The organism is Halohasta litchfieldiae (assembly GCF_002788215.1).
GTDB classification, from domain to species: domain Archaea; phylum Halobacteriota; class Halobacteria; order Halobacteriales; family Haloferacaceae; genus Halohasta; species Halohasta litchfieldiae.
In genome coordinates this window covers 562891-674724 of sequence record NZ_CP024845.1, presented here as the reverse complement: position 1 = coordinate 674724, position 111834 = coordinate 562891, and the positions used below count along the sequence as shown (strand labels likewise).

The 111834-nt window shown below is 59.2% G+C and carries 112 protein-coding genes, 5 tRNA genes and 2 pseudogenes (2 of these 119 cut by a window edge); 52 read left to right on the top strand and 67 right to left on the bottom strand.

The features are described from left to right. The 8 genes from HALTADL_RS03375 to HALTADL_RS03340 all read left to right on the top strand — a co-directional run. Positions 1 to 116 carry the end of a tripartite tricarboxylate transporter substrate-binding protein gene (locus tag HALTADL_RS03375; protein ID WP_162551662.1) on the top strand. Its footprint begins 934 nt before the window's first position, so 116 of the gene's 1050 nt are visible here — the last part of the coding sequence; its start codon lies beyond the left edge, outside the window; its stop codon occupies positions 114 to 116. A gap of 63 nt (positions 117 to 179) precedes the next feature. Further along, on the top strand, positions 180 to 698 hold the full coding sequence (locus HALTADL_RS03370) for a tripartite tricarboxylate transporter TctB family protein (RefSeq protein WP_089672875.1): 519 nt from the start codon (positions 180 to 182) through the stop codon (positions 696 to 698). An 88-nt stretch (positions 699 to 786) separates the two neighbouring features. Then, positions 787 to 2307: a tripartite tricarboxylate transporter permease gene (locus tag HALTADL_RS03365; RefSeq protein ID WP_089672876.1), complete on the top strand. Its 1521-nt coding sequence runs from the start codon at positions 787 to 789 to the stop codon at positions 2305 to 2307. A gap of 96 nt (positions 2308 to 2403) precedes the next feature. After that, positions 2404 to 2610 carry a hypothetical protein gene (locus HALTADL_RS03360; RefSeq protein ID WP_089672877.1) on the top strand — a complete coding sequence of 69 codons (207 nt, stop codon included), beginning with the start codon at positions 2404 to 2406 and terminating at the stop codon, positions 2608 to 2610. Positions 2611 to 2780: 170 nt separating this feature from the next. After that, positions 2781 to 3917: a citrate synthase gene (gene citZ, locus HALTADL_RS03355; RefSeq protein WP_089672878.1), complete on the top strand. Its 1137-nt coding sequence runs from the start codon at positions 2781 to 2783 to the stop codon at positions 3915 to 3917. Between the two features lie 176 nt (positions 3918 to 4093). Further along, positions 4094 to 5059, top strand: a complete 966-nt coding sequence (locus HALTADL_RS03350; protein WP_089672879.1) for an NAD(P)-dependent oxidoreductase — start codon at positions 4094 to 4096, stop codon at positions 5057 to 5059. A gap of 143 nt (positions 5060 to 5202) precedes the next feature. Further along, positions 5203 to 6270 (top strand): type II glyceraldehyde-3-phosphate dehydrogenase, encoded by a 1068-nt coding sequence (locus HALTADL_RS03345; protein WP_089672880.1) that lies wholly within the window; start codon positions 5203 to 5205, stop codon positions 6268 to 6270. 161 nt (positions 6271 to 6431) lie between these two features. Continuing rightward, complete coding sequence (locus HALTADL_RS03340; RefSeq protein ID WP_089672881.1) at positions 6432 to 8681, top strand: NADP-dependent malic enzyme; 2250 nt, start codon at positions 6432 to 6434, stop codon at positions 8679 to 8681. A gap of 39 nt (positions 8682 to 8720) precedes the next feature. Here the strand turns inward: HALTADL_RS03340 and HALTADL_RS03335 are convergent, their stop codons facing one another. Next, entirely contained in the window at positions 8721 to 9548 is an 828-nt protein-coding gene (locus HALTADL_RS03335) for a DinB family protein (RefSeq protein WP_089672882.1), read from the bottom strand. A gap of 691 nt (positions 9549 to 10239) precedes the next feature. Here HALTADL_RS03335 and glpK point away from each other — a divergent pair. Both glpK and HALTADL_RS03325 read left to right on the top strand, forming a co-directional pair. Further along, positions 10240 to 11772: a glycerol kinase GlpK gene (glpK, locus tag HALTADL_RS03330; protein ID WP_089672883.1), complete on the top strand. Its 1533-nt coding sequence runs from the start codon at positions 10240 to 10242 to the stop codon at positions 11770 to 11772. 95 nt (positions 11773 to 11867) lie between these two features. Then, complete coding sequence (locus HALTADL_RS03325; RefSeq protein ID WP_089672884.1) at positions 11868 to 12191, top strand: hypothetical protein; 324 nt, start codon at positions 11868 to 11870, stop codon at positions 12189 to 12191. 9 nt (positions 12192 to 12200) lie between these two features. Here the strand turns inward: HALTADL_RS03325 and HALTADL_RS03320 are convergent, their stop codons facing one another. Together HALTADL_RS03320 and cca are read right to left on the bottom strand one after the other, a co-directional pair. Further along, positions 12201 to 13550, bottom strand: coding sequence for an aminotransferase class III-fold pyridoxal phosphate-dependent enzyme (locus HALTADL_RS03320; protein WP_089672885.1), 1350 nt, complete (start codon positions 13548 to 13550; stop codon positions 12201 to 12203). 90 nt (positions 13551 to 13640) lie between these two features. Beyond that, positions 13641 to 15002: a CCA tRNA nucleotidyltransferase gene (gene cca, locus HALTADL_RS03315; RefSeq protein WP_089672889.1), complete on the bottom strand. Its 1362-nt coding sequence runs from the start codon at positions 15000 to 15002 to the stop codon at positions 13641 to 13643. A gap of 99 nt (positions 15003 to 15101) precedes the next feature. Here cca and HALTADL_RS03310 point away from each other — a divergent pair. The 3 genes from HALTADL_RS03310 to HALTADL_RS17175 all read left to right on the top strand — a co-directional run bounded on the left by HALTADL_RS03310 (position 15102) and on the right by HALTADL_RS17175 (position 15887). Beyond that, a tRNA-Asn gene (locus HALTADL_RS03310) sits at positions 15102 to 15174 on the top strand. A gap of 386 nt (positions 15175 to 15560) precedes the next feature. Beyond that, positions 15561 to 15635: transfer RNA gene (locus tag HALTADL_RS03305), tRNA-Ile, on the top strand. Positions 15636 to 15737: 102 nt separating this feature from the next. Continuing rightward, positions 15738 to 15887 (top strand): hypothetical protein, encoded by a 150-nt coding sequence (locus HALTADL_RS17175; RefSeq protein ID WP_162551661.1) that lies wholly within the window; start codon positions 15738 to 15740, stop codon positions 15885 to 15887. Between the two features lie 274 nt (positions 15888 to 16161). On the opposite strand, the gene HALTADL_RS17170 is transcribed toward HALTADL_RS17175, so the two are convergent. After that, on the bottom strand, positions 16162 to 16335 hold the full coding sequence (locus HALTADL_RS17170; RefSeq protein WP_162551660.1) for a hypothetical protein: 174 nt from the start codon (positions 16333 to 16335) through the stop codon (positions 16162 to 16164). 152 nt (positions 16336 to 16487) lie between these two features. Here HALTADL_RS17170 and HALTADL_RS17165 point away from each other — a divergent pair, with 152 nt between their 5' ends. Continuing rightward, complete coding sequence (locus HALTADL_RS17165) at positions 16488 to 17348, top strand: hypothetical protein (protein ID WP_143054150.1); 861 nt, start codon at positions 16488 to 16490, stop codon at positions 17346 to 17348. Positions 17349 to 17351: 3 nt separating this feature from the next. Here HALTADL_RS17165 and HALTADL_RS03300 read toward each other — a convergent pair whose 3' ends face one another. The 4 genes and pseudogenes from HALTADL_RS03300 to HALTADL_RS03285 form a co-directional block, all read right to left on the bottom strand. Continuing rightward, positions 17352 to 18290, bottom strand: coding sequence for a transposase (locus HALTADL_RS03300; RefSeq protein ID WP_015911568.1), 939 nt, complete (start codon positions 18288 to 18290; stop codon positions 17352 to 17354). A gap of 452 nt (positions 18291 to 18742) precedes the next feature. Then, positions 18743 to 19300, bottom strand: a pseudogene (locus tag HALTADL_RS03295) (hypothetical protein); the annotation flags it as partial. 102 nt (positions 19301 to 19402) lie between these two features. Beyond that, positions 19403 to 20881: a DUF402 domain-containing protein gene (locus tag HALTADL_RS03290; protein WP_089673639.1), complete on the bottom strand. Its 1479-nt coding sequence runs from the start codon at positions 20879 to 20881 to the stop codon at positions 19403 to 19405. Positions 20882 to 20891: 10 nt separating this feature from the next. Continuing rightward, complete coding sequence (locus HALTADL_RS03285) at positions 20892 to 21269, bottom strand: DUF7532 family protein (protein WP_089673640.1); 378 nt, start codon at positions 21267 to 21269, stop codon at positions 20892 to 20894. Positions 21270 to 21364: 95 nt separating this feature from the next. Here HALTADL_RS03285 and HALTADL_RS03280 point away from each other — a divergent pair, with 95 nt between their 5' ends. Next, on the top strand, positions 21365 to 22381 hold the full coding sequence (locus tag HALTADL_RS03280; protein ID WP_089673641.1) for a PrsW family intramembrane metalloprotease: 1017 nt from the start codon (positions 21365 to 21367) through the stop codon (positions 22379 to 22381). Here HALTADL_RS03280 and HALTADL_RS03275 read toward each other — a convergent pair. Further along, positions 22378 to 22731, bottom strand: a complete 354-nt coding sequence (locus tag HALTADL_RS03275; RefSeq protein ID WP_089673642.1) for a cell division protein SepF — start codon at positions 22729 to 22731, stop codon at positions 22378 to 22380. The two genes, HALTADL_RS03280 and HALTADL_RS03275, sit on opposite strands and share 4 nt — an antisense overlap. Before the next feature lie 97 nt (positions 22732 to 22828). Between HALTADL_RS03275 and HALTADL_RS03270 the strand changes: the two genes are divergently transcribed. Continuing rightward, positions 22829 to 23536 carry a DUF1028 domain-containing protein gene (locus tag HALTADL_RS03270; protein WP_089673643.1) on the top strand — a complete coding sequence of 236 codons (708 nt, stop codon included), beginning with the start codon at positions 22829 to 22831 and terminating at the stop codon, positions 23534 to 23536. A gap of 22 nt (positions 23537 to 23558) precedes the next feature. Here HALTADL_RS03270 and HALTADL_RS03265 read toward each other — a convergent pair whose 3' ends face one another. After that, positions 23559 to 24038 carry an RNA-binding protein gene (locus tag HALTADL_RS03265; protein WP_089673644.1) on the bottom strand — a complete coding sequence of 160 codons (480 nt, stop codon included), beginning with the start codon at positions 24036 to 24038 and terminating at the stop codon, positions 23559 to 23561. A 182-nt stretch (positions 24039 to 24220) separates the two neighbouring features. On the opposite strand from HALTADL_RS03265, the gene HALTADL_RS03260 reads away from it, so the two are divergent. The 3 genes from HALTADL_RS03260 (at position 24221) to HALTADL_RS03250 (ending at position 26136) form a co-directional block, all read left to right on the top strand. Then, the gene (locus HALTADL_RS03260; protein WP_089673645.1) at positions 24221 to 24538 is read left to right on the top strand and encodes a DUF7562 family protein; all 318 of its coding nucleotides are present in this window, start codon (positions 24221 to 24223) and stop codon (positions 24536 to 24538) included. Between the two features lie 72 nt (positions 24539 to 24610). After that, positions 24611 to 25942, top strand: coding sequence for a ribonuclease catalytic domain-containing protein (locus tag HALTADL_RS03255; protein ID WP_089673646.1), 1332 nt, complete (start codon positions 24611 to 24613; stop codon positions 25940 to 25942). 62 nt (positions 25943 to 26004) lie between these two features. Continuing rightward, the gene (locus tag HALTADL_RS03250; RefSeq protein WP_089673647.1) at positions 26005 to 26136 is read left to right on the top strand and encodes a transporter; all 132 of its coding nucleotides are present in this window, start codon (positions 26005 to 26007) and stop codon (positions 26134 to 26136) included. Positions 26137 to 26139: 3 nt separating this feature from the next. On the opposite strand, the gene HALTADL_RS03245 is transcribed toward HALTADL_RS03250, so the two are convergent. Next, a complete protein-coding gene (locus HALTADL_RS03245) occupies positions 26140 to 27474 on the bottom strand; it encodes a TIGR00341 family protein (protein WP_089673648.1) in 1335 nt (444 codons plus the stop codon). A gap of 149 nt (positions 27475 to 27623) precedes the next feature. Between HALTADL_RS03245 and HALTADL_RS03240 the strand changes: the two genes are divergently transcribed. Both HALTADL_RS03240 and HALTADL_RS03235 read left to right on the top strand, forming a co-directional pair. Further along, on the top strand, positions 27624 to 27842 hold the full coding sequence (locus HALTADL_RS03240; protein WP_089673649.1) for a hypothetical protein: 219 nt from the start codon (positions 27624 to 27626) through the stop codon (positions 27840 to 27842). 351 nt (positions 27843 to 28193) lie between these two features. After that, positions 28194 to 28967: a hypothetical protein gene (locus tag HALTADL_RS03235; protein ID WP_089673650.1), complete on the top strand. Its 774-nt coding sequence runs from the start codon at positions 28194 to 28196 to the stop codon at positions 28965 to 28967. Here the strand turns inward: HALTADL_RS03235 and HALTADL_RS17585 are convergent. Next, positions 28947 to 29081 (bottom strand): hypothetical protein, encoded by a 135-nt coding sequence (locus HALTADL_RS17585; protein WP_265472940.1) that lies wholly within the window; start codon positions 29079 to 29081, stop codon positions 28947 to 28949. The genes HALTADL_RS03235 and HALTADL_RS17585 overlap by 21 nt on opposite strands. A gap of 338 nt (positions 29082 to 29419) precedes the next feature. On the opposite strand from HALTADL_RS17585, the gene HALTADL_RS17580 reads away from it, so the two are divergent. From HALTADL_RS17580 to HALTADL_RS03220, 3 genes are all read left to right on the top strand, one after another. Then, positions 29420 to 29863, top strand: coding sequence for a class I SAM-dependent methyltransferase (locus tag HALTADL_RS17580; protein WP_245708512.1), 444 nt, complete (start codon positions 29420 to 29422; stop codon positions 29861 to 29863). 131 nt (positions 29864 to 29994) lie between these two features. Beyond that, complete coding sequence (locus HALTADL_RS03225) at positions 29995 to 30384, top strand: hypothetical protein (RefSeq protein WP_089673651.1); 390 nt, start codon at positions 29995 to 29997, stop codon at positions 30382 to 30384. After that, on the top strand, positions 30377 to 30937 hold the full coding sequence (locus HALTADL_RS03220; RefSeq protein WP_089673652.1) for a hypothetical protein: 561 nt from the start codon (positions 30377 to 30379) through the stop codon (positions 30935 to 30937). Before HALTADL_RS03225 ends, HALTADL_RS03220 begins: the two co-directional genes overlap by 8 nt. A 2-nt stretch (positions 30938 to 30939) precedes the next feature. On the opposite strand, the gene HALTADL_RS03215 is transcribed toward HALTADL_RS03220, so the two are convergent. Then, positions 30940 to 31128 carry a hypothetical protein gene (locus HALTADL_RS03215; protein WP_218143710.1) on the bottom strand — a complete coding sequence of 63 codons (189 nt, stop codon included), beginning with the start codon at positions 31126 to 31128 and terminating at the stop codon, positions 30940 to 30942. A 157-nt stretch (positions 31129 to 31285) separates the two neighbouring features. On the opposite strand from HALTADL_RS03215, the gene HALTADL_RS17160 reads away from it, so the two are divergent. Next, on the top strand, positions 31286 to 32005 hold the full coding sequence (locus tag HALTADL_RS17160; protein ID WP_143054187.1) for a hypothetical protein: 720 nt from the start codon (positions 31286 to 31288) through the stop codon (positions 32003 to 32005). A 236-nt stretch (positions 32006 to 32241) separates the two neighbouring features. Here HALTADL_RS17160 and HALTADL_RS03210 read toward each other — a convergent pair. The 4 genes from HALTADL_RS03210 to tuf all read right to left on the bottom strand — a co-directional run bounded on the left by HALTADL_RS03210 (position 32242) and on the right by tuf (position 34879). Beyond that, positions 32242 to 32313 (bottom strand) — tRNA-Ala (locus HALTADL_RS03210). 46 nt (positions 32314 to 32359) lie between these two features. Beyond that, entirely contained in the window at positions 32360 to 32923 is a 564-nt protein-coding gene (locus tag HALTADL_RS03205) for a rhomboid family intramembrane serine protease (protein WP_089673653.1), read from the bottom strand. A 382-nt stretch (positions 32924 to 33305) separates the two neighbouring features. Further along, positions 33306 to 33617, bottom strand: coding sequence for a 30S ribosomal protein S10 (rpsJ, locus tag HALTADL_RS03200; protein WP_379826938.1), 312 nt, complete (start codon positions 33615 to 33617; stop codon positions 33306 to 33308). After that, positions 33614 to 34879, bottom strand: coding sequence for a translation elongation factor EF-1 subunit alpha (gene tuf, locus HALTADL_RS03195; protein ID WP_089673655.1), 1266 nt, complete (start codon positions 34877 to 34879; stop codon positions 33614 to 33616). Before tuf ends, rpsJ begins: the two co-directional genes overlap by 4 nt. A 224-nt stretch (positions 34880 to 35103) precedes the next feature. Here tuf and HALTADL_RS03190 point away from each other — a divergent pair, with 224 nt between their 5' ends. Both HALTADL_RS03190 and HALTADL_RS03185 read left to right on the top strand, forming a co-directional pair. Further along, positions 35104 to 36264 (top strand): DUF7345 domain-containing protein, encoded by a 1161-nt coding sequence (locus tag HALTADL_RS03190; RefSeq protein ID WP_089673656.1) that lies wholly within the window; start codon positions 35104 to 35106, stop codon positions 36262 to 36264. Between the two features lie 119 nt (positions 36265 to 36383). Next, entirely contained in the window at positions 36384 to 37403 is a 1020-nt protein-coding gene (locus HALTADL_RS03185; RefSeq protein ID WP_089673657.1) for a hypothetical protein, read from the top strand. A gap of 120 nt (positions 37404 to 37523) precedes the next feature. Here the strand turns inward: HALTADL_RS03185 and HALTADL_RS03180 are convergent, their stop codons facing one another. From HALTADL_RS03180 to HALTADL_RS03150, 7 genes and pseudogenes are all read right to left on the bottom strand, one after another. After that, entirely contained in the window at positions 37524 to 38483 is a 960-nt protein-coding gene (locus HALTADL_RS03180) for a homoserine dehydrogenase (protein WP_089673658.1), read from the bottom strand. Further along, positions 38480 to 39010, bottom strand: a complete 531-nt coding sequence (locus HALTADL_RS03175; RefSeq protein ID WP_089673659.1) for an amino acid-binding protein — start codon at positions 39008 to 39010, stop codon at positions 38480 to 38482. Before HALTADL_RS03175 ends, HALTADL_RS03180 begins: the two co-directional genes overlap by 4 nt. A gap of 293 nt (positions 39011 to 39303) precedes the next feature. Then, positions 39304 to 41490, bottom strand: a complete 2187-nt coding sequence (locus tag HALTADL_RS03170; RefSeq protein WP_089673660.1) for an elongation factor EF-2 — start codon at positions 41488 to 41490, stop codon at positions 39304 to 39306. Between the two features lie 175 nt (positions 41491 to 41665). Next, complete coding sequence (locus HALTADL_RS03165; RefSeq protein ID WP_089673661.1) at positions 41666 to 42154, bottom strand: universal stress protein; 489 nt, start codon at positions 42152 to 42154, stop codon at positions 41666 to 41668. 44 nt (positions 42155 to 42198) lie between these two features. Continuing rightward, positions 42199 to 42324: pseudogene (locus tag HALTADL_RS17990) on the bottom strand (ArsR family transcriptional regulator); the annotation flags it as partial. A 186-nt stretch (positions 42325 to 42510) separates the two neighbouring features. Continuing rightward, the gene (locus HALTADL_RS03155; protein ID WP_009486633.1) at positions 42511 to 43677 is read right to left on the bottom strand and encodes an ISH3-like element ISHla1 family transposase; all 1167 of its coding nucleotides are present in this window, start codon (positions 43675 to 43677) and stop codon (positions 42511 to 42513) included. Between the two features lie 24 nt (positions 43678 to 43701). Then, the gene (locus HALTADL_RS03150) at positions 43702 to 44109 is read right to left on the bottom strand and encodes an Lrp/AsnC family transcriptional regulator (protein ID WP_089672497.1); all 408 of its coding nucleotides are present in this window, start codon (positions 44107 to 44109) and stop codon (positions 43702 to 43704) included. Between the two features lie 267 nt (positions 44110 to 44376). On the opposite strand from HALTADL_RS03150, the gene HALTADL_RS03145 reads away from it, so the two are divergent. Together HALTADL_RS03145 and HALTADL_RS03140 are read left to right on the top strand one after the other, a co-directional pair. Beyond that, positions 44377 to 46554 carry a universal stress protein gene (locus tag HALTADL_RS03145; RefSeq protein ID WP_089672499.1) on the top strand — a complete coding sequence of 726 codons (2178 nt, stop codon included), beginning with the start codon at positions 44377 to 44379 and terminating at the stop codon, positions 46552 to 46554. A gap of 78 nt (positions 46555 to 46632) precedes the next feature. Beyond that, positions 46633 to 47373, top strand: a complete 741-nt coding sequence (locus HALTADL_RS03140) for a DUF5781 family protein (protein ID WP_089672502.1) — start codon at positions 46633 to 46635, stop codon at positions 47371 to 47373. Between the two features lie 50 nt (positions 47374 to 47423). Here HALTADL_RS03140 and HALTADL_RS03135 read toward each other — a convergent pair whose 3' ends face one another. The 11 genes from HALTADL_RS03135 to HALTADL_RS03085 form a co-directional block, all read right to left on the bottom strand. Further along, the gene (locus HALTADL_RS03135; RefSeq protein WP_089672504.1) at positions 47424 to 48140 is read right to left on the bottom strand and encodes an urease accessory protein UreF; all 717 of its coding nucleotides are present in this window, start codon (positions 48138 to 48140) and stop codon (positions 47424 to 47426) included. Beyond that, a complete protein-coding gene (gene ureE, locus HALTADL_RS03130) occupies positions 48133 to 48792 on the bottom strand; it encodes an urease accessory protein UreE (RefSeq protein WP_089672505.1) in 660 nt (219 codons plus the stop codon). The genes HALTADL_RS03135 and ureE overlap by 8 nt, the downstream gene beginning before the upstream one ends. Then, complete coding sequence (locus HALTADL_RS03125) at positions 48789 to 49712, bottom strand: urease accessory protein UreD (protein WP_089672508.1); 924 nt, start codon at positions 49710 to 49712, stop codon at positions 48789 to 48791. The genes ureE and HALTADL_RS03125 overlap by 4 nt, the downstream gene beginning before the upstream one ends. Further along, positions 49709 to 50329 (bottom strand): urease accessory protein UreG, encoded by a 621-nt coding sequence (gene ureG / locus HALTADL_RS03120; RefSeq protein ID WP_089672510.1) that lies wholly within the window; start codon positions 50327 to 50329, stop codon positions 49709 to 49711. The genes HALTADL_RS03125 and ureG overlap by 4 nt, the downstream gene beginning before the upstream one ends. Then, positions 50329 to 50655, bottom strand: a complete 327-nt coding sequence (locus tag HALTADL_RS03115) for an urease subunit gamma (protein WP_089672513.1) — start codon at positions 50653 to 50655, stop codon at positions 50329 to 50331. Before HALTADL_RS03115 ends, ureG begins: the two co-directional genes overlap by 1 nt. Continuing rightward, the gene (gene ureC / locus HALTADL_RS03110; RefSeq protein WP_089672515.1) at positions 50652 to 52364 is read right to left on the bottom strand and encodes an urease subunit alpha; all 1713 of its coding nucleotides are present in this window, start codon (positions 52362 to 52364) and stop codon (positions 50652 to 50654) included. Before ureC ends, HALTADL_RS03115 begins: the two co-directional genes overlap by 4 nt. Then, positions 52361 to 52744 (bottom strand): urease subunit beta, encoded by a 384-nt coding sequence (locus HALTADL_RS03105; RefSeq protein ID WP_089672517.1) that lies wholly within the window; start codon positions 52742 to 52744, stop codon positions 52361 to 52363. The genes ureC and HALTADL_RS03105 overlap by 4 nt, the downstream gene beginning before the upstream one ends. A gap of 283 nt (positions 52745 to 53027) precedes the next feature. Continuing rightward, on the bottom strand, positions 53028 to 53822 hold the full coding sequence (locus HALTADL_RS03100; protein ID WP_089672519.1) for an energy-coupling factor ABC transporter ATP-binding protein: 795 nt from the start codon (positions 53820 to 53822) through the stop codon (positions 53028 to 53030). Beyond that, positions 53810 to 54622, bottom strand: a complete 813-nt coding sequence (gene cbiQ, locus HALTADL_RS03095) for a cobalt ECF transporter T component CbiQ (RefSeq protein ID WP_089672520.1) — start codon at positions 54620 to 54622, stop codon at positions 53810 to 53812. Before cbiQ ends, HALTADL_RS03100 begins: the two co-directional genes overlap by 13 nt. Further along, on the bottom strand, positions 54619 to 54918 hold the full coding sequence (locus tag HALTADL_RS03090; protein WP_089672521.1) for a PDGLE domain-containing protein: 300 nt from the start codon (positions 54916 to 54918) through the stop codon (positions 54619 to 54621). The genes cbiQ and HALTADL_RS03090 overlap by 4 nt, the downstream gene beginning before the upstream one ends. Continuing rightward, the gene (locus tag HALTADL_RS03085; RefSeq protein WP_089672522.1) at positions 54915 to 55571 is read right to left on the bottom strand and encodes an energy-coupling factor ABC transporter permease; all 657 of its coding nucleotides are present in this window, start codon (positions 55569 to 55571) and stop codon (positions 54915 to 54917) included. The genes HALTADL_RS03090 and HALTADL_RS03085 overlap by 4 nt, the downstream gene beginning before the upstream one ends. A gap of 126 nt (positions 55572 to 55697) precedes the next feature. Here HALTADL_RS03085 and HALTADL_RS03080 point away from each other — a divergent pair, with 126 nt between their 5' ends. The 6 genes from HALTADL_RS03080 to HALTADL_RS03055 all read left to right on the top strand — a co-directional run bounded on the left by HALTADL_RS03080 (position 55698) and on the right by HALTADL_RS03055 (position 61261). Continuing rightward, positions 55698 to 56114 (top strand): CopG family ribbon-helix-helix protein, encoded by a 417-nt coding sequence (locus HALTADL_RS03080; protein ID WP_089672523.1) that lies wholly within the window; start codon positions 55698 to 55700, stop codon positions 56112 to 56114. Between the two features lie 334 nt (positions 56115 to 56448). Beyond that, positions 56449 to 57711, top strand: coding sequence for an urea ABC transporter substrate-binding protein (locus HALTADL_RS03075; RefSeq protein ID WP_089672524.1), 1263 nt, complete (start codon positions 56449 to 56451; stop codon positions 57709 to 57711). A gap of 55 nt (positions 57712 to 57766) precedes the next feature. After that, positions 57767 to 58690, top strand: coding sequence for an urea ABC transporter, permease protein UrtB (gene urtB, locus HALTADL_RS03070; protein ID WP_245708411.1), 924 nt, complete (start codon positions 57767 to 57769; stop codon positions 58688 to 58690). Then, entirely contained in the window at positions 58687 to 59796 is a 1110-nt protein-coding gene (locus HALTADL_RS03065; RefSeq protein ID WP_089672525.1) for an ABC transporter permease subunit, read from the top strand. Before urtB ends, HALTADL_RS03065 begins: the two co-directional genes overlap by 4 nt. After that, a complete protein-coding gene (locus tag HALTADL_RS03060) occupies positions 59793 to 60566 on the top strand; it encodes an ABC transporter ATP-binding protein (protein WP_089672526.1) in 774 nt (257 codons plus the stop codon). The genes HALTADL_RS03065 and HALTADL_RS03060 overlap by 4 nt, the downstream gene beginning before the upstream one ends. Next, a complete protein-coding gene (locus HALTADL_RS03055) occupies positions 60563 to 61261 on the top strand; it encodes an ABC transporter ATP-binding protein (protein WP_089672527.1) in 699 nt (232 codons plus the stop codon). Before HALTADL_RS03060 ends, HALTADL_RS03055 begins: the two co-directional genes overlap by 4 nt. A 215-nt stretch (positions 61262 to 61476) precedes the next feature. On the opposite strand, the gene HALTADL_RS03050 is transcribed toward HALTADL_RS03055, so the two are convergent. The 8 genes from HALTADL_RS03050 to HALTADL_RS03015 form a co-directional block, all read right to left on the bottom strand. Further along, positions 61477 to 62190: a 30S ribosomal protein S7 gene (locus HALTADL_RS03050; RefSeq protein WP_089672528.1), complete on the bottom strand. Its 714-nt coding sequence runs from the start codon at positions 62188 to 62190 to the stop codon at positions 61477 to 61479. Next, complete coding sequence (locus tag HALTADL_RS03045; protein WP_089672529.1) at positions 62190 to 62618, bottom strand: 30S ribosomal protein S12; 429 nt, start codon at positions 62616 to 62618, stop codon at positions 62190 to 62192. Before HALTADL_RS03045 ends, HALTADL_RS03050 begins: the two co-directional genes overlap by 1 nt. Positions 62619 to 62853: 235 nt before the next feature. Then, positions 62854 to 63273, bottom strand: coding sequence for a NusA-like transcription termination signal-binding factor (locus HALTADL_RS03040; protein ID WP_089672530.1), 420 nt, complete (start codon positions 63271 to 63273; stop codon positions 62854 to 62856). Between the two features lie 2 nt (positions 63274 to 63275). Continuing rightward, a complete protein-coding gene (gene rpoA2, locus HALTADL_RS03035) occupies positions 63276 to 64484 on the bottom strand; it encodes a DNA-directed RNA polymerase subunit A'' (RefSeq protein WP_089672587.1) in 1209 nt (402 codons plus the stop codon). Positions 64485 to 64500: 16 nt separating this feature from the next. Further along, positions 64501 to 67413, bottom strand: coding sequence for a DNA-directed RNA polymerase subunit A' (locus HALTADL_RS03030; protein WP_089672531.1), 2913 nt, complete (start codon positions 67411 to 67413; stop codon positions 64501 to 64503). Positions 67414 to 67432: 19 nt separating this feature from the next. Then, entirely contained in the window at positions 67433 to 69259 is a 1827-nt protein-coding gene (gene rpoB / locus HALTADL_RS03025; RefSeq protein ID WP_089672532.1) for a DNA-directed RNA polymerase subunit B, read from the bottom strand. A gap of 2 nt (positions 69260 to 69261) precedes the next feature. After that, the gene (locus HALTADL_RS03020; protein WP_089672533.1) at positions 69262 to 70830 is read right to left on the bottom strand and encodes a DNA-directed RNA polymerase subunit B''; all 1569 of its coding nucleotides are present in this window, start codon (positions 70828 to 70830) and stop codon (positions 69262 to 69264) included. Further along, positions 70827 to 71054 carry a DNA-directed RNA polymerase subunit H gene (locus HALTADL_RS03015; RefSeq protein WP_089672534.1) on the bottom strand — a complete coding sequence of 76 codons (228 nt, stop codon included), beginning with the start codon at positions 71052 to 71054 and terminating at the stop codon, positions 70827 to 70829. Before HALTADL_RS03015 ends, HALTADL_RS03020 begins: the two co-directional genes overlap by 4 nt. 246 nt (positions 71055 to 71300) lie before the next feature. On the opposite strand from HALTADL_RS03015, the gene HALTADL_RS03010 reads away from it, so the two are divergent. Both HALTADL_RS03010 and HALTADL_RS03005 read left to right on the top strand, forming a co-directional pair. Continuing rightward, positions 71301 to 71373: transfer RNA gene (locus HALTADL_RS03010), tRNA-Asp, on the top strand. 321 nt (positions 71374 to 71694) lie between these two features. Beyond that, positions 71695 to 71767, top strand: a tRNA-Asp gene (locus HALTADL_RS03005). 190 nt (positions 71768 to 71957) lie between these two features. Here HALTADL_RS03005 and HALTADL_RS03000 read toward each other — a convergent pair. The 4 genes from HALTADL_RS03000 to HALTADL_RS02985 form a co-directional block, all read right to left on the bottom strand. Then, positions 71958 to 72254, bottom strand: a complete 297-nt coding sequence (locus tag HALTADL_RS03000) for a hypothetical protein (RefSeq protein ID WP_089672535.1) — start codon at positions 72252 to 72254, stop codon at positions 71958 to 71960. A 38-nt stretch (positions 72255 to 72292) separates the two neighbouring features. After that, positions 72293 to 73036: a protein-L-isoaspartate O-methyltransferase family protein gene (locus HALTADL_RS02995; RefSeq protein WP_089672536.1), complete on the bottom strand. Its 744-nt coding sequence runs from the start codon at positions 73034 to 73036 to the stop codon at positions 72293 to 72295. An 81-nt stretch (positions 73037 to 73117) separates the two neighbouring features. Then, complete coding sequence (locus HALTADL_RS02990) at positions 73118 to 73777, bottom strand: HVO_0476 family zinc finger protein (RefSeq protein ID WP_089672537.1); 660 nt, start codon at positions 73775 to 73777, stop codon at positions 73118 to 73120. Between the two features lie 120 nt (positions 73778 to 73897). Continuing rightward, positions 73898 to 74848 carry an aminopeptidase gene (locus HALTADL_RS02985; protein WP_394327358.1) on the bottom strand — a complete coding sequence of 317 codons (951 nt, stop codon included), beginning with the start codon at positions 74846 to 74848 and terminating at the stop codon, positions 73898 to 73900. Between the two features lie 104 nt (positions 74849 to 74952). Here HALTADL_RS02985 and HALTADL_RS02980 point away from each other — a divergent pair, with 104 nt between their 5' ends. Further along, positions 74953 to 75687 carry a CPBP family intramembrane glutamic endopeptidase gene (locus tag HALTADL_RS02980; protein ID WP_089672539.1) on the top strand — a complete coding sequence of 245 codons (735 nt, stop codon included), beginning with the start codon at positions 74953 to 74955 and terminating at the stop codon, positions 75685 to 75687. A gap of 10 nt (positions 75688 to 75697) precedes the next feature. On the opposite strand, the gene HALTADL_RS02975 is transcribed toward HALTADL_RS02980, so the two are convergent. Next, positions 75698 to 76156 (bottom strand): NOB1 family endonuclease, encoded by a 459-nt coding sequence (locus tag HALTADL_RS02975; RefSeq protein WP_089672540.1) that lies wholly within the window; start codon positions 76154 to 76156, stop codon positions 75698 to 75700. Positions 76157 to 76159: 3 nt separating this feature from the next. Further along, a complete protein-coding gene (locus HALTADL_RS02970) occupies positions 76160 to 76405 on the bottom strand; it encodes a PRC-barrel domain-containing protein (RefSeq protein ID WP_089672541.1) in 246 nt (81 codons plus the stop codon). Positions 76406 to 76515: 110 nt separating this feature from the next. Here HALTADL_RS02970 and HALTADL_RS02965 point away from each other — a divergent pair, with 110 nt between their 5' ends. From HALTADL_RS02965 to HALTADL_RS02955, 3 genes are all read left to right on the top strand, one after another. Next, complete coding sequence (locus tag HALTADL_RS02965; RefSeq protein ID WP_089672542.1) at positions 76516 to 78375, top strand: cation:proton antiporter domain-containing protein; 1860 nt, start codon at positions 76516 to 76518, stop codon at positions 78373 to 78375. A gap of 102 nt (positions 78376 to 78477) precedes the next feature. Further along, complete coding sequence (infB, locus tag HALTADL_RS02960; RefSeq protein WP_089672543.1) at positions 78478 to 80265, top strand: translation initiation factor IF-2; 1788 nt, start codon at positions 78478 to 78480, stop codon at positions 80263 to 80265. A gap of 237 nt (positions 80266 to 80502) precedes the next feature. After that, on the top strand, positions 80503 to 80772 hold the full coding sequence (locus tag HALTADL_RS02955; protein WP_089672544.1) for a hypothetical protein: 270 nt from the start codon (positions 80503 to 80505) through the stop codon (positions 80770 to 80772). A 31-nt stretch (positions 80773 to 80803) separates the two neighbouring features. Here the strand turns inward: HALTADL_RS02955 and HALTADL_RS02950 are convergent, their stop codons facing one another. The 5 genes from HALTADL_RS02950 to truA all read right to left on the bottom strand — a co-directional run bounded on the left by HALTADL_RS02950 (position 80804) and on the right by truA (position 85801). Beyond that, positions 80804 to 81181: a DUF5811 family protein gene (locus tag HALTADL_RS02950; RefSeq protein WP_089672545.1), complete on the bottom strand. Its 378-nt coding sequence runs from the start codon at positions 81179 to 81181 to the stop codon at positions 80804 to 80806. Between the two features lie 82 nt (positions 81182 to 81263). Then, complete coding sequence (locus HALTADL_RS02945; RefSeq protein ID WP_089672546.1) at positions 81264 to 81743, bottom strand: pyruvoyl-dependent arginine decarboxylase; 480 nt, start codon at positions 81741 to 81743, stop codon at positions 81264 to 81266. A gap of 57 nt (positions 81744 to 81800) precedes the next feature. Then, entirely contained in the window at positions 81801 to 83024 is a 1224-nt protein-coding gene (pan2, locus tag HALTADL_RS02940) for a proteasome-activating nucleotidase Pan2 (RefSeq protein WP_089672547.1), read from the bottom strand. Between the two features lie 99 nt (positions 83025 to 83123). After that, entirely contained in the window at positions 83124 to 84923 is a 1800-nt protein-coding gene (gene pepF, locus HALTADL_RS02935; protein ID WP_089672548.1) for an oligoendopeptidase F, read from the bottom strand. A 35-nt stretch (positions 84924 to 84958) separates the two neighbouring features. Next, entirely contained in the window at positions 84959 to 85801 is an 843-nt protein-coding gene (truA, locus tag HALTADL_RS02930) for a tRNA pseudouridine(38-40) synthase TruA (protein ID WP_089672549.1), read from the bottom strand. Positions 85802 to 85938: 137 nt separating this feature from the next. On the opposite strand from truA, the gene HALTADL_RS02925 reads away from it, so the two are divergent. Both HALTADL_RS02925 and HALTADL_RS02920 read left to right on the top strand, forming a co-directional pair. Beyond that, the gene (locus tag HALTADL_RS02925; RefSeq protein ID WP_089672550.1) at positions 85939 to 87450 is read left to right on the top strand and encodes a sulfatase; all 1512 of its coding nucleotides are present in this window, start codon (positions 85939 to 85941) and stop codon (positions 87448 to 87450) included. Between the two features lie 255 nt (positions 87451 to 87705). Continuing rightward, positions 87706 to 88632: a PGF-CTERM sorting domain-containing protein gene (locus tag HALTADL_RS02920; RefSeq protein WP_089672551.1), complete on the top strand. Its 927-nt coding sequence runs from the start codon at positions 87706 to 87708 to the stop codon at positions 88630 to 88632. Between the two features lie 742 nt (positions 88633 to 89374). Here the strand turns inward: HALTADL_RS02920 and HALTADL_RS02915 are convergent. The 5 genes from HALTADL_RS02915 to HALTADL_RS02895 all read right to left on the bottom strand — a co-directional run bounded on the left by HALTADL_RS02915 (position 89375) and on the right by HALTADL_RS02895 (position 96902). After that, positions 89375 to 91516, bottom strand: a complete 2142-nt coding sequence (locus tag HALTADL_RS02915; protein WP_089672552.1) for a right-handed parallel beta-helix repeat-containing protein — start codon at positions 91514 to 91516, stop codon at positions 89375 to 89377. A 351-nt stretch (positions 91517 to 91867) separates the two neighbouring features. Beyond that, the gene (locus HALTADL_RS02910; protein WP_089672553.1) at positions 91868 to 93304 is read right to left on the bottom strand and encodes a sulfatase-like hydrolase/transferase; all 1437 of its coding nucleotides are present in this window, start codon (positions 93302 to 93304) and stop codon (positions 91868 to 91870) included. Positions 93305 to 93420: 116 nt separating this feature from the next. Then, positions 93421 to 95322 carry a molecular chaperone DnaK gene (dnaK, locus tag HALTADL_RS02905; protein WP_089672554.1) on the bottom strand — a complete coding sequence of 634 codons (1902 nt, stop codon included), beginning with the start codon at positions 95320 to 95322 and terminating at the stop codon, positions 93421 to 93423. Positions 95323 to 95488: 166 nt separating this feature from the next. After that, the gene (locus tag HALTADL_RS02900) at positions 95489 to 96088 is read right to left on the bottom strand and encodes a nucleotide exchange factor GrpE (protein ID WP_089672555.1); all 600 of its coding nucleotides are present in this window, start codon (positions 96086 to 96088) and stop codon (positions 95489 to 95491) included. A 73-nt stretch (positions 96089 to 96161) separates the two neighbouring features. Further along, positions 96162 to 96902 carry a proteasome assembly chaperone family protein gene (locus HALTADL_RS02895; protein WP_089672556.1) on the bottom strand — a complete coding sequence of 247 codons (741 nt, stop codon included), beginning with the start codon at positions 96900 to 96902 and terminating at the stop codon, positions 96162 to 96164. A 121-nt stretch (positions 96903 to 97023) separates the two neighbouring features. Here HALTADL_RS02895 and HALTADL_RS02890 point away from each other — a divergent pair, with 121 nt between their 5' ends. Beyond that, entirely contained in the window at positions 97024 to 97932 is a 909-nt protein-coding gene (locus HALTADL_RS02890) for an RsmB/NOP family class I SAM-dependent RNA methyltransferase (RefSeq protein ID WP_089672557.1), read from the top strand. Next, complete coding sequence (locus HALTADL_RS02885) at positions 97929 to 98480, top strand: DUF7122 family protein (RefSeq protein ID WP_089672558.1); 552 nt, start codon at positions 97929 to 97931, stop codon at positions 98478 to 98480. Before HALTADL_RS02890 ends, HALTADL_RS02885 begins: the two co-directional genes overlap by 4 nt. Before the next feature lies 1 nt (position 98481). Here HALTADL_RS02885 and HALTADL_RS02880 read toward each other — a convergent pair whose 3' ends face one another. From HALTADL_RS02880 to HALTADL_RS02870, 3 genes are all read right to left on the bottom strand, one after another. Next, positions 98482 to 98721: a hypothetical protein gene (locus HALTADL_RS02880; RefSeq protein WP_089672559.1), complete on the bottom strand. Its 240-nt coding sequence runs from the start codon at positions 98719 to 98721 to the stop codon at positions 98482 to 98484. A 62-nt stretch (positions 98722 to 98783) separates the two neighbouring features. After that, entirely contained in the window at positions 98784 to 100295 is a 1512-nt protein-coding gene (locus HALTADL_RS02875) for a DUF790 family protein (protein ID WP_089672560.1), read from the bottom strand. A gap of 103 nt (positions 100296 to 100398) precedes the next feature. After that, positions 100399 to 101751 (bottom strand): DEAD/DEAH box helicase family protein, encoded by a 1353-nt coding sequence (locus HALTADL_RS02870; protein ID WP_089672561.1) that lies wholly within the window; start codon positions 101749 to 101751, stop codon positions 100399 to 100401. 93 nt (positions 101752 to 101844) lie between these two features. On the opposite strand from HALTADL_RS02870, the gene HALTADL_RS02865 reads away from it, so the two are divergent. Next, positions 101845 to 102222: a cupin domain-containing protein gene (locus tag HALTADL_RS02865; RefSeq protein ID WP_089672562.1), complete on the top strand. Its 378-nt coding sequence runs from the start codon at positions 101845 to 101847 to the stop codon at positions 102220 to 102222. Positions 102223 to 102317: 95 nt separating this feature from the next. On the opposite strand, the gene HALTADL_RS02860 is transcribed toward HALTADL_RS02865, so the two are convergent. The 4 genes from HALTADL_RS02860 to HALTADL_RS02845 form a co-directional block, all read right to left on the bottom strand. Beyond that, positions 102318 to 102872, bottom strand: a complete 555-nt coding sequence (locus tag HALTADL_RS02860) for a DoxX family protein (RefSeq protein WP_089672563.1) — start codon at positions 102870 to 102872, stop codon at positions 102318 to 102320. A 145-nt stretch (positions 102873 to 103017) separates the two neighbouring features. Then, entirely contained in the window at positions 103018 to 104178 is a 1161-nt protein-coding gene (locus HALTADL_RS02855; RefSeq protein ID WP_089672564.1) for an NAD(P)/FAD-dependent oxidoreductase, read from the bottom strand. A gap of 52 nt (positions 104179 to 104230) precedes the next feature. Then, positions 104231 to 105022 (bottom strand): SAM hydrolase/SAM-dependent halogenase family protein, encoded by a 792-nt coding sequence (locus tag HALTADL_RS02850; protein WP_089672565.1) that lies wholly within the window; start codon positions 105020 to 105022, stop codon positions 104231 to 104233. Further along, complete coding sequence (locus HALTADL_RS02845; RefSeq protein ID WP_089672566.1) at positions 105019 to 105543, bottom strand: nicotinamide-nucleotide adenylyltransferase; 525 nt, start codon at positions 105541 to 105543, stop codon at positions 105019 to 105021. The genes HALTADL_RS02850 and HALTADL_RS02845 overlap by 4 nt, the downstream gene beginning before the upstream one ends. A gap of 169 nt (positions 105544 to 105712) precedes the next feature. On the opposite strand from HALTADL_RS02845, the gene lonB reads away from it, so the two are divergent. The 3 genes from lonB to HALTADL_RS02830 all read left to right on the top strand — a co-directional run bounded on the left by lonB (position 105713) and on the right by HALTADL_RS02830 (position 109273). Beyond that, on the top strand, positions 105713 to 107953 hold the full coding sequence (lonB, locus tag HALTADL_RS02840; protein ID WP_089672567.1) for an ATP-dependent protease LonB: 2241 nt from the start codon (positions 105713 to 105715) through the stop codon (positions 107951 to 107953). A gap of 12 nt (positions 107954 to 107965) precedes the next feature. After that, positions 107966 to 108868 carry a CPBP family intramembrane glutamic endopeptidase gene (locus HALTADL_RS02835; protein WP_089672568.1) on the top strand — a complete coding sequence of 301 codons (903 nt, stop codon included), beginning with the start codon at positions 107966 to 107968 and terminating at the stop codon, positions 108866 to 108868. Positions 108869 to 108931: 63 nt separating this feature from the next. Further along, complete coding sequence (locus tag HALTADL_RS02830; protein WP_089672569.1) at positions 108932 to 109273, top strand: hypothetical protein; 342 nt, start codon at positions 108932 to 108934, stop codon at positions 109271 to 109273. Here the strand turns inward: HALTADL_RS02830 and HALTADL_RS02825 are convergent. After that, positions 109270 to 109728, bottom strand: a complete 459-nt coding sequence (locus HALTADL_RS02825) for an MGMT family protein (protein WP_089672570.1) — start codon at positions 109726 to 109728, stop codon at positions 109270 to 109272. The two genes, HALTADL_RS02830 and HALTADL_RS02825, sit on opposite strands and share 4 nt — an antisense overlap. Positions 109729 to 109813: 85 nt before the next feature. Between HALTADL_RS02825 and trpC the strand changes: the two genes are divergently transcribed. The 3 genes in view from trpC to trpA are tightly spaced (each overlapping or abutting the next) and all read left to right on the top strand, a layout consistent with a single transcriptional unit that may run on beyond the window. Further along, a complete protein-coding gene (gene trpC / locus HALTADL_RS02820; RefSeq protein WP_089672571.1) occupies positions 109814 to 110581 on the top strand; it encodes an indole-3-glycerol phosphate synthase in 768 nt (255 codons plus the stop codon). Continuing rightward, positions 110578 to 111816: a tryptophan synthase subunit beta gene (gene trpB, locus HALTADL_RS02815; protein WP_089672572.1), complete on the top strand. Its 1239-nt coding sequence runs from the start codon at positions 110578 to 110580 to the stop codon at positions 111814 to 111816. Before trpC ends, trpB begins: the two co-directional genes overlap by 4 nt. Next, positions 111817 to 111834, top strand: the 5' portion of a protein-coding gene (gene trpA, locus HALTADL_RS02810) for a tryptophan synthase subunit alpha (protein ID WP_089672573.1). 840 nt of this gene lie beyond the right edge of the window; 18 of the gene's 858 nt are visible here — the first part of the coding sequence; it begins with the start codon at positions 111817 to 111819; its stop codon lies off the right edge, out of view.

Sequence of the window (111834 nt, the reverse complement as noted above, 5' to 3'; positions counted from 1 at the left end):
ACGAGGAAGGGAAACTCGTCTGGAACACACCTGAGGAGACCGACGCCATCCTCCAGAGTGCGTACGAAACCTACCGGGATTTCGCACCACTGTTCGACGAGTACGTGCAGTCCTAAACGGTACGGTTTCGGTAGTCTGCACTTCTATTTGAATACTGACCACAAGATACACACCCCACAATGACATCAACAGAGGCCGAAGAAGAGGCCACGAATCGTCCAGCTCGGTCGACGAGTGCGATTGCCCTGTTCAGGCTGGCATTTCCGATTGCCGGCGTGATCTTAGCGATACTGTACATCCAAAACACCTACGGGCGAATCCGATTAGATAACCTGTACTACCCGTACTTCGTGATCGGCATCCTCGGAGTCCTGACGGTTACCGTGTTCGCGACCGAGATTCGGGAACTGCTCGGCCATCAGAGCGATCTCGGATTCAAAGAATCCGTCCGTGAGGCAGTCATCGAGTGGAAGCGCTCGATTGGGTTTACGGTCGTCGCAATCATCTACATTTGGCTGATCGAACCTGTTGGCTTCTTCATCGCGACAGCCATCGGGCTGGTCAGTGTGATGGTTGTTGGCGGACGCCGAGACCCGATCTGGATCTCCATCTCGACGGCACTGATCCTCGTGTTCGTCTACCTGATGTTCGTTCAGCTAATGGGGTTGCGGCCACCACAGGGACCACTCGGACTATGACGACCTACTCACTACGTCGACAATCGACACGACAGCACTGTAACCCCGCTGGCGGGAGCTCAACAACGACCCAGAGAGGGGTGACACAATGATACCGCTTCAGGTCGAGCTTATCGGCGAGGCGCTGGGGGTGCTGTTGACGCTCGAAAACCTCGTGTTCATTGCGGTCGGTGTGACCTTCGGTATGCTGGCTGGCTCGATCCCCGGCTTTACGGGGACGAACACGGTCGCAATCGCGCTGCCGTTTACGCTGCCGATGACCCCGGAGATCGCGCTTGTCACGCTGTCGGCGATCTACGTCGGGGCAAACTACGGTGGGGCGATCCCCGCGGTGCTGATCAACACGCCCGGGACAGCCGGCGCGACAGCGACCGTGCTGGATGCCTACCCGATGTCCCAGCAGGGAGATGCCTCGAAAGCACTCGGGATCTCGATCTTCGCGAGCGTGGTTGGCGGGTTCGTGTCGGCGATTATTATCCTCTTCATGCTCCAGCCGATTGGCGAAATCGCGTTCCTCTTCACGAACCGGGAGATCTTCGTCCTCGGGATATTCGGGCTGGCAGCCGTCGCGGTTGCCATCGGTGACAACATCCGCAAGGGCCTGATCGGCGGCTTCATCGGACTGTTGATCGCCGCGATGCCCGTCGACCCGACGACCGGCCAGCGTCGACTCGACTTCGGCTACTTCGGCCTCTACGACGAGGTGCCGTTCGTCCCCGTCGTCGTCGGCCTGTTCGCCATCTCGGAGCTGTTTTACCTGATCAACAAATCCGCTATCAGTGAGGACAACTCGATAGAGACCTCCTACGCCGACATCTTCAGCGGCGTCAAATATGTCATCAGTCGACCGGTGGCGCTGTTCCGGGCGATGGGGATCGGCCTCATCATCGGTTCGATGCCCGGCGCAGGGACGTCCGTGGCCAACTTCGTGAGCTGGGCCGCGGCGAAATCGCTCTCCAACAAGCCCGAATCGTTCGGTGAAGGGAATCCCAACGGTGTGATCGCGTCCGAGGCCTCGAACAGTGCGGTGACGGCTGGTTCGCTGGTGCCCACACTTGCACTCGGGATTCCGGGCAGCGGGACGACTGCCGTGATGCTTGCGGCACTGCTGCTCCACGGGCTTCGGCCGGGCCCACAGCTGATGCAGAACTTCGCGCTTGAAGCGAACGTGATCATCCTCTCGCTGCTTGTCGCCAACGTGTTCCTGTTGATCTCCGCGCTGGCGGTCTCGAAGTATCTCGTTCGGGTGGTGACGATGCCGGCGAACCTGATCGTCCCGGCCATCTTAGCGTTGACAGTGATCGGTGCGTTTGCGATGCGGAGCAGTATGTTCGACGTCTGGCTGATGTTCATCTTCGGGATCATCGGCTTCGTCATGCGGGAAAACGACTACTCGTTGATCCCGCTGATCTTGGGTGTCATCCTTGGCCCCATCATCGAGGGCTCGTTCCTCCGGAGCATGCTGATCAGCAGCAATGATTTCGGCTACTTCTTCGGAAGTACGATTGCGATCATCCTCTGGGTCCTGATCGTGTTGGTGCTGTTCATCCAGCCGATCTCGAACGTCGTCCGCGGGGTGATCGAAAGCAGAACGGACCTCCTGAACTGAACGAGGGAGTCGACTCACCCGGGCAGGTGGGTCGACCGCTCGCCTCACAGCAAACGGAACGACATATCAACACGCAGGCCGAACCACGAGACACACATGGGAGATATCACCGCCGAACAACTGCCGATCAACGCCTTTGCAGGCATCTTTCTGGCCGCGACCGGGATCGGCGTGGTGCTCATCAGTGGGGATCTCGTTCGGTCCGGGCTGTTCTTTGCAGTCGGGCTGTTCTTTCTGATGCGGGCACTCGCGCAGTACAACGCGGACAACGCGGACAACACCACCAGTGACGGAACTGACTGAGAGTCCACTCATGGGGCACCCCACAACGGACGCTCGCAGCCACCGTCGACACTGACCCGGTTGCTGTCACCCTATTTATCATGCCGAACGACTGAACCGTGAGGACAGTCGACCCGGCTGACTGGCTGACCGAACGCTATGTTTTTCACGATTGACTGGTATCAATACGTATGACTGCGGACTACAATCCAGGACTGGATGGGATCGTTCTTGGCCCGACTGAGCTGAGCGGTGTCGACGGCGAGGCCGGGGTGCTCACCTACCGTGGCTACCCAATCGAGGAGCTCGCCGGAACGGTGAGCTATGAGGAGACCGTCTATCTGCTCTGGTACGGCGAACTGCCGACAACCGCGGAACTCGATGCCTTCTCGGAGAAACTGACTGCCAACCGAGCGCTGCCCGAGCCCCTCCCGACACTGCTAGCGGAGTTGGTCAAATCGAACGACGACCCGATGGATGCGGTTCGCACCGCCGTCTCGGCACTCACCGCAAGCGATCCGGACGCAGGCGAGGCCGCCGGAAGCAGAGACGATACCGAGGGCGCAGCGATCCGGTTAACGGCTGTGCTGCCGACGATCATCGCAACCTACGTTCGACTCCGTGACGGCGACGAGCCGGTCGACCCACGTGATGATCTGGGCCACGCCGCGAACTTCCTCTACATGCTCACCGGTGAGGAGCCGGAGCCTGTCGTTGCCGACACGCTGGATATGGCGCTCGTCCTCCATCTCGACCACGGGATCAACGCCTCGACGTTCTCCGGCAAGGTCAACGCGAGCACGCTTGCGACGGTCTATAGCTCCGTGACTGGCTCGCTGGCCGCGCTCTCCGGACCGCTTCACGGTGGCGCAAACGCCGACGTGATGCGAATGCTTCAGGCGGTCGACGCGAGCGATAAAAGCCCGACCGAGTGGGTCGACGATGCAATCGCCCGCGGCGACCGGATTCCCGGCTTCGGCCACCGCGTCTACCAAGTCAAAGATCCCCGCGCGATTGTGCTTCAGGAGCGATCCAAGGCACTCGCCGAGGCCGCCGGCGAGACCAAATGGTACGAGTACAGCACCGAGATCGAGGGTTATCTCGCCGAGGAGAAAGGCATCAAACCGAACGTCGACTTCTACTCGTCAAGCATGTACTACGTGATGGACATCCCAATCGATATTTATACACCAATCTTCGCCATCTCGCGGATGGCCGGCTGGCTGGCCCACCTGTTCGAACAGTACGAGGACAACCGACTGATCCGCCCGCTGGGCGACTACGTCGGCGAGCACGGCAAGACAGTCACGCCGCTCGACGAGCGATAACGTACGCGATCTGCCTTTGTGACCGAGAGCCCCAACTGCCCAACACGCCAGTTCAGTCATACATTAGTCAGAGTGACGACAGGTATACTGGAGAGATTCATAACTGAAAGATATAGTCGACAATCGTATATCAGGAGGCGAATAAGTCACATACCGTCGTTGCGAACAATCAGTCGATGACTGAGAAAATCGTGAGTTTTCGATCAGTTGATCGTATCGAATCCGCATTTGACGATGTCGATCTCGATGTGGTCCCGAAAACCAAGTACACCGATGCCGAGCTGATCGAGTACGCCGAGGGTGCCAGCGGGCTGTTCGTCCACTCGGAAAACCAGTATACGTCGACGCTGTTCGAGGCCTCCCCGGAGTTGCGTGTGATCGGTCGACCCGGCTCCGGACTCGACAACATCGATCTCGATGCTGCAACCGAAAACGACGTTGTCATCGCTTTCACGCCCGGAATGAACGCGGTTGCAGTCTCGGAGTTCGTCGTCGGCTCGGTGATCTCGCATATTCGTGATCTTCAGGACGCCAGCGATCACGTCCGGTCGGGTGGCTGGCGGTCGCCCGACTGGTGGGGAACCGAACTCCGAAACAAGACGGTGGGTATCGTCGGCCTTGGGGCCGCAGGCTACGAAACCGCAAAACGGCTCAAACCGTTCGATGTCGACTTCCTCGTCGCCGATCCCTACGTCGACCAAGAGCGAATCGACGAAATCGGCGGGCAAAGAGTTGAACTGGATGACTTGTTGTCGGAGTCGGATTTCGTGAGCCTCCACGTCCGACTGACTGAGGAGACGACCCACATGATTGACGCGGCGGCCTTCGACCGGATGAAAGAGACGGCCGTGCTGATCAACACTGCCCGTGGTCGGGTTGTCGACCACGACGCACTGGTCGAGGCACTCACAACAGGGACCATCGGCGGTGCAGTGATCGATGTCTATCCCAGCGAACCCCCGGAGTCGACCGATCCGATCTTCGACTGTGAGACGGCCTCGGTAACACCGCACTTGGCGGGCGCAACAGTCGAAACGCGAACCGAGATGCTCGAAACCACCGCGAAAAATATGCTCCGAATTCTGAATGGAGAAGCCGTCGACCGGCAGTATATCGCGAATCCGGAGGTTCTGGATTCCTAGCAACGTGTGATTGTTCGGGCGACCAATCTTATTCGATAGCTAGTACTCTCATAATCGATACGCAACGAGTTACTCGGCGCAGAGTTAATTTCTCATTGAAACTTACCGGAAATATTATGTGTGCGGCCACTGCAGATAGGAGTATGATACGTGTGGGGGTGAATGGATACGGAACCATCGGTAAACGTGTTGCCGACGGAATCCGTCTCCAGCCCGACATGCAACTCATCGGCGTGGCGAAAACCCGTCCAAACTTCGAAGCCGAGACGGCGGCTCAAAAGGGATACCCGCTGTACAGTGCGATCCCGGAGCGGTCCCACCAGTTCACTGAGGCCGGACTTGATCTCCACGGAGAGGTTACAGATCTCGTCGACGAAAGCGACGTAATCGTCGACGCCACCCCGTCGGGCGTCGGTGCGGAGAACTGCTCGCTCTACGAGGCACACGACACGCCAGCGATCCTTCAGGGCGGTGAATCCCCGGACACTGTCGACGAAAGTTTCGTCGCTCAGGCAAACTACGACGACGCTGTGGGCGCGGACCTGCTTCGTGTCGTCTCCTGCAACACGACCGGACTCTCGCGGCTCCTAGAGCCGATTGACCGGGAGTATGGCGTCGACAAAGCGCGGGCGACACTCATTCGGCGTGGTGGCGACCCCGGCGAAACTGACCGCGGGCCGATCAACGACATTCTCCCGGACCCGGTGACCCTTCCCTCACACCACGGGCCTGACGTCCAGACGATCTTCCCCGATGTGGATATCGACACCCTCGGAGTGACCGTTCCAGCAACGCTCATGCACTTGCACAGTGTGAACCTCACACTTGAGTCCGCGCCGTCGGTTGCGGCAATTGCTGATCTGCTGTCGAGACAGTCGCGGCTCTTTGTCGTGCCACCGGAGCTGAGCATCGACGGCACTGCCAAACTCAAAGAGTTCGCCAAAGACGCCGGTCGACCGAGGGGGGATCTGTGGGAGAACTGTCTCTGGGAGGAGTCGATTGCGATGGAGGGCAACGACCTGTACCTGTTCCAATCGATCCACCAAGAGGCGAACGTTGTGCCCGAAAACATCGATGCGATCCGCGCGCTCGTCGGCCACAAAACCGCCGCCGAAAGTATCGCACTCACCAACGACCGACTCGGACTGAACACGACCCAACAATACACGAGATCACACCAGCACGGCAGTCCACAGCCTGCAGATGACTAACCACAGAGCGATCTAATCAGCCAGCAGAGAGGTGTATCTCGTGGCTGTGAAACCTAACTGTGGCCAGTTAGTCGACCGACAGCGACGTGCTTCGATCTATGTCAATTTTAGCATGATACCTTCATACATACCTTTTTGACTCGTGAACCGAACGGAGTAGTATGGGAATGGATGACGATGCAAGGGAGTACCACCGCCAAGATCCGCCGGGCAAGATAGAGATCGCGACAACCAAACCGACCAACACACAGCGGGACCTCAGTTTGGCCTACTCGCCGGGCGTTGCCGCGCCGTGTCTGGATATTGCCGACGAGCCGGGAGATGCCTTTCAGTACACGGCGAAAGGCAATCTCGTCGGCGTCGTCTCCAACGGGTCGGCGGTTCTCGGCCTCGGCGATATCGGAGCACAGGCCTCCAAACCGGTGATGGAGGGGAAAGGCGTCCTGTTCAAACGGTTCGCTGATATCGACGTCTTCGACATCGAACTCGATCTCGACACCGCCGACGAGATCGTCGACGCAGTCGCACCGATGGAGCCAACCTTTGGGGGAATCAATCTCGAAGACATCAAATCACCCGAATGCTTCGAGATCGAGCGTCGACTCGGCGAGCAGATGGATATCCCCGTCTTCCACGATGACCAACACGGGACAGCCATCATTTCGGGCGCAGCACTGCTCAACGCCTGCGAGATCGCGGACAAAGAACTCGAAGATCTCAACATCGTCTTTTCGGGGGCCGGCGCGTCGGCCATCGCCACCGCGAGGTTCTACCTCTCGCTTGGGGCCACCAAGTCGAACATTACGATGTGCGACTCCTCGGGGATCATCACGACCTCTCGGAGCGACGAAATCAACGAGTTCAAACAGGAATTCGCTCGTGATGTGCCCGAGGGCTCGCTTGCCGACGCAGTAGCGGGCGCTGACGTGTTCGTCGGCCTCTCTGTCGGCGGCATCGTTTCTCAGGAGATGGTCCAATCGATGAACGACAACCCGATCATCTTCGCCATGGCGAACCCCGACCCCGAGATCACCTACGATGACGCCAAATCCGCCCGTGATGACGACGTGATCATGGCGACCGGTCGCTCCGACTACCCGAACATGGTCAACAACGTGCTGGGCTTTCCCTTTATTTTCCGCGGCGCACTCGACGTGCGGGCGACCGATATCAACGAGGAGATGAAGCGCGCAGCGGCGATGGCACTGGCCGAGTTGGCCCGTCAGGATGTCCCTGACGCAGTCGTCAAAGCCTACGGCGACCAGCCGCTCCAGTTTGGTCCCGACTACGTAATTCCGAAACCGCTCGATCCCCGCGTGCTGTTCGAGGTGGCCCCGGCCGTTGCTCAAGCCGCCGTCGACAGCGGCGTCGCGCGCACGGAGATTGACATCGAGAGCTACACCGAAACGCTCGAAGCCCGACTCGGCAAATCCCGCGAGATGATGCGGATCGTGCTCAACAAGGCCAAAAGCGATCCCAAACGGGTGGCTCTCGCCGAGGGGACGGATGAAAAGATGATTCGGGCGGCCTACCAGCTTGAGGAAGAAGGAATCGCCGAACCCGTGCTGTTGGGCGACGAAGGCGAAATTACGCGGATCGCGGATCAACTCGGCCTCTCTTTCGAGCCCGAAGTCGTCGACCCCCAAGCCCAGTCACTCGACGAGTATGCCGACCGCCTCCACGAATTGCGTCGACGCAAAGGGATCACGCGCGGTGAGGCGGCCGATCTCGTCGAACGGGATACCAACTACCTCGGCAGCGTGATGGTCGAAATGGGCGATGCCGACGCCATGCTGACCGGACTCACACATCACTACCCCTCGGCACTGCGACCGCCGCTCCAAGTGATCGGCACCGCCGAGGATGCTAACTACGCGGCGGGCGTCTACCTGCTAACGTTCAAAAACCGGGTCGTCTTCTGTGCGGATACGACGGTCAACCAGAATCCGGATGCGGATGTGTTGGCCGAAGTCACGAAACACACCGCCGAACTCGCCCGGAGCTTCAACGTCGAGCCACGGGCCGCAATGCTGTCGTACTCGAACTTCGGCAGCGTTCGCAACGAGGGGACAGCCAAGATTCGAGACGCCGTCGACCAGCTCCATTCCGATTCGACCGTTGATTTCCCCGTCGACGGAGAGATGCAAGCAGATACGGCGGTTGTCGAGGACATCGTCGACAGCACCTACGACTTTTCGGACCTCAACGGTCCGGCGAACGTACTGATCTTCCCGAACCTCGAAGCCGGCAACATCGTCTACAAACTGCTCCAGCGACTCGGTGGCGCGGAGGCCATCGGCCCAATGCTCGTTGGCATGGATAAGCCGATTCACGTCCTCCAGCGCGGCGACGAAGTCAAAGACATCGTCAACCTCGCCGGTGTGGCCGTTGTCGACGCACAAAATCAGTAGACAGTAGCTGCAGCCGGTTGCCGTCCAAAGTTCGATGGTCTAGTTGTCGTTCCAGACCTTTTCGGGCATCGGTAGATCCTCCCACAACGCCGAGTCTAGTGGCTCTTCAAGCTCGATGTTGAGGACCTCTTCGAGCACCCACTCCAGTTGCCGGACGTGTTGGCCGGTGTGCCACGTCGTCCGCTCGAAAAAGGCGTGTTTTGTCGGCTGGCCCCAGAACACATCTGCTGTTTCGGACCAATCACAGGTTTGTCCCGCACTCTCAAACCAGTCATCTAACCGTCCCTGGACCGATGAGCCGTAGGTCCGAAGGGCGATCTTCGAGTTGTGGTCCCAGTGATGTTCCATTCGGGGGACACCTGTCATCGGGACGCCCGCCTCATGCATCATGAACACATCGGGAAGGCTGTAGATGTGCTGGACGAGATCGGCGTAACTCCGGGGGCGGTTTGGGATATGGGTCTCCAGTTCGTCGTCCGGCAGGAGTTCGAGATACTCCTGTGTGGTCTCCAAGAGGACAGTGAGTCGACGGTACAGCTCCTCGACCGGCAGCGGCTCGGCGTCGTAGTCGATGCCGACCAGCTCGGCGACGTTCTCCAAATCCTTGCCATCGGCCCACTCCTCACCGCGTCGCACGATTGGGACGTGTTGTGGGAGTCCGAGCTCGGCCATCTCGTCCATGATCTCCGGGTCGACACCCTGAATACCAACGGTTGATTCGGCGTCCGCGTCCGTCGATCCGTCCTTTTGAATGACGTTGTGCGAGACAAACGACGTGTTATTGCGCTCTAAGAACTCCTTAATTCGAAGACAGCTCGTACAGCCGGTTGCCCAGTAGAGATGGATTGATGTATCTGTTGCACTCATCAGTAGTATCAAACGTAGTAACTTGCTTAAATATATTGTGTGGGATTGGGAGTGTAATCAATAACGACATAATTAGTTATGTTCCAAGCAACCAATGAGTATTTTTGATATGCTAAATGCGGATACGCAGGCCCACAACCGTATCGAAACAGTCGTTCAATCGCCGGGGGGTTATGATATAAATTGTATGCTGCTATATCAAATTTCAGTATAGCCCCGGCACCGGAACTGATCGACTCATCTGCTCCAGACTACAACTAGTAGCGGTGAACCAACCGGCTTGTTTGCTTCAGCCACAGTCGCTCCAGCTCAGTATAGATCTCAATGGAAAGCGACACTTTTCGGAGTGAAAGCGGTCGCAGTCCTGCTCCAAGGAGTGGAGGCGAGTTGAAAGGTCGACCCGGAGGGCTGGGAACTGCCCCGATGCTGGTGAAATACATAATCAGGCATGAAGCCCCGTCCATGAGGACGCTTGTAGTTTTCAATGTCATTTCACACGTTGACTAATAAGCGAGATATATCACGAGCCAAGATCCATTTTTGAATCTTTGTGTATATTCAGGCATTTCACCGGTTCCAAATGGTTTATCATTCTGTTTGTCCATTTCATATACAGCTTGGGCGCTCGTCATATCGACTAGGGCCTAGCTGACGGAGAACGGCTCCCCCCAATGCAGTTCGGTATATCAAAATGTCACAGGATACATACGTTGGTTCCGTCGACCAAGGAACCACAGGAACGCGGTTCATGGTCTTTGACCATGGTGGTAACGTCGTTGCAAACGCCTACGAGAAACACGAGCAGATCTATCCGGAGCCCGGCTGGGTCGAACACGACCCGATGGAGATCTGGGAGAACACGAAGTCCGTAATCAACACGGCGCTTGATGATGCTGGTCTCGACGCAGAACAGCTTGAGGCGATTGGCATCACCAACCAGCGTGAAACTACGATTGTGTGGGATGCCGAAACTGGCAAACCAGTCCACAACGCGCTGGTCTGGCAGGATCGCCGAACCACCGACCGCGTCGAAGAGATTCAGGAGATGGGCAAAGTCGAGGACATCCGTGAGAAAACGGGTCTCGAATGTGACGCCTACTTCTCGGCGACCAAAACCGAGTGGATCCTCGACAACGCCGACCCGATCAAACTGCAGCGATCCCGACCGCAGGACGTCCGCGAGCGCGCCGAGGAAGGCGAACTCCTGATGGGGACCATCGACACGTGGGTCATTTACAACCTCACCGGGAACCACATCACCGACGTTTCGAACGCCTCGCGGACGATGCTGTACAACATCCGCGAGCTCGAATGGGACGACGAACTGCTCGACCTGTTCAACGTGCCCAAGGCGATGGTCCCGGAAGTCCGACCCTCGTCGGACGACGAGACCTACGGTTCGACCGACGCAGACGGCTTCCTCGGTGCCGAAGTGCCTGTCGCAGGCGCGCTCGGTGACCAGCAGGCCGCGCTGTTCGGTCAGACCTGTTTCGACGCAGGCGACGCCAAGAACACCTACGGTACCGGTTCGTTCATGCTGATGAACACCGGCAACGAGGCCGTTCCATCCGAACACGGCCTCCTCACCACGATTGGCTTCCAGCGCTCGGGTGAGCCAGTTCAGTACGCCCTCGAAGGCTCGATCTTCATCACTGGTGCCGCCATCGAGTGGCTCGAAGACATGACCCTTATCGAGGATGCCGCCGAATCCGAGTCCCTCGCACGCAGCGTGGACTCGACGGACGGTGTCTACGTCGTACCCGCCTTCGCCGGTCTCGGTGCACCCCACTGGGATCAGCGCGCACGCGGTACCATCGTTGGTATGACACGTGGTACCCGACGCGAGCACGTCGTTCGTGCAACCCTTGAATCCATCGCCTACCAGACCAAAGACGTCGCCGAGGCAATGGTCGAGGACGCAGACATCGACCTGGCCAGCCTCCGTGTCGACGGTGGAGCCGTCAAGAACAACTTCCTCTGTCAGCTGCAGTCCAACATCATCGGGACCGAAATCGTCCGACCAGTCGTCGACGAGACCACCGCGCTCGGTTCGGCCTACGCCGCTGGCCTCGCGGTCGGCTACTGGGACACAGTTGACGAACTCCGTAACAACTGGCAGATCGACCGCTCGTTCGAAGTCGACGAAGACGCTAACATCGAAGTCAACTACGACCGATGGAAGGACGCCGTCGAGCGCTCGACCGACTGGGCCCGCGACGAGTAATCCGTCTCACAGCCACCGCGTTCATTTTATTTACATATAGGTGAGAGGTGTATCTGAACAGCAACGCGTTTCCGTCTGCTGTGCGAGGCTTCCGTATGAGTCTGGATGAGCTGACCGAGGATATTACCGACGAGTACAGCGACCTCGACGACGAGTTTACCGTCTCACTAGATCGTGAAACCAAAAACGAGCTTGCGATGCTGGCTGCGGCCTTCGACACTGATGACCCCGAGGAACTCCTTCGCCGCGGCGTGCATGTGCTCTACCGCCAGACCGTCGACTCCGGCGATCTGGATTTCCATCTCCGCTCGGGGTACGACGTAACCTACGACGAGTATCTCTCGGGGATGACCTTCGAGGAGATGACCGGTGGCGACAGCCTCCCGTCGCTCGACGACTCGAACCGCTACCGAATGTAGCGAACGGAGTCAGACCACGTCGTCGACGGATTTTATAAGTAGATCCGCGCCGAGTTCGATCTCCCGTTCGGAGACATCGAGGGGTGGGAGGAGTCGGAGGACGCTGTGGCCACAGCCGAGCGTGAGGAGGCCGCGCTGGAGGGCTGCCTTTTGAATCGCGTTTCGGTGGGCCTTGGTGTCGAACTCGACGGCGAGCATCAGTCCCAATCCACGGATGTCGACAACACAGTCCTCGTCGCCAAGTCCATCAGCCAGCAGTTCGAGACACTGCTGGCCACGCTGGGTTGCGTTCGACAGCAGATCGTACTCCTCGATTGCATCAATCGTGAGTGCGCCCTGTAGGGAGGCGAGGATGTCGCCCGCGCCCCACGTCGAGGAGAGTCGACTCGTTTCGTCCGGGAACATCTCCTCGCGGGCGACCGTTGCCCCGACCCGGAGCGCCTTGGCAGCGCTGATCACATCCGGTTCGAAACTGTAGTGGTCCGATCCCCATATTTTGCCGGTGCGGCCCAGCCCGCTTTGGATCTCGTCGGCAATCAGTGTGATATCGTGTTCCTCGGAGACTGCCGCGAGTTCGTCGCCAAAGGCTTGGCTCGGAATTCGATAGCCGCCCTCGCCCTGCACCGGTTCGAGAATAATAAAGGCGACTTCGTCGGGATTGAGGTAGCCACGGTCGGGGTCGACCATCCGGCGGAGCTGAGAGCCATCCTCATTTAAAAACCCACAATCACAACCGGCTGGGCTACAGCTCCGATCCGTACAGAACGGGACGTCGTGAATCGAGGGGAGTTCGGGGTAGTGTCGACGATGCACTGCCTTCGAGCGATTCAGCGAGAGTGTGCCCAACGTCCGTCCGTGAAACGCGCCGTCGAAGGTAATCCCGTACTGGCTGCCCTCGCTGTGGTCGTAGGCGATTTTGATCGCGTTTTCGACCGCTTCAGCGCCCGAATTGGAGAGAAACACCGTCGACATCCCGTATTCGTCGGTGATGTCGACGAGTCGATCCATCAACCCGGTGGGTCCGGGCAGTGAGTCGTCTGTCGGATCTTGACCGCTGGAAACGTAGAAATCCTGCCCGGCGATTTTTAAGGGGTCGACCAGATCGAACTCGGCGAGCGGCTCCATGATCTTCGGGTTGTTGTAGCCCAGCGGTGCGGCGGCGACGTGGCTCGTGAAATCCATGAGCACGTTGCCGTCGACGTCGGTACAAAAGGGTCCCTCGGCTGGCCCCGAGAGATCCCAGACGAACTCGTAGACGTAGGTACTCGGGGCCGCGGTTCCGTGGTGGTGGTCGACCCACTGCTGTGCCCGCTCGCCCGGAATCCCGTCGACCGTTGGCGTGGCCGTCTCGCGGTCCATAGCTACTACTCGGGTAACTGGCGGCTAAAACGTATCGCCGACACAGAGTGTTAGTGAGATGCGAGACTGTGGATCGTCGGGAGTCCGTAGTCAGGGCTGCGGGGTCAGGTATTCGGTGAGACCCATTCCGATGGTTTCGACCAGTTCGACGATCTCCTCGTCGACCAGTAGCTCGTAGTCATCCCCGAGTGCCTCCTCGATCCGGACGCCGAGACCGACCTCTAGGAGGGCGTCGCTTTCGAGATAGTCGGTGGCGTCGGTCCACTCTCGGGGACGTTCGACCACGTAGCGGTCGCCATCGAGGAACGGCCCGAAACAGGAGTCGTCATCGGCATACGCCTCGAAGAATCCGGTCGCGTGGTCACGGACTGCCACGGGCGGTCCCTCGTGGCGTTCGACCGCCGGGAGCTGGGCAGTCGACAGTTCAAACAGGAGGACTGTGGTGTCGCTGTCTTCGTCGACAAATAGGTCTGATCGAAAGACATCAAAGTCGTGACCTTCCAGCCCGGACTCGATGCCAGCAAGCGATTTTTGGAGTTGTGGGTACAGTTGATCGTCGACGATATCCGGCGTTTCGAAGGCCAGTGCGAGGGGGGCCGTCTCTCGGCGCGCCAGTCGCTCGCGGATCTCATCGGCACTCAGTGGCTCCGGCTCGGCTGGGAAAAATAGCCCAAGCTGCGGGTTGGCCAGTAGTTCGCGGGCGTAATGCTGGAGACGCGCGACGTTTTCGGCCGAACAGACCGCCGCCACGTTACGGTCGGGATCGGTGGGGTCGATCACGACCAGTGGATCATCGAACGTCGTCGTCCCGTGGCCCTCGGGATCGAACTCGACCGGCGGGTGCCAGTCGACTGCGGCCTTCAGCAGTGGAATCACGCCGCCGTGTTCGACCACGAGCAGTTCCGATAGATAGCCCGAAAAGCCGCGGGTCTTGAGATCGCTCCCGTAGGCACCGATTCCTTTTAAGAATCGCTTGAAGACGCGGACGTCGCCCGCGAGGTCCTCGTCGATTCGGGCTTCGAGATACTGGGTGTGAAACGGCGTGCGGTCGACCGCCGAGCGAATGTCTGTGGCCGATTCGACGCGGTAACAGGGAACGCAGTCGACGTCGAAGCCGTCGACGTCGCCTTTGACGTAGGGGTGTTCGGCGTACTCTTGGTGGCCATCCGGGAGCACTTCGTGGCCGATGTCGAGACCGTAGGTTTCGAGGTCTTCGCGGGGGAGGTCTGGGGGAAATCGGATGAACAGGTCGATATCGCGGTCGCCAGCGAGCCAGGTGCCGCGGGCGGTGCTGCCGACTTGGATCACGTCGGCATCGAGTCCGCGGTCATCGATGGCCGCCCGAGCGCGGTCGGTGAGGGTTGCCGCGGCCGTCGAGAGCCGCTGGCGTTCCTCGGCGGTCGGCGTGACGCGCTCGGAGACCGTCGTGAGCACGTCATCGAGTGTAGTCATACAGCGGAATTGGAAGACGCCGTGTGAAAGCATGTCGCTTCCGTTGGGCGAAAAGCGAAAGCCCTATTAAATCCATTCCACTACACGTAATTGCGCAAAGCCGTCGTAGCTCAGTTGGTAGAGCACCTCGCTGTTAACGAGGTGGTCCCAGGTTCGAGCCCTGGCGATGGCGTCATTCTATTGCGATAGCTTTTGAAGAGCGTCTGCTCCGAGTAGCCTTTCAGAACACTACACGAAGCATATCCGTACCAGATAGTCGACTGTGTTTAGCTGAGAGATTGTGGCTGTGAACAACCAGAAAGCCCCGACTCGCTCCTGTCGAGGACCTCGCTGCGCTCCTCACTTCGTTGTCGTTCGAAAGAGCCCCGGTCTTTCGTGATCACGAGAGAGCAAAGCTCTCTCCAACGACAGCGAGCCGCGAGAGTCGATAGCTCGGGGGCTTTCTGGTTCTTAAAATAATTCTAGCCACCTAAACACCACCAACGAACCACAATTACGAGCGTCGACACCACAAGAACTCGACACTCTCATATGGGACCGGCCGGTATCAACGCCAGAGGGCCCTTAGCTTAGTCTGGTTAGAGCGCCGAGCTCATAACTCGGTGGTCACTGGTTCAAATCCGGTAGGGCCCATTTCTCCGACGCTCGGTCTTCAACTGCTTACAAACGGAAGTCGACTTTTTCGAGAACTGGCCTGCTGACAGTGACGTCACGACTGATCGGCTGTTCGGCGGGATGGTCGACGAACTCGAACCTGCCCTCGAAGAGCCTGATCCCGACGACGCTGCACCGTGGGCGTGGAATCTGGAGGTCGGTCTCTTCGCTTGGGATGTCGACTGGGAGGAGTTAGGTCAACTGCTCCGTAATCGAGGGCCAGCAAACTAAGAATTCCCTACTTCACTACATTATTGATGTATGTGTTTGACCGAATGTGTATATCCATAGATCACTAGAAATTACATTTAAGTTTGTCTGGTCTGTTGCCATCCTTTGGGTAAGCTCACATCTGGTTCATTGGCCCCTATGAACTCGGTGCCCGCTTGCCCCCGGCCCTCCACAAGAAGTCAATTCCCCCGTTGACTCATTTTTTAGATTGATGTATCATCGTCGACGGCTCACGAATTTTATAAAATATAACGAATCGACTGCCGGTATGCACTCAGACTGGCATCCACAGGATTGGATACTGATCGTCGAGGCGATCTCCCAGTGAGACGTGCTGCGAGATACCGACGACGCTCGCGCATACCGAGCCCGCGAGCTGCAAGCCGAGATCGCGGCGATGCACGGCTTCGATGATCCCGTCGACTTCGTAGAACAGTCGGAAGAACACTTACCCGCAGCACTGGATGACGAAACCAGACCAGATTAGTCAGTTGTACTAAGTTCATTCTTCATTTTGAAGAACATATGCCAATCTGAAAATGTGGGCCACTCTAAAAATTATAGTGGGGAATTAAGTTCGGTTAATAAAAACAATCGTATATGAATTATGATTTTACGGAAGTCTATGATGACGTAGTAGCTGATGTACACGAATTTGGAGAACACGACGAACATATATCAGCAAAAGAAATGATAGAAATTGATACTACTAAATATTCAAATAATGAACAATGGCCCTTATCATTCGCTACTGCTTATAGTGTTGGAAGAAAGTTAGAAAATATCAGGGTATCTTGTAGTCATCGTAAACATCTGCTTGAATCAGATGGAGAAATAGACGATGATTATAATTATGATACACACTTCTTGATAGCAGACTTATTCATTGTCGAAGTCACGCTAGCTGCTCATAATCTCGCACCAAATGTTCATACTCAAATAAAACAACAACGACAGAGGTTCGCAGAGAAATATATAAAGGAAGATGAAATAGGTTCTGACGAAAGAACACCATTTCATCACGAATCATTTGATAATTTTTCACTTTTAGATACAGAAAAGATAATAGATAAATCAGTGGATTGGTTATACATCTTATCAAAAGAATTTAAAAATAAATTTACATATCATGAAAATGGAACATCTCGGATTAATCTTGAGAAGGTTATTCAAAATCCTAGCTCGTTCTTTCGAGATGATGTCTGGTCATGGTTAGATGATCGGCCTAAAAATGACTTTAAACAATCGTGTGTTTGTCTATCTGTTAATTCAACAACCGCCTCAGTAATGCTTTCGCTGCGAGCCGTAGAATACTGTCTCCGCGACTGGTACGAATATGATACAGACAGACAAATAAAAGATAGAACATGGGGGCAAGTAATTAGCGAACTTGAGGATCATTATCAAGATTCCTCAGATAGGCCAGTGTTATTGTCTAATTTAGAGGGTGTCATAGAATAGTTCTCATAGCGTGATGACGGTGCTTCCTGGATTGTCTCCGCGTTCGTCGTTGGTGATCGCAATAACGAGACGAAGGCACAGCGCGAGGAACACTTGTGCTCGTGCGTGGACGCGGCCTCGGGCGCGAACGTGCCCGAGGCCGCAGTCCTTGACGGCGTCGTTGGTTCGTTCGACTCCACTCCGGCGGTTGTACGTCTCGTCTAGCGTCGATTGCTTCAGCTGAACGTCCTCGCTGTGTTCGTCGATGCGGGCTTCGACCCTGTACTCGATGTCTTTCGGATCGTCGGTGTTTCGTGCGTTGTACGGAGCGACTGGCACGACCCCTGCGGCCAGCAGGTGGTCGTGCCAGCCGAGCGTGTCGTAGGCGCTGTCTCCAAGCATCCAGATCGGTTTCTCGACGGCGAGCGCGTCACACGTGACGCGCATCGCCGTCTCCTCTGGCGCTTGCTTGCTCTCGGTGAACTCCGCGGCAATCGGGATCTTTTGCCCGGTCGAGACGATCGTACAGCCGTAGCCGTGGTAGTACTCTTCGGCGGTTGGATCGTAGCCTTTCGACGCGTCTTGGTCGGCGGGCATCGTCCTCACGTCGGTGGAATCGATGGAGTAGGTCAAGTCGAGCAGGCCGCGGCAGGCGGCCTGCTCGACGAGGCGGTCGAAGACCTCGTCGACGACGTGTTCGAGGTCGGTGAGGAAGCGATCGACCGCGTCTCTCGACGGCGGTCGATCGAAGCCACAGCTGAGCCAGACGACCGTGTTCTGGAGTTCTCGCGTGACTGGACGGATGCCGTAGACGTTCTTGTAGTAGCAGTGCAGGAACGCTCGGAAGAGTGCTGGTGGGTGATGATCTCGTGTTCGCCCCCGGCGAGCGGGGGCGAACACATCGAATTCTTCGAGAAAGTCGAACTCAAGATGCTCGAACAACGCGAGCGTCTCGGTCGCCATTACATTGAAGAACTCGTCGATAGAAGTCTCCTCTTGCAGGATGCTGGCGCTCGTAGACACAGTTCCAACATCCTGCGTCTTCGTGTGTGACGCTTTCTATGACACCCTCTAATTTAGACTATCTAAAAGCTAAAAGAAATTCAGTCAGTCACCCAGAAGATGATCCTAACAAGAGAGAAGCTGAGAGGATGTTATATAGAATCGAAGGGACCATATCTGAGATATATCAACATATGCATGAGAATTGAATTTAATCAACTTTGGTACCGTTGCAGATAGACTGCATCGAGATCTCCACCCGATGTACGTCAGCACCCACTCATAATCACGTACATATCTCTGCCCTCGACGACCGGCTCAATTAATTCCCGCTCGACTAGCTGCTCGCAGCGCTGTTCGATGTACCCGGCGTCGACGTCCAACTGCTGGAATTGGTAGTGCGATGCCATCGTCTACTCTGCAAATTCTAAATTCGAGTGTTTGTACGTGTACTGTTTGATGTCCTGATCGTCGCAGTACGAGGCCAATTTAGCGACATGAATTGACTCCCAATCGCCCGGCCCCTCATCTAAATGCGAGGGGAATGCAACATTCACTCCCTCATCTTCCATTGCATTCCCGTAGATGTTCGCTTCTGCCTCCGGGGGAAGCACCTCGATCACGACCGCGGGATCTCCACTGTGACCCTCCTTCTTCACTACTCGATCACCCGGCGTGAACGGATTTTCCGGCATCTGATTCAGGTGGGCCGTGTTCGGTCCAATGTCGATCAGTTCGTTCATCGGATTCACCGAGATTGGTTCCAACTTCGCAGGCGTTTCACCGGAATACTTCTCCTCCATCTCGACTTTCGTCGATAGACTCCGAACCCACTCCCAGCCTAACAGAATCAGTGCATCCTCGTTATCTCGGTGCCACACCATCACGATAATATCGTCTTCTGAATCGTTCTCAATTAGCTTTTCAGGTGCAAACGCCGAAATGTCTCTCGACGTTTTCACGTCGACATCTCGCTCTCACCGGCCCCGGTGAAGCGGTAACACTCAATCGATGAAGATCAGATGTCGCTGGCTCGAACTCCCAGTGCTCCTAGAGTTGGACGGCCAACTCACTCAGAACGCGTTTTCCAGCGCCGAAGCCACCGACCGCGCTTTCTCGGCGAGTGGCTCGCTCAGATTGCCCTCGTCGACCGCCGCATCCAGTTCGTCGTCATCAACTCGTTCGACCGTCCCATCGGCGTGTTTGAGCACGTCGACGTGGAGGTCGACGTACCGAACCGAGCGGGGGAAACATTCGACCGGCGTACAGATGTTGACGTAGGTCCCCTTCACCGACCCCTCACTGTCGCGGTACACCGTCGGATACCACCAGCGACCCTCGCGGAACGTCGTGGTGGCCGTATCACCTCGCTCTCGGGGGACTCCCAGTCCGTCATACTGGCCACCACCCGATAGCTCCCGGCGGAGCGTGATGCTGTCGGCGTCGCGGTCGGTGACAGTCCCCTTGCCGAGACTGATACAGTGGCCAGCCGGTTTGCCATGGGCGATTTCGACCGCGTCGCCAACTGCTGGCCCAAAGATGTCGACGACAGTTTCGAACGGGAACGCCGCTTCATCCAGCGCACAGAGGGCTTCGACGAAGTCGACGCCCGAACTCGCAGTCGACGATCCGGCCTTGATCCGGTGGTGGCCCGGCATCGTCGTCGTGACTTCACTCCTGATCTCGTCGAGGGCAAACCGGGACTCGCGGCCGAACCAGAGCCACGCGCCGCCAGCAGGGGCGGCAAGCTGTCCGGAGGTCTCGCCCGCGGCGTCGACACCGCCCTCGATCTCCGCGCTGTCGAGTGCAGTCGTGATCTCGGCCGCGCGGCTGGCGGTGCGATCCAAGGCGGGTTCGAGCGCCTCCATCGCGGCTTCGGTGGCGGCGTGATCCCAGCGGATTCGCCAGCCATCCGGGGCCTCGACGCCCAGCAGGTCGGTCATCCCGATGAGTTCGCGGGCGGCGGATTCGTCGCGTGTGTCGACGGTCGGATCGCCGGATTCGGGAATCAGTGTCACGAGGCTTCCCGAGATCTCGATAGTCGTCGACAGCAGGGGTCGATCATCATCCCACGGCGGGGCAGTGTCTGTGACGCGAACGCGGACCATGTCGCCGGTATCGACGCGGGCGTCGACCCCTCGAAACGGGAGAAATCCCTCGCAATTGCCGAGGTCGACGACCGCCCCACGGCCGCGAGTTTCGGTGACTCGGCCATCGAAGATCGCTCCCTCCGGAGCCGGATCGGACCACGAGAGGGTGTCGATACCGACTGAGTCGATCAGGTCGGTAGCGGCCGCAACTACGTCGGGTCGACCGTGGATACCGACCCCTTGGCGGTCGTCGGTCGTGGCGATCTCTACGTCGTGGGCATCCGTCTCGAAGGATGCCTCGAAGCGGCGTTTGATCGGATCTGAGGCCTGAACGACCGTCCAGCCAGCCGAGAGACAGCGCTGGGTGAGTGCAGTCGTGTAGATCCCGCGGAGTCGAACACGGTGGTCCTCGCTGTCGCTGGCATCGGTGCTGTCGGCGGTAGTGGGAGCGTCGTCGCTCATCGTCGACCCCTCACTGAAGCTCCGACTCGTCGTGGGCGAACCGAACCCGACTGTTGACCGTGTCGCCGAGACTGAGTTCCACGACCGCGTCGTTCAGCACGCGACCGCCCTCGATTGGGACGCCCCACGAGTCAAATCGAAGGTAGCCCCGGAGATCAGCCGCGTGAGTGTAAAGGTCGATGAAGTCGACGGTGTGTGTTTGGATTTCGCTGGCGCTGTGGGCGGTATCCATATCCGAGTAGATGGTATCGGTCCCTTCGAAGAACGCTTCGAGTCGGTCGGCATCGGCTGCGACCGCTTCGACGACGCGCTCGGAGGCGTCTCGGATCTCGTCGGTGTCGAGCCCGACCGCCCGGAGTGCCTGCTGTGTTCGTGGATCGAAATGCATGGCTGTGGGTTCGGGCCCGGTGCTTTTGAAAGCTCACTGTTCGAGCCGGATCTCGCATCGAGAAAAGCTTAGTTACCGGCCGTTGAATCGCCTCCATGAGCGACCAACGGGATCCGGTCGAGTCCGCGGCCGACGAGAGCCGCGATCTCTACGACGTGGCGACCTGGGAGGAGCGAACCTCAGTCGACGGCGTGGCGGTCGCGCTCTACTGGCTGTTGACACGGACGGCCAAATGGTTCGTTATCCTGCTCGCGCTGGGGATTCTCGTGGCGATTGGTGGACTGGCGGCCTTCACCGATCCCGCAATCGGCCTCCTGACACTGCTGTCGGTTATTCCGGCCCTCGGACTGACGATCTATGTCTATCGCTCCGACGTGACGACACGGGAGCCGCTATCGCTTTTGGTGACGACATTCATCCTCTCGATCCTGTTTGCGACGTTCGCTGCCGTCATCAACACCTACGCCCGGGACCTGTTCGCCCCGCTGGGGTTCGTCGGACTCATCCTGTTTTATTTCCTCATCGTCGGTCCCGGCGAGGAGACGGTGAAACTGCTGGCCGTCCGGCTATATGCCTACAATGACGACCGATTCGACTCGGTCGTCGACGGTGCTGTGTACGGCGCGATCTCCGGGCTCGGATTCGCCACCATCGAAAACGCGCTGTATATCGTCACTCAACTCGAAGAAGCCGGTGAGCTGGCCGAGCTCTCGATTGGGTTTGGCGCGATCCTCGCCGGGGGCGATATCACGGCCGTGCGGGCACTCGCAGGCCCCGGCCACGTCATCTACTCGGCTATCGCCGGCTACTATCTCGGCTTGGCCAAGTTCAACCCCGAAAATCGTGGGCCAATTATTGTCAAGGGACTCCTCCTTGCAGCACTCATCCACGCGACCTACAACTCGACGGTCGGAATCGGCTCGTATATTATCTCGCTGAGTGGTCTCCCACAGCTCGCCTCGTTTTTCGTCTTCGTTATCATCTTCGACGGGATCTTCGGCCTCTTTTTGCTCCGGAAAATCTGGACCTACCGCTCGGAGTACCGCGCCGTCGACGCCGGAAAGCAGGCCCAGTCAGCGGAACTCGCTGACGGCGGCCCTAACGAGCCTTAGAGTTTTTCGCGGGAGATCTTGATCCCGGTCGGCGTGATAATAAGCTGGTCGTCGCCTTTCTGGACGATGTCCCCGTTGACCTCTTCGGCGACCTGTCGGAGTTCGTCGATGATCTGCTCGACAGTGCGGTCTTTGGTGCTGTGTCGCGTGATGTCCGCGATGACGAGATCACCGTCATAGACGGCGTCTTTGATCGGAATCACGTCCTGTCGACCCGCGACTTCGGCGATGCGGAGGGCGGGGCCTGCGCTGTCTGCGGCCGCGGTTTCGAAACTATCGAGATCCAGTTCGACGTAATCCTCGGCGTTTCGCTGGTCGGTGCCGCCGAGAATCTTACTCATGATACCCATACACTGTGTGCAGAGGGGTCGAACATTAGTTCTTACGTCAGACGTTTGCTGTTCGGGCTACCAAAGGGGTTTCACCACGTAACCGAATGGTCTCAGTATGACGTTCAGTCTCTGCGTGCGCGAGCCCTACCAAGACGCCGACGACAGTCGACAGTATCGGTTCGGCGTTGCCGTCACGACTCGCCTGCCGGGGGTCGGCGCGCTCTGTCCGTTCGTCTCCGAAGCCGGTGCGGTCGCGGTCCAGAGCCACGTCAGCGAGACCCTCGGCGAGCGCACGCTGTCGTATCTCGATGACGGCCTCGCCATTGATGACGCAGTTGAGGCCCTGCTCAACGCCGATGACAACCGCCGAAACCGGCAGGTCCACGGCGTCGACACCGAGGGAAGCGTCGTCTTCACCGGCAGCCAGTGCAACGACCACGCGGGCCACCGCGACACGGGCCAGTGTACTGTCGCTGGCAACCTGCTGACTGACGAAGCGGTGCTCGATGCAACGGCCTCAACCTACGAGTCGGATGCCTTCGGCGAGGCCCCACTTGCCGAGCGACTGGTCGACGCGCTCGCGGCTGGTATTGAGGCGGGCGGCGACAAACGCGAATCGCTGTCGGTCGGTAGTGCCGCACTGAAGGTCGTGACGACCGAGGAGCAGGGTTACCGGCGGTTTTACAACGATCTGCGCGTCGACGCCAGCGAAACTCCCGTCGCGGATCTTCGGACGACCTACGAGGCCGCACTGCTGGGCTATGAACAGAGTTTAGACGAGTATGCGACAGCCGACGAAATCGAATCGCTGGGGCCCGAATAGACGAAACCGAGTCGCTAGAAAACTAGACTGAAAAGGTATAGAGATCGTCGCCGACGTGGTGGATCGAGTCGACGACTTTCCCCGAGTCGCCGACCATTGCGTCGCTGTCTTCGAGCGCGCGACCGATACCGAGGATTTTGCCGTGGGTTTCTTCAGCGATTGCGACCAGATCGCCGGCTTCGATCTCGTCGTCGGCTTCGACGATGCCGGGCCGCATCACGTCCGCGCCGTTAGAGACAAACGAAACGGCACCGGCGTCGACGGTGACGACCGATTTCGTGGGCGGGTACTCGTTTGCGCCCTGTACGGTGAGGAACGGTTCGTCGTCGAGATAGGCGACGAGTTGCTCGCCGTCGACGAGGACGACATCGAATTTCGTCTCGCTTAATTCGACCAGTTCGTAGCTGTCGCCTGCGAGTTCGGAGCCGAACGAGTCGGCCAGCGACTCCTGCAACGCGGAGATGGCGTCGCTGCGGAGGTGGTGTCTCGATTTGACCTGCATACGCAACTCGAAGCCCGCCCACTGAATAAAGTGACCGTTCTCGCTGTGGGTCGTGGGGTTCAATTAGTATTAATCGTTTAGAAATGGTCAGTCGACGAGACGAATCGCCGAAAGCGCCGTCGTACACCCGTCAGACGCGGGGAACAAACGCTAAGTGGGTCGGTGCCATTAGGCTAACTATTATGTGGAGTACCCGGAGTAACCGGGGTGGTAACACGGTCACCTGTCCGGCCTGTGGAGACGCTGTGCCACGCTCGGAGGCGCGTGAGTACGACAAAGAGGGCAACCGCTGGGAGCGCCACGACAAGGAGTTCGAGCATTTCTGCAAAGACTGTTTTCGGGAGCTCTGTCACCAACCCCGCGGCGATCTCGAATCGACGCTTGCGAACATCGAGGCCGACGGACTCTCACGAACGGAGTTCCTCACACGCTATCTCCAGGCCGTCGACGATCCCGGCTCCGCCGACGACCCCAGTTCGACCGACGAATCTGAGACCTGAGGTCGACAGCCGAACCGCGGCCACCGACACCGGCCCGACACGTCTTTCTATCCAACCCTCATTAGCCAACACATGTCAGATGACACCGTCCAAACCGGGACTGCCGAGGATCAAGGCCCGGTCCGGGTGACCGAGGATATTGCCGATCAGTTAGCCGCCAAACGCGAGGACCTCTTCGAAGAGTTCGAACTCCGCGACGAGTTCCCCAGCGACGTGTTGGTCGAGGCCCGCAAGCGAACCGAGGACGTCTACGATGAGATCGAATCCGAACTCGACGAGCGGCGAGACCTACGCGAGCTGACGACATGGACGACCGATCCCGCCGACGCCCAGGACTTCGACGATGCGATCAGCATCGACGAAGACGAGGAACACTACACGCTGTGGGTTCACATTGCCGACGTGAGTCACTACGTCCATCCCGGCTCGGAGATGTGGGCCGAGGCACTCAAACGCTGTAATACCATCTATCTCCCAGCCTATACGGTTCATATGCTGCCTCCCATTTTGGCCGAGACAGTCTGTTCACTGGTTCCCAACGAAGACCGACTGGCCCACACCGTCGAGATGACAATCGACCGCGAGACGCTCTCGTTCGAGGAGGTCGACATCTACAAATCGGTGATCCACAGCGACGAACGAATGACCTACACGCAGGCCGAGAACCGTCTTGAGGAGGAAGGCACGCCGCTCCACGAGGAGTGTTCGCTGGTCTTCGAGTTGGCCGAACAGCTCCACCAACAGCGGAAGGAAGACGGTTCGCTCGTGCTCAATCCGGCACGGGATCGGGCCCACACCATCGTCGAGGAGTGTATGCTGAAGGCCAACAAGGCCGTCACCCACGAACTGATGTGGGGCCGTGGTGTCGAAGCGATGTACCGTGTCCACCCACAGCCGACGCCCGAACAGTGGAACAAGGCCCTTCGGGAGATTCAAGAACTCGACAGCGTCTCCATCCCCGGTGGCTCGTGGGACGACCCACGGAAGGCGGTCAACGCCGCCCTCGAAGAGTCACCCGGGCGGATGCTCAACAAGATCCAGCGCGCCGTTCTCAAGGTAATGCCACGGGCCCGCTACATGAACGACCCATTCGGTGGCCATCACGCGCTGAACTTCGATATTTATGGGCATTTCACCAGTCCGATCCGTCGACTCTCGGACCTGATCAACCACTGGATCGTCGCCGAAAACGAGGTGCCCGAAACCCTGCTGGAACTCTGTGATCGAGCCTCGGACAAACAGAAAGACGGCGAGACTGTCGAACGGCTTTACAAGCAGTTCATGCAGGAGACCCATCTCGATCCCCACGCGATCAACAACCGCGGCCTGGAGGTGCTCTCGGAGGCCGAAATCGCGGAACTTGACGACGACGACCGCGAGCGAGTTCACGGCGTCGACGCCTAAGAAATCGAGACTGTCGACCTGTGGGCCACAGTCGTTAGGGGGCTGCTCGCGGTCGACTCTCCATGGTCAGACCCAGCACGATTGGCTTTCTGCTCGGCATCGTCCTGTTTTTTATTCCCATACCGCCGTTTGCGATGATCGCCTCAATCGTCGTCCTGCTCGCATCGGTCGTGCTTCGACTGTTGGGGAAGTAACGATTAGCCGGTCGGCGGCTCCGGAATGACCTCCTCAGTCGAACGCTGGCCGCGTTCCTCAGCGACGATGTACTGGACTTCGACCAGTACCGGTTCGTCGAGTTCGGCGGCCATCGACTCGTAGATCCGATCTGTGAGTTCCGCGTCCGGTCCGGGATCGAGCCCGCGGATCGTGACGACCACCCGGTCGACCGACCGGATCGGGTAACCGTCCTCACGGATGATCTCCACTTCGTATTCGATCACCGCGTCGTAGGCTGGCCCCGAAATCACGCCAGCGACCGCCCCCTCCGCGGAGGCTTCCAACTGGGTCGTCTCGAACTCGTTGAGCGTGATCCCGACCAGCGGCACCGAAAGCAAGAGGAGGCCAACACCGAAGATCGTCGCATAGGTGTAGGTCGACCGGCGCGTGGGTGAGACGTCAAACAGTCCCTGCGGTCGGTAGCCCGCGATCCAGAGGGTGACGAGCGCGGCGGCGTTGATCGATAGCAGGTTGATGATCACGAGCATGAACGCGCCGAGTGCCGCGCCGTACTCCCCCCATGCCGCCGTGATGCCGACGGCTGCGGAGGGTGGGATGAGCGCCGCCGCGATCATGACACCAACAATCGCCTCCGAGAAGCCACGGGTCAGACTCAGGATGCCCGCGACGCCAGCGCCGAGGGCGACGAGAACCGAGAACAGCGTCGGCGAGACGCGTTCTTCGAGTTCCGCGACCAGCACGATGTCGACGCCACCCGGTTCGAGGCCGGCGAGTCGGGCCAGCAGGCCGAGACCGATGGAGGCACCGATGACGACCGCGACGCCGAGGATCTGGTACTGGAACCCCTCCCGCCGGAGCTCGTCGTCGCCGGTGACAATGCCGATGCTGGCTGCCAGCGCGGGGCCGAGCAGGGGTGCGATCACCATCGAGCCGACGACGACTGCCGGGGAGTCTCCCAAGAGCCCTGCGGTGGCGACCGCGGCGCTGATGAGGAGCATGATGACGTAGATCGACAGCGATGGGGTGAACTCGTCGGCCTTCGCTCGGAGGACCTGCCGCGAGGTGCGTTCGCCCTTGGCTCCGCCTTGGCTGTACTGCTCGCGGACCGCGCCGAACTCCTCGGAAATGACGGTTTCGGCGTTGATGATGATCACGCGCGACTCGGGGATGTCGGCGGCTGCCAGTTTGTCCAAGATCGGCTCGACCGCACGGTTCGGCAGTGGGAACCGGACCACGTCGCTGTAGTTCTCATTGCTAGTCTCGTCGCTCATCACGTAGTTGATTCCCGCGTCGTCGAGAACGCCGAGGACCGCGTCCCGTCGACCCTCCGGGATCGTGATTTCGAGATAGCGCATTACGTGGGCTGTCGGCGAGGAGCGGGGTAATGCTAATTCGGATTCGATGAGTGGTCGACTGACCCAGAGTATCGGTGAGTCGTTGGTGGTGGGAGTGTCGACGGTCAGTATACCGTGGTTATTTGTTAGGCTACGAATGTCTTCGGGCAATGGTCTCTGAACGATTTCGGGAGGACGTGTCGACGGTCCCCGGTATGGTGGCGGTGGGGTTGCTGTGCATTGCCACGGGGCTAGTGGTGATCAGCCGATCGGTGGCGCTGATAATCGGCTTCTGGAAGTTCGTGATTGGCATGTGGGTGGTGTATCTACTGTATCGGCTGGTCGTGGCTGTCGAGGCGCTTGTGGACCAGCAGACTCCCTCGGAGTGAGAGGTGCTGGGGTTCCGGTATGGCTCTCGGTAGACGGTCTCCGAGGAGTCGACGCCCGAACCAGTGTTCCGAGTGCGCGTTGAGGGTGGAGTCTCTCCGTGAGAGCCAGTCGACTGTGAGCTGCCGTCGGTACTCAATACGGGACCACTATTGCTGTACGAATCGCCACTGGTCGACAAAGACACCGTTCGCCGGGGATACGGCGATATGGCCGAGGCATATGCCGCCGCACGGTCGACCAAGTGTCTGGGACGGACTACCTGCGCCCATGGGTCTCGCTTCGCGTGAGGGTGGGTCCTAGATGTGGTGGACGAAAGAACCATTTTCTCGCCGAGTTTGGTTGACTACAGTATGAGCTCACACGAACAGACAATTCTTCTCTGGTTATTTCGCCACGGTGCCTCCTCTCCGAAAGACATCAGTCAAAACCAATACCGTGAAAATGTGATCCGTACCAACTGCTGGGAGTTGGAACGCAACGATCTGTTATTCAGCTGTACTGAAGATATCTTTGCCCTCTCTGAGACGGGCGTCAGCTATACTGAGTCGAAATACGGTGTTTCTGGATTCGTTGGACACTTACCTGCAACCCAGAAGCACCTCTCTAATTTTCAAGAAATCGATCCAGAGGATATCAAATGGAGAAATCGTCGCTATTTGACGAATCGTGATCATCGATATGATCTCAACAACGGATCTCGACAGGCGGTGAACAACTCGATTAGTAGTGTTCGAAACGGTGATCTGAACCGCGTTATGACCGAATTTCCGGATGCAGAACCGTTAGTCGACCAATGTGCACATTGGGTCCGAGCGATTGCTGGCCTTCATTTCTTTCCTGATGCAAATCATCGTACAGCGATGTCGACGCTCAATACAGCACTCGTTCTAAATGGAATTAATCGAATTGAATGGTCCGGAGATCGGTATCAGATCGCTATTTTTCGCTCGAAGCTACTCCGGCGGTTTATTGTCGACGTTCGGTTTGATACGCTGTGGAGACGCGACGAGCTGTTTCAGAACTGGCAGCGCTATTTTGTGGAGGTGTTCTACGGCGTCTCTAACTACGAGTACAAACAGCCGAGCCACAAACGGTTCGAAGAATTATTGGGAAAGCTGGATTGAGTCAGCCGAGCCGTCGAGTTCGTCCTCGATGAGCTGGACTTCGCCCATTGCGACGTATGCGTCGTAATTCTCACGCTCGTCTTCAAGCATTATTTCGCGGGCTTTCTGGCTCATGGTATACTAGAGTGATGTTCTACGAGGCTTAATAAGTTATTGAATAATTACCTTCCCGGATCACGGTGTACTTTGGGCTGGTTCCCGAGATGATCTCGGACACGATTCTTGTCGTCGAATTTTGGAAGGGATATATTCTACCGATACAATTGTCTCTCAGAATAGTCAATTCGTGCCCGTCGTTTCTATCGGACGCTGTTCGTCGGGGGTACGACGAGGTCGCGGCGGCGTATACCGCCGCACGGTCGACGGAGGGTCCGAGACTCGACATCTGCGCCCAGTGTCTCGATTCGGTCGGGGAATCAGCGCAGGTTCTGGATGCCGGGTAGGGCCTGCCAGTGGGCCGCGAGGTGCGCACCGTTGGGGTTGATTTCTCGCGGGGACAGCTCCGCGGGGCAGTCGACATCGCCCCGCCTGCGGCAGTCGTGCAGGGTGATATGGCGGCGCTCCCGTTCAGTGCTGGTGGGTTCGATGCGGTGACGGCGTACCATTCGCTGATTCATATTCTAGCCGCGGAGCAGCAGGCGGTCATTGATGAGTTCGCGCGTGTGTTGCGTCCCGGCGGGCGGGTGCTCGTCACAGCGGGGACTGTCGACTGGCGTGGGACGAATCCGGACTGGCTCGATACCGGTGTCGAAATGCAGTGGCAGATCGCTGGTGCGGGCGCGACGCGAGGGCAGTTGGCGGCTGCTGGGTTCACGATCACCGACAACTGGACCGGTACTGTGAATTTGGATGGCAATGAGGAGTGGGTCTTCTTGGCTGGTCGACTGGATGGGTAGCTACGTCTTTTTAAGCAGTTTTCGTCTGCAATCAGCAGGTAATCGTGTCGGTGAGATGGGGTGTATCGGCCCAATGCTTCCGACCGATTCTCACCACCAGAGCTATTTGTGTGTAAGATCTACACATGACTATGGTTGCAGAGGACAAAACCCGCGTCGACTTCAATGCGCCATCGTCGCTGGTTGAGCAGGCCGACACCATCGCCGACCTTCGTGGCGTTTCTAGGACGCAACTCCTCACCGAGGCGTTGCAAAGCGAGATCGAGGAGGTGGCGAGTGATCGGACATTCCGCGGTCGACTGGCTGACGCCTACTACGCCGAGGAGGTCGCGTTCGATGTCGTCGAATCGGTGCTCGGCACCGAGGCAGCAATGCGGATGAAGCTCCTTCGAGAGTCGCTGGACCGGGAGCCGCCAGAGCCGCAGTTGGCGGGCTCGCTGCCGACCGACAAGGAGTTCTACGAGGGTGACGTTCCGGAGTGGACACCCGAGGAGTCGACGGACGCAGAGACGCATGGATAAGCAGGCCACCATCGTCGTCGACACGAACGTCCTGCTGAACCTTGCGACGCCAGTCGTCGACAGCCGCCCGATGGCCCCAACTGGCGCAGATCCGTTGAAGACAGTGCTGTCCGTATACGATGTCCACGTTCCGGACAGCGTACTCGGCGAGGTGACCGACGCGACTGGTGGTGATGATCTCCTCGCGGCGGCCGCGGAGCTGGTGTTGCAGGCCGCTAACTATCTGACGACCCACGATGTCGACGGAGCCATCGCAGAGCCCCTCAACTACGGGTTGGATCAGGGCGAATCACATGGCATCTGGCTTGCGAACGAACTGGAGGCGGCGATGTTCGTGACCGACGAGTTCAACACGACCAACTACCTGTTCGTCTCGCTGGCACTTGCAGACCGGAACCGGCTGTTTACGACGCCGCATCTACTGTGTGTGCTGGCCGACTACGAGGTTGTGAGTCGTGAGTATGTCGACGCTGTGTTGACGTACTACTGTGAGACGAAGGGGTGGGAACCGGGGTACATCGATCAGTTGCGGCGGGCATTTCTTTCTGAGTAGAATCAGGTCAGCGCTGTTTCGGGTCGTCGACCGCCGTCACTGCACGGACTCCATCTCGTCGGGCTGAGGGTTTCGAGGGCTTCCGCACCGTACTGCTCGTCTGCAGTTTCGTGGTATCGATGGCGTTCGTACGCGCTCCGGATCCGGTCGTCGACGTCGGTGATTACCCAGAATGGCTGTTTGTGTCGCATGAGCCCGCGGGCTTTCAATCGTGAGAGGATAGCACTCCCAAACAGGTTACTAACTATAGACTGAAATAGAAACGAGTTGCTATATTTTGTAACGACCATATAATCTAATCCCAAAAGCCCCAAACCCTCTTAATGAAGAACTACATTATTCCAAGTTGTGACAACTCCAAGACTGTGGGGTGAATTGGATATATCTGACTTCTTAGCGGTGCGTACCGCTATTTTAGAAGTATCAAAGAAATCATTTAATATGGCCACTTTAGATCGCTTAAGTTCCAAAGAGTCTATTGAACAAGAACGAAAAAATGCTAAAGAAGCCGGTCGAAGAGCCGAAAGATTTGATCCTCACAGTTTGATTTTCAATCTGATAGACTGGATTTCGGTTAGAAAAAGGGCTGTTATGTTGATTGTTGCAACAGCAGGACTTATTGCACATTTTGGTCTAGGAGTATCTGAAGAAAACATAGTAACTACCATTTCTACAATATCCTCTCCAATTTTTATTCTGGGGATCTCGGGAGTCATATTGTATGTAATTTGGAATTTTTATATTCTCTTACTGCGTTACAATAGGAAAGCTATTCAGAATATTAATAAGCGCATACGATATTCTGACCAGAGAATAGAGGATGAGACGTCTGTAGAAAATATCAGAGCATATCGTCGATGGAACAGTATCTTGACTAACAATAGTTCGTTATTATGCATAATTATTTTAACATTTACTAGATCGTTTGCTCCATCAATATTTTCTATTGGTACAGAGGCGTCAAACGATTGGGTTCCAGAGTATGTAAATGTGAGAATATCAAACATTATTGAAGAGAATGGAAAAGAAAACAACGATAATTCAAATAATCATGATAAAAACAATTAATTAAAGATAATACCATCAGACCACCTATTAGAAATTTGGTTAGTAATCCTGCATAAGAGTGTAGTATCTTAGAATCTATGTCCTCAGCCACAGCCGTAGTGTGCGACCGACTTCTGGGGCGATTCCGACAAAAAGTCACTAATAGACGGCCAAAATTACGATACTAACTATCAGAAACGTAGATAGCAATGTCAAGCCGTCGTCCTCTGATTCTATGGAGTCGGATAGAATTTAGATGGACTCGCTGGGATTTGAACCCAGGGCCTCTTCCTTGCGAAGGAAGCGATCTACCGCTGATCTACGAGCCCGCACCCGAAAGAAGTCGACTCCCGCACTTGTAGTTTCTGTTTCGCCCTACCGGTCCAACACGCCAGCCGCGCCAGCCAGCAACCCGAGCAGGAGTCCGGTAAAGTGGGCCACCAGCGCGACGCCCGGTCGACCAGTCGCCACTGTCACCACAAGCGCCGCCAGCGCGAACAACCCGAACTGCGCCCGCGGCGAGAGTCGCACACGATCCAACAGCGACGCCGTCACGACGTTCCCGGCCAGCAGGTAGCCGAACAGCCCGAACACCGCCCCGCTCGCGCCCAGCACCGCCGTGGCCGGACCGATCACGCCACTCAGCACGACCTGTGTGATCCCCGCCAGCGCACCAACCGTGAGGAAAAACAGGTGGAACTGCCAGCGAGTGGTCCGGCGCTCGACCAGCAGCCCGCCGAGCAGCAGCGCGAGGCTGTTCGAAAGCAGATGGCCAATTGAGGCGTGGGCGTACACACTCGTCACGATGGTCCACGGGCTGGTGGTCAGCGGCGGCGCGAGCACGAACAGCCCGACAAGGCCGACGAGCGCAGCGACACCTTGGAGGGCAAAGACGATCAGGAAGAGACCAAGCGTCTCCAGCGTAGGACTCCGCGTCATACACTGGGTTGGTCGACCAGCCTCAAAAACAACCCTGTGGCTCAGGAGAAAGTACCTACTCTAGGCATGTGAACGTAAACGCCCAGAAAGCCCGGACCCAGTCGACCCTTTCAATCCCGCCCGATGGCGGCTGATAAACTGCATTCCTGGCGGATGAAACGGCGAGAGCATCGAGGGCTTTCTGGTCGTTTACAGTCGACACTCCAAATCAAGAATCACCAATCGACACACCGACCTCGTATACACCAGCAGCTCACGAGTATCAAAACAAAACGGAATAGTGAGGCGCGGGACGCCTTAGCGCCGCGGAGTTCGGTCGCAGATCGACGAACGAGCCGCGACCGCTCGGTACGGGAGATCAGTCCCGAATAGACGATCCGTCTTAGTCTTCGAGGACGATCTCGATGCTCACGTCGTTCGGAACCTGCACACGCATGAGCTGACGGAGCGCACGTTCGTCGGCATCCAGATCGATGAGCCGTTTGTGAACGCGCATCTCCCAGTGCTCCCACGTGGCGGTCCCTTCGCCGTCTGGCGACTTCCGCGATGGGATGTTGAGCTTCTTGGTCGGCAGAGGGATCGGGCCACTCAGCGTGACACCGGTCTTGTCTGCGATCTCTCGGACATCGTCACAGATGTTGTCGAGATCCTCGGGGTGCGTGCCAGCGAGGCGGACGCGTGCTTGCTGCATTATCGCTCGTTGACTTCGAGCACTTTGCCTGCTGCGATGGTCTGACCCATGTCACGGACAGCGAAGCTGCCGAGTTCAGGGATCTCGCCGGATGGCTCGATGCTGAGCGGTTTCTGTGGCCGAACGGTCACGATTGCGGCGTCGCCGGACTTGATGAAGTCAGGCTCTTCTTCTGCGACCTCACCCGTGGCGGGGTCGAGCTTCTGATCGATGGACTCGATCGTACAGGCGACCTGTGCGGTGTGGGCGTGGAAGACAGGCGTGTAGCCAGCCGTAATCACCGATGGGTGCTGCATCACGACGAGCTGAGCCTGGAACGTCTCGGCAACGCTTGGTGGGTCGTCGGCCGGCCCACAGACGTCACCGCGGCGGATGTCGTCCTTGCCGATGCCACGGACGTTGAATCCGACGTTGTCACCGGGACCGGCGCTTGGCACCTCTTCGTGGTGCATCTCGACGGTCTTGACTTCGCCACCGACGTCCGATGGCTGGAAGGAGACGTTGTTACCTGCTTCGAGCGTTCCGGTCTCGATACGTCCCACTGGGACCGTACCGATGCCGGAGATCGTGTAAACGTCCTGAATTGGGAGTCGGAGCGGCGCGTCTGTCGGCGGCTCGACTTCCGGCAGGTCGTTCAGTGCTTCGAGGAGGGTGTGACCGTCGTACCAGTCAGTTTCCTCGGAGCGCTCCGAGATGTTGTCACCCTCGAACGCCGAGATCGGGATGAACTCTGCGTTGTCGGTCTGGAAACGGACCTGTTTGAGGAGCTGCGTGACCTCCTCTTTGACATCGTTGTAGCTGTCTTCTTTGTAATCAACAAGGTCCATCTTGTTGACACCGATGATGAGCTCGTTGATACCGAGCGTTCGGGCGAGGAACACGTGCTCGCGGGTCTGCGGGGCGACACCGTCGTCGGCTGCGACGACGAGCACCGCGTTGTCAGCCTGCGAGGCACCGGTGATCATGTTCTTGACGAAGTCCCGGTGGCCTGGACAGTCTACAATCGTGAAGTAGTATTTGTCCGTGTCGAATTCCTGATGGGCGATGTCGATGGTGACACCACGCTCTCGCTCCTCTGCGAGGTTGTCCATCACGTAGGCGAACTCGAATCCACCCTTGCCTTTCTCTTCGGCTTCTTCTTTGTGCTGTTCAATCACGTGCTCGGGGACGGATCCTGTCTCGTACAGGAGGCGTCCGACGAGCGTGCTTTTGCCGTGGTCGACGTGGCCAATGATGGCCAAGTTCTGGTGCGGTTTCTCACTCATGGTAAGTAACGCGCTAAGGCGCTCTGTGGGGATTCTTTTGACTGATTGCCGTAAAACCATTTCGATACGTCTGCCCAACAAGCCCCGCGCCCTCTTGCGGTTTGTGCGAGCAAGTGACACACACAGCACGAGTATCCTGCTGGTCGACACCAACTGAATCGCCGGTAGCTCCCCGCCACCCTACCACGGACTACTTTTAACCCTCCGTGAATGTAGCCTGTGTAATGAACGCTGGCCGTCGCGGACTGCTGGTCATCTGTCTCGTGGTTGCAGTCACGGCTCTCGGCGGGATGACACTCCTCGCCGACCCCGTCGACGCCCAATCGGAGTCGCCGCTCCTCCAACAGATAGATCTCGAAACCGATACCGTGCGGATCGGGATCGATCTCTACGAAGACGGTTCGGCGACGTGGACCATCGAGTTCTGGAGTGCGCTCGAAACCGACGACCGAACGGCGGCCTTCGAGTCGTTACAGGACGATATTCAAGCAAATCCGGCCAACTTCACGGGATCGTTCGCCGACAGTATCAACGGCACAGTCGACGCCGCCCGCGCGTCGACCGGCAGAGAAATGACGGCCTCGAATTTCACCGTCGCCACCGAGCGACAGACCCTCGGCCGCGAGTACGGGGTCGTCAGCTACTCCTTCGAGTGGACCGGCTTCGCCCGCGTCGAGGGCGAGAAACTCCACGCCGGCGATGCCATCGAGGGGCTGTATCTCGATGACGGAACCCGGCTCCTCGTCAGTTGGCCCGCGGAGTACGAGCCGCAGTCAGTAACCCCGGAGCCTGACGACCGACGCGATACCGCAGTCATCTGGCAGGGTGCCAACACCGAGTTCGTCGACGGCGAACCACGCGTCGTCGTCGCCCCAGCCGGAATCGGTCTCGGACCGATTGCCGGTGTGTTAGGCATCCTTGTCGTCCTCGCGGGCCTCGGTGGCTGGCTCTACCGTCGACGGTCGACTGCGACCACGACCGATTCGGCGGACGGCACACCGACCCCCAACGCCGACGCGACGGCGACCAAGTCGGCGGCCGCATCGACGACTGACGCGGCCGATGCCCCCGAGGAGACGGACGATACAGCCGAGCTGGAGTCGACTGAGTCAGCAGAGACCGACCAGTCATCGGAGACTGAGTCGGCAGATTCCGAACCGGACACGTCGCTGTTGAGCAACGAGGAGCAGGTCATGCAGCTGCTCGAAGCCAACGGCGGCCGGATGAAACAGCAAACGGCTGTCGAGGAACTCGACTGGACAGACGCCAAGACCAGCAAGGTGGTAAGCGGGATGCGCGAAGCGGGAACCATCGAGTCGTTCCGGATCGGCCGCGAAAACGTTCTCACAACGCCCGAAGACGATTTGGGCGAGATCAACGAGTGAGCGACAGGTAACAGGCGGCTAATCGGCAGACTGCGGCGGGATAAAAAGTGATCGAAAAACGGGGAAAATGGACGATAACACTGCCAGTATATATCATGATACAGGACAAACGTGGAGCTATGATGAAACGGATCGGGGCGATACTCATGACGGTTGCAGTTGCCGGCGCGCTACTGGCAGTGCCGCTTGGAGTCTCGGCAGCCACCGCCGCACAGACCGAGACGACCACCGGGGCGAACAGTTCAATCGCCCCCGGTGAACGGCTGGCGGGGACAGTCGGCGTCCAACAGGCGGCCGTCGACGGCAATCTCTCGGAGCGGACCTACGAGGTGCGACTCCGAAACGCCGACAGTGACGAACAGCGGGCCGATATCGTCGCCGATCGACGCGACGAGATCGAACGCCGGCTCTCGGAACACAGAGCCGAGCTCGATGAGCTCCGAGCGGCCCGAGATGCCGGAAACATCAGCGAGGGAACCTACCGTGCGAGGGTGGCAACGGTCGCGGCCGAAAAATCAGGTACTGAACGGTCGGCAGCACAAGCCGGAGCGACCGCCCGCCAGCTTCCCGATGCCGTCCTCAACGAACGCGACATCAGCGTGACGGCCCTCGATGAGCTCCGCACCGATGCCAGCGAACTCGGTGGCCCGGAGACCGCCGAAATCGCACGAGAGATCGGCGGTCGAAACGGGAACGGTGCGGCCGCCGGTGGGGGTACAGTCGCCAATGGCGGTGCAGCTGCCGGTGACCGTCCCGGAGGCGTGCCTGACGAACGCCCCGCTGGAGACGAACCTGACAGTGAGGACCGTCCCGGGGCAAGCACAGTCGACGACACGGGAGAGACGATATCGGAGGGAAACGCGAACGGTGACCGAGCGGCAAGCGACACCGGGGCTCCAAGCGATGATGGGTCACCTAGCGATGAGAGAACATCCAGCAATAATGGAGCATCCACCGGTGATCGCTCTCCCAGCGATTCCCAAACGAACAACCCCGAGCGTGGTACCGACCGCGACAGCCAGCAGAACGGTGGGAACCGAGACGGCCCCAACAGTGACAGCCCAAGCAGTGATAGCCCAAACAGTGACAACCCAAATAGTGACAGCCCAAACAGTGACAGCCAGTCCGCCGGGAACTGATTTCTCCACCTCATCAGAGCGAAAGTACGTCCAATACAAGTCAACACGATAGCGACAGAGCCAGTCATCTACAGTAGCGTCCGAACGGAAAACAGTCGACGCCACGCTTCGAACCGCAGCTTACTCGACCAGTCGACTCACATCCGACAGTACCGCGGTCGCCGTCTCGGGACCGCCCGCACCTCGACCACTGATGTTCAGTCGGCCGGCGTGGGTGGTCTCCAGTTGGACGATGTTGAGCGTTCCCGTCACTGACAGTGGCCCGTCGGCGGGAACGAGCCGTGGAGCGACGCTGACGCCCTCAGGCGTCGACTCACCGATGAGGCGGATCGTCCGGCCGTCCTCGGCGGCGAGATCGAGTGCGGTTCCCGGAATCTCCGTGATTCCGTCGACGGCTGCATCTTCGAGGGTGAACTCCTGATCGCCGTCGGCTAGAACGTTCGAGAGAATGACGAACTTGAGCGCGGCGTCGATCCCCTCGACGTCGAACGTCGGATCGGCCTCGGCGACGCCGAGATCCTGGGCTTCGGCCAGCACGTGTTCGTAGTCGAGTCCCTCGGCGGCCATCCGCGAGAGGATGAAGTTGGCCGTCCCGTTGAGGACGCCACGTGCGGCGGTAATATGGGTCGGTCCGAAATCCTCGATAGTAGAGAGGATCGGAATCGCACCGCCGACGGTCGCCTCGAATCGAATCTTCCCTTCGCTGTCGGCCTCAAGCTCCCGCAGCTCGCCGTACCGCTCGGCAACCGGTCCCTTGTTGGCCAGCACGACGTGTTTGTCGCGTTCGAGCCCATGCTTGACGTGCGAGAAGCCGGGTTCGGCGTCACCGAGTGTCGTCGGTGTGACCTCGACTAACACGTCGTAGGCAGCGCCTAACGCCTCGGATGGGTCGTTGTCACCAACGACGCCCTCGTCGGATTTGCGCTGGAGGACGGCCTCGGCGTCGACACCTTCTGGGTCGACGATGGCCGACGAGGAGTCCGCAACCGCGGTAACGGTGTGGCCGTACTCCTCGGCGAGTTCGACCACCGAGCGGCCGACCGCACCAGCACCCAACACGGCGAGTCGAGCGCCGCTCATTGGCTTGCCTCCGTGAGTGGTTCGATGACCTGCAGCTCCTTGTCCTCAGCAATCTCCCGGAGTTTTGCCAGCGCGTCGCCGTTGGTCCCCGACCGCGTCTTGAGTCGGATTCGAGCACTGGATGTCTCGTCGCGACCCCGCGGAGCCGACAATGAGAGATCGGTCAGCGAGGCGTTGGCGCAGGATTCGATCTGTCTGAGCGTGTCCGAGAGATCAGTGTCGACGAGATGGCCGACCAGAACCACGACCAGTTCCTCGTCGTACCGCTCGGTACCGGCTTGAATGACGTTGACACCGGCATCCCGTAGCGAGTCGACGATATTGTCGAACCGATTGGGGGCACACGAGATGTCGACCTCGACCGGGATATGACCCCGCGGCGTGAGGTTCCCGCGTTCGTGGTAGATCGACAGCAGATTGCCACCCGCCTCGGAGATCGGTTGGAGCGCGCGGAGCAGCTCGCCCGGCTCGTCGACGAGTTCGAGCCGAACCGTGTGGGTCTGGACCTCGCCGCCGGTGTCGCTCATAGAGCCACCTCCGAGCGGGACGAGCGTCGTGTTGTGTCCGACCGACAGCAGGTGCTCTGTCGTGCGATGCTGTCCCGTCGGACTTCGGCTATCGTTCCCGTCCGCATATATATTGACCCTGTTTCAGCAGGTATAAGAGTTCATCGAAGGCCCGACTCGGGCTGTCGACGGCATCCAGAGCGACTGCTGATGTGAATCAACTTATAAAACCAGAAAATACCGCCTACCGACAGGTAGGCACTGACTACTGCCAGTCAGTGCTGGACTGCAGACCGTGAACCGCGAGCGTCGAGTTAGATGTAGTCGATGCTCGGCGGCAGTTCCTGCTTCATCCCTTTGCGCTCGCGGATCTCGCCGATCTTCTCGGTCTGGAGGTTGTCCACCAGCACACGGAAGCCAGCGTTCTCGGTGTTCCACGACGCACGGCCCTCGGTCGCGGATCGAACGTCCGAGGAGAAACCGATCATCTCTTCGACAGGCGCGATGCCTTCGATCACCATGAGGTCGCCCTCCTGGAACATGTCGTCGACAGTGCCACGGCGGCCCTGAATCTCGCCGGAAGCCGAGCCCATGTACTCGGATGGAACGTCGATACGGACGTTCTGGATCGGTTCGAGCAGCCTAATCTCGGCGTCGATCAGCGAGCGGTGGACTGCATCCCGCGTTGCCGGAATGACCTGTGCGGGACCACGGTGGATCGTATCCTCGTGGAGTTTGGCGTCGTGGAGTCGGAACAGGGCACCCTGAACGGGTTCGGCCGCGAGTGGACCGTCTTCGAGGGCATCTTCGAGCCCCTCGATGACCAGTTCCATCGTCTCGTTGAGGTGCTGGATACCCTTTGTCTCGTCGAGCAGGATGTTCGTTTTGAACATGTGTTCGACAAGCTGGGAGTCGTCTTTGTCCATCCCTGCCTCCTGAAGTGCCTCACGGCGTTCCAGTTCGGGCATATCCATCGAGGCCTCGCCGAGCTTGATCGAGTCGACGATGTCTTGGTCAAGGGGTTCGGCGGTGATGTAGAACTTGTTGTGGTTGTTCGGCGAGACACCCTCGACTTCGCGGGATTTCTCCTGAGGCTGCTCGCGGAACACGACAATCGGCTCACCGGTGTGGACCTGAATACCCTGGTTGTCGCGGATACGGTGGGTGATGACTTCGAGGTGGAGTTCACCCTGTCCGCTGATCAGGTGCTCGCCAGTGTCCTCGTTGATCTCGATGCGAATGGTTGGGTCCTCTTTGGCGACCTGCTGGAGCGTCTTGATGAGCTTCGGCAGGTCGTCCATGCTCTTTGCCTCGACGGATTTCGTAATGACCGGCTCGGAGATGTGTTCGATGGACTCGAACGGTGTCATCTCGACGGAGGAGACAGTAGAGCCAGCGATGGCGTCCTTGAGGCCGGTGACCGCGGCGATGTTGCCTGCGGGTACCTTTTCGACTTCCTCGCGTTCGCCACCCATGAAGATCCCGACCGACTGGACACGGTTGGTGCCCGCCGTCCCGGAGACATAGAGATTCTGACCTTTTTCAATCGTTCCGGAGAACAGTCGACCCGTAGCGATTTCGCCAGCGTGTGGGTCCATCGAGATATCGGTCGACATGAAGACGACTTCGCCGTCTTCGTCGACAAATCGCATTGTTTTGGCAATCTCCGAGTCGGCGTCGCCACGCCATACCGTCGGGATACGACGGGGCTGGGCGTCCACAGGGTTCGGGAAGTGCTCGGCGACCATGTCGAGGACGACGTTCGACAATGGAGTTCGTTCCTGCAGCTCATCGCGGCCTTCCTCGCCACTGCGTTCGAGCTCCATGATGTCGCCGAAGTCGATGCCGGTGCGCTGCATCGACGGCATCGAGACACCCCATTTGTAGAGCGCCGAACCGAAGCCGACGGTGCCGCCTTCGACCGAGACGGTCCAGTCGTAATCCTTCTCTTCGGTCATCCCACGGATGAGTTCGTTCACGTCGTGGATAACCGACATCAGTCGTTCCTGCATCTCTTCAGGTCCTTCCTGAAGCTCGTTGATGAGGCGGTCGACCTTGTTGATGAACAGTGCTGGTTTGACACCCTCTCGGAGTGCCTGTCGAAGGACAGTTTCTGTCTGTGGCATTGCGCCTTCGACTGCGTCGACAACCACGAGCGCGCCGTCAACTGCGCGCATGGCTCGGGTTACGTCGCCGCCGAAGTCGACGTGGCCCGGGGTATCGATCAGGTTGATGAGGTGGTTGGTGTCCTCGTACTCGTGGGTCATCGAAACGTTTGCTGCATCGATGGTGATCCCACGTTCCTGTTCGTCCTCTTTGGTATCCATCGCGAGCTGCTGGCCGGCTGTCTCGTTGGAGATCATGCCTGCGCCTGCGAGGAGATTGTCAGAAAGCGTTGTCTTGCCGTGGTCGACGTGAGCGGCAATGGCGATGTTCCGGATGTGCTCCGGGTTGTCCATCAGCCGTTCACATTCTTGAACGATCTTTTTTCGTCGGCCCATTATACAGGGTGCTACCGGTAGGAGGGTGAAAAGCATAGTGTTTCGGCCTGCAGTGATTCGGCCGAGTATGACCGCACAACGGCTGAATACCGACAACTCACTGTGAAACAGTATGACACACTACAGAGTCGTATCGAAAGGGTGTACTGAGCGTCAATATAACGACAGTCGACACCTACTGGATTTCGGGTGGCGTCGGCAGTGCAGTTTCGAGCTCTTTGATTTTGACTGGTTTGGCATGTGGAATGATCATCGTTTCGTAGGATCGGTCGGTGGTTACCGAAGAACCGACAGTGAGTGTGCCGACAATTCGCCCTGCGTTTTCACTACCAACAAATACGATACTTGCATCGTTCTGGCGTGCAAAGCGGCGGATTTTGTTCGCAATCGTCCCAGAGGGAGCATCTCGACCAACAGAGATGTGATCGAATGTTGCCTCAGGAGCGATCTTTGCAACGGACTCTCGAAGCGTTGTGACGACCGCCTCGGTATCGAAACGCTCGTTCGAACCGATCCAGTCACGCTCCCTGGCATATGTTGTATTGTTTCTCGGAACGACACTCACCGCAACAACACGTTGATCGAACACCGTACTGAACTGTGCTGCACGAATAAGTGCTGTCTTGGATAGCTCACTGTTATCGTATGGAACAACTAATGTCATATTTTAATGTCACCATCGAGTAATGTATGTATTTCTATATACTATCAGTCAGTATGACTCTTGTCGGTCTCTGGCTCAGGTTCTTTTCCTTCGTCAAGAAAGCCATGATACGGACAGACATACTCGTCTCGAATGAGCTTTTCGTCGACAATATCCAATCCAAGCGAATCTCAGTACCTCACAAAGCATCCTCGGCTAGCTGTTTCTGCGGCCTGAGTTCTGTGTCGAAGCGGTTGTACTGACGGTCTCGACGAGAGAATTACGGACGGATCGACGGAGAGCTGTCGCTGTCGGCGGCGGTCAGCCGCCGACGCGACAGCGTCGCCACTCACTCCGCTGGCTTGCTCGGTCGGTGGTTAGCGGTGGAATCGGTCGTCAGGTGGCCGATTCGCGGGGACGGCCCGACGCACCGCGAGGGCCGTCCACGCAGCTCGTCGAATCATATTGACGAACTCCTTGTACGGCCACCACCAGAGGCGACGCCCGCCTCGGCGGGGCGTCGCCACATACTCGTAGTGAAGGTACCGCCAGACGTTCTGTAAGAGGAGACTCACCACCACGTACAGCAGCCGTACCGTTGGATCTCGTGTTGTCGTTGTCGCTATCGCTTGCTCAAACAAGCGATAGCTTGACTCGATACCGAAGCGTTTCGAGTAGTGGTATCGAGCGTCCCGTGGTGAGTCGATGAACGGCGCGTCAGCGGCGTAGCCGTGACGCGCCACACCGTTCTCGTCATACTTCCCATTTAGGTACGTACAGTCGATGTAGACGGGAAAATCGACGGTCCAGCTGTGACCGTCGAGTTTCCCCGTCAGATCATGCTGAATGACGCGACTCCATCCTTCCGAGAGCTCTTGCTGAATCGCCTCACCCCACCGGATGATCGGGATCACGTACGCGTAATTGTGCGCCTGAAGCAGCGTGAGACACTTACTGTCGTAGAATCCGCGATCAAGGTAGACGGCCTTGACCCCGGCGTCAAGGCCGTCGAGGACACCGAAGAACTCAGCGAGGACACTACTTGCGGTATCGCCGTCTTTGAGACGGCGTACCGCCAGCGTGTAGCGTTTGTTCTTCACACGCGCGTAGAGTGTGGCATAGGCGTGGAACGCAGTGGTTCCACGCTTCGCTACCGAGTGATAGAGGCCGTCTGTGTCGTCTTCGTCACCGTAGTAGGGCCGCAGGTGGAGGTCTGCGCAGACCTCCACCTGTTCGGGGAGCAATTCATCGAGATCCTTTCGCAGGAGCGTGTTAGCGACTCGTTCGAGCCGTTCCGGCTCGAACTTCGTCCGAAGATGGTAGAGGACCGTGTTCCCAGCGGGTGAGTTCTGGCTCGACGCACAGAGCGTAGAGACAGAGGTCCCGTCGGCGCAAGCGCCGACGAGGACCTCATAGATGTCTTCAGCAGTGATTTCAGCGTTATTGGCTAACGAGAGCGAAACTTCCTCGTCAAGGCGGTTGACGAGAAAGTTAAGAAGCTGGTCCTCGTGGATCTCACCGTCTGCTTGTTTGGTTTTAGACACACCTTCAGCAAGCAGACGTTCTAACTAAGCGGCTTTGTGAAGTACTGAATCTAGATCTTCGGTGATTCGGTTGAGGTCATCGTGATTTTTGCCGATCGCGTTCACATAGACGTTATTCTCGCCGGTCATGATCTCGCGGACAGCAGTGACCCCATGGATCTTTCGAGCCCGATTCGCGAGGCTATCCCGATCTGGGATGGGTGCCGTACAGATAATCTTTGTATAGAGGGGATAGCCCGCTAGATCATAGTCGATATCGAGATGGTATCCGCGAATGATGCCGCTGGACTCCAGTTTGTTGAGCCGTGTCCGAACGGTACTTGCTGAGAGATCGAGTTTCTCTGCAATATCGCTCGAAGAGGTTCCTCTGGCGTCCTGCTGGAGATAGTACAGAATATGCTTATCGATCGCATCCAAAGTGCCGTTTTTCATATTGTATATCTATAGCATCTGGCGGAACTATCAGTCTTCTTCTGTCTGGATTGAGCCAACACCTTGTCGACACCAACCGTCGACAGCGTCATTTCCGTGTTGACTGGATTTGGACACAGAGTTACCGAGAGCTACCGACCACTATTGATGACACTAGGCGATATATATGCGTTATATTTTGACGGATCGTCAATTGAATCAGCTACTTTATATTGTTCCGTCATACAACTTGCTCACGAACGCAGTCTCTGCCAGACCACTCATACAATGAAAGAACTCGAACGAGACCTCGGTCTCCCCTCGGTCCTCGCGATCAGTATCGGTGCAATGATCGGTAGTGGTATTTTCATCCTGCCGGCATTGGCGCTCGAAATCGCCGGGCCAGCTGTCATCGTCGCCTATCTCCTCGCGGGACTCCTCGTGGTTCCAGCAGCGCTCTCGAAATCAGAGATGGCGACCGCGATGCCGGAGGCCGGAGGTACCTACATTTACATCGAACGTGGCATGGGTCCCCTGCTTGGAACTATTGCTGGCGTTGGGACGTGGTTTTCGCTCTCGTTCAAAGGGGCACTCGCACTCGTTGGCGGTGTTCCCTATCTGCTTTTGATTTTTGATCTCCCACTGAAGCCAGTCGCACTGGGCCTTGCAACGGTCCTCATTTTAGTGAACATCTTCGGAGCCAAACAGACCGGTCGACTCCAACTTGTCATCGTCGTCGTCATGCTGGCAGCACTCGGCTGGTTTGCCGCCGGGAGCGCACCCAGTGTCCAGTCGACCAACTACGCGAACTTCTTCGCTGACGGTCTCGGTGGCCTACTGGCTGCAACCGGGCTCGTATTCGTCTCCTATGCTGGCGTGACGAAGGTCGCAAGCGTCGCCGAGGAGATCGAAGATCCGGGCCGAAACATCCCCCTTGGGATCCTGGGCTCGCTGGCATTTACCACTGTCCTGTATGTCGCAATCGTTGCCGTCCTGGTTGGTGTCACGGACCCCGGAAGCGTCGCCGGTTCGCTGACACCGGTTGCAGTCGCTGCCGAAGCAACACTCGGACAGGTTGGTGTTGCTGCGGTTATTATAGCGGCCATTCTCGCACTTATCTCGACGGCGAATGCTGGAATCCTCTCGTCGTCGCGGTATCCGTTTGCGATGAGTCGGGATCAGCTGGCACCGCCATCGTTGTCGACGGTCAGCGAGCGGTTCGGAACCCCTGTCACCTCGATTACGCTCACGGGTGCGGTACTGCTGGTCCTCATCGCGTTCGTCCCGATCTTAGAAATCGCAAAACTGGCGAGTGCGTTCCAGATTATGGTGTTCGGCCTAATCAATATCGCACTCATCGCCTTCCGCGAGGGGAGCATGGAGTACGAACCGGAGTTCACCTCGCCGTTGTATCCCTGGATGCAGATTTTCGGTGCAATCACGGGGGCGCTCCTCCTGACACAGATGGGGGCGGTCGCACTCGTTGGCGCGCTTGTTATCATTCTTGGGAGTATTCTTTGGTACTTCGTCTACGTTCGTGCCCGAGTTAATCGGGACGGTGCCGCAAGCGATGCAATCCGTCGACAGGTCGGTCGAAACGCACTGACGGACGTTGCCGCGGTCACCGAAGACGACACCCAAGAGGTCCTCGTTGCGCTCACGAAGGACGTCGACGAGACACGCGAGCGATCACTGGTCGCGCTGGCCGCAGACATCGTTCGTCCGAACGACGGTCGTGTCGTCGTCGTTCGGTTCGAGGAGATTCCTGACCAGGCACCACTCACGGAAAATGCAACTATTCAGTCGTCATCTGATCGCTCCTTCGAAACACGGATCACCGAGCTCGAAGCCGAGTACGGTGTCGACATCGAGGCCGACGAGATCGTCAGCCACGACACGAAACACGCGATTGTTAACTTCGCCGACCATCGTGGGGTAGACACAATACTAGCCGAACACGAGCCACTTCGGCTTCGGTCGCGGCTGGTCGGCGACCCGATCGATTGGGTTGTTCGGCACGCCCCGTGTGATGTCCTGCTCATAGATAACCTCGGCTACGGCCGTCCAAAGCGCGTTATTCTTTCGGGCGATGGTGGCCCATACGCTCCACTCGCAGTGACAGTTGGTGAGGCTGTCGCGGCTGCAAACGACGGCGCGATTTCGCTGTGGTATCCGGCTGGCAACGCAAATACTGACCAGTACACACAAACCATCGATGACTACCAGTCGGAGCTCTCGGAGCTACTGTCGGTCCCAGTCACCGCAGAGCCGATCCGAACCGATGGTGGACAGACACAGCGTCCCGATCTCCTTGTTCGTCGCGGCAGCGACCACAGACTTCGAGACGCCCTGTTCGATGACCGACCGACGGTCCCGAGTCCAGGCTGTACGGCTGTTACTGTCTATCCTCATGAGTCTCAGCGTCCACCACTCGTGCGCCGACTCCTCGAACGAGTGCTGTTCTGAGCGACTCGTCGACAGTTCGAGACGAAGACCCCTTTGCGCGAAAAAGCCATATGCCTCGCTCCCGTGGTAGTAATACACATGGATGTTCGCGTGCAGGGTGCTGTCGCCCCCGATCCGTTTTTGAGTGCGGCCGAACTCCTCGAAACCGAATACGATCTCTCTCGGCCGGTCGACGTCGATATCCGCGAGGACCCCGACCAGCGTACCTGGGCGGCCCACTATCCCGACCGACACGTCCTCAACATTTCTCGGCAGGCCGCAACCAGCGTGATGGCCCGAGAACTGGCCTTACACGAGTACGCCCATATGGCCCGGTACGAACAGCAGCATGCCTCGCATATGCAGTCGACCGAGGAGGCGCTGTTTCTCGCATTGGCTGGCAAGTCGGTCGAACGCCGCAAACTCAGCCACTGCTATCAGATCGCCAACCACATGAAAGACATCTACGCCGACGATATCACGTTGGATATCGCTCCGGCAACGAAACTCATCGATTTCTTTGCGGCCCAACTCGCCTCGGCACTCGCCGACCGACCAATCGAAGATAGTCGCCCCGGATCCCAGCTTGAAACGGCGGGTTCAGATCCCGAGATCACCGCGGTCAACGCAGCCTTTGCGCTGGCACTCGTCGAACGCCACAGTCTCATCGACAAGAGCCACCGGCTCTACGATTTGGCCCACGCTGCAGGCGACGACGCCCCGGCAGTCGACCTGGCGGCGTTCAAAACCCGATTCAAATCGCTCGGCGAAGATCCCTCCGAAAGCGAGTACCGGAAAACATTGGTCGACGTCACGCGGGCGTATGCGACCGCGGAGTAGTATCTGTATGTCGAAAATCTGTATGTCGAAAAGCAGCCGAAACAGACTGCTTAACTCATAAAGAGTCGACGGTCTGCCCGCTCGTGGGTCATTCCCATCACGTCAGCCAGTGGAGCGAACGAATACATCGCCCCAAGGTCGGCATTGTGATACTGCTCGCAGATCTCCTCGATTACCGGAAACAGCGATGCGAGTTCCGACTGGATGTCTGTATGGCCAAACCGACCGAGTCGCTGGGCGGCCCCAAGCAGCCCAGTCACCGTCGAGTAGGCGCTGACCAACGCCGCCTCCGTACAGCTGATTCCGGCACGCTGACAAACCATCCCGAGGATGACCGGGTAGTGGCCAGCCGTTCGATTGTTGTCGAGTGCCGTGTTGTACTCTTCGACGATGCCATCTAGACTAGCCTCGGAAAACGGCCCATCGTCGGTGTGGGCCAACAGATCGAGTAGTTTCGCCCCAGCCTTCTCCGAGCTCTCTCGAAACTCGGCAGGGAGAGTCGCGGCCCCGAGTCGTTCGTCAGCCGCGAGAATCCCATCGAGATCTCCGGCTGCCGCAGAACGGTGGGCGTGGCCAAGTGCAACGATCTCAGCTGGGCCGATGACGCCTCGAAGATAGCCTTCGATAAGCTCGCCGAGCTCGTCGGCCGTGTCGACATACCCCTCGTTGATGTACTGCTCGACACCGTAGGAGGCGGTATAGGTTCCGACAGGAAGCATCGAATCTGAGAGCCGCAGGGCAGTGAGAAAGGCCCCAGGCTCAGTCATGCTGGTGGCCTCCCTCGTGAGAGTGGTTGTGCTCGTGACTATGCCCAGACTCCGATTCGTGGTCACGGCTGTGGTCCGAGTCATGATCGTGCTCGTGGCCGTGATCTGAATCGTGGCTGTGGTTGTGATCGTGGTCTGCCCCATGGCCGTGGTCGACCGTCTGGTCGCCGTCGACAAACCGGTCGGCATCGACAATTTCGTAGCGCGTCTCGGCGTCTGCTGGGAGATATGGTCCGAGAACGTCCTCGATGATCGCCTTGTCGGCTTCGACTGGAATATAAATCGTCCTGCCGTCGACCGCAATATCCCAGTGTTGGTTGCCAACTCTATGGCCGAGTTCGACCGTCGTCATCAGTGTCGCGGCCGTCGGCTCCGGGAGTTCGATTACGAACGCTTCGCGGGCTTCGAACTCGACGATTACTGCGAAGTCGTCCTCAACGAGAAGCACGTCACCAGCCGACAGTTCCGGCTGGTCGACGAGGATTCCGAGATCCGTCCCGACGTCGGTCTCGACGCGAAGCCGCGATTTCCGGCGTTCGGTGTTATCGAGGATGACCCGTTCGAGGGTGCCTTTGGCCTCGTGGGCGTCGACTGTCTCGGCGAGTTCTGGATCCTCGTTTTGGTTGCCAATGATTCCGTCGACACGTTTCATCGCTTGTCGCCTCCAATCGGTGCGCCGACACCGAGCAGGCTCCGTCGACTCTCGTCCCACGCCGACTCGACTGCTGTCGTCACGTCGGCGCTCCGGTCGCCGAGCACGCGAACCGTCAGGCCGGCGCCGTCTTTTAAAAGCGATGTTCCGCCGTGAACGTCCGGAATCTCGGCAAGCCGGTCGTGAATCGCGTCTGCAAGGTCGTCGATCTCCTCGCAGCTGGGTGCGAAAACGTAGAGCGTCCCAATGACACCAAAGTCGCCGACAGTTGCCGGATCGCGTGGGTCACGCTTGCCGGGCCGGAGGTCGACCGCGTCTGCACAGACTAACGAATCATCGACCGAGGCCTCCAGTCGACTGTGATGGTGATCGAAACTAAACGGCTCGTGGTCAGTGAGGCCGTTCGGCACGAACACGTCGCCGACGATGACGGTCGCGTCGTCGGCCATCTCGACCGACGTGGTCTGGAGACACCGGGCGTTCTCGTTGAGGATCGTCGGTCCCGGCAGATATTCGAGATACGCCCCCGAGTTGGCGACGAGTGTGACATCCAGATGCGCGTAGCTGGCCTTCATACTTTGGACCTTTGTCGCGCTTTGATTCGTTACGTGTGCGCGTGCATCGGATCTCGCCTCGACCGAGAGCGTGTGACGATCGCCTTGGGTAACCGCCCCGGTCGGGTCCTGCAAGCAGATCGTCGTCAGTCCCGGTGCCGGATCGCTATCTAAGGTTCCGGTCAGATGGTACGGAACCTTCACGTAATCCGACAGCAACCGGGTCGGGTTGTCGCCCTCACGGGCAACCACTAGTTCAGCGATCCCGTTTTTGCCGTGACCGAACGCCGGAGATTGGGGGAGATGTTGCTCGCCGTACTCCCGGAAGGCTGGCGGAACCGCGACGGAATCGGTGTTCGTGCTCACGCGAACAGAACGCTCCGTTCGATCAGGTCGACCACCTCGTCGATTCCCTCTTCGGTCTTGCAGTTCGTGAAGATGGTCGGCTCCTCGCCGCGGACCCTGTCGGAATCGCGTTCCATCAGATCGAGATCGGCGTCGACGTAGGGTGCGAGATCCTTTTTGTTGATCACGAGCAGATCCGCCTGGGTGACGCCTGGCCCGCGCTTGGCTGGGATGTCATCACCCTCGGCCACCGAGATGACGAACACGAAGTAGTCGGCGAGTTCGGGATTGAACGTCGCCGCGAGGTTGTCACCGCCGGATTCGATGAGGACAACATCCAACTCGGGATGGGCCTCGGTGAACTCGTCAATTTTCGCGAGGTTCATCGAGGGGTCCTCACGGATGCCCGTGTGTGGACAGGCTCCTGTTTCGACACCTGCGATGAGGTCTTCGTCGAGTCGACCCGCGAACGATGCTTGGAGCTGCTCGGCGTCGGCCTGGGTCATGATATCGTTGGCTATCACGCCGACGTTGTAGCCGGCGTCGTCGAGCCGTGGCACTAGCTGTTTGACCATTGCCGTTTTGCCCGAGCCGACCGGCCCACCGAGGCCGACTTTGGCGACGTCTCTGTATCCCATCAGTTGAGTTGCTCCTCACTGTCGGCCCGAATCGGATCGTGAACAGTCACGAGTTTGGTGCCATCAGGGAACGTCGGTTCAACCTGAATCATCCCAACCATCTCGGGGACGCCCTCCATGACGTCCTCTCGGCTCAGTAGGCCCGTCGCCTCCTTGCGGATCTCGGCGACACTCATCCCTTCGCGGGCGCGTTCGCAGACCCAATCGGAGATGTAGGCGACCGTCTCGGGGTGGTTGAGTTCGATGCCGCGGTCTTTCCGTCGTCTGGCCAGCTCTGCGGCCATAAAGATGGTGAGTCGTTCGTTGTCCTTGGGTGAAAGTTTCATAGTGTATACCTCTGTGCGAGTGGGAGTTCCTCGGCCGGTTCACAGGTGACGTGTTCGCCGTCGACCTCGACCTCGAACGTCTGGGCGTCGATCTCGATATCGTCGGGACAGTAGTCGTTGTGGAGCATATCTGATTTGCCCACGTCGCGGGTCCCCTCGACGGGTCGGACGGTTGAATCGAGATCCAGCTCCTCGCCGATACCATTCTCGTAGGCGGCCTGGCTGACGAACGTCGTGCTCAGGGCGTTTTTCGCCTTGCCGACCGCGCCTTCGCGCGAGCGCTGCATCACGGGCTCGCAGGTCATCAGCGAGCCGTTGGCCTCGCCCATCTCGGAGTGAACCGGGAACCCGTTTTTGATGACGTACTTGGGTTTGATGCCGAAGAACGCCGGCTCCCAGAGTGCGATGTCCGCCATCTTGCCCGTTTCGAGCGAGCCGATATACTGGTCGATTCCGGCGACCTTCGCGGGGTTGAGCGTGTATTTTGCGATGTATCGCTGGATCCGGCTGTTGTCCGCACCCATCCCTTCGTCGCCCGGCAGCGGGCCGCGCTGGGCTTTCATTTTGTGGGCGGTCTGCCACGTCCGACAGATGACTTCCGCCATCCGTCCCATTGCCTGCGAATCGGAGGTCATCATACTGATTGCGCCCATGTCGTGGAGCACGTCTTCGGCGGCGATTGTTTCCGAGCGGATCCGTGACTCGGCGAACGCAACGTCCTCCGGCACGTCGGGGTTCAGGTGGTGACACACCATCACCATATCGAGGTGTTCGTCGAACGTGTTCGTGGTGTACGGCATCGAGGGATTCGTAGACGACGGCAGCATATGCTCGTGGCCGATCAGTTCGAGCACGTCGGGCGCGTGGCCCCCGCCAGCTCCCTCAATGTGGAAAGTGTGGATCGTTCGGCCGTCAATAGCGTCGAAGGTGTCCTCGACGAAGCCCGACTCGTTGAGCGTGTCGGTGTGGATACAGACCTGCACGTCTTCCTCATCGGCAACAGTGAGTGCGGTGTCGATCACTGCAGGCGTCGACCCCCAGTCCTCGTGGAGTTTGAGCCCGCAGGCTCCGGCCTCGATCTGTTCGATGATCGGCTCGGGCTGGCTGCTGTTGCCCTTGGCGTAGAAGCCGACGTTCATCGGGTACTCCTCTGCGGCCTGGAGGAACCGTTTGATGTTCTCGGGGCCGGGTGTACAGGTGGTTGCTCCGCCACCGAAGCCGCCGCCCATCATTGTCGTGACACCGCTTGCCAGCGCGTGTTCGAACAGTTCCTTGCTGTTGAAGTGAACGTGAATGTCGAGCGCACCGGGCGTCGCAATGAGGCCATCAGCCGGGACGGTGTCGGTGCTCACACCGATGACGAGATTCTCGTCGACGCCGTCCATCGTATCGGGATTCCCAGCCTTGCCGAAGCCAGCGACTTCACCGTTCCGAACACCGAGGTCGCCCTTCTGAACGCCGAGGACCGGATCAATGAGGACGACGTTCGTGTAGACGTAGTCGAGAGCACCTTCTGCCTGGGTGGTTCCCGGCTGCATCCCCATCCCATCGCGCATCGTCTTGCCACCACCGAAGACCGCCTCGTCGCCGTAGGTGGTATGATCGTGTTCTATCTCGGCCAACAGGTTCGTATCACCGAGTCGAACCCGGTCGCCCTTGGTCGCCCCAAAGAGGCTCGTGTAGGCCTCTCGGGAGAGTTCGCGGCTCATTCGTCGACCTCCATATAGCCCGCCTCGCGGGCCCGTTCGAAGGCCGCCTCTCGAACCTTCTCGTCGTCGAGGTCGCCTTCGACCAAGCCACCCATCCCCTTCATGATTCGGTTCCCGCCATAAGCGACGAGGTCGACGTCCTCCTCACAGCCCGGTTCGAACCGGATCGCGGTCCCTGCGGGGATATCGAGCCGCATCCCGAAAGCCGTCTCGCGGTCGAAATCGAGCGCTGGATTGCACTCGAAAAAGTGGAAATGTGACCCAACCTGCGAAGGTCGGTCGCCCGTGTTCTCGACGGTGACGCTTGCGGTCTCCCGGTCAGCGTTGATTTCGACCGGCTCGTCTGCAGTTAGAAGTTCACCTGGAACGAGCCCACTCATTGGCTCAACACCTCAAAAAAGGTATCGTGTATTCGTTTGGAATAAACAACCATAACAGTACGTTGTTGAACCAAACATGATAAAAACCTTTCTTCTACTGCAATAGTACTCCAAAAAGAGATAAACAATGCAAAAAATCCAGGTAATAAAATAAAAAATAGGATTCCATGGATATCCTGTTGTTATTTTTGACAATCATAACTTCCGACCCAACAAATAATGAAAACAGGTTCGTTATAATGACTACTGCCAGCAGAGAAAATAGCTGTTTGAGCAGAGAGTTCTATTTTTCAGTTAGATACTGGCGAGCTTCTGAGACAGTCAGTGGGAGCTGTTCGCGGTCGACGATTCCGTCGAACAGCTGGACGGTCGGTGGTGGTCGCAAGCCGTGGCGTTCCAACAATGACTGGTCAGTGAGGACGTCCCGAACGTCCCCATCGGCGACGATTGTTCCCTCTCGACTAATACAGATGACTCGGTTGGCGATCTCGGGAACGTACTCCAGTGTCGGTGTAAACACAAGTGTCGTCCCGGCATGGTTCGCCAACAGGTCGAGGATTTTCACCCGATAGTGGGCATCCACTGCACCCAGTGGCTCGTCGACCAACAGCACCTCCGGTGCAAACGAAAGGACGCTCGCTACCGCAGCTCGCTGTTTTTCCCCGCCCGAAAGCCGGAACGGCGGCCGATCCAGTAGTTCAGCGAGGCCAAGGGTTGAGGCAAGCTCCTCGGTACGGCGCTCGGCGACCGCCTGGGAAAGACCCAGCTGTGCGGGACCGTACTGGATATCCTCGCGAACGGTCGTATTAAACAGGTAATCGTCGGGATCTTGTAGGAGCACACCCAGGCGCTCACGGACGGCTTCGGCGTCGCTCGTCTCACCGAAGTACTCGACCGAGCCCGCGGTCGGTTCGATCAACCCGCCGAGAACGAGTTGGAGTGTACTCTTGCCAGAACCGTTGGCTCCAATTACCGCGATCTGTTCGCCAGTCTCAACAGTCAGATCCAGATCTGAGAGTGCTCGTGTTCCGTCAGGATACTCGTGTGTCAGTCCACGGGCCTCAATTACAGGCCCCATCGAACAACCCCCGAGCCGACAATCGCGAGGCAGGCTCCCGAGAGGAGGGCATAATCCGAGATGTCGAGAGCTGTCGACTGGCTGTAGGGCGACGGTGGTCGAGCCCCGCCACGAGCTCGCATCCCTCTACCAACACGCTCTCCACGATCGAGCGTCCGGAGCAGGAACGTCCCGGCGATTCGCCGGAGATCATCCCATCCTGCACGGTAACTCTTCGAGCCAGTCGACCGGCTGTTTCGAGCCAACACCAGCCGTTGGAGTTCGTCGAAAAACAAAAACAGATATCGATAGGTAATGGCGATCACCCAGACGAGGGCAACTGGAATTCGAAGCGAACTCATTGCAGCGACAATCGCTGAAAACGGTGTTGTCAACACGAGCAACGACAGCAGTGCGACACCGACACCGACGCGCAAGGTGAAAAACAGGAGATAGCCGAGACCGGCATCAGTAATCGTGAAACCATATGCCCCGACGAGCGCTTCGCCAGGGAGTAACACGATCTGTGGAAGGACAATCAACCCCGAAAAAAGTGGGACGACTGCCGACCGCCCGAGCAGTCGACGGAGTGGAACTTTCGAGAGCCGTGCTAACAGCAGCGTCACGCCAGCAAACAGACAGACAACCGCGAGCCTTCGAGAGAGCATGACCGCCAGTGCGAGTCCGGCGATAGACAAAAGCGAGACACGCGGATCGCGCTGCTGAAGCAGGCCATTTTCGGCGGCAATCTGCTCGGCTGTGAAAAATCGCCGGAGGTGCCCCGAGATAGTTTCGGCCGAATCAGCAACAGTTCCGGTCACGGTTCGAGCAGTCGACCAGTCCCAACCGCAATCAGCAGTGTGAGACCAGTTCCGACAATTGCAGAAACGAGTGTGCCAACTGACGTGCTGAGTCCCGGTACGGAGTAGTCAGGAAACAGTCCGGGGAGGGTGGTGGTGGCAGCCTCAGCCCCACCGGTTGCTTCGGCCGCGTTTTCGAGCGGTTCGGCGTAACCGACTGCACCTGAGGCCCACCCGAAGAGGGGAGCCAAGACGACGAGCACGAGAATACCCAGCAACGCCCCTTTGATCCATGGCTCGGTCGACTGGACACTCATGCGCTAACCTCTGGGACGACTGTCTCACCTGTGAAGCGGCCACAGATCAGATCAGGACGGGTCGACACCACATAGCCGTAGACGACCGCCGTGATCGCACCTTCGATCAGCCCTAAGACGGCGTGTCCGACGACCATGATCGGGATCGTCGTGCCCAACTCGTAGGCAAACGCCGACGAGACGCCGACACCAGCACCGACCACGAGCGCCGAGACCGTGATCGCCGCCCAGCCGCCGAGAAACGCCGCGCCGGTTTCGTGGACGCGTCTGAACGCACTGAACAGGACGTAGCCCACGAGCACGTCGACGACCGCCATCGCAAACAGATTGCCACCGAGGGCGATGATCCCACCGTCGCCGAAGACAAGTGCCTGAATCGTGACGACTGCTGTCATCGCGAGGATTCCCAGCGAGGGCCCGAGGAGGATTCCGGCGAACGCGCCGCCGACGAAATGAGCACTTGTACCGCCGGGAATCGGCCAGTTGAGCATTTGGGCGGCGAAGACACCGGCTGCAACGACACCCAGTAGTGGGGTTCGTTTGTCACCGAGTTTGGTGCGGGCACGGCGAACAGCCACACCGATCGCCACACCGGAGCCGAGCCAAAACAGCCCGGCAACCCACGGGTCGAGGAATCCATCGGGAATATGCATTGATACGAAATCTGTTATTCAGGCACATGATAATACTTTTGGTCTAAATCGTAATACTATCTGGAGAGATACTGCGCATCCATCGCTCCTACAAACGATTAAATGGGCAGATGAAAACACGATCCTATGGCCAACGATGTCGACCGGATGAGCGTCACACTACCGCCTGATCTCCTCGCCGAACTGGATACCGTAGTCGAGACTGGCGATTACGATAGTCGGTCGGAGGCAACCCGAGACGCCCTTCGGGCGTTTGTCACCGAGTTCAATCAGCAGACCGGGCTTTCGGGGACGCTTAGTGGAACCGTCGTGGTGCTCTACGACCACGACCAGCACGGCGTGACCGACGAAATGTCGGCCCTCCAGCACGATTTCGTCGACACGATCATCGCGGTCCACCACGTCCACCTGAGCGCCCACTTCTGTCTCGAATCGATCGCTGTCGACGGTACGGGGAGCCGGATCGAACAGCTCGTCGCGCGGCTCCAGCCTTTAAAAGGAGTTCATGCCGTCAAACTCACTGTCGTCGAGGCAGACCGGTAGACGGATCAAAACTAGCTTGACTGGTAATACTACATCACCTCTCTACGAACACAGAATAATTGTAGAAGCTAACAAAGAAAGGTCGGTTAGTAACCACCTTTATATTTCTCACACACCTCTGCCAGATACAGAGAATATATGTCCAATATATAAGGGTATAATGACACATTTGATTGCATTCTACTATATATTCTATTGTACCGTATATTTTGAAAACATTTATCAAATACCCTCACCTTCGCATCGTTGTTGAAATGAGTAGACGTACGATGCAGAAAACAGCTGACCAAGTTGCACATGCACACAATTTCGCCGAAATAGTTGAGGGTACTCAATGAGCTACAATAACGTCTCCCGTCGATCAGTGTTGGCAGCAGGTGCTACTGGACTCGGAATTTCGCTTGCTGGCTGTTCGGGCGGTAGCGGCGGCAGTGATGGTCCGACGGTCGGAATTCTCGAAGATCGCTCCGGAAACTTCCAGCTCAACGGCACCTCGAAGTGGCAGGCAACCCGCTTGGCAATCGAAGAGATCAACGAAGAGGGTGGTATTCTCGGCGAGCAGGTCGAGATCGTCGACCCCGATCCACAGTCCGACAACCAGCGCTATCAAGAACTGACCGAACGACTGATTCTACAGGACGAGGTCGACGCCCTGTGGGCGGGCTATTCGAGTGCGACCCGCGAGGCGATCCGTCCGATCATCAACGAGAACGAGCAGCTCTATTTCTACACGACGCAGTACGAGGGTGGCGTCTGTGACAATACTATCTTCCCGGTCGGCGCGACCGCTCGCCAACAGTTAGGTATTGTCACACCATATCTCGCCGACCAGTACGGCGAGGATATCTACATTGTTGCTGCCGACTACAACTTCGGCCAACTCTCCGGAGATTGGGTCAACGTCCTCGCACAGGAGAACGACTACAACATCGTCGGCGAGGAGTACATCCCACTCAGTGAGACTGACTTTTCGTCGGTGATCAACCGGATCCAACAGGAGGATCCCGACTTTATCATGTCGATGCTCGTCGGTGCGAACCACGAGAACTTCTACGATCAGCGGGCGACCAACGACCTGACGATTCCGGTCGGAACGTCGACGGCGATGGCTCAAGGCTTTGAGCACAAACGCTACGATCCACCGGCGCTGACCGACGTCTACTGCGGCGTCAGCTACATGGAGGAGTTGGGTGATCTCCGGGAAGGCGAGAACTTCGTCGAGGACTTCTATACCCGGTGGCCCGACGCAAACTACCTCAACCAAGAGGCACAGAACAACTACTTCTCGGTGTACCTCTGGGCTGAAGCCGTCGAGGAGGCAGGCACCTTCGATCAGGAAGCGGTGATCGAAGTGCTCGAGCAGGGTCGGGATATCAGTGCACCATCGGGCGAACTCACCCTCGACGGGGCGACCCACCACATGGAACACGAAATGCGTGTCGCTCATGCCGACGAGAACCACGAGATTTCGTTCACCAACAACGAACGTATCGGACCGAGCTTCCTCCGCGAAGAGGTCGAAGGTGGTGCAGGCTGTGACCTCCGCGAGGAAGACAAGACGACCCAGTACGTCCCAAGCGACGTCTACGACGTCTAAAGAGAACCAATGAGCACATGCATACAACCACCAAGCCATTGGAGGTCGGGACGCCGTGATTGACGCGGTAGCGACGCCATTGCAGTTGTCGGTCGCCAGCCTCGGAGCACTGTTCTTCCAGTTTCTCAATAGCTTCGGCTTCATCGTGCTGGCGACAGTGGGACTGGCCATCATCTTCGGGATGATGGGTGTGATCAACCTCGCCCACGGCGAGTTCATCCTGATCGGTGTCTACGGCACTGCACTGCCGTACCACGCTGGGATCCCACTGCCGATTGCAATGATCATCGGCGTCCTTGTCACAACTGTGTTCGGAATCATCATCGAGCGAACGATCGTCCGGCACTTCTATGATCGACTGCTCGATTCGATGGTCGCCACCTGGGGACTCAGCCTCATCGTCGCACAGTTGCTGTTGATCGTCTTCGGGTCGAGTCTCGATAGTATCTCGACACCCCTGGGGAACGTCGACTACGGACCGTTTTCCTCGTCAGTGTACCGAAGCATCCTCCTGCCGATGATCGCCATCTTCGTCCTCGCTGGGCTGTACGTGCTGTTTACCCGAACCGAGTTCGGCGTCAAAGCACGCGCGACCATCAAGGACCCTGAAACCGCTCGGGCGATGGGGATCGACACCGACCGGATGTACGTCGTGACGTTCGCTATCGGCTCGGCGCTGGCCGGGCTGACGGGCGCGCTCTCGGCACCGTCGTTAGGGTCGATCACTCCAAACCGTGGGGGAACCTTCCTCGTCGAGGCGTTCGTTGCCGTCGTCGTCGGCGGGCCATCGGTCATCATCGGCACACTGTCGGCGGCGGGCGTCCTCAGTCTATTCAACGCCACGGGGAGCTTCTTCGTCGACACCTTTTTCGGCCAGATGCTGATGTTGTCGGTCGCAATTGTCGCCCTTCGACTGCTGCCGGAGGGGATCACCGGCTACGTTGAATCGTGGCGGCAACGCCGGAGGGCCGAAGAATGAGCGCCGAAGGGGTGCTTTCGCGCGTTCGCGGGCTGTTCGAAGGGCCGAACACACTGGGCAACTCCACACCGTTTTGGGTCGCCTTTGCCGTCGCCGTTGTGGCGCTTGCGGTCTACCCCCAGGTGACCGACCCGTACACCGCCTTACAGACTTCCCGGTACTTCGGGCTCGCCTTTCTCGCAATCAGCCTCAGTTTCGTCTGGGGCTACTGCGGTGTGCTGAGTTTCGGGCAGGTGGCGTTTTTCGGCGTCTCGGCCTACACGTTCGGCATTATCGGCATCAACTTTGCGTCGATGACCGGCGCGACGGCCGCGTTGTTCGGCGCGGTTGTCGTCGGCACACTGGCGGCCGCAATCTTGGGCTACTTCATGTTCTACGGGGGTGTCCGTGACGTCTACGTCACGATCATGACGCTTGTCGTCGCGCTTGTATTGAACACGTTTATGGGCCAGACCGCTGGTAGCGAGTGGGCCATCGGAGCTGCTCGACTCGGCGGGTTCAACGGGATGACAAATATTCCGAACCTCACATTCGGAATCGGCGGGGCCGGGATCGTCTTCCAGACGGTTGGCTTCTATTACGCGGCGCTGTTCGTACTCGTCGGAACCTATCTGGGGCTTCGCGTCCTGTTGAACAGTTCCTTCGGGATGACGATGGTTGCGGTCCGCGAAGACGAGGAACGAACCGCGATGTTCGGCTACAACGTCCCGTTCATCAAACTCGTCGTCTTCACTATCGGTGGCGGACTGGCTGCTCTCGGTGGCGTCTTCTACGCCAGTTGGGGCAACTACGTCGACCCCAGTGTATTCAGTATCGCCTTCGCAGCTCTCCCGGTCGTTTGGGTGAGTATCGGTGGCCGCCAGTCGCTGCTGGGTGCAATCGGTGCAACACTTCTCATCGAGCGGATGCGAACCGGGCTGTCAAGCGGAATCGGCCCAGTCGGTCCCGAATGGGCACTGGTCATTGTCGGGGGGCTCCTGCTAGGAGTCATCCTGTACATGCCAGCCGGAATCGCACCGACACTCAACGATCTCAAAGACACGCTGCTGGACCGGCGATCGAGTCAGTCGCCCACCGGTAGCCCAACGGAGGACTCAGTCAAATGAGCGCACCTGAAGACATTAACGCACGACAGAAACCGGCGGTCGCCACGACTGGCTCCGGCACAAACGTCATTTTGGCGACCCGACAGCTGACCAAGAAATTCGGCGGGCTGACCGCCGTCGACGATGTCGACTTCGAAGTCAACCGGGGCGAAATCCGGTGTCTGATCGGTCCAAATGGGGCTGGCAAGAGCACACTGCTCAATCTGATTACAGGCAAACTCTCGCCGAGCGAGGGCGACATCTACTTTGATGGGAACGACCTCACCGGGCTCGATCCACACGAGCGGATCGACACCGGCCTCAGCGTCAAGTTCCAGTCGCCGCACGTCTACGAGAACCTTTCTGTCAAGCGGAACCTCCAGGTACCGCTCCAGCGGACCGACCGCAATGTCGACCGTGTAATGGCCGAAACGCTCGAACAGATCGCACTCACCGAGCAGGCCGACACGCCGGCCGGTGATCTCTCGCACGGCCAACAACAGCGCCTTGAGATCGGCATGGCGATCACGCTCGATCCCGAGCTGATGTTGCTCGACGAGCCGGTCGCAGGCATGTCGGTCGACGAAACGGCTGACGTGGCTGATTTGATCACCTCGCTGCACGACGATGGGATGGCGTTTCTCGTCGTCGAACACGACATGGAGTTTGTCCGTGAGATCTCCGAGCAGGTCACCGTGTTGAATCAAGGGGCTGTCTTCCGACAGGGACCGATCGAGGAGATCGAGACCGACGAGGCCGTCCGCCGGATCTACTTGGGGGAGAACGCATGAGTCTCGAAATTACGGGGCTGAATGCAGGCTATGATGGTACGCCGATTCTCCACGATGTCGACTGTACGGTCGAGGAGGGCGAAATCGTCGGGATCGTCGGCCGCAACGGTGTCGGTAAAACAACGCTGCTGAAAGCAGTCATGGGGTTGTTAGAACCTGAAGCCGGAACCGTGCAGTTCAACGGTGAGGATGTAACTGCCGAATCGGCCGACGTTCACGCCCGCCGAGGAATCGGCTACGTTCCACAGGGCCGAGACGTTTTTGCAGGGCTGACTGTCGAGCAGAACCTCATGATCGGTGAAGGAATCGGAACCGGCGAAGAGACGCTCTACGACCGCGTATACGACTACTTCCCGATCCTCGAAGAACGAGCCGATCAGGATGCTGGAACTATGAGCGGCGGCCAACAGCAGATGCTGGCAATTGGCCGTGCACTCGTCGGTGATCCCGATCTGTTGTTGGTCGACGAACCATCCGAGGGTGTCCAACCGTCGATTGTGCAATCTATTACCGAGGACCTCAAGCGGATCAACGAGGAGTTTGGCACGACGATTTTGTTCGTCGAGCAGAACTTGTCTGTGATTCAGGGGCTCGCCGAGCGCTGTTATGCGATGGACCACGGCCGGATGGTCGACGAACTCGATGGGGCTACGCTTGCGGACCGCGACCACCTCGAAGAGTACCTCGTGGTATAGTCGGGGAAACGGCTTTTCGACTCACAACCGCACGAATTTCTACCGGCCACTCCATTTTCTACTGCTCTCAGACCGCCGGCGATGGTACAGAGTTTGTGGTAGAAAACACAGTCGACGTTGTCGACCGAACCTGAACTGCCTCGACGTCGAATAGACGAAGCTCGATAGCAGTTGCTCTGATTTTGATTCTTCGAAAATGAAAACCGAAAACAGCGTTAGCGGGCTGCAGCTGCAACGCGTTCGCGCTCTTCCTTCTGGGAGATCGCGTACGTCTGGACGTCGTAGCTGGCTGCACCGATGATCTGCTGGGCGAGTGCCTCGGCAGCAGTCGTTTTCGATTTGTAGCTGGCGTTTTTTGTCCCAACGGCGAGGAACTTCAGGGCCTCGTCGACACGGCGCTGTGGGGCGACGTCGACGGCCTTGGGAACCGAGATCCCACCGTATTTGAGGCGAACAGTCTCCTCACGTGGGGCGGCGTTTTCGACCGCACGGACCAGCACCTGCACTGGGTTTTCTTCGGTCCGCTCGTGGACGATCTCGAAGGCGTCCTGAACGATCGAAGCGGCCTGCTGTTTTTTGCCCGTGTTTTCTTCGGTCTGCATCAGCCGGTTGATGAGCCGCTCGACGATCGAGATCTCGCTTTTCTCGAACTGTTTCGAGGCGTGTCGACCCATCGTGTGAGCGATCGGCGTCACGGTGAGATACGTCTGGGTACTGGGATCGGTGTACTCGATCTCCGAGACATCCCACACACCGAACAGCAGTGCGCCCTCGACAGCCGACTCTTTGGCTTCCTCGGCGTCTTCGGCGTCGACTTCCTCAGCGTCAACATCCTCAGTTTCGGCGTCGACTTCTTCGGCGTCAACATCCTCAGCGTCGATCTCTTCTTCCTCTACGTCTTCGGAGACGTCAGATTCGCTCTCGGACATTATCGCACCGGTTTCTCTGCGTTGCCGCGGACGAGTTCGATCATCGAAACGCCGTTGACCTTCTCGACCTTGTAGTTGACACCCGAAAGGTCGCCCATTGCACGACCCTTCGCGCCACCGATTCCGGCAATCGTGACCTCGTCGTGTTCGTCGATGAACGAGATCGCACCGTCACCGGGACAGAAGGCGGTGACCTGCTTGCCGTTCTTGATGAGCTGGACCCGAACACATTTTCGGATCGCGGAGTTCGGCTGCTTTGCTTCGATACCGACCTTTTCGAGGACGATGCCGCGTCCCTGCGGTGCGCCTTCGAGTGGGTCTGACTTCTTTTTGAGCCCGCGCTCTCGTCGAGCGTACTCGGAGTCCGACCAGCGTCGCTTCTGCCGGTCTTTCTTGAGCTTCCGGGCGGCATATTTGCCGTTGGCCATGTAGCCTCTCGTTTCGGATGCGGATACTTAAGCATCTCTCTTTGGACTCAGCGAAACCCACGCAAATCGCTTCTTAGGGGTCGCTAATCGAATCTGAGACTGTTTCCCAGTGTGAGATAAAACGGAGTGAAACCGACTCGGAGCGCACAAAACGGACGGAAAGCCGCTTACAGCTAGTCGACAGTCTCAAAGAACAGAACGTCGACTGTCTGTGTCAGTTGACTGTTGTGAGAAGCTACGTCAACTGAATGTCGTCGATATCGTGTTGTCGACGGGCCAGTCGACGCGCCGTCTCGATATGTTGGCCGTTCGAGCCGATAGCGACCCCACGGTCGGCGTCGACCACCTCGACGTAGGCGACCCGGTCGCCCTGTTCGGAGATCGTCACCCCGCGAACGACTGCGGGGGCGAGTGCGTTTTCGACGAACGCTGCGGGTGTCTCGGCGTCCTCAACGAGGTCGACTGTCCGGCCGATTTTCTCCTCGACACGACGGACGATCCGCCCGTCGGGACCGATAGCGTCGGCCATCTCACCGGCCGGGATCAGAAACACCACACGGTCGCTCTCGACGAGACAGTCGTTGGGGCTGACGTCGGTCTCCTCGTCGAACAGCCCCATATACCGTCGTGCCTCGTCGGAGAGCGTGACTTTCATGGTCAGTCGTCGGCCGGGTTGGCGTCAATCGATCCCATGCGGAGTTTGACGTCGCCGGTGCCCAGTGCAATCGGTTTGCCAGCGATGACGTTCTCGATGATGCCGTTGAGATCGTCGCTCTGGCCGTGAACCGCGGCGTCCAGCAGGTGGTTGACCGTCACCTCGAAGGCCGCACGCGCCAGCACCGAGTCCTTCGAGCCCGAAATTCCGTGTCGACCAATCGACTCAATCGTCCCTTCGTTGGTCATGATGTCGGCGACCAGCATCAGGTGCCGAATGTTCACGTCGTCGAGACCCTGCTCGCGGAGCGTGTCAATCGTCTCGTTGATGATCGCCTCGCGGGCGGCCTCGACGCCGAGTTCCGCACGGATCTCGTGGATGTTGTTACACGTAGAGCGGCTGGCGTCGACGCCCTCGATGTGGAGCACGTCGCCGAACGCCGATCCCTCGGTGTAGAGGACGAACTCCTCGCCGTCCTCTAACTCCTCTTTCCGGATCACGACGCGGCTGATCTCTTCGATCCCCTTGAAGACGATCTCTCGGAGCTGTTCGACGAGCTGGAGCAGTTCTCGGTAGCTCGGTTCGTTGGGACCGAACTCGATTGCCATCCCGCTCTGCCGGGTCGAAACACCGAGTTTGTCCTCGATGGTTTCGGAAATCTCAGTGGCGACGGTGTTTGCGGAGTCGACCGTTGGCCACCGTTCGAGCAGCGTCTCCTCGTTGAGGTCGATCCGGACGAGCATGTCCGCGACGTTGGTCGAGACATCGCCGAGCGACAGGATGTCGGTTGCTTCGAGTGCCCAGACGACCTCGTGGGCCTTCTCTCGTTTTTCGGCGTACTCGTCTTCGAGATACACCGTCATCATCGGCGTATCCGGCGTCTTCCGGGCGTCCACAAGCTCGATGAGTCGTGGCAGCCCTTGGGTCACGTCAATCTCTGCGACCCCCGCATAGTGGAACGTGTTCATCGTCATCTGCGTTCCGGGCTCACCAATCGACTGGGCCGAGACAGTACCCACAGGTTCGAGTGGGTCGACGCGCGTGTCGGTGTACTGTGATTCGACCCCACGGGCGATGTCGGTCGCCTGCTCGGTCGTCACGCCCTCGTGGTCTTCGATGGTGTCGTAGACCCGATCCTTGAGTCGGCGTGGCAGCACCGTGTCTTCGACGATTGCTTCGATATCGTCGGTAATGTGGCTGTAGGCAGCCATCGGATCGTACTCTGCTTCAGTCATCGGATTCCACCTCCTCGAACCGCGGCTCACTACGCTCTGAGAGGTTCGTCGGCGGCTCGCGCCGACCGAGGAATGCCTCCTTTTCGCTCTCGCTGCCGAACTCCGCGTCGACAACGCGATCCGTAATTCCCTCGACGTCGATATCGAAGTCCTCGTCGGAAGAGACACGCACCGGCGAGGTACCGTCCTCACCGAACTCGAACTGGATAACCGTTCCAGAGGTGTCCCGCACGGTACCGTCGTACTGGGCTTCGAGTTCAGACAGCGCGTTGATCAGTCGGCGCTGCAGGTACCCGGATTTCGACGTCCGGACTGCCGTATCGACGAGCCCCTCGCGGCCACCCATCGCGTGGAAGAAGAACTCACGCGGGGTGAGACCGCTTCGGTAGGAGTTCTCGACGAAGCCGTGGGCCTCCGCGGACAGATCGTTCGGCTCGTAGTGGGCGAGGGTTCGATCCTCGTAACCCCGATTGATTCGTTCGCCACGGACTGCCTGCTGGCCGACACAGCCGGCCATCTGGGTGAGGTTGAGCATCGAACCCCGAGCCCCGGAACGGGCCATGATGACTGCCGGGTTGTCATCGGCGAAGTGGTCGTCGGCGATCTCACCGGCGGAGTCCCGGGCTTTGCCGAGCGTCTGCATGATCTTCATTTCGAGCGTCTCGTCGACCGTTCGGCCGGGGAGCGATTCGAGTTCGCCGGCCTCGTAGGTGTCGATCAGCTCTTCGATTCGGTCGTAGGCGCTGTCGATTGCCTCGTCGACCTGCTCGTCCGCAACGGGTGGAATCGACTCGTCGTCGATCCCGATCGAGAACCCGAAGTGCATGATCGCCCGCATCGCCAGCGCGGCGACCTCATTAATGAACACTCGCGCGCGTGTCTCCGAGTACTGTTTGACGATAGTGTCGACGATCTCGCCGCCGAAGGCGCCGACAGCGTCCTCGTCGATCGTCCCTTCGAGCAGCACGCCGTCCTCGATGATCACGTCGCCGCCGGTCGACGAGGTGAACTCGAGATTCAGGCCGTCCGGAAGGAGCAGCGAGAAGACGGTCCGACCGGTCCAGTAGGGACCGGTCTCGTCCTCGCCGTCGGGGTCGGGTAACTCGTCGACGCGGGTCGCTCGGAGCAGGTCGAGTGCCTGTGTCTCGGTGAAGTGGGGATTGTCGTTGGTCAGCAGGTAGGTCCCCGAAATGTGGTCCTGAATCGCCCCGATGATGTTCTCGCCGAAGCGCGGCGAGAGGATCTGCTCTTGGACGCGCATGAGCACACGGGCCTCGGCACGGGACTCCTCGGTCTGGAGGGCGTGGAGGTTCATCTCGTCGCCGTCGAAGTCAGCGTTGTACGGCGGACAGACAACCGTGTTGAGCCGGAAGGTCTTGTACGGCATCACGACGACCTCGTGGGCCATAATACTCATTCGGTGCAGCGACGGCTGGCGGTTGAAGATCACGATGTCGCCGTCGACGAGGTGGCGGTTGACCTCCCAGCCTTCCTCGATTTTTGTCGATAGTTCTTCGCAGTTCTTCGGCGTGACCTTCAGCCGTCGACCGTCGGGCCGTTTGACGTAGTTGGCACCGGGATGTTTCTCGGGGCCGTTGGCGACGTACTGGCGGGCCTCTTCGGTGTTGCGGTCGGTGACGTTGATCGTGATCGTCATCTCGCTGGCCACGCGGTCCGGAATCCCGACCTCGTTGAGGCTCAGCGTCGGGTCGGGGCTAATGACGGTACGCGCCGAGAAGTTGACGCGTTTCCCCGACAGCGAGCCGCGGAACCGCCCCTCTTTGCCTTTTAAGCGCTGGCTGAGGGTTTTGAGGGGTCGACCCGAGCGGTGTCGGGCCGGTGGAGTTCCGGAAATCTCGTTGTCCACGAAGGTCGTCACGTGGTACTGCAGCAGCTCCCAGAGGTCCTCGATAATCAGCTGTGGGGCTCCTGCCTCGCGGTTCTCCATGAACCGCTGGTTGATGCGGATGATGTCGACCAGCTTGTGCGTGAGGTCGTCCTCGGAGCGCTGGCCGTTGTCGAGGGTGATCGATGGGCGGGCTGTGACCGGCGGCACCGGCAGCACGGTCATGATCATCCACTCCGGCCGGGAGTTCTCCGAGTCGATGCCCAGTACTTCGATATCCGAATCCGGGATGTCCTCGAACCAGTCGCGAATATCCGAGGGCATCAGTTTGTTCATATCTTCTTCCGTCAAGTCGACGTCGAGTGCCTTTTCGAGGGCCCGTCGGTCCTCGTCGAGCGGGCGGAACTCGCCGCCGAGGATCTGGTTGATCCGTTCCAGCGAGATGCCGGTCTGGTCGGCCAACTCCGAGGGACTGATCCCCTCGTCGTCTTCGTCATCCTCGTCGGGCTGCATTGCCTCGGCGATGACTTCGGAGTACTCCGAGGCCAGCACGTCTTCGACCTCGTAGTAGGTCGTCGGCTTCTCGTGTTTGATGTCGGCCTGTGGGTTGCCACAGTGTGGACAGGTGTTGGATTTCCGTGCCTCTCGAACGGCGTTTTTGAGCACCGTGTCGGGGTCTTTGCCGAGTTCCTCCGCGCGAACGAGGTTCTCGCGGAACTGCTCTTTTTTGTCTTCGGTCAGCGTCAGTCCGCCGCACTCCCGACAGGTCGCCCGCAGGAGTCGACGCATCAGCGTCGTGAAGCCGACGTGGATGACCGGCGCGGCGAGTTCGATGTGGCCGAAGTGGCCGGGACACGAACCCGAGTGCTGGCCGCAGGTTCGGCATTCGAGACCGGGGTCGATGACGCCGAGTCGGGGGTCCATCAGCCCCATGTCGATGGGGTAGCCGTCGTCGTTGTAGGTGTCGGCCGTAATCACTTTCGTGGCCGACATGTCGCGGTACGTCTCGGGATCCATCAGACCGAACCGGATCCCACCGAGCTGTTTTGGTGTTTGCATTGACATTGTGTGTGAGCCCTTAGACTGCGTCCTCAAGTTCGAGTGTTGGTCGAATGCCGAGCGCCATCAGTTCGTCCAGGAGGAGTTTGAACGCGTAACTGACTTCGAGTTCGTGGATGTTGTCCTCGCTGCCGGTCACCTGATCGTAGACACGGCGCTGTTCGCGGTCCTGGACCGCGATCATGCCTGTATCGGCCGAGACGTACACCGTCTCTTTGTCCGAGGAATCCAGCAGGCGTTCGTTGAGCACCATCGCCGCACCGTGACCGATGATGGTATCCCGCTCCATCTCACCGACACGGAGCCCACCCTCACGGGCACGCCCCTCGGTCGGCTGGCGGGTCAGCACCTGCACAGGCCCGCGGGAGCGGGCGTGCAGCTTGTTCGAGACCATGTGGTAGAGTTTGTGGTAGAAAATCGTGCCGACGAAAATCTCGGCGTCGATTTTCTCACCCGTCACACCCGAATACATGACCTCCTTGCCGGAGGATTTGAAGCCGTGGTCTTCGAGTGCGCCACGGAGTTCCTCTTCGTCTTCGCCCTGGAACGGCGTCCCGTCGACGCGCCGTCCTTCGAGCGCACCAACCTTCCCGCCGAGCATTTCCAGCACGTGGCCCACAGTCATCCGCGATGGGAGTGCGTGTGGGTTCAGCACGAGGTCGGGAACGAGTCCTTCCTCGGTAAACGGCATATCTTCCTGTGGTGCCAAGTGGCCCACAACACCCTTCTGGCCGTGCCGGGAGGCGAACTTGTCACCAAGCTCTGGGATTCGCTCGTCTCGAACTTTGACCTTCGAGAGCTTCGAGCCGTCTTCGCCCTCCATCAGCGTGACCGTGTCGACGACGCCGTCCTCGCCCGAACGCATCGTCACCGAAGTCTCACGCCGCTTCTGCGGGCTAAGACCGCCCATATCGTCGGGTTCTTCGAGGAACCGCGGTGGGCTGGTCTTGCCGAGCAGGACCGAATTCTCGTCGACAACCGTCTCGGGGTTGACGAGCCCGTCGTCGTCGAGATGCGTGTAGGCGTCTTCCCCGCGTGCGCCGCGGACATCCTGACTTGGAATCTCGAAGTGGTCTTCCTGACCGCCGGGGTAGCGTCGTTCCTCGCCCTCGTAGGTGCGGAAGAAGTGCGACCGCATGAGCGCGCGGTCGACCGAGCCTTGGTTCATCACGAGTGCGTCCTCGATATTGAACCCTTCGTAGCTCATGACGGCGACCGTGAAGTTCTGGGCGGCGGGTCGCTCGTCGTAGTTGATCTGATCGGTGGTCTGGGTTTTGACCATCGAGAGCTGCGGGTAGTGCAGGAGGTGCTGACGCGTGTCGGGTCGGATCCGGTAGTTGGCGGATGGCAGCCCCAGCGACTGTTTCATCATCCCTGCGCCCATCGTAATCCGGGGACTGGCGTTGTGTTCCGGATACGGAATCATCCCTGCACCGATCCCGAAGATCAGCGACGGATCGATTTCGAGGTGGGTGTGCTTGTCGGTGAGGTCATCTTCGTCGACACCGATCAGGATGTCTTCTTCCTCTTCGGCGTCGATGAACTCGACGTAGCCGCGGTCGACGAGGTCCTCGAATTCGAGGTCGCCCTCGTCGACGGCCTCGATTTCCTCGTCACCGAGGAGCGGTTCGCCGTTTTCGACGACGATCAGTGGGCGGCGGGCCCGGCCAGCATCGGCGTTGATGATGACCTCTTGGGTCCGACCACGGACCGAGACGTTGACCATGTCCGAGACGTCGCCGCGGCGGCGGGCTTCTCGGATCTGTTCGGCGAGCTGTTCGGGGTCCGGGTGGGTTCCAACCAGACTACCGTTGACGTATACTTTCGCTTCTCGTGCCTGAGCCATTGTTAGTCGTCCGCCGGGGTGGTTCGTTCAATACTGTCAATGCCGGGGATCCCCTCGACTCCCATCGACGACAGCTCTCGTTTCAGTCCCTGTTCGTCCTCGATATCCTGGCTCAGCTCCATTGCCTGAGCGAAGTTCTTCACCAAACCACAGTTTGGCCCCTCCGGCGTCTCGGAGGGACAGATGCGACCCCACTGGGTCGCGTGCAGATCCCGTGCCTCGAAGTGCGGCTGCGAGCGACTCAGCGGCGAGCGAAGTCGGCGCAGGTGGGACAGAACCCCCATGTAGTCAGTTCGGTCGACCAGCTGGCTCACGCCGGAGCGGCCACCGACCCAATTACCAGTGGCAATCGGGTGTTCGAGTCGCTCGGTGAGCACGTCGGAACGGACGACGGTGCCGACCGAGAGATCACGGTTTCGCATGTTGGCGCGTTCGAGCTGATATTTCACGTCCCGGGAGAGCTTGTTGAGGGCTGTCCGGAACAGGTCGGTCATCAGATCGCCCGAGACCTTCAGCCGCTTGTTGGCGTAGTGGTCCTTGTCGTCGGCCTCGCGTCGGTCGAGAGCGAGCTCAAAGCAGGCTTCGGCCATTCGGCAGAGGTAGTAGGCCTTGTTGATGCGGATCTCCTCGTCTTCGGCACCCTCCTCGTGGAGGTGTGGCAGGAGATATCGATCAATGACGTAGTTGGCGCGTTTGAGCTGGTAGTTTTTGCCTTGCCCGGAGGCAACACGTTTTCCGAGGGTTTCGATTGCTTCCTCGGTGGTCTGGACTTCGGCTTCCTCCAGATTCTCCAGCATGAATTTGACGATCTCGGGGTCTTCCGACACACGGTGGACGATCTCCTGGTCGGATTCGAGCCCGAGTGCCCGGACGAGTGTGACGAAGTCGACGCTGCCCGAAACGGATGGGAAGCTGACTTCGAGCAGGCCTTCGCGGTTGCGCTCACAGAGAACGAGTGCGCGGTAGCCACGACGCTGGCTAAACGTTTTGGCGACCTGAATATCGTCGCCGTATTTCGTATCGTGTTCGGCCAGAATCTTGTTCGGGGCGAGGTCCTCGCTGGTCATCAGCACGCGCTCGGAGCCGTTGACGATGAAGTAGCCACCGGGGTCGACGGGGTCTTCACCGATCTCGATCAGTTCCTGATCCGAGAAGCCCTGAATGTTACAGTTCTGGGAGCCGACCATGATCGGCATGCGGCCGACCTTGGTTTCGGTGGAGTCGACGACCGTTTCGGGTTCGTCTTCGCCACCGCGGATGATCGACATCTCCATGAAAACGGGGGCTGCGTAGGTGATATTCCGGAGTCGCGCTTCCTGTGGGTACAGGAGTTCTTCGGAGCCGTCGGCCTCTCGCACACGCGGCGTGAGGATGCGGATGTCACCGAGTTCGACGTAGACGGGCTCTTGGCCCTCCTTGTCGCCGATGTCGGTGTCGATGGTCTCTTTTTCGTCGACGACCTGCTGCATGCCCTTGTCGAGAAAGGCGTTGAACGAGCGGAAGTGGTGTTCTGCGAGTCGGTCTTCCTCGAAATACTCCCGGGAGATCGTGCGTCGGTCTTGCCGGTTCATTCGATCACCAGTCGGTATGAGATTGCGGTTTCGGTTGTACGTGAGTCGCGGACGATTTTGAGGACGTCGCCCGGTGTGGCGTCGTCGGGAAGTGCTGGATCATTGGTTTTAATTTTCGGTAAGTCGGTACGGCTGAGATCATACTCCTCGAGAACCGATTCGATTTCGGGCTCATCGAGGATGATATGGTCTGGGACAAGTTCGTGTTGGCTGACATCTACCATGGGTGAGTTATCTGTTGGTGGGAAGAAGCTACTGTCACGAGATACTACAGCGAGTTAGAAAGCCGAGCCATTTAACAGTTGCCAACTTCGCCCGACACCAGCGGCTCACCGACCGCAGGAGGGCGTGATACTGTATGGCAGGCTGTCGACTACTATATGCTTTTGGGCCTGTTCGGTACCGGATACCACACGGCCTTCAAAAAGGAAGCCTTATTTGTGTCTCGGGGAGACGTTGTAGTACGGTTCGCCCGGATGGTGTAGTGGCCCATCATACAACCCTGTCACGGTTGTGACGCGGGTTCAAATCCCGCTCCGGGCGCTTTTTCCGACGAACAATAACGCTGAGCAGCGCGTTTGCGTGGCGCTACGCGCCACGACAGCGAACGGCGTAGCCGTGAGCGTAGCGTGTACTCAGCAACACCGTGAGTCGGTAAAACGACTCACTGAGGGATTTGAACTAAGGAGCGACGCGAACGTAGTGAGCAGAGCGACCGAAGTTCAAATCCCGCTCCGGCCAGTCGACCAGCGACCGGACAACGTGGTCGATCCGTCGACCGGCCAGTGGCACGGTATCGCACGACGGGGCGGGGGCAACTAATAAGCCTTAAACGTCTGCCCCGGATACGAATGGTTGCAGGAAGCCCGGATGGTGTAGTGGCCCATCATACAACCCTGTCACGGTTGTGACGCGGGTTCAAATCCCGCTCCGGGCGTTTTCTCGGATTCAACTTTCATGAGCGACCGGTTTACCGTGTCGCGACTAGTTCTAAATCCGAGAAACGACTGTCTGCGGATTTGAACCAAGGAGTGAAGCGAACGCAGAGAGCGAAACGACTGAGGTTCAAATCCCGCTCCGGGCACTACTTAATTATATTTACTTAGAACAGTCGACCTTCCGTCGACTCACATTCGGTCAAGTCGACGCAGTATAAGAAACCCACCAACGCCGAGCAGGGTGACCACCAGCGTCACGAGAATAAACAGGCCGGCGACGGTGGGATAGACCAGCGCAAGCGCGATGAAGAACGTGAAGGCAAACAGGCTAAAGAGGACGAGAAACAGACCGAGGGCGGGCCGTTGGGCGGTTGCGAGTGCGATCCGCTCTTTCAGTGTGAGCTCCCCAAAATCAACATCTGCGGCCCGCTCTCCGGACGAGGGGTCGACGCGTTCGTCGCCCGGCGGTTGTGCTGAGTCAGCCATATTCCCTTATTTGGACCCCTAATTCCTGAGTGTGTCGCTTACAACCGTTCGTCCCAATCGAGCCACTCGTATTCCCAGCCCGACGGCGCGAAGTAGCCCTGCTCGTCGAACTCGCTGTCCTCGCGTTCGGTGCGGTTGCGAACCGGGGTGCTTGCCTGCTCGCCGTCGACCAACATCGGTCGGAACCGCACTGGGCCGAATTCGGCAGCCGTCTCGACGGTCCGACTCTTGGGATCGCGCTCAAAGGCTACGAGCGTTTGACTGGTCGTGCCCTGTGGGATGACCAGTCGACCACCGGGAGCGAGTTGGTCGACCAGCGCGCGCGGTGGCTCGATGACCGAACTCTCGACCAAAATACGGTCAAACGGGGCGTACTCGGGGTAGCCGTTGGCTCCGTCTCGGCGGTCGACCAAGACGTGGTCGTAGCCCGTCGACTGGAGGTTCTGGCGGGCCAGCGAGACGAGTTGGCGGTCGAGATCGATAGCGTGGACGTGTCGACCGCCGACGATTTCGGCGAGTGCGGCGGCGGTGTATCCGACCCCCGAGCCGACGATCAGCGTCTCATCGCCTGACTGAGCATCCAGCGCGATCAGGAGCCGTGCCACCAGCTCCGGCTGGAGAATGCGCGAGTCGGAGCTGTCGGCGTTGTTGGCGGCCTCAGGGTTGGTGAATTCGTGTCGAGGGACCTTCTTGAGGGCGTCGACAATGTCGGCTCCGAGCGGCTGGTCGAGGCTGTACTCCAGCCCGTCGAGCATGTCCGCCCGGAGTGTTTCACGATCCATTATCCACACTCCGGGGTCGACGGGCTTGAATCGTGCGTTCGACTAGTCGATATCTGGCCGCAGAAAGCGGGTCGAACCGCACTACCAGGCCGACCACGCGCTGGTCGTTTCGTCAGTACCGTAGATGCGTTTGATGTCCTTGGCGTACACCATATCGCCACGCTCGTCGAACTTGTCGAAGCGGTAACCATCGGCGTCGTCGCGGACGATAATGCCGGTAATCGTGAACTCGTCGTCACCGAAGCTGTCGGTGTCGCCAACGGTGAACTCGTAGTCGCCGGGGACGTTGACCTTCAGACTCCGGGTATCGTCACGGGAGCCGTCTTTTGGGTGGAGGGTTACGTTGACGCCAACATTGTCGATCGCGCGCGTCCAGACGGTTTCGACGTCTTCCATGATCGCGCTCTCGAAGCGAGCGTCGCTATCCAGCAGTTCGAGACCGGTGACACGGACCTGCAAGATTGCCTCGGGGGTGTCGACGATGAACTCGTCGCCAACTTCGACGGTTTCGTCGGGTTCGGCCTGGAGTTGCGTGCTAAAGGATTCGCCGTCTTGGGAGACGATGACCTTTTTGTCGACCGTCGAGGTCGATTCGATCTGGGTTTTGTGAACGTGACTACAGTCAGTACAGCGGACAGTGACGTCGCCGCCGGGTTTCAGCACCTCGTGGACCGTTTCCTCGCGTGGCGAACAGGAGGGGCAGGTGAGTGCCACTCTGTCGCCGGCGTCTGTATCGCTCATAGGTCGTCCTCCGAGGGCTGTGGGTAAAAAGTCGTGCTTGTAGCGGCGGTATGTGGCTGGCTACCGTAGTCGACGGCTACTCGTGGAGTAGGGGTCGACTACTCCAGCAGTAGCCACCGACTACGCCGGTAGTTCCAGTTCGACGCCATCCGCAAAGACAGTCGGCTCCCGCAGAATCCCGTCCAGATGAAGCGGCGCATCGGTTTCGCCGCCAATTGAGGCGTTGTCACCGATAGCAATGTGGACGGTCCCGGCGGCCTTCTCGTCCAAGAGAACCGATCCGACGAGGTCGTCGACCCCGACATTCGTTCCGATTCCCAACTCGGCGAGATTGTAGGCCGCTTGCCCGGCCGCTTCGGCGGCGGTCTCGATCTGCTCGCGGATTTCGTCGTCCGAAATCTCGGTCACGTAGCCGTCTTCGACCTCGAACCGGAGTCGCTGGTCGGCATCGAGCAGGCCGTGGGGTCGCATCGTCCCGTCGACAACGTAGGTGCCGGTTGCACTCTCTGGGCTGACGAAGATTTCGCCCGCCGGGAGGTTCGAGAACCCACCCGCCTCGTGGACGATTCCGGTGTCGAGGAGCCACTCACGGTCGCCGATCTGGAACGTGATATCGGTGCCCTGTGGCGAGGTGACCCGGATCTCGTCGGCCTCAACCACCTGTTCGTGCATGGCCTGCGAGTGGGCGTCGATAGCCTCGTAGTCGGCGTCCAATCCCTTCGTGAACACTGATTCGGTGATTCCGGGTAGGGTTGCACCGCGGGCACCGGCCTCGCAGGCGGCCCCGCGGGCGCGGGTATGACTCAAACTCTTTGTCGTCGGTGCGAGGAAGACATCGGCCTCGCGGAGGGCTGCTGCGATAGGTTCGGGTGGCTCGGTACCGTGCTGTTCTCCGGGTGGGTAGCGGACGATCACTGGGTCGTCGGTGATCTCGCTGGCGACAGTGTAGAGGGTCTCGCCAATTCGTTCGCGTTTGTCGTCGGTGACAATCAGACAGGTCTCGGCTGGGCCGAGATTGAGACACTGGGTGAGTGCCGTCTCGGCGGCCGCTCGTAGCTCGGCGTCGCTCATAGGTGTCATTGCTATCGGCGCGGGTTATCCCTTTCTGTCGTTTGAGGGGTGGATCAGCCAAATCGGTGTCTCTAACAGTCGCCCGGTCGTAGACAGCGGCAGTAATGGCGCAGTCAGCACCGACCGGCCGTCGACTCCAACACATCGGTGAAGCTATTCTCGTTATCTTCGGTGCCTATTTGGCAGCGAATATCACCAAAGCAGCCACCGACCCACTGGTGATATCACTCGTCGGCTCGGTGGTCTCGACCAATATCGTCGGGATCACCCAAACAGCCATCCAACTCCTAACGATAATTGGTGTTGTCGCGCTGTATCTGCGGGTCGTCGACACCGACAGGCTGGTCAGGCTGATGCTTCCCACCCCTCGCAGTGTCGGAGTTATCGTCGGCGGCACACTCGTCCTGTTGGGTGGACAGTATGTGATCAACCAACTGCTCCAGTGGGCGAACTTCTCGCCGGGTGCCAATCAGGCAGTGACCGCGGGCGTCGGCGATCCGCTCTACTATCTGCTTATGGTCCCCGTCTCACTGCTGTTGGTGGGTCCCGCCGAGGAACTCTTGTTTCGAGGCGCCGTACAGGGTCGGCTCAGAGAATCGTGGGGACGCTGGCCGGCGATTATCCTCGCCACCGTGCTGTTCGGGCTGATCCATATTCCCGCGGTGAGCGGCGGGTTCGGTGCCCAACTCTCGTATGCACTGCTGGCAGGAGTGCTCGGTCTCGTGCTTGGCTATCTGTACGACTACACCCAAAACATCGTGGTTCCGTCCGTGATTCACGGCAGCTACAACGGGACACTGTTCGCACTGCTGTATCTGGGCGAAATCGGCCTCCTGTAAACAGCGACAGTTAGGCCGGGTTTTTGCGTGTAAGGTCGCTGCCACAGATCGGGCACCGCTCGTGGTCGTCGTCGAAGGTGCGGCCACAGCCGGCACACTGGAACTGCCAGTCGCGCTGTTCGGTAATGCCGTCGCGGGCGATGACTTGGACCGAGACGTTCAGTCGCTCGGCGACGTTCTGCATCGCGTAGTCGTCGGTGACGAGCGTGCCGTCGAGTTCGAACGCGGCCGAAACCAAAAGCAAGTCGGTCTCCGAGAGTTCGTCGGCGTCGCCGGTTTCGGTGGCGACGCGTTGGACTTTCTCGGTGGTGCCATCGGCGGGAATGTGGATATGCATTCCGGCACCCTCCTCGGCGTCGAACCGGAAGGCGTGTTCGCCTTCCAGTTCCTCGTGGACCTGCGGAACGGAGGCCGTCTCGTCGTCAGTGTGATACTCGTGAATAAAAGCCGACGTGTCGAGGATTTCCATTCGTTAGCGAGAGACGACGATGTAGTCTTTGACGGCCTGAACACCACTGATAGGGATCTTGAGTCGACCGGCCTCGTCGGTATCGAAGCCGACAGCGTGGGCCGAAATCCCCTCGTTGGGAACGACAAGCAGGCTGCGAAGCCCGCCCGTCTTCATCTCCATCGTAATGTTGTACAGATCACCGAGTTCGGTGCCATCCGTCCCCATCACCGCTTTCCCGGAGAGGTTTTCGGCGAGTATGTCTACCATACCTCTGCTAACCGGACGGAATTATATAAACACCACGGGGACCGTCTGACGACTGTCTGTCGCTCTTCGAACCTACCAAGTTGTTATCAGTACTCCACGCGTCTATTGTAATGTCCGTGTCCTCCAGTGTGCTCACCGTCACCGCGATTATTTTGGCCCTCGGCATCGGGGCCCAAGTGGTCGCCAAACGCCTCAAAATCCCGAGTGCCCTGTTTCTCATTCTGATTGGTGTCGGACTCGGGCCGTCCGGACTGGGGCTTGTGACATCCGAGACGTTCGGGGAGGGACTGTCGACGATCGTCGGGCTCAGTGTGGCGATCATCGTCTTCGATGGAGCCTTTCAGCTCCGCCGAAAGAAACTCCAGTTGGCCCCGAAAGCCATCACCGGACTGACGACAGTCGGTGCGCTGGTGATGTTCCTCGGCACGGCACTGGCCGTCCGGGTGTTTCTCGGGACCGACTGGGGGCTCTCGTTGCTCATCGGCTCGCTTTTGATCGCAACCGGACCGACCGTCATCACGCCGATTTTGGACGTGATTACGGTCCGTGAACATGTCGAGACCACCTTCGAGGCCGAGGGGATTTTCAACGATGTGACTGCGGCGATCCTCGCTATCGTCGTCTTCGAGACGCTAGTCGTCGAGTCGATGCCACTGGCGCTCCCCGGCGGCTTTCTGGCCCGACTGGCCGTTGGCGTCGGTGTCGGTGCTGCGGTCGCCATCAGTATCCGGGCGCTGCTCGTCTGGATGACGATCCCGGCCGATGACGCCCCCCGTGTCGCCCGGCTCGTCGTGCTGTCGGCGGTGATTCTCGCCTACGGGGTTTCGGAGGCACTGTTTCCGGAAACGGGTGTTGCAGCAGTGGCTGCTGCCGGACTTATCATGGGCAACATGGACCTCCCACACCGCGAGTCGATCCACGACTTCAACCGGGATCTGACACTGATCGTCCTAGCGATCGTGTTCATCGCACTGGCCGCGCTGATCGAGTTCGACGCGCTGTTGGGCCTCGGCATCGGCGGAATCGGTGTTGTTGTCGTCGTCACACTCGTCATTCGCCCACTTGTCGTCCTGCTTTCGGCACGCGATCCACAGTTCAGCCGCAACGAGATGGTGTTCGTGAGTCTCGTCGGCCCGCGTGGAATCATCCCCGCCAGCATTGCCACCCTCTTTGCGATTGAGCTCCAGGGAGCCGGACAGTTCGACGAGGCCCAAATCCTCGCCGGAACCGTCTTTTTGGTCATTCTCGTGACTGTCATCCTCCAGGCCGGACTCGCCCGCCAGATCGCAACCGCACTCAACGTCATCCCTATGCGCACAATCCTCATCGGCGGCGGCCGCGTCGGCCGCATGCTCGCCGAACGACTGGAGAACCGTGGCGAAAACGTCGTCATCCTCGATACCGATCAGGAGACTGTCGACCAACTCCAAAAAGCAGGCCACACGGCCCGACAGGGCGACGGGACCGAAACCGACGTGCTCGAAGCGGTCGGAACCGGAAATGCAAAACGAGTGGTTGCGGTCACTGGTGATGACGATACCAACCTGCTTGTGGCCCAGATCGCCCGCACCAAGTTCGGTATCGAGAACGTGTTGGCGCGGGTCAACGAACCCGAAAACGTCCAAACGTTCGAATCGCTGGACGTGACCGCAATCAGTGCCTCCGAGGCGACCGCGTGGTCGATCGACAACGAGATCGAACGGCCGGAACTCGCCCACTGGATGACCAAACTCGGCGAGGGCCACGACGTCCAAGAGATCGAACTCACCGCCGACGATCTCGTCGGCCAGACGATACGTGAGGTCAACAGTGCGATCCCGGATGGCTGTATCATCGCTGTCATCGGCCGGGGTGAGGAAACACACGTTCCCTCCGCTGACGAGGAACTCGACTACGGCGATCACGTCACGTTCCTCGGTCGACACGAGGCCGTCGAAGGGGCAGTCCGACGGTTCCATCCACACAACTAACGGCACCGACCACATCGCGCCGCGCCGTGGACCGAAAGTTGAAACACTTAACACCAACGCCACACTGAACTCTCATAAAGCGACCTTTTGAGGTTTTATTCCATGTCTGATCAAGCCAACTCGTTACGTACACCCATCGTCGCCGTCCTCGGCCACGTCGACCACGGCAAGACCAGTTTACTCGACAAGATCCGCGGCTCGGCGGTCAGCGACGGCGAAGCCGGGGCGATTACCCAACATATCGGTGCAACGGCGGTCCCCCTCGAAACCATCTCCGAGATGGCCGGGAGTCTCGTCCAACCCACCGATTTCGATCTCCCCGGACTGCTGTTTATCGACACGCCGGGGCACCACTCGTTTTCGACGCTCCGAGCGCGTGGCGGTGCCCTTGCGGATATCGCGATCCTTGTCGTCGACGTCAACGACGGGTTCCAACCCCAGACCGAGGAGGCAATCGACATCCTCCAGCGAACCGGCACCCCCTTCGTTGTCGCCGCCAACAAGGTCGACACGACACCGGGCTGGAACCCAGTTGAGGATTCGCCGATCAAGCCCAGCTACGACGGCCAAAGCGATTCGGCCCGCAGTCGACTTGACGAGAACCTCTACGAACTCATCGGCCAACTCTCGGATCGGGATTTCTCGGCGGATTTCTACTGGCGCGTCCAGAACTTCCAGAACAACATCGGCGTCGTCCCCTGTTCGGCGCTCACCGGCGAGGGCGTTCCGGACATCCTCGCCGTGCTGATGGGGCTCTCCCAGCGGTTCATGAAAGCCGAAATGGAGATCGATGTCGAGGGCCCCGGCGAGGGAACCGTCCTCGAAGTCAAAGATCAACAGGGGTTCGGCGCAACCCTCGATGTCGTGGTCTACGATGGCATCATCCGCGAGGGCGATACCATCGTCGTCGGCGCGAGCGACGAGCCAATCGTCACCGAGGTTCGGGCGCTCCTACAGCCGCGGCCCAATGCGGAAATTCGGGTCGAAAAACGCTTCGAGCGCGTCGAATCGGTCGGCGCGGCCGCGGGTGTCAAGATCGCCGCGCCGGATCTCGATAAGGCAATCGCCGGCGCGCCCGTTCGCGTCGTCCGTGACCGCTCTGAGGACGAGGTTATCGCCGAAGTCAAAGCCGAACTCGCAGAGATCGAGGTCGACACCCAAGAGGAGGGCGTCGTCGTCAAGGCCGACACCCTCGGCAGCCTCGAAGCGATGGCCAACGCCCTCGAAGAGGCCGAGATCCCGATCCTCCGCGCGGAGGTCGGCGACATCGCACCCCGCGACGTTGCGGTCGCCGGCACCGCCCGCGAGGTCGAGAACAAAACGATTCTGGGGTTCAACGTCGACGTACTGCCGAACGCCGAACGCGAACTCGAACAGTCCGACGTGCGACTGTTCGACGATGACGTCATCTACCAACTCGTCGAGGAGTACGACGAGTACGTCGAGGAGATGAAGCGGTCCCAACAGGAGACGATTCTCGACAAGATCATCCGGCCCGCCCGGTTCCAAATTCTGCAGGACCACACCTTCCGGCAGTCCGATCCGGCGGTCGTCGGCGTCGAGATCATGTCCGGGACGGTCAAAAACAACACCAACGTCGCCAAATTCGAGAACAACGAGCCGAACCGTGTGGGCGAACTCTCGGGGATCCAGTTGCAGGGCGAAGACGTCTCGGAGGCACGGGCTGGCCAGCGAGTGAGTATCGCGATTGATGGGCCGACCGTGGGTCGACAGATCGAGGAAGGCGACGAGCTGTGGGTCGACCTGCCCGAAAAACACGCTAAAATCCTTGAACAGGAGCTGTCGGACGATATTCCGGCCGACGAACTGGAGGCACTCTCCGGCTATCTCAACAAGCGCCGGAAACGCGACCCGTTCTGGGGGAAGTAGAGTCGCTGATTCTATCCAGACATATAAGTAAATCTAACCTATTTTTGTCGTGGGCGAATCGGACCCTGACTGACCAACCACTGTTCACACCCACCTCGGTGGGTTTCGGCCGTCTCGAATACTTGTGACAGTCTCGATTACAGTCGACACACTCTGTTCGTGATGACAGACACGACTACCGTAATATGTAAGAATATAAGTGGAACGGCTAATTAAATATAATTAGAGAGATAGCGGATGAGTCGGAACCACTCACAAGTTGAGACGGCAGACGGTGATCGACGGCCCTCACAGTTTGATCTCCTACTGGCAGCGATACCGCTCGCACTGTTGGCAGGCCTCAGCAGTGTCTTCTTGTTCTCAGTCCCGCAGTTCGTCGGCGTCGCTCTCGGCGCAGCTATCGCTGCGGGACTTATTGGCTACAGTGTGTACGCAGTCGCACGGATTATGTCTAGATCCAACAGTCGAGAGCCACGACTCCACGAACGGTCACATCAGGCTGATTGAAATAGCTGTTCTCGAACGAGCCTAAAAACTGCTATCGGGCTGTTGGCGTAATGTTGTCACCGACAGCGTCCATCACCTGCATCACAGCACTGGCCGCAAGTCCCTGTGCGACCTCTTGCTGTGTGTCGACGTCAAGTCCGGATTCCAGATCTTCGGGCGTCGGTGAGTAGCCCGCCGTTACCGGGTGACCCGCCGGCGGATCGACCGCCACCGTCGCGGTCGCACCGCTGCCGGAGGTCAGCTCGGAGCCGACATGGTACCCCTCTGGGAGATACGACTGTGTCTCGTCGACGATGCCGGCAACGGCATGTCGGAGGGCGTCTTTCTGCCCACCCGACAGCTCTTCGGCGTTCGGCGACTGGTCCCCACCAACCGGCGGTCCCCCGGACCCCGTGTAGTTTCCATTCATATGATCGTTACTCAGTATTGGTGTGGTGGTCGTAAAAAGGCGTCGCCGGGGGCAGACGACCGTTTCAGCGACCACAGCCGCCCTACAGGATCGGCTCGCTGTCACCGTAGGCCGCCAGCACAACTGCGGCCGTGTAGCTCCCGTCGACCGGCTCGGCAGTCGACAGCTTCTGATCTTGCTCGGTGAACGTCCACTCGCGGAGTTCACAGCCGGCCGCCAGCCCCTGACGAATCTCCTCGGCGACTGCCTCGCGGTCGGTCCCCGAGGCCTCGTAAAACAGTCCGGGACCGGGACCGGTCGCCCAGCCAATGCCAGTCGTAATCGACTCTGTGTCGGTGTCAGGTCCAGCGACGATTTTCCCCTGAACGACCGTGAGTTGGTTCCCCGCTGGGCCGAGGTCGGGGGCCTCGTCGACGACCGCAAGCTGGCCGTCGGCTGGAATCACCGACGAGACCGTGATCAGGTTGTAGTTATGCAGATTCGCGTCGGCAAGCGCGGCATCGTAGGCCGACATCTCGGTCGGCGCGACACCCACCCCACCTGCGACGTGAATAGTGGTCATTACTGAGAAACGGCGGTCGGGGCGGTAATCGGTTACGAATTGCAGTCGGAACTGGAACTAGTACTGGTAGCGAACGACGCCGTGTTCGGTCTCGCCACGGGAGAGTTTCTCGCGGGCGTAGTCGATATCCTCGCGGGTGACCGTCGTCCGGTCGTTGCGGATCGCGAACATCCCGGCCTCGGTCACGAGGCTCTCGATGTCCGCGCCACTGTAGTCGTCGAGTTCCTCGGCAAGTTCGGCGAAGTCGATCTCGGGGTCGACGTTGATCTCTCGACTGTGGATTTCGAGTATTTTCTCCCGGCCCTCGACGCCGGGCTTCGGTACTTCGATAAGCCGATCAAATCGGCCGGGACGCAGGATGGCCTCGTCCAGCATGTCGAAGCGGTTGGTCGCCGCCATAATGCGGATCTCGCCGCGGTCGTCGAAGCCATCCATCTCCGAGAGCAGTTGCATCATCGTTCGCTGGACCTCGGCGTCCCCGGAGGTCTTTGAATCAGTGCGCCGGGAGGCGATGGCGTCGATCTCGTCGATGAAGACGACCGCCGGCTCCTCTTCGGCCGCCAGCTGGAACAGATCCCGGACCAGCCGCGCACCTTCGCCGATGAATTTCTGAACCAGCTCGGAGCCGGTCATCTTGATGAACGTCGCATCGCTTTCGTTGGCGACGGCCTTCGCCAGCATCGTTTTGCCGGTGCCCGGTGGACCGTGGAGGAGGACGCCCGACGGCGGCTCGATACCGACCTGTTCGAACTGCTCGGGGTTGTCGATTGGGTCCTCGACGGCCTCCCGGACCTCCCGGACCTGATCATCGATCCCACCGATATCCTCGTAGCGGACGTCGGGCGACTCGGTGACCTCCATCGCCTGTGCCCGTGAGTCGGTTTCGTCGTCCAGCACCATCTGGACGCCGAACGATTCGTTGATCGCAACGCGGTCGCCCGATTCAATCTCCTCGTAGAGCTGCGGGGAGACCTCGGTCAGCACCTCCTGATTGTTGCCGTGCTGTTTGATAACGAGACTCTGGTCGTCAGTTAGCTCTTCGACGCTGGCGATATAGAGCGCCGAGGTTTTGAGCGCCTCGTTGTGGTCCTTAAGTTGGGAGACCTCCTCTTGGAGATCGTTGCGGCGGTCGCTGGCGTCGGTGAGCCGGTCGTCGAGTTCGTCGTTGACCTCGACAAGCCGAAAGAAGTGCTTACGGATCGCATCGAGCCGCTCGGCAGTCGACATCTCGGGGTCTAGGTCCAGCCGTGGGCGGTCCGGAAGCGACGGGCTACGTGACATTTGTTGTCAGTGGTTGGAACCGGACGTAAATGGGCCTTTGGTCTCGGGCAACTGTTGGGCCGACGTCCCGTAACCAACGACAGTCGTCGACTCCTCTGACTACAACAATGCCGCAACCCGGTCGAGATAGTCGCCGTACACCGAGAGCGCCGACTCGATTGGGTCGGGGGTCGTCATATCGATGCCTGCGAGTTCGAGCGCCTCGATGGGGTAGACGCTCCCACCGGCACGCAGCATCTCGCGGTAGGCCGCCGCAGATTCCTCGCCAGCCTCGCCGTCCTGCCGAATTCCCTCGACAATCGCGACCGCCGCCGAAATCCCGGTCGCATACTGGTAGACGTAGAAGTTGTAATAGAAGTGGGGAATCCGCTGCCACTCCCGCTGAATGTGGTCGTCGACTGACGCCGGCTCGTAGTAGCTCGATTTGAGATCGCCGTACAGCTCGTCGAACACGTCGGGTGTCAGCGGCTGGTCGGCCTCGGCGTGTTCGTGAATTTGCTGTTCGAACTCCGCGAACATCGTCTGGCGGAACAGCGTCGACCGGAACCGTTCGAGATACTCATCGAGCACGTGCAGGCGGAGTTCGTCGTCGTCGACGGTCTCCAGCAGATGGTGGGTCAGGAGCGTCTCATTAACCGTCGACGCGACCTCGGCGACGAAGATTTCGTAGCCTGCATCGTGCCATGGCTGGGCCTCGGCCGACAGCTCCGAATGCATCGAGTGACCCAGCTCGTGGGCCAGTGTGTACATCGACGAGATGTCGTCCTGATAGTTCATCAGGATGAACGGTTGGGTGTCGTAGGTTCCCGACGAAAAGGCCCCCGACCGCTTGCCGCGATTTTCGTAGACGTCGACCCATCGGCTCTCCAGTCCTTCGGCCATCCGCTTTTGATAGGCCTCGCCTAACGGTGCGACCGCCTCGATGATCCAGGATTTGGCCTGTTCGTACTCGATATCCGGTCCCTCCTCACCAGTGAGCGACATGTACAGATCCCACGGCTGGAGTTCGTCGACGCCGAGAGACTCCTGTTTAAGCTCAGCGTGGCGGTGAAGTTTGGGGAGATTGTCCCGAACGGTGTCGACGAGGGTGTCATACACTTCGACCGGGACGTTCGGGCCGTCAAGGGCGGCCTCGCGGGCCGTCTCGTAGTGACGGGCCCGGGCGACTTTGACGTCCTTTCGGACCTGCTTTTTAAGCGAGGTGCCGACCGTATTTCGCACGCCTTCCCACTCGTCGTAATACTCCTCGTGGACCAGCTTCCGGAACGCTCTGTCCTCGTGTTTCAGGAGCTTCGTAAAGTTCCCTTGGCTAATCTCGATCTCATCGCCGTCGGGGTCTTCGACGGTCGGGAACGTCATATCCGCATCCGCCAACATGGAGTAGATTTCGCTGGGCGAACTGGTGACTTCACCCAGTTCGGCCAGCAGTTCTTCGACCTCTGCTGAGCGAGTGTGTGGTTTCGCTCGCAGGACATCGTCGAAAAACTGGTCGTAGTTGGCGAGTTCCGGCTCGCTGTCGACAAATTCCTCGATATCAGCCTCTGTCAGTTCCTGCAGTTCTGGCTCGATGTAGGAAGTCGCGCTTGAGGCCTCCGAGGAGAGTGCTTGGGCCTTCCCTGAGAGTGCCTGATACTCCTGATTTCTGGTGTCTTCACTGGCTCGAAGGTTGGCATACACTGCGAGCTGGGAGACCTCTCGCATAATCTCTTCCCGGAGTTCAAGCAGTTCGAGCAGCGTTTCCGGGCTTTCGGTGACTCGGCCCTCGTAGGCAGTGAGTTCGTCGACGCGATCCGAAACCGTCTCGAACTGTTCGCGCCACGCCTCGTCGGACTCGAAGATGCTTTCGAGTGCCCATTTGTGTTGTTCGGCCAGCTCAGATCGTTCGGGAACCGTACTCATGGCCGACCGAAGGCCGAGAGCGCGTGTAAATCTTGTTACTGGTCGCCACCGCGGAGTCGGTCGACGACTGCCCGCGAGACACGTGACCGGGCCTGCGATTCAATGGCCCGCTCGCCGAAGGCGACGGCCCCACTCTCGGCGGCTTCCGGGTCTCGCTCGAAGTCGACGCCCGGATACCGAACATCCGAAAGCAACAGTGGCTCGGGTGGCGCCGCAGGTGGACGCTGTTCGACTGGCTCGGGGCCGAGGAGATTCTCGATCCATGCAACATCTCGGTGGCCAGTTCCCACGAGTCGAATCACCGAGACGAGTCGACGGACGAGTTCGCGGGCGAAGCCACCAGCCGCGAACTCGATGAGCAAAAACTCGCCATCGCGGTCGACCCAGCCCGAGAGCCCGCGTCGGGTCCCCTCGTCGTCCGGGGTCAGGTTGTGGAAATCGTGGCTGCCACAGAGTGCCGTAAGCGCGGCTGCTGCCCGATCCGCGTCGACTGGCGGTCGACCGTCAAAACTTTGGGCCTCATGCTGTGGCGCATATAGCCGGTAGCTGTATTCCCGGCGGACCGCGTGGTGAGTCGCATGAAAGTCGTCGTCGACATCGGCGCTGGCCCACGCCCGGATCGTGCCGGGGAGTTCGCTGTTGAGCACGCGTGGCTTGAGCCATTCCGGGGCGTCAAACGCGACCGTCTGGGCGACTGCCGACACCCCGGTGTCAGTTCGGCCCGCCGCCGCATACCCCACTGGTCGACTGGCGTCAGTCGACAGCACCGACAGTGACCGAAGAGCGTCGAACAGCGTGTCCTCGACGGTTGGAACGTCGGGCTGTCGCTGAAAGCCATAAAAAGGGCGACCATCGTAGGCAAGACGAAACGCACGCATTACAGGACTGTCTGTTCGCTCTCGGTAAATACTGATTGTGAGAGACCGGGGGAGAGTGACAACAGGACTGTATCAAGAACATACCGCAAGCGTTCGGCAACTACTGCCTTCCCGCGAGTTGGCGTAGTAGAATCAACATGTCTCCCGACAGCCACTCGGACGATACATCTGAACCCCATGATCTCGGCGACGGGGACGCGCCAAACATTGTTCTCGTCGTCATGGATACGGCCCGCGCCAGAGAAACGGTGCCCGCAACGTCCGCTATTACCCCGACGCTGGCGTCGCTGGCAGGCTCCGGAACCGAGTTCACTCACGCCTACACGAGTGCTCCGTGGACACTCCCTGCACACGCCTCACTGTTCACCGGCCAGTATACCGCCGCCCACGGTGCCCACGGCGGCCACACCTATCTCGATGCCGACCACGAAACACTGCCGGAAGCCTTCCAGTCGGCTGGCTACGAGACGGTCGGCGTCTCGAACAACTGCTGGATCACCGGCGAGTTCGGCTTCGACCGCGGCTTCGATCAGTTTCGGAAGGGCTGGCAGTACATCCAAAGCGAGGTCGACACCGGTGCGGTCGTCCGTGCTAGCGGTGTTAGTGAGCGACTAACGTCACTTAGAGAGCAGCTACTGGCGGGCAATCCAGCGATCACACTCGCCAACGTTGCCTACGAACGATATCTCTGTGACGACGACGGTGCCGCCCGGACGACCGATTGGGTCGACACCTGGCTCACTAGGCGAAAAACAAACGGGGACGACCAGCCGTTTTTTCTGTTCTGTAACTACATCGAACCCCACATCGAGTACGATCCACCCCGAGAGTACGCTGAACAGTTCCTCTCGTCATCGGCGGTTGAGGAGGCAATCCAGCTTCGACAGGATCCTCGGGCCTTCGATGTTGGCGACTACGAACTCACAGATCGAGAGTGTGAACTGCTCCGCGGGCTGTATCAGGGGGAACTCGCCTACGTCGACGCCCAGATCGGTCGACTCCGGGAGTCGCTACAGGCTGCCGGTGAGTGGGAGAACACGATTTTCGTCGTGCTTGGTGACCATGGCGAAAACATCGGCGAGTACGGCTTTTTTGGTCACCAGTACAACCTCCACGAGACGGTCGTCCACGTGCCGCTGGTTATCTCCGGCGGGGCGTTTTCAGGTGGTGGCCAACAGGAGTCGCTCGTCCAACTGCTGGATCTGGTTCCGACCCTGCTGGACGAAACCGGGATTTCGGCCCCTGAACTCCTCACGCAACTGCAGGGCCAATCGTTTCACCCGCAGTCGACCACGCCTCCTCGTGAAGCCGTCTACGCCGAACACGTTCAGCCCCAGCCATCCGTCGACTCGCTGGAAGCCCGGTTCGGCGAGCTCCCTGACCGCGTGAAAGCCTTCGACCGGTCACTTCGTTCGGTTCGAACCAACCAAGCGACCTACATCAGGGGGTCGGATGGCAGTCAATGGCTGTATCCTGCCGCGAGCAGTGAACGACAGAACCGGGTCGACCAGCGACCGGCGCTTGTCGCTCGACTCGACACCAAACTCGATGACTGGCTGGGGACTGTCGAACGAGATCACACGACCCAGACCAGCGTGGCGATGAGTGCGTCGACCGAACAGCGGCTTGCTGATTTGGGCTATCTCTAACCCGAGTTGCCAGTCGTGTTGGTACAGTTTTCGACCGCATACGAGTGGTAGGAGGCGGCTACGCTAGGGTAGACACTGTTTACTGCCGCGAGTATCGGACGCTGCGACAGGTGAGCCAGCTATTGTGTCGGTTATCCAGAGTATACCTAAATGATCGACCGGTGTAGCCAGCAGTGGGATTGTCACTCTCGATTCACCGTCGACCTTCCTCACTGCTGTGTCGGCGTACGTCGAGTGACACTACGAACGACAACAATGTCACAGCAACACTCACGAGGCTTGCACCGCAGCCGGATCGTTCTCACCGTTCTGTTGTGTGTCTGTCTCATCGGCAGTATCAGTACTCCTGCAGCCGTCGCTGCGCAGGAAGCCAATAGTTCAGTAACCGAAGCAGCATACAGTCAGCCGGCGCCCGAGCCCGGCGACGAGTATTTCGAGGCGGAGGCCAGCGACGGCCGCTGGGTGAGCTACGTCAACCCCCGCGACGAGTATCGTGATCCGTATCTCGGCGATGGATCGGGAAAGATCTGCACGGTCCTGCTCAACGAGGCGGGCGAGCCAATCGTTGGCGAGACAGTTCCGAACACGACCGTCACGATTCCGACCGGCGAGACTCTGGAGTGGCACAGCGGTGCCGATCCGATGACCGTCGAGTATCCGCTCACCGACCACTACGACCGACCGCTCGACTCCGATCAGTTCGGCACTGCCGACGACATCGGCCAAGGTGATGGCTACATGGATAGCCACTGTATCGAGTTCCACGGCCCGGCCGTCGACGCGGAGATCTCGTACGGCGAAGCCAATGTCGACGGCGACCACGCGGATCGGATCGAAGTTGTCGGCTACATCGAAAAAACCAGTACGTGGGAGACGGATATCGATCCACTCGAGGCTGCAACCTCCTACGAGGAGACCGGCGGCGGCTGGACCTACCGCGAATCAGAATCACACGGACAGGTCGTCGTCGTGTTGCAGCTCGCCTCGGACAATCCAGCCGAAAACGAGACTGCAACAGGTGTCGACACGAACGAAACGACAGCAGGCAACGGCACTGATGCGAACGAGACGGACGGAGACGATGGCTCTGCGACAGCCGACGAAGCCCCCGGCTTCGGCATCGTCGGAACGGTTGTGGCGATGTTTGCACTGGTTGTCGGGGCTCGCCTGAGTCACCGATAGTCGACGGAGTTCGACTTTTCGCTTCGATGTCTTCGGAGTGTGGAACGACCTTTTCGGTGTGATAAACGGGTGGCGCGTAGCCGCGCTCCCCGCCAGACCACCGTTCATCAATCATCCCTGAGAGGATCTCTACCTCATCAAGCGTCCGTCCCAGTTCGTCAGGTTGTGCATCACGCTCCACGAATCACGCGGAGTGTCTCTCGACACGTCCAACGAGTATCACTGTCTCGCCTGCTGTACGTTTCCAGCGTGATCTCCCCGGTTCGCCCGAGCCGTCGAACAGACCGTCTCGCGTCGGCGTCTGTCGCTTGAAGCCAGAACGTTGCTGGCCCGTTTCGTCGATCTGGGGAGGACTGTCACCATCTTCTTGGATACGTGTCCAGACAAGGTCGAAACCGCGATCACAAGCGGCTTCGACCTGCGGATGGTCGTGTCGACAGTAGCATACCCCACATCGGAGAGCTGAGCAATTCGGCTGATGCTACCCAGCGTATCCGCGTAGAGGAAGGCGATGATATCCTCGTCGGGCGTGAGCGTTCGTCTTTCGAAGGATGTGTTGCGGAGGTAACTAATAATACATCAATAGATAGAACACATCCAGACACAGTCAGCGGGATGCCGTGATCCCTCCGCTACTGCACTGAGTTCGACACGAGTCGTTTGTGATCTCTGCCATCAAAAGAAACCCGGAGGGAGTGACACCATCGGTATCGTGTGGTGTCGGGAGTTCGTGAATTCTCGTCTAGTCGTCTCTCACGATTGCGCCACCGTTGAACGAAGTGACATCTCCGGGCGGATTGAAGCTGTTGTCATCCAGCACAGTATTCAGATCGAGATCGCCAGTCTCGTCGATGACGTAGAATTCGTCGTCGTCAGTACTGTCTCCGGAGAAGTCGTTCGATTCGATGGTAATCGTCGCTGCGTCCGCATCTGCTCCGACGATGATATGGGTCGGTGCAAAGAAGTTGTCCGGAGTCGTCGTCTCGATGTCAGAAATGGAGTTGTCTTCGATGGTGACATTCGAAGGACCGTTAGTACTAGCGCCGCCTCGAGCCAGCGAAATAACCTGCGTGAAGCCACCGGGATCGCCACCTGAACCGGGAATCGTTCCTTCGGTGTTCAGATCGCTGATGTCGTTGTCAGTAATGTCACCGGAAACGTCGCCATTGAATCGGACAGCAACTGTCGAGCGCGTGTCGAGCAGGTCGCTGATCGTATTGTCTTTGACCTTCACGTCGGTGATCGGTGTGCCCGATTCGTCGATCAGGATCGCTTGCACAGCACCTTGGTCTTCGTCAGTCCCTTCGAGGTTGGTGATTTTGTTGTTCTTGATCTTGATCCCGCTGGTGCCGTCATTCGCCAGAACTCCGATTGCGTTCGCGTCGTCGTTCTCTGTTCCAATCTCGGTGATCACATTGTTTTGTATACACGCGTCCTCACTTCCGGCACTGACAGTTATCCCGACGGCCCCACTGAAGTCGCCCGGGGTAGCCGAGATCCCACTTGCCGGATTTCGTATTTCGAGGCCGTCAACTGTTACGCCGTCGGCCTCAATGCTGAATGCAGAACTGGCGTTCACCTCGACAACCGGTTTTTCGAACCCTTCTATCGTGAGGTTCTCTACGTCGACCACAACCGTCCCGTCGGGTTCCTGGTCCTCGCAGACGATGATCGTATCGCCCTCGTTGGCGTCGTCGACCGCCTCTTGGATCGTCTCGTAGCTCTCCTGTTGGGTTTTGTTGACTACTGGCCCGTCGAGATCACTGTCGTTTTTGGCCTTGCCGACAACGTGGCCCTGGTAGAACAGTGTGACCGATGCCTTGCAGCGCGGTGCGTCCACCCAGAACGTTTCGGCACTGGCAGGGTCGTCGTGAACCGTGATCGTCCCCGCGGCTCCAGTCTCATAGTTGTAGTAGTTGAACGTCCGGTCGAAGTCGGTTCCGTCGTGGAGATAGAACTCGATTTTCCGTTTCGAGAAGTCGATATCGTTCACGCTAAACGCGACATCGTTCTCGGCGAGGCAGTCGCGCTCGGTGTTGCTGGCTTTGACGTCGATCTCCTCGCCCTCGTAGAACAGTCGGACGGTCGCTTCGCCACCCGAGCCACTCGCCTCGACATCGAAGTAGGTCGTGCTCTTGGGTTCGACCATCATCTCGCCGCCACGGTCGGTGTTGTAGACGTCGTACTGGACCGTGACCGCCTTTTTGTTCCAGTTGTCGACGCGGTAGCGTGCGGTGTTGGTGTCGCTATTGACACAGATCGCCACGAGGCCGATGTCGTCGGTGTCGATATCGCCCTTCTTGTCGTAGTCGTTGGAGTATTTCTTGGCGCAGTCGTTGGTGTTTTTGATCCGCTTGTCGCCGACTTTTACCGAGAGGATCTTGTCGTCGGCGTCGATAGCGTGGTCGTAGAACTGGTAGATGTCGAACGTCCAGACGTATTTGCGGTCGTGGTCGCCTTTCTTTTTGTGGTCGTCATCATCGTGCTCACCGCAGAGACACTTCTCGTCGTGGTCGTCGTCTTTCTTTTTGTCGTCGTGGTCGTCGTAATCGTCGAGATCGTCCTCGTGGTCGTTGCCGTCGTGGATCTCCTTCCACAATTCGTACGGCAGCAGCTCTTTTTTCTTGATCGTCTGCTGGATGTTTTCGATTCGCTCGCTGTCGTCGTTGTAGGCCCTAATCGTGATTGGGACCGTTTCATGGCCGTCTTTGAGGTGTACGGCCATCGAATGACAGTCCTTGAAATCGATTTCTTTGATGCTGTCGACCTTTTTTTCGCTCGCGCTGACCGTCCCGGCACTGAGGCTGGTACCGCTGATGATTGCGCCGGTCGCTACGATTCCTCGGAGGCTCGCTCGTCTGGATAGCTTTCGTTCGTCGGACATGGTTGGTCCTCCCAGCCGTTTTCGGGCCGAAGAGTACCGGATACTCCACTGGATAACCCTATTGTAATCAGTCACCTACAGGATTTTATAAAATCACTACTAGAATAAGTGGGTAGTAGATATACCTACTACCGAGACGTACCGATTCTATCGATTTTTCGACCGTACAAACAGGTGAGACTGTCTCCGAGAGGGTGTCTTCGGCCAGTATCTTCTGCAAGATAACTACGCCTACTGACGGGTAGACGGTAGATAACTCGGTCAGATACTGTACACAATTCCTGATATCCTGCTTTCCAGTCACATCCGCGGATGCTACTGTCGACCGTTCAGTTGGTGACCGAACCCCAGTTATTGCAGTGTTTTCGGCACCCACCGCCGGAGCGAATCGTCGACCTCGTCCATCCAGTCGACCAGCCGACCCTCCATCTCCCGTTGCACGTCCGCATACGCCGGATGGTCGGCGAGATTCCGGAGTTCGTGGGGATCTGCCGTCAGATCGTACAGTTCGTTTCGATCCGGCCCATTATATATGAACTTGTACTCCTCAGTTCGGACCATCCGCTGTGAGTAGAGGCCGAACTCGTCGCCATGGTACTGGGCGTAGGTCGACGCTGGCCAGTCATCCGGGAGGTCGCCCATTAGTAGGGGCTGTATACTCCGGGCGTGGATCCCCTCAGGAGGTTCGATACCGGCCCAATCGAGAAACGTCGGCATCAGATCGTGGAGACGGACGAAGTCGGTCGACTGGCTGCCGGGGTCGACGACACCCGGCCACCGAACGACGAGGGGGATTCGGTAGGTTTCGTCGTACATCATCGGCCCCTTGTTGAACAGGCGGTGTGACCCCGTGAGATCGCCGTGATCCGAGGTATGGACGACAGCCGTCTTGTCTGCCATGCCGAGATCGTCGAGGGCGTCGAGAATCCGGCCGATCTGGTCGTCGATCAGCGTCATGAAGCCGAAATACTTCGCGATGGCTTCGGCCCACGTCTCCCACTCGAAGCCCTCTACGCCCCGGTAGTGAAGATACTGCTCGTGGACACGCGGCTTGCTCTCGAAGGTTTCGGCGTAGTTTGACCACGGCTCGATCTCGGTCGGCTCGTACATCGACGCGTAGGGTTCGGGGACGACATACGGGTGGTGTGGACCGAGGAAGTCGGTGCGGTGGAAACAGGGTTGCCGGTCGTCGTCGACCCAGCGTTCCAGCGCGTTGATCGTCCGTTCGGCCAGAAAGTAGGGCCGCGAGGCCTCGACTGGCACTGGATCAGTGCCTGCGATGAGGGTGGTGTCGTCACCCTCACCGGCATAGATTTTATCTTCGACATCGACTTCGGGGACCCTGATTCCCTGTGACTCCCGGAAGTGTTCGAACGCCACATCGAAGTTGTCGTGGTGATAGTCGCTCCCCCCGAAGTACCGAAACCCGAAATCACCGGGCGTGTGATTGTGGCTGACGTGCCATTTCCCGAGATAGGTGTTGGTGTAGCCACTCTCTGCGAGGAGTTCACCGAGCGTCGGCAGCTCCTCGGGGAGATCGGTTCGGATCGCATCCGCCTCGTGGCTGTTGTTAAGCAGGCCGTGAGCATGCGAATAGAGGCCGGTTAACAATGAGGCACGGGCACTCGTACAGATGCTCGTCGGCGTGTAGGCCGACTCGAACCACATTCCCTCCTCGCGGAGGCGGTCGATATTCGGCGTGTCGACCGGTAGCCCGTCGGGAGCCACGAGGTCGGCACGCTCTTGGTCGGTCAAAAGTAGGAGGACGTTCGGTCGACTGGCGGACATGTCCCTGTGTTCGGTCGCCGAGACCAAAGGTCAGATGTCCGTTTCGGTGATCTGTCGACAGGCCAGTATATATACGAGAACAAAACGCAGCGACTGCAACCGACCGTCAGCGTCGACTACTCGTCGTCTTTTTCTTCGTCCGCATCCTCGAAGTCGGCGTCGACGTACTCGTCGCCTTCGCCAGCCGCGCCGTCGGGACCGCCCGGACCGAAGCCGCCCTCAGGACCACCCGCGGCACCGGCACCGCCAGCACCGGCCTGAGCCTGTTGGGCCTGTCCTTCGTACATCTGCTTGCCGATCTCTTGAAGCTCTTCGGTGAGTTCCTCGGTCACGTCGTGAAGCTCTTCGGTGTCGGCGTCCTCGTCTTCGAGCACGTCCTCGACGTCGTCCATGGCGTCTCGAATACCGGCTTCGAGATCGTCGTCGACGGCCTCTTCGTTCTCTTCGAGGAGCGACTCGGCGCGCTGGACTGCGCCCTCGGCGTCGTTGCGTGCCTCGATGCGCTCGCGGCGCTCTTGGTCCTCTTCGGCGTGTTCCTCTGCTTCTTCCTGCATGCGGTCGACTTCCTCGTCGGAGAGTCCAGCACCGCCCTCGATGGTGATCGACTCGGCGTTGCCCGAGCCCTGATCCTCCGCCGAGACGTTGACGATGCCGTCGGCGTCAATCGAGAACTCGACTTCGATCTGCGGCATGCCGGCCGGTGACGGTGGGATGCCGGTCAGCATGAACTCCCCGAGCAGTTCGTTCTCGTTGGCGATCTCGCGTTCGCCTTGGAACACCCGGATCTGCACCGAGGTCTGGTTGTCCGCCGCGGTGGTGAACACCTTCGCGGCGTCGGTCGGGATCGTCGTGTTCTTGTCGATGAGTCGCTCGAAGAGCCCGCCTTTGACCTCGATACCGAGGCTCAGTGGGGTCACGTCGAGCAGCACGATGTCGTCGACGTCGCCTGCGAGGACGCCGCCCTGAATCGCTGCACCGAGGGCGACGGCTTCGTCGGGGTTGACGTTCTTCTTTGGCTCTTGACCGATGATCTCTTCGACCTTGTCAGCGACCTGTGGCATCCGGGTCGAACCACCGACGAGGATGACCTCGTCAATGTCGCTGTCGGAGATCCCGGCGTCTTCGATGGCCTGCTCTGTCGGGCCGACGGTTCGCTCGATCAGATCCGAGGTAATCTTCTCGAAGGTTGCGCGGGTGATCGAGGTTTCGAGGTGGACCGGGCCGGAGTCAGTCGCTGTGATGAACGGCAGATTGATTTTCGCCTCTTTCCGCGAGGAGAGTTCGATCTTGGCCTCTTCGGCGGCTTCCTTGAGTCGCTGGAGTGCCTGTCGGTCGTCGCGGAGTTCGATGCCGTGATCGTTTTTGAACTCTGTGGCGAGATGATCGATGATCGCCTGGTCCCAGTCGTCGCCACCGAGATCGTTGTCACCGTTGGTTGCGACAACATCGTAGACGCCGCCGCCGAGTTCGAGGACCGACACATCGAACGTGCCGCCACCCAGATCGTAGACGAGAACTGTCTGATCGGATTCGTCGTCGAGGCCGTAGGCCATCGAGGCTGCGGTCGGCTCGTTGACGATGCGTTCGACCTCGAAGCCGGCGATCTGACCGGCGTTTTTCGTTGCCTGTCGCTGTTTGTCGTTGAAGTAGGCCGGAACCGTAATGACGGCCTTCTCGACATCGTGGCCGAGATACTCCTCGGCGTCGCGTTTGATCTTCTGGAGGATCATCGCCGAGATCTGTTCGGGGGTGTAGGATTCGCCCTCAACCTCAACCTCGTACCCCTCCTCGCCCATGTGGCGTTTGATCGATTGGATCGTTTTATCAGGGTTCTGTACAGCCTGGTTTTTGGCTGGCTTGCCGACAAGCCGTTCGTCGTCATCGGAGAACGCGACAACCGACGGGGTCGTTCGGTTACCCTCCGAGTTGACGATGATCTCCGGCTCTCCACCCTCCATTACCGCGAACGCGCTGTTCGTGGTCCCAAGGTCAATTCCGAGAATCTTCTCGCTAGCCATGTTGGCCCCAATTACCGGCTTGTCTCGGTTAAAGGTTACTAGACAGCCCGACGCAAACGGACAGCAGGGGTCGCCGCTGTCTTGCGATTAGCGGCTGAAGAAATCGATCCGGTCGACGTTTCTTTGTACGACCGCAATGTTACCGACTTACTCACCCACTGCTTGCTCAGGCGTCGTCACTGCTGACGGTGACCTGTGCGGCCTGCAAGACTTTGCCCGCCATCTCGTAGCCTGCTTGATAGACGTCGGCGACCGTGCCATCGGGCTGATCGCTTGCGACGTTCATCATCACTTCGTGACGCTGGGGGTCGACTGCCTCGCCCGGTTCCGGCGAGATGATCTCGACGTTTTCCTCGTCGAGAATAGCATCCAACTCGTCGAGCGTCGACTGGATGCCCGGTCGAATATCCGCATCCTGATCTTGATCGAGTGCCCGGACGAGGTTCTCTCGGATCTTGGTGAATCGGGAGACGAGATCCTCGGTCGCGCGGGCCTGCATCTCCTCCTGTTTGTTCTGCATCCGCTTTTTGTAGTTCTGGAAGTCGGCCCGCGACCGGCTGAGCTTGTCGGTGAGGTCCTCGATCTCAGCGTCTTTGGCTTCGAGTTCGGCTTTGAGTTCCTCGACATTCTGCTCATCGTCGAAGAATTCCTCTTCCTCTTCTTCTTCCTCCTCAAACAGATCAGTGCCAGCAGTCTCGGCTTCTTCGGGCTCCGAGTCGTCGCTTTTGGACGCCGATTCGTCGACCGCTGCTGGGTCCTCGCTCATATTCCCGTACAGTCGCTTCGGCGGCTTAAGAGTTCAGAAACGGATGGCAAACGGACACCTACTATCGACGCCTCTACTGATACATTCGGAGTGGCTGGGCGCGGCTGCTGTCGTCGTTGGCTTGCTGCATCCGCTGGATCAGCTGTTGGCGTGCCTCCTCGATCTCCTCGGCACGGGTCGACAGATTCTCAGTTGGTACTGAGATGTCCGCAAGAGGCTCAATACCCTGCTCGATGACGACCTGCGAGGCGATTGGATCCGGGAGCTGTGGGTTCGACTCGACGATGAGTCCAACCGCAGTGTGGTCGTGTTCGGTTGCATGCGCCAACAGCGCGCCGGTCGGTCCCGAAATGAGTCCCATCTCGGCCGGTTGGTCGACCCCTGCCTCGGTGAGTCGTTCACCAGCAGTACCATCAGTCGACACACCGTACAGTGCAGGTGTCTCCTCGGTCTGCCGCGGCAGTCCAGAGATGTAGACCGGCAGGATCTCGGTTTCGGCGAACCAGCCGGCGACACAGTTGCCGAACTCTGTGGCTCCTTCCGGCCCGATTGGGACATCGCTCTGGAGTACCAGCAGCTCCCGCTCGGCGTCGACGTAGAGTCGAACTGGCGTCACCAGCTCTCGGTTGTCCTTCTGGTAGGTTGCTACCGGCGGAATACTCTCACAGAAGACGTTGGCATAGTGGTCCATATCGAAGGCATCGATCAGGTGGTCGCCTGCCATCTTCCCGACCAACCCCACGCCGGGGAAGCCTTCGATCAGGACCGGCCTTTCAAGCGACACCTGTTCGTCGACAATGTCAATTTGTGCCATAGGTTAAGCTACGTGTGCCAGCACCTAACGATTGGTGTCCAGTAGTAGTCGGTGGCTACTGGTCGACTGGGCCGGAGCCACGCTCCGAAACCGACTAACGGAGGCGCTGAGAAGAGAGTCTATGAATCCGTTAGAGCGGTATGCCCCGCTGGTCGAGGACCGCGAGGCGTTTTTTGCCGCCTGTGAGCGACCGCTGCCGTCGGTCGTCCGCGTCAACACGATCAACGCGACACCAGAACGTGTGCGTGCTGGGCTTGACGAGGAGGGCGTCGGCTACGAGACGGTCGACTGGAACGACGAAATCCTGCGACTCGACGAACGCGGCCCGGGCACGTCGTGGCCCTACTTCCATGGCTGGCTCCACGGCCAGGAAGAGGTCTCGGCACTCCCAGCCATTGCGCTCAACCCCCAACCCGGCGAGAAGGTATGGGATAGCTGTGCAGCACCCGGCAGTAAGACCACTCAGTTGTCGGCGATGATGGACGACACCGGGGTCGTCATTGGCAACGACAACAACCTCGGTCGACTCTCGGCGCTTCGGCACAATGCCGAACGACTCGGGATCACGAATCTCGTCGTGACCCAGCAGGACGGCCGAAACTTCTCGCTGAAACCGTTCGGGTTCGACGAGTTCGACCGGGCGCTGGTCGACGCGCCCTGTTCCTGTGAGGGAACGGTTCGGAAGAACCCCGATACGCTCGACCAGTGGACACTCGAACACGTCCACAGCGTGTCGGCCATTCAAAAGGGAATCCTCTCGCGGGCGGTTCAGGCGACCAAACCCGGCGGGACGGTTGTCTACTCTACCTGTACGTTCGCGCCCGAAGAAAACGAGGCCGTGGTCGACCACGTCCTCGACACAGAGGGCTGTGAAGTCGTCGAGTTCGACTGCCCAATCGAATCGCGGCCGGGGGTTACTGAGTGGGAGGACGAAACCTACGATTCGAGCGTCGAAAACACCCATCGGATCTATCCACATCTTAACGATACCGGCGGCTTCTACTGTGCGAAACTGGAGGTGACCGCATGAGCGATGTTGGTGACGAAGCCAGCGAAAATGAGGACCTGCGGGACAACGTCGGCCAGCGGTTCGGTCGACTGCCTGCCACACCCGACGACCGAGAGGTGACAGGTCGGGCCTCCCGCGAGGAAGTGGTCGACTTCTTCGAAGAACGGTTCGGTATCGAGCCAGCCGTCTTCGAGTCGTTCACGTTCTGGGAAAAAGGCAAAGGGAAAATATGGATCTTTGCAGACGACATGCCGAGTCCGATTCGTATCGAGGGACTCGGGATGACCGTGCTCCGCACTCGCCAAGAACACTGGAAACCGACCCACAGCGCAGTCCAGCGGTTCGGCAAGCACGCGACGAAAAACGTCGTCGACCTCTCGGCTGAGGAGGCCGCGCAGTTCGCCCGCGGCAACGATCAAGATGTCGACTGGGACGGCGACTGGGGGTATCTGATCGCTGCCCACCAGTTCGCTGGCGAGCGCGAACCGGTTGGGGTTGGGCTGTATCTGTACGACGAACTGCGGTCGACGGTGCCGAAAGGCAACCAAGAAGCGCTGTCGACGCTATAAATCAGGGCTGTCGTTCGGGTTGATCCATCGCCCAGTTGCGGATTTCATCACCATACAGGGACATTAGTATCGTGACCACGATGCCAAGCGGCGACCATCGGTAGGCCAGTAGTGCGACCCCAACCAACAGCGCACCAACGCGTCGGTTGCCACTCAGCAGTGCCCGAATCCCGTTAATCAACACCGAGACGAGACTAAACAGCCGCGACCATTTCGAGGCGAACAGTTGTTTGAGGACCATAGCTAACAGAGGAGCCCAACCAGCAAAAGTCCCGTGGCAGTACGCGGACAGTCAGCTACCGGTTACCGTTTTTCCAACGTACCACCGGTCAGACCCTCCCAGACAACCCGGTAGTCGACCGCTGATAATACGGCACTGGTGTCAGTCAATCCGTACTCCGAGAGCACGGATTCGGCCTCAGTGAGCGACATCCCCTCCGTTAGCCGCTCACTAACATCGGCAAGCACAGTGGGTCGAACCAACAGCTCCCCGAGACGCTCGTGGTCCGGAAACGCCCGCCCTGCAAGCGCGTCAGTCGACACACCGTACTCCGCAGCGACGGCCTCGATGGTTGTCACATCTGCAACAGGGGTAAACGACTCGGGCAAATCAGCGCTGGCCGCCTCAAGAAGGTCAGTTTCGTACTCCCGAAGCACGTCGACAACATCCTTGAGGCGGACCGACCCGCTGTAGGGAACTGCCCGATGGTCGGCGGCTGTAATCTCCTCACCGACACCCAGCGAATCGTCGACGGCGACAATGAGGTCGACATCTTCGACTGCTTCGAGTTGGCCGAGCTTCTTGTCGACGTACGCCGGTGTCCAAAAGCCCATGACCTCAAAATAGACCCGGAAGTCGGCATAGCGGTAGTCGAAGGCGAAATCGGGGATCATTACGCTTGTTCCGGTCTCCAAGAGGTCAGGCTCGCGGTGTAGCTCCCAGTCGAGGTCAAGGTTTGAAAAGCGGGCAGCGAAGTCGGCCTCGACGCCGCTGTCGTAGCTTGGCTCGGCAATTGGGTCGACGCCCGGCACTGAGACATCGCGGTCGGTCAGCACCAACTCGCGTTCGGTGCCGCGGTCGTCAACAGTTGCTCGGAGCTCCCACTCGCTACTCGTGGCGACCGACCGGAGCAGTCGGGCGAAGGCGGTTCCGTACCGCCGGGTCCGCCGAAAGAGTCGGTCCGGCCCAGTGACGACAACGGTTCGTTGGGTCGACCCCTCGGACTCCGTGCGTTCGATCTCGTACATCAGCCGGAGTCGTTTGATTGCCGAGATGAGTCCACGTGGATCGTCGCTCGTAATCCGGACTTCGGTGGCGTCGAACAGCGCGGTCTGGGCCAGCGAGAGGTTGTACTGCTCGATGAGCGTCTCTGGGTCCCACCGGCAATCGAATTCGGTGAGTCGTTGGTTGCAGTCGCGGTCGGCGTACAGCGACTTTTCGACAGCATCGGTGTCGACCGCTAGTCCCTCTGCAGCGATCTCGATAGCCTGCTTGCGCCCCTCGCTGGTTGCGACACCGACCGTCTCGGCGGCCTCGAAGGCCCGACGGCGGGTTCGCTCGGGTGGCAGCGGTGCAACCGTCTCGAAGGTCGCCTCGCGGTCGAGCAGGGCGGCAAGCCCGCGGACCAGTTTAAAATCGGACTCCTCACGTTCGATAGCCTCGACGGCCTCGTCGACTGCTCGGTGTGATTGGTCGACGTGATTCTTATAAATCTCGATCAGTTGAACGGCCAGTGGCCGTATCTCATGGCCGATGAACTCCGGGCGGTAGCTGCCGCCGCGCCGGGAGACACGGAGGAGGTCCTTCGTCAGCACAGCGTATCGTTAGCAAGCGACTACTTATAAACACCCCGAGGAAGGTCTATCTCGACCGCGGCTTAGCGTCACGAGGCAGCGGCCTCGCTGTCGGCGTGACGACTCACCGTCGACGCGCTGCCACTCGCTCCTCAGCAGTCTCCGCACTCACGAGTTCGTAGAGAATGGCCCGGCCGCCGTCGTCTTTCGGCCGCAGAATCCGCCCGAGTCGCTGGGTGAACTCCCGTTGGCTGCCGCTGCCGGAAAGGACGACTGCCACGTTGGCATCGGGGACGTCGACGCCCTCATCGAGCACGTTGGCCGCGACGATTCGGCTGTAGGTTCCGTCCCGAAACCGTTCGAGGATCTCGCGGCGTTCGGCTGCGCCGGTCTCGTTGGTGATCGCTGGTAGCAGAAATCGCTCGGAGAGTCGGTAGACGAGTTCCGTGTGGGCGGTGAAGACGATGATCCGATCCTCCTTATGACGGTCAAAAATTCGGGCCAACTGGTGGCGTTTGTTTTCGGCATTCATCATCAACTCGCGGGCCCGCTGTTTGGCCAGCAAGGCCTCCCTTGCGGCGGGGTCGTTGCCCGAGCGCTTGACCAACTGGAGGTAGTCACTCCCGCTGTTGAAGCTGATATTCGATTTGCGGACGTAGTCGACAAATATTCCCTGAACATCGTCGTACTCAGCGCGCTCCTCGGGGGTGAGTTCGACCTCGATTCGTCGAATTTCGTAGGGGGCGAGATGGTCGCCCGCCAGCTCGTCGACCGCAATCTGGAACACGCGTGGCCCAACGAGATCACGGATCGCCTCGTGTGCGCCGTCGGGTCGCTCGAAGGTGGCTGTCAGGCCGAGGCGGTCCGGCGCGGCCATCAGTCGCGCAATGTCTTGGTATCCTTCGGCTCCGAGGTGGTGGACCTCGTCGAAGACCACGAGACCAAATCGGTCGCCGAGTTCATCGGCTCGGAGGTACGCCGAATCGTACGTAGCGACGGTTACGTCCTCTACTCGTTGTTCGCCGCCGCCGAGTCGACCAATCGGCACGTCGAACTCGGTTTCGAGTTCGCGCTGCCACTGTTCGAGCAGGTCGATTGTCGGGACGACGATCAGGGTTGGCGTTCCGGCGTCGGCAATCGCGGCGAGCGCGATGACGGTTTTCCCGGCTCCCGTTGGGAGTTCGAGTACGCCGCGGCGGTTGCTGTCGACCCACGCGTCGAGCGCGTCCTGCTGGTAGTCGCGAAGTTCGTAGGAGGTTGCGAGGGCCAGTGGCTCGGGGGTGAGCACAGCGTCCGCTACGTCAGCGTCGAGTTCACGGAGAACATCGCGGATCGGCGCGTAGAACTGGGCGGGTGCGCGGGACATGTCGCTGCGGGGGTCAGGTTCGACGCCCGGCAGGCCACTGAGGGGTGGATCGCTCTCGCGGTCGCTCTCGATGCGGAGCGTGCCCTCGTCGTATTCGAGCCGGACTGTCACTGTGGGCAGTCGACTGGCGGGCGATAAATGCGCTCCGGCTCCGGATTCCGCCTGCTGAACTATATATGTCCACAATCAATTAGACCTCTTAGGATGAGTTATCACGTCGTAGATCCGGATAGCATTGAGCCAGCCGACAGAGCCGACGGTGAGTTTCGGTCGATTGGGCGAACTTTCGGCCTCGACACGCTTGGCCTCAATCACGTGACTGCAGCACCGGGCGAACAGATTCCGCTTAAATACCATTACCACGACGAACAGGAGGAAGCCTTCTACGTAATACGGGGCGAACTACACGTCGACACGCCAGACAAAGAGTACGTCATCGACGAGGGCGACCTGTTCATTGTCGAACCGGAAAATCCCCACCGAGCGTTCAATCCCAGTGGTGCAGACAGCCCTGTTGAGGTGCTCGCCATCGGCGCGCCCTCAGTCGACGACGTCCATCGCTACGAACCAGAGACACAGTAGTCGACTCTGTTCAGTCGTTGTTCAGTCGTTGAGTTCATCGCCCACAACACCGTCGCTTGTCGACTCCTCAAAAATTAGTGTGGGATTGTTCGTGGTCAGCCGAGGAAGTACCGCATCCACGGATAGCGCTCGGTGAGAGGTTCGCCACCGATCTCGTAAGCCTCGATGTAGGTGTCGAGGCCGAGGATGCGACCCGCACCGAAGGCGGCCACCGAGAGGAACACGAGCATGTAGGCGAAGTCGCCGTTGATGTACCCATGGGCAATGTCCCAGTTGCCGAGGTAGAACAACAGCATCATGAACGCGCCCCAGAAGGCGGCGAGTCGGGTGAATGCGCCGAGGATCACGCCGAGACCAATGAGGACCTCACCCCACGGCACGGCGACGTTCACGAACTCGACGAACCATGTGGTCTGCCCCATTGCGGCAAACAGGTCGGCTGCGGGGCTCCCGTTGGATGCCGGGGCGTTCAGCAGGTAGCCCGAGGCGCTAAACTCCCCCGAAAGCACCTTGTCGAGACCGCTCTGGAAAAAGGCGATCCCGATCATGAGTCTGAGCGCGAGAATGAACCAGACGCTCAGCGTGTGCAGTCGACCAGTCGCGGTGAATCCCCCGATAGTGCTTCGGAGTTGTATCTCTGATGTAGCCATTACAGGTGTACAAACGGAGTATATATACATCAAATAACCTCGAATTCTCACCAATCTGGAATCGTGAAGGCCCTTATATAATCGTCATGTGTCGCTTACTGACCATCGATGCAGGAAATAAAGGTAAGCGATTACGGGTCGGCTCTCAGGCGTTGAGCTCCTCGCCCACCAACTCCGTCGCCTGCCGAATGGCTCGTACCGAACTCAGATAGCCCGCGCCGACGCTGGCCTTCAGCGCCTTCGCTGCCGTCCCGGTCACGACCTTCGGGCCGACCTGTGCGATCGCACCGTCGCCGACCGAGACGATCCAGCCCGGCACGTCGAATCTGAACTGTTTTAGCCGTGGTTCGAACCCCTCACGGTCCGATAGCTCCCACTCTACGAGTTGGGAAATGTTCTTCGCCGCCACGTTGGCCGACCGAATCGCTGCCGACGCGCTGGCCGGGACCGCCTCGCCGTCGGCGTCGACAATTTTCGCGGCATCGCCAAGTGCGAACGTCGACTTCGTTAGCCGGAGGTCACTTTGGACGACCGGGCGATCGCCAGCCATCGCCGCCGAGCCGCCGATGCCGCCGGTCCAGACAAAGAGATTAGAGTTGATTGAGTGTGTCTCGCCAGTCGACTCGTGGCGAGTCTCGATGGTCGACTCGGTGGCCTCGCTGACCGCGGTCTCAGTTCGAATCTCGATGTCTCGCTCAGTGAGTTCGTCGGCAACCGCCTGCTGAAATGCCTCGGGGAACGCCGGGGCAACCGACGCCAACTGTTCGAGGAGGATTACGTCGATCCGGTCGGCTGCGTCTTCCTCCTCGGCGAGGGTTGCCAACTCTCCGGCGACTTGGACGCCTGAGAGGCCTGCGCCACCGACGACGAACGTCGACTGCTCGCCGGAGTCGATGGCGTCGAGGGCCTGCTGTCGGACCCTCTCGGCGTCACTGACCGACTTGAGTGGCACACCGTGGGCTTCGATCCCCGGCAGGTCATAAAAGGCGGTTTCGGCACCCAGACAGAGCCCGGCGTAGTCGTACTCAAGCGTCTCGCCACTGTCGAGGACCACACTATTGGTGTCGGTGTCGACGTCCTCGATACGCCCAGTGACGATTTCGGCGCGATCAAACAGCGACTCCAATGGGACCTCGATGGTGTCGGTGATCGAAGGCCGCCGAATGACGCGGTGGACCTCGTGTTGGACGAGGTGGGTGTCGCTTTCGTCGACGAGTGTGAGCGTCGCTTCGGGTGGCAACGAGGCTTCGAGCTTGCGAGTAAGTGTCACACCAGCGTAGCCAGCACCGAGGACAACGACATGCATACCCACGTTTGGGTCGCCAGCCGAAAGAACGTGCCGCCCTCGGCTGCTGTCGCTACTCGGGGGCTGTCGTGCCGTCGACTACGATCCGCACAGCATCACCGGCGGCGAGTCCGAACGCCTCGTCACCTCGGCCCTGATTCACGTCGCACTCGACGTAGCCGTGACTCCCGACCGTAAGCAGTTTCTCGCCGGCGTCGACGCGGTCGAACGTGTCGACATACGGCACGGTGACACCGGCAACGGTAGCTTGCTCGGCGTCTGCGAGCAGCTCGCCCGGAACGTTCGTAATCACGTTGCCGAAGTCGTCGACAACGAGGACCTCGCCGTGGATGATCTCGCCCTCGATGGTTGGCTCGGGGAATGAGAGGTCGACGCAGGACGTGAGGTCGATAGGCGAGAGCATGTCGAGGTCGGCGAGTCGGTCGACGCCGATTTCGTGGATCTCGGCGGCTGCCGGCGCAAACACGTCCCGACCGTGGAACGTCGACGAGGCCGGATCGTCGACCGTGATTTCGTAGGCCGAGATCACCGGTGAGTCGGCCTCTTCGGCGAGTCGACGGACGACCGGCCGAAGCAGACCGTTATCGGGGGCGACCAGCGCATGGTCACCAACACGGATCACGATTGCTCGTCGGTCGGTACCGACACCCGGATCGACCACCGCGAGGTGGACGGCTGGTGGAAAATAAGGAACCGTTTCGCGGAGCCAGAAGGCCGCCGGACGCGGGTCCTGTCGCGGCAGGTCGTGACTAATGTCGACCAACTCTGTCTCTGTCCGCGAGAGTATCACGCCCTTCATCGCGGCGGGATACGGCGATCCGAAATCGGAGGCGAGTGTAATCATCGACCGGTGTGAGTTGCCCCATCAGAATCGGTGACCTGCTGGATGCGTTTGTCGCCGCCACACTCTCTGATGACCGCTGCGGCCGGATCGGGGACCAGCGATTCCCAGTCACCGCCGTCAATCATTCGCTCTCTGAGTTCGGTCCCTTCGAGCACCTCGCGGTGGAACATCGGTGACTGTCGGACCTCGACGCCAGCCTCCTCGAACAGCCGAATCACGAGTGGATTGTTGGAGAAGGCGACATCGAACGCTGGGGACATGCTCTGGACGTGGCTCACCCACACCGAGTTACGTTCGAGGTCCTCGATGGGCACCACGTAGGTCGGTATATCGAACTCGGCGACCGATTTGGTGACCATCATCACGCGTTCGCCCGCTGTAAACGGGTTCCGTCGACTGTGGGAATCGCCCGCACTCCCGATGCCGAGGACGAGTTCGTCGACTTGGTCGGCGATCTCCTCGACCATGTGGTGGTGACCGTCGTGATAGGGCTGAAACCGACCGATATAGAACCCTCGCATACCGCCTCATACCACGGCGCTATTTATAAATACGGCGAGTTTCCACGATTCAGTTATTACGGATTGAGAGCGTCTGTATCCGGTGATTATGGTGTAGTGGCAGTGTTGGTGAATGGGAGAAAGTATATCAATCGCCAGTTCGTCTTTTCTGACAGCGAAAGAGTTCTCTATGAGTAACGATACGGACACTGACGACGGTCCCCCCGATTCAGGGGTGAACGACGAGAAACCGTCCACCACCGACGACCAGTCGGTCGACAACGGGCACGACGACGGGCAGCAACTCACCGAGGAGTCGGCCGGTGACCCAGTCGACGACCAGCAGTCGGCGGACGATGAGCCATCGCAACCGGAAGCGGTGCTGACCGACGACGAACTGTTCGAGTCAGGACCTTCTGGCGGCGACTCCCGGTCACGCGCGAACACACCGTCGGAGACCAACGACGACGATGACCCACCGTCGATTGAGGAACTCGGCAGCGATGTCGAGGTCGACGCCCCAATCGCCGACGATGTCGACAAAGACGACCTGCTGGGCGGCCTCCTGATCGACTCGACCGAGGACGTGTCGATCCCCGAGCGACTCGTGGATCAGGTCATCGGTCAAGAACACGCCCGCGACGTCATCATCAAAGCGGCCAAACAGCGCCGCCACGTGATGATGATCGGCTCGCCCGGGACCGGCAAATCGATGCTGGCCAAGGCGATGACCGAACTCCTCCCCAAAGAGGAGTTGCAGGACGTCCTGATCTACCACAATCCCGACGACGGCAACAAGCCGAAAGTTCGCACTGTGCCAGCCGGCAAAGGCGAACAGATCGTCGACGCCCACAAGGAAGAAGCCCGCAAGCGAAACCAGATGCGGACCTTCCTGATGTGGATCATCATCGCCGTCGTGTTGGGCTACGCGCTCATCATCGCCGGCCAGATCCTCTTGGGCATCCTAGCAGCCGGGATCATCTATCTCGCCTTCCGCTACGCATCCCGCGGCAGCGACGCGATGGTGCCGAACTTGCTCGTCAACAACTCCGATACCACCACCGCGCCGTTCCGCGACGCAACCGGTGGTCACGCCGGCGCACTGCTGGGCGACGTTCGACACGACCCCTTCCAGTCCGGTGGGATGGAGACACCGAGCCACGACCGCGTTGAGCCCGGTGCCATCCACAAGGCGAACAAGGGTGTGCTGTTCATCGACGAGATCAACACCCTCGACATTCGCTCCCAGCAGCACCTGATGACCGCGATTCAGGAGGGCGAGTTCTCGATCACGGGCCAGTCCGAGCGCTCCTCGGGTGCGATGGTCCAGACCGAGCCCGTCCCGACGGACTTCATCATGATCGCCGCCGGGAACCTCGATGCGATGGAGAACATGCACCCCGCGCTTCGCTCGCGGATCAAGGGGTACGGCTACGAAGTGTACATGGAGGACACCATCGAGGACACCCCCGAGATGCGCCGGAAGTACGTCCGGTTCGTGGCCCAGGAGGTCGCCAACGACGGTCGACTGCCGCAGTTCGACGACGAAGCCATCGAGGAGATCATCCTCGAAGCTCGCCGGCGTGCTGGTCGAAAAGGCCACCTCACGCTCAAGTTCCGTGATCTCGGTGGACTGGTGCGTGTCGCAGGCGACATCGCACGCGCCGAGGACGCCGAGTTCACGACGCGAGACCACGTCCTGCAGGCCAAAGAACGCTCACGGTCGATTGAACAGCAGTTGGCCGACGAGTTCATCGAGCGCCGCAAAGACTACGAGTTGCAGGTCTCGGACGGTTACCAAGTCGGCCGTGTCAACGGCCTCGCCGTGATGGGCGAGGACTCCGGCATCATGCTCCCGGTGATGGCCGAAGTGACGCCATCACAGGGCCCCGGCCAAGTCATCGCGACCGGCCAACTCAAGGAGATGGCCGAGGAATCCGTGCAGAACGTCTCGGCAATCATCAAGAAGTTCTCGGATCAGAACCTCGCCGAGAAGGACGTTCACATCCAGTTCGTCCAGACCGGCCAGTCCGGTGTCGACGGCGATTCGGCGTCGATTACGGTTGCGACGGCGGTCATCTCGGCGCTGGAAGACGTCGGTGTCAGTCAGAATTTGGCGATGACCGGCTCGCTGTCGGTTCGCGGTGACGTGCTACCGGTCGGTGGGGTGACCCACAAGATCGAGGCCGCTGCCAAGGCCGGCTGTAAGACGGTCATCATTCCGAAGGCGAACGAACAGGACGTGATGATCGAAGACGAGTACAGAGAGATGATCGAGATCATCCCTGTCAGTCACATCAGCGAAGTCCTCGAAGTCGCCCTCGAAGGCGAAGGCGAGAAGGATTCGCTGATCGCCCGGCTCAAATCCATTACCGGCTCGGCGCTCCAAGACGGGAACGTCGCCGGTCCATCCAGTCCAAGCCCGCAGTAACAGCCGCTCCGTATGGCTGACTGGGCAACATTTTCCGGCGCTGTCGGTATTATTCTCGTGTTGCTACTTGTGTTAGCACGTGCCTCGGCGACTGAGTTGGATGAGGCGGCACTGTCCGAACCGAAGTCGACCGACTCGCCCGAGGTGACAGATGAGGTTGACGGAGGTGTGAGCGACGAGACGCTATTTGATACCGAGACTGACGCAAGCGACAGCGAGCGGGATCGATTCGACACCGAGGAGCCAGTTCATGTCGAGGGTGAGTCAGTCGACGCCGACGAAGCACCGATCACACAACCAGCCGAGTCGACCAGAACGCCGGATGCACCCCCACTGTCGACGCCCGCGCTGTTGGCGAACGTTGTTTTTTCACAGGGACTGTTCGGAGTCCTGCTTCTTGCGATGGCGTGGTATACCCAAGTTCCGGCCCGAGCGTTCGGTCTCTCCTCGGAGACCCTGACAGTCGGAGCAGTCGGTACTGGCGTCGCCGTCGGCGTCGTGTTGTACGGACTCAACGAGGCGGCGGGTAGAGTCGCCCGCTGGCAGGGACTGTCGACGCCGAGCACGCTTCGAGAGGCTCTCACACCGGAGACGGCCGCCGGGTGGGCGATTTTGTTGGTCGTCGTCCTCCCCATTATCGCGGGATTCGAGGAACTGCTATTCCGGGGGGCACTGATCGGCGTCGTCCACGCCGGATTTGGAGTCTCGCCGTGGCTCCTTGCTGTTGGCTCCTCGGTCGCGTTCGCGCTTGGCCATGGTGCACAGGGTCGGCTGGGAATCGTCGTCACCGGGCTGCTCAGTCTCGGGTTGGCGGCTGCCTTCGTACTCACCGAGAGTTTGGTCGTCGTGATCGTGGCGCACTACGTTGTCAACGCTGCGGAGTTCGTCGTCCACGAAGGCCCGGAGATGGCCTAAAGGGCTCTCAGCAATGGTAATTTGAACCGTAGATTCAAGAGGGATGACGTCTTTGTCGGCGGCATGGATACCGAGGGGCTGTTCGCAGTCGACCCCGATGATATCCCGCTGTTAGTGGCGACCGGGATGATCGCCGTTGGCTGTATTCTCGTCATCTTGGATATCGGAGCGAGCCATCCGCTGGTGCCGACCTTGGTTATCGGTGGCACCGTTGCCTTCGTCGCGCTGACGCTGTTTCGGATTCCCGAGCGAAATCTCACCGTCGCAGCCGCCGCGATCAGTATGATCCTCGGGAGTACACTCGTCAGTATCGAGTTTCAGTTTGCCTTCGAGTTCGATGGCCCAGTTGGGGCGGCCTTCTTCCTGTTCGGTGCACTCGGGATGTCGAGATACCTCGACGACTAAGAGTCGTTTTCGAGTCGACGCAGCGCCGCGGCGACCTGTGGTGGGGTTGCGCCCTGCCCGTCGCGAACGCGGTGATCCGGCAAAAAGATCGGCAGCGGGTTGTTGCGGAGCGCGTCCCGAACCGTGGCGATATCCCCCTCGTCGCTGGGATCGAGTCCCGCGATCCGCGCGAGTCCTGAGACGGTTACCGTCGACCCCGGTGATACCGAGTCGAGAGCTTCGAGCACCGCTCGCTGGTCGGTCGGCACCGTCAGCCCGATCTCGGCCTCGTTGACCGCAGTCGGGTCGCCGTCGAGAAACGCCTCGACCGCATCAAGCAGTTCGTGGTCCGTCTCAGCGTCTTCCGGGATATCTTCCGGAAACGAGACGTTGATCGCCCGACCGCTTGCAACTCCTAGTTGCACCACGGTATCGATAGCATCGAACCGTCGTGCAAAGATGCCTGCGGTAGTCATAGTTCTGCTCACGCCCCGGGTGCCTTCAAGGGTTCTGTCTCAGGGCGCAAGTATTATGAACACATACGTACATCAGTGTACATAGATGAACTATACTGCGGATGAGTTGGCACCAGCAGTCCGGGGAATTCTCGATTCGGCCGCCGAGCGAGACGGTGGCGAGGGTCGTCTCACAATCGACCCACGGTCCCTTCCCGAAGCCTTCGCGGCTGCCGAATCTGAGGGGCGCGTGCCGATTATCGCGGAGGTCAAACCGACCAGTCCGACGACTGAGGGAACCAACAGGAACGATCCGGTCGACCTCGCCAAAGCGATGGTCGAGGGTGGGGCCGCTGCACTGTCAGTACTCACCGAACCGGACCATTTCGGCGGCTCAGTCGAGAACCTCGAACGCATTCGGGCGGCGGTCGACGTCCCAGTCCTCCGCAAGGATTTCCTGCTGCGAGAGGCCCACCTCGATGCCGTCGAAAGCGACGTGATCCTCCTGATCGCGCGGTTCCTCGGCGACGACCTCGAACCCATGCTGCGGGCAGCCGAGGATCGTGGCTTCCAGCCACTCGTCGAAGTTCACACAGAGGACGAACTCGATGCGGCAGTCGACGCAGGCGCGTCGATAATCGGGATCAACAACCGGGATCTCGGCCAACTGGAAGTCGACCTCGCAACGTTCGAGGAACTGGCTCCGCAGGTTCCAGACGACGTGACGCTGATCGCGGAGAGTGGTGTGTCGACGGTCGAAGACGTGCAGCGAATGGGTGAGGCAGGGGCCGATGGACTGCTCATCGGAACTGCCATCATGGATGGCGATCCACAGACGAACACTGAGCGGTTTACACGAAGTGAGACACAATGAGCACTGACGGCAAATTCGGCGACTACGGCGGACAGTACGTACCCGAGGCACTGATGCCCGCAATCGGGGAGTTAGAGGATGCCTACCAGCGGTATGTGTTGGAGAATGAGGATGGGTTCATGGACGAGTTCCGCCAGCGACTGGCGGATTTCGGCGGTCGACCCACCCCGCTCCAGCACGCGGACCGACTCTCCGAGCGCTACGATCTCGATGTATACCTCAAGCGTGAGGACTTGCTCCACGGTGGGGCACACAAACTCAACAACGCCCTTGGGCAGGTCCTCCTTGCCAAATATATGGGCAAAGACCGGATCATCGCCGAGACCGGCGCGGGCCAACACGGCACCGCGACCGCGATGGCCGCGGCGCATCTGGATATGCCCTGTACCATTTATATGGGCGAACGCGACATCAATCGCCAGCGACCCAACGTGTTCCGGATGAAGCTCAACGGCTCGGACGTCAAACCGGTTACGGCGGGCCGGGGCACGCTCAAGGAAGCGATTTCGGAGACGATGCGCGACTGGGCCGCAAGCGTCGAGACGACCCACTACGTCATCGGATCGGTCGTCGGCCCCCACCCGTTCCCGGCGATGGTTCGGGACTTCCAGGCCGTGATCTCCGAAGAGGCTCGCGAGCAGGCCCACGAGAAGATCGGTGGGCTACCAGACTCAGTCATCGCGTGTGCGGGCGGCGGCTCGAACACGATGGGGACGTTTGCCAACTTCGTCGACGACGAGTCGGTCGACCTCTATGCAGTCGAGGCCGGTGGCTCGTCGCTCGCGGTCGACGAAGAAGAGGGCGTCGCGCCGAACTCCGCGTCGCTTTCGACCGGCGACGAGGGCGTGCTGCATGGTGCGCGCACGAAGCTTCTCCAAGACACCTACGGCCAGATTATGGAGTCTCACAGCATTTCGTCGGGGCTTGATTACGCTGGCGTCGGCCCGGAGTTGGCGTATCTGGTTGATACGGATCGCGTGACGCCCGTCACGGTCGACGACGACGCGGCACTCGAAGGGTTCCACCGACTTTCCCAAACCGAGGGGATTATTCCGGCCCTCGAAACTGCCCACGCCTTTGGGTATCTCGAAGAAAACTACGAGGAGCTTTCGGGCAGCGTGGTCATCAACGTCTCGGGACGCGGCGACAAAGACCTGCAGTCGGCCATTGAGGAAACGGAAGCCCGCGAGATTCCGAATGCGCCGGATATGTCGATGTTCTCGGAGGGGATTTAAATGGCCGAAAACGAGGCT

What these genes read in the sequence shown, in the direction of transcription:
- HALTADL_RS03370 (WP_089672875.1), top strand. Translation starts at nt 180, where the DNA reads ATGACATCAACAGAGGCCGAAGAAGAGGCCACGAATCGTCCAGCTCGG.
- HALTADL_RS03365 (WP_089672876.1), top strand. Translation starts at nt 787, where the DNA reads ATGATACCGCTTCAGGTCGAGCTTATCGGCGAGGCGCTGGGGGTGCTG.
- HALTADL_RS03360 (WP_089672877.1), top strand. Translation starts at nt 2,404, where the DNA reads ATGGGAGATATCACCGCCGAACAACTGCCGATCAACGCCTTTGCAGGC.
- citZ (WP_089672878.1), top strand. Translation starts at nt 2,781, where the DNA reads ATGACTGCGGACTACAATCCAGGACTGGATGGGATCGTTCTTGGCCCG.
- HALTADL_RS03350 (WP_089672879.1), top strand. Translation starts at nt 4,094, where the DNA reads ATGACTGAGAAAATCGTGAGTTTTCGATCAGTTGATCGTATCGAATCC.
- HALTADL_RS03345 (WP_089672880.1), top strand. Translation starts at nt 5,203, where the DNA reads ATGATACGTGTGGGGGTGAATGGATACGGAACCATCGGTAAACGTGTT.
- HALTADL_RS03340 (WP_089672881.1), top strand. Translation starts at nt 6,432, where the DNA reads ATGGGAATGGATGACGATGCAAGGGAGTACCACCGCCAAGATCCGCCG.
- HALTADL_RS03335 (WP_089672882.1), bottom strand. Translation starts at nt 9,548, where the DNA reads ATGAGTGCAACAGATACATCAATCCATCTCTACTGGGCAACCGGCTGT.
- glpK (WP_089672883.1), top strand. Translation starts at nt 10,240, where the DNA reads ATGTCACAGGATACATACGTTGGTTCCGTCGACCAAGGAACCACAGGA.
- HALTADL_RS03325 (WP_089672884.1), top strand. Translation starts at nt 11,868, where the DNA reads ATGAGTCTGGATGAGCTGACCGAGGATATTACCGACGAGTACAGCGAC.
- HALTADL_RS03320 (WP_089672885.1), bottom strand. Translation starts at nt 13,550, where the DNA reads ATGGACCGCGAGACGGCCACGCCAACGGTCGACGGGATTCCGGGCGAG.
- cca (WP_089672889.1), bottom strand. Translation starts at nt 15,002, where the DNA reads ATGACTACACTCGATGACGTGCTCACGACGGTCTCCGAGCGCGTCACG.
- HALTADL_RS17175 (WP_162551661.1), top strand. Translation starts at nt 15,738, where the DNA reads ATGGTCGACGAACTCGAACCTGCCCTCGAAGAGCCTGATCCCGACGAC.
- HALTADL_RS17165 (WP_143054150.1), top strand. Translation starts at nt 16,488, where the DNA reads ATGAATTATGATTTTACGGAAGTCTATGATGACGTAGTAGCTGATGTA.
- HALTADL_RS03300 (WP_015911568.1), bottom strand. Translation starts at nt 18,290, where the DNA reads ATGGCGACCGAGACGCTCGCGTTGTTCGAGCATCTTGAGTTCGACTTT.
- HALTADL_RS03290 (WP_089673639.1), bottom strand. Translation starts at nt 20,881, where the DNA reads ATGAGCGACGACGCTCCCACTACCGCCGACAGCACCGATGCCAGCGAC.
- HALTADL_RS03285 (WP_089673640.1), bottom strand. Translation starts at nt 21,269, where the DNA reads ATGCATTTCGATCCACGAACACAGCAGGCACTCCGGGCGGTCGGGCTC.
- HALTADL_RS03280 (WP_089673641.1), top strand. Translation starts at nt 21,365, where the DNA reads ATGAGCGACCAACGGGATCCGGTCGAGTCCGCGGCCGACGAGAGCCGC.
- HALTADL_RS03275 (WP_089673642.1), bottom strand. Translation starts at nt 22,731, where the DNA reads ATGGGTATCATGAGTAAGATTCTCGGCGGCACCGACCAGCGAAACGCC.
- HALTADL_RS03270 (WP_089673643.1), top strand. Translation starts at nt 22,829, where the DNA reads ATGACGTTCAGTCTCTGCGTGCGCGAGCCCTACCAAGACGCCGACGAC.
- HALTADL_RS03265 (WP_089673644.1), bottom strand. Translation starts at nt 24,038, where the DNA reads ATGCAGGTCAAATCGAGACACCACCTCCGCAGCGACGCCATCTCCGCG.
- HALTADL_RS03260 (WP_089673645.1), top strand. Translation starts at nt 24,221, where the DNA reads ATGTGGAGTACCCGGAGTAACCGGGGTGGTAACACGGTCACCTGTCCG.
- HALTADL_RS03255 (WP_089673646.1), top strand. Translation starts at nt 24,611, where the DNA reads ATGTCAGATGACACCGTCCAAACCGGGACTGCCGAGGATCAAGGCCCG.
- HALTADL_RS03250 (WP_089673647.1), top strand. Translation starts at nt 26,005, where the DNA reads ATGGTCAGACCCAGCACGATTGGCTTTCTGCTCGGCATCGTCCTGTTT.
- HALTADL_RS03245 (WP_089673648.1), bottom strand. Translation starts at nt 27,474, where the DNA reads ATGCGCTATCTCGAAATCACGATCCCGGAGGGTCGACGGGACGCGGTC.
- HALTADL_RS03240 (WP_089673649.1), top strand. Translation starts at nt 27,624, where the DNA reads ATGGTCTCTGAACGATTTCGGGAGGACGTGTCGACGGTCCCCGGTATG.
- HALTADL_RS03235 (WP_089673650.1), top strand. Translation starts at nt 28,194, where the DNA reads ATGAGCTCACACGAACAGACAATTCTTCTCTGGTTATTTCGCCACGGT.
- HALTADL_RS17585 (WP_265472940.1), bottom strand. Translation starts at nt 29,081, where the DNA reads ATGAGCCAGAAAGCCCGCGAAATAATGCTTGAAGACGAGCGTGAGAAT.
- HALTADL_RS03225 (WP_089673651.1), top strand. Translation starts at nt 29,995, where the DNA reads ATGGTTGCAGAGGACAAAACCCGCGTCGACTTCAATGCGCCATCGTCG.
- HALTADL_RS03220 (WP_089673652.1), top strand. Translation starts at nt 30,377, where the DNA reads ATGGATAAGCAGGCCACCATCGTCGTCGACACGAACGTCCTGCTGAAC.
- HALTADL_RS03215 (WP_218143710.1), bottom strand. Translation starts at nt 31,128, where the DNA reads ATGCGACACAAACAGCCATTCTGGGTAATCACCGACGTCGACGACCGG.
- HALTADL_RS03205 (WP_089673653.1), bottom strand. Translation starts at nt 32,923, where the DNA reads ATGACGCGGAGTCCTACGCTGGAGACGCTTGGTCTCTTCCTGATCGTC.
- tuf (WP_089673655.1), bottom strand. Translation starts at nt 34,879, where the DNA reads ATGAGTGAGAAACCGCACCAGAACTTGGCCATCATTGGCCACGTCGAC.
- HALTADL_RS03190 (WP_089673656.1), top strand. Translation starts at nt 35,104, where the DNA reads ATGAACGCTGGCCGTCGCGGACTGCTGGTCATCTGTCTCGTGGTTGCA.
- HALTADL_RS03185 (WP_089673657.1), top strand. Translation starts at nt 36,384, where the DNA reads ATGATGAAACGGATCGGGGCGATACTCATGACGGTTGCAGTTGCCGGC.
- HALTADL_RS03180 (WP_089673658.1), bottom strand. Translation starts at nt 38,483, where the DNA reads ATGAGCGGCGCTCGACTCGCCGTGTTGGGTGCTGGTGCGGTCGGCCGC.
- HALTADL_RS03175 (WP_089673659.1), bottom strand. Translation starts at nt 39,010, where the DNA reads ATGAGCGACACCGGCGGCGAGGTCCAGACCCACACGGTTCGGCTCGAA.
- HALTADL_RS03170 (WP_089673660.1), bottom strand. Translation starts at nt 41,490, where the DNA reads ATGGGCCGACGAAAAAAGATCGTTCAAGAATGTGAACGGCTGATGGAC.
- HALTADL_RS03165 (WP_089673661.1), bottom strand. Translation starts at nt 42,154, where the DNA reads ATGACATTAGTTGTTCCATACGATAACAGTGAGCTATCCAAGACAGCA.
- HALTADL_RS03150 (WP_089672497.1), bottom strand. Translation starts at nt 44,109, where the DNA reads ATGAAAAACGGCACTTTGGATGCGATCGATAAGCATATTCTGTACTAT.
- HALTADL_RS03145 (WP_089672499.1), top strand. Translation starts at nt 44,377, where the DNA reads ATGAAAGAACTCGAACGAGACCTCGGTCTCCCCTCGGTCCTCGCGATC.
- HALTADL_RS03140 (WP_089672502.1), top strand. Translation starts at nt 46,633, where the DNA reads ATGGATGTTCGCGTGCAGGGTGCTGTCGCCCCCGATCCGTTTTTGAGT.
- HALTADL_RS03135 (WP_089672504.1), bottom strand. Translation starts at nt 48,140, where the DNA reads ATGACTGAGCCTGGGGCCTTTCTCACTGCCCTGCGGCTCTCAGATTCG.
- ureE (WP_089672505.1), bottom strand. Translation starts at nt 48,792, where the DNA reads ATGAAACGTGTCGACGGAATCATTGGCAACCAAAACGAGGATCCAGAA.
- ureG (WP_089672510.1), bottom strand. Translation starts at nt 50,329, where the DNA reads ATGGGATACAGAGACGTCGCCAAAGTCGGCCTCGGTGGGCCGGTCGGC.
- HALTADL_RS03115 (WP_089672513.1), bottom strand. Translation starts at nt 50,655, where the DNA reads ATGAAACTTTCACCCAAGGACAACGAACGACTCACCATCTTTATGGCC.
- ureC (WP_089672515.1), bottom strand. Translation starts at nt 52,364, where the DNA reads ATGAGCCGCGAACTCTCCCGAGAGGCCTACACGAGCCTCTTTGGGGCG.
- HALTADL_RS03105 (WP_089672517.1), bottom strand. Translation starts at nt 52,744, where the DNA reads ATGAGTGGGCTCGTTCCAGGTGAACTTCTAACTGCAGACGAGCCGGTC.
- HALTADL_RS03100 (WP_089672519.1), bottom strand. Translation starts at nt 53,822, where the DNA reads ATGGGGCCTGTAATTGAGGCCCGTGGACTGACACACGAGTATCCTGAC.
- HALTADL_RS03090 (WP_089672521.1), bottom strand. Translation starts at nt 54,918, where the DNA reads ATGAGTGTCCAGTCGACCGAGCCATGGATCAAAGGGGCGTTGCTGGGT.
- HALTADL_RS03085 (WP_089672522.1), bottom strand. Translation starts at nt 55,571, where the DNA reads ATGCATATTCCCGATGGATTCCTCGACCCGTGGGTTGCCGGGCTGTTT.
- HALTADL_RS03080 (WP_089672523.1), top strand. Translation starts at nt 55,698, where the DNA reads ATGGCCAACGATGTCGACCGGATGAGCGTCACACTACCGCCTGATCTC.
- HALTADL_RS03075 (WP_089672524.1), top strand. Translation starts at nt 56,449, where the DNA reads ATGAGCTACAATAACGTCTCCCGTCGATCAGTGTTGGCAGCAGGTGCT.
- HALTADL_RS03065 (WP_089672525.1), top strand. Translation starts at nt 58,687, where the DNA reads ATGAGCGCCGAAGGGGTGCTTTCGCGCGTTCGCGGGCTGTTCGAAGGG.
- HALTADL_RS03060 (WP_089672526.1), top strand. Translation starts at nt 59,793, where the DNA reads ATGAGCGCACCTGAAGACATTAACGCACGACAGAAACCGGCGGTCGCC.
- HALTADL_RS03055 (WP_089672527.1), top strand. Translation starts at nt 60,563, where the DNA reads ATGAGTCTCGAAATTACGGGGCTGAATGCAGGCTATGATGGTACGCCG.
- HALTADL_RS03050 (WP_089672528.1), bottom strand. Translation starts at nt 62,190, where the DNA reads ATGTCCGAGAGCGAATCTGACGTCTCCGAAGACGTAGAGGAAGAAGAG.
- HALTADL_RS03045 (WP_089672529.1), bottom strand. Translation starts at nt 62,618, where the DNA reads ATGGCCAACGGCAAATATGCCGCCCGGAAGCTCAAGAAAGACCGGCAG.
- HALTADL_RS03040 (WP_089672530.1), bottom strand. Translation starts at nt 63,273, where the DNA reads ATGAAAGTCACGCTCTCCGACGAGGCACGACGGTATATGGGGCTGTTC.
- rpoA2 (WP_089672587.1), bottom strand. Translation starts at nt 64,484, where the DNA reads ATGGCTGCCTACAGCCACATTACCGACGATATCGAAGCAATCGTCGAA.
- HALTADL_RS03030 (WP_089672531.1), bottom strand. Translation starts at nt 67,413, where the DNA reads ATGCAAACACCAAAACAGCTCGGTGGGATCCGGTTCGGTCTGATGGAT.
- rpoB (WP_089672532.1), bottom strand. Translation starts at nt 69,259, where the DNA reads ATGGCTCAGGCACGAGAAGCGAAAGTATACGTCAACGGTAGTCTGGTT.
- HALTADL_RS03020 (WP_089672533.1), bottom strand. Translation starts at nt 70,830, where the DNA reads ATGAACCGGCAAGACCGACGCACGATCTCCCGGGAGTATTTCGAGGAA.
- HALTADL_RS03015 (WP_089672534.1), bottom strand. Translation starts at nt 71,054, where the DNA reads ATGGTAGATGTCAGCCAACACGAACTTGTCCCAGACCATATCATCCTC.
- HALTADL_RS03000 (WP_089672535.1), bottom strand. Translation starts at nt 72,254, where the DNA reads ATGGCTGACTCAGCACAACCGCCGGGCGACGAACGCGTCGACCCCTCG.
- HALTADL_RS02995 (WP_089672536.1), bottom strand. Translation starts at nt 73,036, where the DNA reads ATGGATCGTGAAACACTCCGGGCGGACATGCTCGACGGGCTGGAGTAC.
- HALTADL_RS02990 (WP_089672537.1), bottom strand. Translation starts at nt 73,777, where the DNA reads ATGAGCGATACAGACGCCGGCGACAGAGTGGCACTCACCTGCCCCTCC.
- HALTADL_RS02985 (WP_394327358.1), bottom strand. Translation starts at nt 74,848, where the DNA reads ATGAGCGACGCCGAGCTACGAGCGGCCGCCGAGACGGCACTCACCCAG.
- HALTADL_RS02980 (WP_089672539.1), top strand. Translation starts at nt 74,953, where the DNA reads ATGGCGCAGTCAGCACCGACCGGCCGTCGACTCCAACACATCGGTGAA.
- HALTADL_RS02975 (WP_089672540.1), bottom strand. Translation starts at nt 76,156, where the DNA reads ATGGAAATCCTCGACACGTCGGCTTTTATTCACGAGTATCACACTGAC.
- HALTADL_RS02970 (WP_089672541.1), bottom strand. Translation starts at nt 76,405, where the DNA reads ATGGTAGACATACTCGCCGAAAACCTCTCCGGGAAAGCGGTGATGGGG.
- HALTADL_RS02965 (WP_089672542.1), top strand. Translation starts at nt 76,516, where the DNA reads ATGTCCGTGTCCTCCAGTGTGCTCACCGTCACCGCGATTATTTTGGCC.
- infB (WP_089672543.1), top strand. Translation starts at nt 78,478, where the DNA reads ATGTCTGATCAAGCCAACTCGTTACGTACACCCATCGTCGCCGTCCTC.
- HALTADL_RS02955 (WP_089672544.1), top strand. Translation starts at nt 80,503, where the DNA reads ATGAGTCGGAACCACTCACAAGTTGAGACGGCAGACGGTGATCGACGG.
- HALTADL_RS02950 (WP_089672545.1), bottom strand. Translation starts at nt 81,181, where the DNA reads ATGAATGGAAACTACACGGGGTCCGGGGGACCGCCGGTTGGTGGGGAC.
- HALTADL_RS02945 (WP_089672546.1), bottom strand. Translation starts at nt 81,743, where the DNA reads ATGACCACTATTCACGTCGCAGGTGGGGTGGGTGTCGCGCCGACCGAG.
- pan2 (WP_089672547.1), bottom strand. Translation starts at nt 83,024, where the DNA reads ATGTCACGTAGCCCGTCGCTTCCGGACCGCCCACGGCTGGACCTAGAC.
- pepF (WP_089672548.1), bottom strand. Translation starts at nt 84,923, where the DNA reads ATGAGTACGGTTCCCGAACGATCTGAGCTGGCCGAACAACACAAATGG.
- truA (WP_089672549.1), bottom strand. Translation starts at nt 85,801, where the DNA reads ATGCGTGCGTTTCGTCTTGCCTACGATGGTCGCCCTTTTTATGGCTTT.
- HALTADL_RS02925 (WP_089672550.1), top strand. Translation starts at nt 85,939, where the DNA reads ATGTCTCCCGACAGCCACTCGGACGATACATCTGAACCCCATGATCTC.
- HALTADL_RS02920 (WP_089672551.1), top strand. Translation starts at nt 87,706, where the DNA reads ATGTCACAGCAACACTCACGAGGCTTGCACCGCAGCCGGATCGTTCTC.
- HALTADL_RS02915 (WP_089672552.1), bottom strand. Translation starts at nt 91,516, where the DNA reads ATGTCCGACGAACGAAAGCTATCCAGACGAGCGAGCCTCCGAGGAATC.
- HALTADL_RS02910 (WP_089672553.1), bottom strand. Translation starts at nt 93,304, where the DNA reads ATGTCCGCCAGTCGACCGAACGTCCTCCTACTTTTGACCGACCAAGAG.
- dnaK (WP_089672554.1), bottom strand. Translation starts at nt 95,322, where the DNA reads ATGGCTAGCGAGAAGATTCTCGGAATTGACCTTGGGACCACGAACAGC.
- HALTADL_RS02900 (WP_089672555.1), bottom strand. Translation starts at nt 96,088, where the DNA reads ATGAGCGAGGACCCAGCAGCGGTCGACGAATCGGCGTCCAAAAGCGAC.
- HALTADL_RS02895 (WP_089672556.1), bottom strand. Translation starts at nt 96,902, where the DNA reads ATGGCACAAATTGACATTGTCGACGAACAGGTGTCGCTTGAAAGGCCG.
- HALTADL_RS02890 (WP_089672557.1), top strand. Translation starts at nt 97,024, where the DNA reads ATGAATCCGTTAGAGCGGTATGCCCCGCTGGTCGAGGACCGCGAGGCG.
- HALTADL_RS02885 (WP_089672558.1), top strand. Translation starts at nt 97,929, where the DNA reads ATGAGCGATGTTGGTGACGAAGCCAGCGAAAATGAGGACCTGCGGGAC.
- HALTADL_RS02880 (WP_089672559.1), bottom strand. Translation starts at nt 98,721, where the DNA reads ATGGTCCTCAAACAACTGTTCGCCTCGAAATGGTCGCGGCTGTTTAGT.
- HALTADL_RS02865 (WP_089672562.1), top strand. Translation starts at nt 101,845, where the DNA reads ATGAGTTATCACGTCGTAGATCCGGATAGCATTGAGCCAGCCGACAGA.
- HALTADL_RS02860 (WP_089672563.1), bottom strand. Translation starts at nt 102,872, where the DNA reads ATGGCTACATCAGAGATACAACTCCGAAGCACTATCGGGGGATTCACC.
- HALTADL_RS02855 (WP_089672564.1), bottom strand. Translation starts at nt 104,178, where the DNA reads ATGCATGTCGTTGTCCTCGGTGCTGGCTACGCTGGTGTGACACTTACT.
- HALTADL_RS02850 (WP_089672565.1), bottom strand. Translation starts at nt 105,022, where the DNA reads ATGATTACACTCGCCTCCGATTTCGGATCGCCGTATCCCGCCGCGATG.
- HALTADL_RS02845 (WP_089672566.1), bottom strand. Translation starts at nt 105,543, where the DNA reads ATGCGAGGGTTCTATATCGGTCGGTTTCAGCCCTATCACGACGGTCAC.
- lonB (WP_089672567.1), top strand. Translation starts at nt 105,713, where the DNA reads ATGAGTAACGATACGGACACTGACGACGGTCCCCCCGATTCAGGGGTG.
- HALTADL_RS02835 (WP_089672568.1), top strand. Translation starts at nt 107,966, where the DNA reads ATGGCTGACTGGGCAACATTTTCCGGCGCTGTCGGTATTATTCTCGTG.
- HALTADL_RS02830 (WP_089672569.1), top strand. Translation starts at nt 108,932, where the DNA reads ATGGATACCGAGGGGCTGTTCGCAGTCGACCCCGATGATATCCCGCTG.
- HALTADL_RS02825 (WP_089672570.1), bottom strand. Translation starts at nt 109,728, where the DNA reads ATGACTACCGCAGGCATCTTTGCACGACGGTTCGATGCTATCGATACC.
- trpC (WP_089672571.1), top strand. Translation starts at nt 109,814, where the DNA reads ATGAACTATACTGCGGATGAGTTGGCACCAGCAGTCCGGGGAATTCTC.
- trpB (WP_089672572.1), top strand. Translation starts at nt 110,578, where the DNA reads ATGAGCACTGACGGCAAATTCGGCGACTACGGCGGACAGTACGTACCC.